The 98,139-nt window shown below is 41.7% G+C and carries 89 protein-coding genes, 1 tRNA gene and 1 pseudogene; 20 read left to right on the plus strand and 71 right to left on the minus strand.

The genetic code is table 11. From position 1 onward, the window contains the following. Nucleotides 1–211 precede the first annotated feature (211 nt). The 8 genes from G5B11_RS04940 to G5B11_RS04975 all read right to left on the minus strand — a co-directional run bounded on the left by G5B11_RS04940 (nucleotide 212) and on the right by G5B11_RS04975 (nucleotide 8,843). Nucleotides 212–628, minus strand: coding sequence for a hypothetical protein (locus G5B11_RS04940; RefSeq protein ID WP_226875175.1), 417 nt, complete (start codon nucleotides 626–628; stop codon nucleotides 212–214). Between the two features lie 62 nt (nucleotides 629–690). Further along, nucleotides 691–1,473 (minus strand): class B sortase, encoded by a 783-nt coding sequence (gene srtB, locus G5B11_RS04945; RefSeq protein ID WP_005333383.1) that lies wholly within the window; start codon nucleotides 1,471–1,473, stop codon nucleotides 691–693. Continuing rightward, complete coding sequence (locus G5B11_RS04950) at nucleotides 1,470–2,690, minus strand: CHC2 zinc finger domain-containing protein (protein ID WP_005333381.1); 1,221 nt, start codon at nucleotides 2,688–2,690, stop codon at nucleotides 1,470–1,472. Before G5B11_RS04950 ends, srtB begins: the two co-directional genes overlap by 4 nt. 54 nt (nucleotides 2,691–2,744) lie before the next feature. Beyond that, nucleotides 2,745–3,692 (minus strand): hypothetical protein, encoded by a 948-nt coding sequence (locus tag G5B11_RS04955; protein WP_173727082.1) that lies wholly within the window; start codon nucleotides 3,690–3,692, stop codon nucleotides 2,745–2,747. Between the two features lie 83 nt (nucleotides 3,693–3,775). After that, nucleotides 3,776–6,013: an SF1B family DNA helicase RecD2 gene (gene recD2, locus G5B11_RS04960; RefSeq protein ID WP_005333356.1), complete on the minus strand. Its 2,238-nt coding sequence runs from the start codon at nucleotides 6,011–6,013 to the stop codon at nucleotides 3,776–3,778. A 51-nt stretch (nucleotides 6,014–6,064) separates the two neighbouring features. Next, on the minus strand, nucleotides 6,065–7,123 hold the full coding sequence (locus G5B11_RS04965) for a YqaJ viral recombinase family nuclease (RefSeq protein WP_005333354.1): 1,059 nt from the start codon (nucleotides 7,121–7,123) through the stop codon (nucleotides 6,065–6,067). Beyond that, nucleotides 7,117–8,256: a hypothetical protein gene (locus tag G5B11_RS04970; protein ID WP_005333353.1), complete on the minus strand. Its 1,140-nt coding sequence runs from the start codon at nucleotides 8,254–8,256 to the stop codon at nucleotides 7,117–7,119. The genes G5B11_RS04965 and G5B11_RS04970 overlap by 7 nt, the downstream gene beginning before the upstream one ends. A gap of 398 nt (nucleotides 8,257–8,654) precedes the next feature. Then, entirely contained in the window at nucleotides 8,655–8,843 is a 189-nt protein-coding gene (locus tag G5B11_RS04975) for a 2-ketoisovalerate ferredoxin oxidoreductase (RefSeq protein WP_425458801.1), read from the minus strand. A gap of 192 nt (nucleotides 8,844–9,035) precedes the next feature. Here G5B11_RS04975 and G5B11_RS04980 point away from each other — a divergent pair, with 192 nt between their 5' ends. The 3 genes from G5B11_RS04980 (at nucleotide 9,036) to G5B11_RS04990 (ending at nucleotide 11,145) form a co-directional block, all read left to right on the plus strand. Further along, nucleotides 9,036–9,353 carry a helix-turn-helix domain-containing protein gene (locus G5B11_RS04980; RefSeq protein ID WP_005333350.1) on the plus strand — a complete coding sequence of 106 codons (318 nt, stop codon included), beginning with the start codon at nucleotides 9,036–9,038 and terminating at the stop codon, nucleotides 9,351–9,353. A gap of 381 nt (nucleotides 9,354–9,734) precedes the next feature. Beyond that, nucleotides 9,735–9,929, plus strand: a complete 195-nt coding sequence (locus G5B11_RS04985) for a DUF3173 domain-containing protein (protein WP_005333349.1) — start codon at nucleotides 9,735–9,737, stop codon at nucleotides 9,927–9,929. A gap of 34 nt (nucleotides 9,930–9,963) precedes the next feature. Further along, nucleotides 9,964–11,145, plus strand: coding sequence for a site-specific integrase (locus tag G5B11_RS04990; RefSeq protein ID WP_005333347.1), 1,182 nt, complete (start codon nucleotides 9,964–9,966; stop codon nucleotides 11,143–11,145). Between the two features lie 77 nt (nucleotides 11,146–11,222). Here the strand turns inward: G5B11_RS04990 and guaA are convergent, their stop codons facing one another. From guaA to trmB, 6 genes are all read right to left on the minus strand, one after another. After that, nucleotides 11,223–12,767, minus strand: coding sequence for a glutamine-hydrolyzing GMP synthase (gene guaA / locus G5B11_RS04995; RefSeq protein WP_173727083.1), 1,545 nt, complete (start codon nucleotides 12,765–12,767; stop codon nucleotides 11,223–11,225). Nucleotides 12,768–13,338: 571 nt separating this feature from the next. Continuing rightward, complete coding sequence (locus G5B11_RS05000) at nucleotides 13,339–14,073, minus strand: TraX family protein (RefSeq protein ID WP_173727084.1); 735 nt, start codon at nucleotides 14,071–14,073, stop codon at nucleotides 13,339–13,341. A 69-nt stretch (nucleotides 14,074–14,142) separates the two neighbouring features. Further along, complete coding sequence (locus tag G5B11_RS05005; RefSeq protein WP_173727085.1) at nucleotides 14,143–14,904, minus strand: hypothetical protein; 762 nt, start codon at nucleotides 14,902–14,904, stop codon at nucleotides 14,143–14,145. 221 nt (nucleotides 14,905–15,125) lie between these two features. Beyond that, nucleotides 15,126–15,198 (minus strand) — tRNA-Lys (locus G5B11_RS05010). A 115-nt stretch (nucleotides 15,199–15,313) separates the two neighbouring features. Further along, on the minus strand, nucleotides 15,314–15,472 hold the full coding sequence (locus G5B11_RS05015) for a hypothetical protein (protein ID WP_173727086.1): 159 nt from the start codon (nucleotides 15,470–15,472) through the stop codon (nucleotides 15,314–15,316). 68 nt (nucleotides 15,473–15,540) lie between these two features. Then, complete coding sequence (gene trmB, locus G5B11_RS05020; RefSeq protein ID WP_158422308.1) at nucleotides 15,541–16,194, minus strand: tRNA (guanosine(46)-N7)-methyltransferase TrmB; 654 nt, start codon at nucleotides 16,192–16,194, stop codon at nucleotides 15,541–15,543. Between the two features lie 377 nt (nucleotides 16,195–16,571). Here trmB and G5B11_RS05025 point away from each other — a divergent pair, with 377 nt between their 5' ends. The 11 genes from G5B11_RS05025 (at nucleotide 16,572) to G5B11_RS05075 (ending at nucleotide 28,920) form a co-directional block, all read left to right on the plus strand. Continuing rightward, the gene (locus tag G5B11_RS05025) at nucleotides 16,572–16,883 is read left to right on the plus strand and encodes a hypothetical protein (protein ID WP_173727087.1); all 312 of its coding nucleotides are present in this window, start codon (nucleotides 16,572–16,574) and stop codon (nucleotides 16,881–16,883) included. Nucleotides 16,884–16,925: 42 nt separating this feature from the next. Then, on the plus strand, nucleotides 16,926–17,969 hold the full coding sequence (locus G5B11_RS05030; RefSeq protein WP_158422285.1) for a V0D/AC39 family V-type ATPase subunit: 1,044 nt from the start codon (nucleotides 16,926–16,928) through the stop codon (nucleotides 17,967–17,969). Nucleotides 17,970–17,989: 20 nt separating this feature from the next. Then, nucleotides 17,990–19,951 carry a V-type ATP synthase subunit I gene (locus G5B11_RS05035; protein ID WP_173727088.1) on the plus strand — a complete coding sequence of 654 codons (1,962 nt, stop codon included), beginning with the start codon at nucleotides 17,990–17,992 and terminating at the stop codon, nucleotides 19,949–19,951. Nucleotides 19,952–20,040: 89 nt separating this feature from the next. After that, a complete protein-coding gene (locus tag G5B11_RS05040) occupies nucleotides 20,041–20,472 on the plus strand; it encodes an ATP synthase subunit C (protein WP_158422287.1) in 432 nt (143 codons plus the stop codon). Nucleotide 20,473: 1 nt separating this feature from the next. Beyond that, nucleotides 20,474–20,782, plus strand: a complete 309-nt coding sequence (locus G5B11_RS05045) for a V-type ATP synthase subunit F (protein WP_158422288.1) — start codon at nucleotides 20,474–20,476, stop codon at nucleotides 20,780–20,782. Nucleotides 20,783–20,796: 14 nt separating this feature from the next. After that, nucleotides 20,797–21,381, plus strand: a complete 585-nt coding sequence (locus tag G5B11_RS05050; RefSeq protein WP_173727089.1) for a V-type ATP synthase subunit E — start codon at nucleotides 20,797–20,799, stop codon at nucleotides 21,379–21,381. Beyond that, nucleotides 21,378–23,147, plus strand: a complete 1,770-nt coding sequence (locus G5B11_RS05055; RefSeq protein WP_158422290.1) for a V-type ATP synthase subunit A — start codon at nucleotides 21,378–21,380, stop codon at nucleotides 23,145–23,147. Before G5B11_RS05050 ends, G5B11_RS05055 begins: the two co-directional genes overlap by 4 nt. 29 nt (nucleotides 23,148–23,176) lie before the next feature. Further along, the gene (locus G5B11_RS05060) at nucleotides 23,177–24,559 is read left to right on the plus strand and encodes a V-type ATP synthase subunit B (RefSeq protein ID WP_158422291.1); all 1,383 of its coding nucleotides are present in this window, start codon (nucleotides 23,177–23,179) and stop codon (nucleotides 24,557–24,559) included. A 16-nt stretch (nucleotides 24,560–24,575) separates the two neighbouring features. Next, a complete protein-coding gene (locus G5B11_RS05065) occupies nucleotides 24,576–25,196 on the plus strand; it encodes a V-type ATP synthase subunit D (RefSeq protein WP_158422292.1) in 621 nt (206 codons plus the stop codon). A gap of 420 nt (nucleotides 25,197–25,616) precedes the next feature. Further along, nucleotides 25,617–27,386 (plus strand): DUF885 domain-containing protein, encoded by a 1,770-nt coding sequence (locus G5B11_RS05070; protein WP_173727090.1) that lies wholly within the window; start codon nucleotides 25,617–25,619, stop codon nucleotides 27,384–27,386. A 97-nt stretch (nucleotides 27,387–27,483) separates the two neighbouring features. Next, nucleotides 27,484–28,920, plus strand: coding sequence for a CapA family protein (locus G5B11_RS05075; RefSeq protein ID WP_173727091.1), 1,437 nt, complete (start codon nucleotides 27,484–27,486; stop codon nucleotides 28,918–28,920). Between the two features lie 101 nt (nucleotides 28,921–29,021). On the opposite strand, the gene G5B11_RS05080 is transcribed toward G5B11_RS05075, so the two are convergent. Genes G5B11_RS05080 through metG form a run of 5 tightly spaced genes read right to left on the minus strand, consistent with a single transcriptional unit; the run spans nucleotide 29,022 to nucleotide 33,220 of the window. Continuing rightward, entirely contained in the window at nucleotides 29,022–29,798 is a 777-nt protein-coding gene (locus G5B11_RS05080; RefSeq protein WP_173727092.1) for a TatD family hydrolase, read from the minus strand. After that, nucleotides 29,788–30,249 carry an MOSC domain-containing protein gene (locus tag G5B11_RS05085; protein WP_173727093.1) on the minus strand — a complete coding sequence of 154 codons (462 nt, stop codon included), beginning with the start codon at nucleotides 30,247–30,249 and terminating at the stop codon, nucleotides 29,788–29,790. The genes G5B11_RS05080 and G5B11_RS05085 overlap by 11 nt, the downstream gene beginning before the upstream one ends. Nucleotide 30,250: 1 nt before the next feature. Next, entirely contained in the window at nucleotides 30,251–30,739 is a 489-nt protein-coding gene (locus tag G5B11_RS05090) for a MogA/MoaB family molybdenum cofactor biosynthesis protein (RefSeq protein ID WP_173727094.1), read from the minus strand. Next, entirely contained in the window at nucleotides 30,708–31,211 is a 504-nt protein-coding gene (gene moaC / locus G5B11_RS05095) for a cyclic pyranopterin monophosphate synthase MoaC (protein WP_173727095.1), read from the minus strand. Before moaC ends, G5B11_RS05090 begins: the two co-directional genes overlap by 32 nt. A 2-nt stretch (nucleotides 31,212–31,213) precedes the next feature. Further along, nucleotides 31,214–33,220: a methionine--tRNA ligase gene (metG, locus tag G5B11_RS05100; RefSeq protein ID WP_158422299.1), complete on the minus strand. Its 2,007-nt coding sequence runs from the start codon at nucleotides 33,218–33,220 to the stop codon at nucleotides 31,214–31,216. Nucleotides 33,221–33,447: 227 nt separating this feature from the next. Between metG and G5B11_RS05105 the strand changes: the two genes are divergently transcribed. The 3 genes from G5B11_RS05105 to G5B11_RS05115 all read left to right on the plus strand — a co-directional run bounded on the left by G5B11_RS05105 (nucleotide 33,448) and on the right by G5B11_RS05115 (nucleotide 36,064). Then, a complete protein-coding gene (locus tag G5B11_RS05105; RefSeq protein ID WP_173727096.1) occupies nucleotides 33,448–34,812 on the plus strand; it encodes an NAD(P)/FAD-dependent oxidoreductase in 1,365 nt (454 codons plus the stop codon). A 163-nt stretch (nucleotides 34,813–34,975) separates the two neighbouring features. Then, on the plus strand, nucleotides 34,976–35,368 hold the full coding sequence (locus G5B11_RS05110) for a Fur family transcriptional regulator (protein ID WP_158422300.1): 393 nt from the start codon (nucleotides 34,976–34,978) through the stop codon (nucleotides 35,366–35,368). A 147-nt stretch (nucleotides 35,369–35,515) separates the two neighbouring features. Beyond that, entirely contained in the window at nucleotides 35,516–36,064 is a 549-nt protein-coding gene (locus G5B11_RS05115) for an NADH peroxidase (RefSeq protein WP_158422301.1), read from the plus strand. Between the two features lie 178 nt (nucleotides 36,065–36,242). Here G5B11_RS05115 and G5B11_RS05120 read toward each other — a convergent pair whose 3' ends face one another. From G5B11_RS05120 to G5B11_RS05140, 5 genes are all read right to left on the minus strand, one after another. Continuing rightward, on the minus strand, nucleotides 36,243–36,929 hold the full coding sequence (locus G5B11_RS05120; RefSeq protein ID WP_158422302.1) for a hypothetical protein: 687 nt from the start codon (nucleotides 36,927–36,929) through the stop codon (nucleotides 36,243–36,245). A 55-nt stretch (nucleotides 36,930–36,984) separates the two neighbouring features. Then, nucleotides 36,985–37,794, minus strand: a complete 810-nt coding sequence (locus tag G5B11_RS05125; RefSeq protein ID WP_158422303.1) for an Ig-like domain-containing protein — start codon at nucleotides 37,792–37,794, stop codon at nucleotides 36,985–36,987. 91 nt (nucleotides 37,795–37,885) lie between these two features. Continuing rightward, entirely contained in the window at nucleotides 37,886–38,725 is an 840-nt protein-coding gene (locus G5B11_RS05130) for an Ig-like domain-containing protein (protein ID WP_244092919.1), read from the minus strand. A gap of 198 nt (nucleotides 38,726–38,923) precedes the next feature. After that, complete coding sequence (locus G5B11_RS05135) at nucleotides 38,924–40,171, minus strand: zinc ribbon domain-containing protein (protein WP_158422305.1); 1,248 nt, start codon at nucleotides 40,169–40,171, stop codon at nucleotides 38,924–38,926. 19 nt (nucleotides 40,172–40,190) lie between these two features. Further along, nucleotides 40,191–40,895 carry a serine/threonine protein kinase gene (locus G5B11_RS05140; RefSeq protein ID WP_244092920.1) on the minus strand — a complete coding sequence of 235 codons (705 nt, stop codon included), beginning with the start codon at nucleotides 40,893–40,895 and terminating at the stop codon, nucleotides 40,191–40,193. Nucleotides 40,896–41,048: 153 nt separating this feature from the next. Between G5B11_RS05140 and G5B11_RS05145 the strand changes: the two genes are divergently transcribed. After that, complete coding sequence (locus tag G5B11_RS05145; RefSeq protein WP_158422889.1) at nucleotides 41,049–41,474, plus strand: helix-turn-helix domain-containing protein; 426 nt, start codon at nucleotides 41,049–41,051, stop codon at nucleotides 41,472–41,474. Between the two features lie 54 nt (nucleotides 41,475–41,528). Here the strand turns inward: G5B11_RS05145 and G5B11_RS19825 are convergent, their stop codons facing one another. From G5B11_RS19825 to G5B11_RS05370, 47 genes and pseudogenes are all read right to left on the minus strand, one after another. Then, the gene (locus tag G5B11_RS19825; protein WP_442859923.1) at nucleotides 41,529–42,098 is read right to left on the minus strand and encodes a hypothetical protein; all 570 of its coding nucleotides are present in this window, start codon (nucleotides 42,096–42,098) and stop codon (nucleotides 41,529–41,531) included. A gap of 126 nt (nucleotides 42,099–42,224) precedes the next feature. After that, nucleotides 42,225–42,623: pseudogene (locus G5B11_RS19830) on the minus strand (iron-containing alcohol dehydrogenase); the annotation flags it as partial. Beyond that, on the minus strand, nucleotides 42,562–42,690 hold the full coding sequence (locus G5B11_RS19300) for a hypothetical protein (RefSeq protein WP_262583389.1): 129 nt from the start codon (nucleotides 42,688–42,690) through the stop codon (nucleotides 42,562–42,564). The pseudogene G5B11_RS19830 and the gene G5B11_RS19300, both read right to left, overlap by 62 nt. A 50-nt stretch (nucleotides 42,691–42,740) precedes the next feature. Further along, nucleotides 42,741–43,175 (minus strand): NAD(P)/FAD-dependent oxidoreductase, encoded by a 435-nt coding sequence (locus G5B11_RS05155; RefSeq protein ID WP_330603077.1) that lies wholly within the window; start codon nucleotides 43,173–43,175, stop codon nucleotides 42,741–42,743. A 5-nt stretch (nucleotides 43,176–43,180) separates the two neighbouring features. Beyond that, nucleotides 43,181–44,197: an Rpn family recombination-promoting nuclease/putative transposase gene (locus G5B11_RS05160; protein ID WP_244092921.1), complete on the minus strand. Its 1,017-nt coding sequence runs from the start codon at nucleotides 44,195–44,197 to the stop codon at nucleotides 43,181–43,183. A gap of 205 nt (nucleotides 44,198–44,402) precedes the next feature. Beyond that, entirely contained in the window at nucleotides 44,403–45,221 is an 819-nt protein-coding gene (locus tag G5B11_RS05165; RefSeq protein WP_173727097.1) for a hypothetical protein, read from the minus strand. 51 nt (nucleotides 45,222–45,272) lie between these two features. Next, nucleotides 45,273–47,786 (minus strand): YfhO family protein, encoded by a 2,514-nt coding sequence (locus tag G5B11_RS05170; RefSeq protein ID WP_173727098.1) that lies wholly within the window; start codon nucleotides 47,784–47,786, stop codon nucleotides 45,273–45,275. A 36-nt stretch (nucleotides 47,787–47,822) separates the two neighbouring features. Further along, nucleotides 47,823–48,332, minus strand: a complete 510-nt coding sequence (locus G5B11_RS05175; RefSeq protein ID WP_158420783.1) for a GtrA family protein — start codon at nucleotides 48,330–48,332, stop codon at nucleotides 47,823–47,825. 63 nt (nucleotides 48,333–48,395) lie between these two features. Beyond that, nucleotides 48,396–48,950, minus strand: coding sequence for a GNAT family N-acetyltransferase (locus G5B11_RS05180; protein WP_158420784.1), 555 nt, complete (start codon nucleotides 48,948–48,950; stop codon nucleotides 48,396–48,398). Next, the gene (locus G5B11_RS05185; RefSeq protein ID WP_173727099.1) at nucleotides 48,947–50,056 is read right to left on the minus strand and encodes a DegT/DnrJ/EryC1/StrS family aminotransferase; all 1,110 of its coding nucleotides are present in this window, start codon (nucleotides 50,054–50,056) and stop codon (nucleotides 48,947–48,949) included. The genes G5B11_RS05180 and G5B11_RS05185 overlap by 4 nt, the downstream gene beginning before the upstream one ends. Then, nucleotides 50,056–51,006 (minus strand): glycosyltransferase family 2 protein, encoded by a 951-nt coding sequence (locus G5B11_RS05190; RefSeq protein WP_173727100.1) that lies wholly within the window; start codon nucleotides 51,004–51,006, stop codon nucleotides 50,056–50,058. Before G5B11_RS05190 ends, G5B11_RS05185 begins: the two co-directional genes overlap by 1 nt. Beyond that, nucleotides 51,003–51,440, minus strand: a complete 438-nt coding sequence (locus G5B11_RS05195) for a sugar 3,4-ketoisomerase (protein ID WP_158420787.1) — start codon at nucleotides 51,438–51,440, stop codon at nucleotides 51,003–51,005. Before G5B11_RS05195 ends, G5B11_RS05190 begins: the two co-directional genes overlap by 4 nt. A gap of 29 nt (nucleotides 51,441–51,469) precedes the next feature. After that, nucleotides 51,470–53,140 carry a hypothetical protein gene (locus G5B11_RS05200; RefSeq protein ID WP_158420788.1) on the minus strand — a complete coding sequence of 557 codons (1,671 nt, stop codon included), beginning with the start codon at nucleotides 53,138–53,140 and terminating at the stop codon, nucleotides 51,470–51,472. Nucleotides 53,141–53,485: 345 nt separating this feature from the next. Next, complete coding sequence (locus tag G5B11_RS05205) at nucleotides 53,486–55,105, minus strand: acyltransferase family protein (RefSeq protein WP_158420789.1); 1,620 nt, start codon at nucleotides 55,103–55,105, stop codon at nucleotides 53,486–53,488. 15 nt (nucleotides 55,106–55,120) lie between these two features. Next, on the minus strand, nucleotides 55,121–55,759 hold the full coding sequence (locus G5B11_RS05210; protein WP_158420790.1) for a D-sedoheptulose-7-phosphate isomerase: 639 nt from the start codon (nucleotides 55,757–55,759) through the stop codon (nucleotides 55,121–55,123). A gap of 2 nt (nucleotides 55,760–55,761) precedes the next feature. Continuing rightward, nucleotides 55,762–56,331: a D-glycero-beta-D-manno-heptose 1,7-bisphosphate 7-phosphatase gene (gene gmhB, locus G5B11_RS05215; RefSeq protein WP_158420791.1), complete on the minus strand. Its 570-nt coding sequence runs from the start codon at nucleotides 56,329–56,331 to the stop codon at nucleotides 55,762–55,764. Next, nucleotides 56,328–57,404, minus strand: a complete 1,077-nt coding sequence (locus G5B11_RS05220; RefSeq protein ID WP_158420792.1) for a GHMP family kinase ATP-binding protein — start codon at nucleotides 57,402–57,404, stop codon at nucleotides 56,328–56,330. Before G5B11_RS05220 ends, gmhB begins: the two co-directional genes overlap by 4 nt. 13 nt (nucleotides 57,405–57,417) lie before the next feature. Beyond that, complete coding sequence (locus G5B11_RS05225; RefSeq protein WP_158420793.1) at nucleotides 57,418–58,128, minus strand: nucleotidyltransferase family protein; 711 nt, start codon at nucleotides 58,126–58,128, stop codon at nucleotides 57,418–57,420. A gap of 12 nt (nucleotides 58,129–58,140) precedes the next feature. Beyond that, a complete protein-coding gene (locus G5B11_RS05230) occupies nucleotides 58,141–62,214 on the minus strand; it encodes a glycosyltransferase (protein WP_158420794.1) in 4,074 nt (1,357 codons plus the stop codon). Continuing rightward, nucleotides 62,211–63,629 (minus strand): ABC transporter ATP-binding protein, encoded by a 1,419-nt coding sequence (locus G5B11_RS05235; RefSeq protein WP_158420795.1) that lies wholly within the window; start codon nucleotides 63,627–63,629, stop codon nucleotides 62,211–62,213. Before G5B11_RS05235 ends, G5B11_RS05230 begins: the two co-directional genes overlap by 4 nt. Continuing rightward, a complete protein-coding gene (locus tag G5B11_RS05240; RefSeq protein ID WP_158420796.1) occupies nucleotides 63,629–64,405 on the minus strand; it encodes an ABC transporter permease in 777 nt (258 codons plus the stop codon). Before G5B11_RS05240 ends, G5B11_RS05235 begins: the two co-directional genes overlap by 1 nt. Then, nucleotides 64,402–65,640: a glycosyltransferase gene (locus tag G5B11_RS05245; protein WP_158420797.1), complete on the minus strand. Its 1,239-nt coding sequence runs from the start codon at nucleotides 65,638–65,640 to the stop codon at nucleotides 64,402–64,404. The genes G5B11_RS05240 and G5B11_RS05245 overlap by 4 nt, the downstream gene beginning before the upstream one ends. A 105-nt stretch (nucleotides 65,641–65,745) precedes the next feature. After that, on the minus strand, nucleotides 65,746–66,621 hold the full coding sequence (locus G5B11_RS05250) for a glycosyltransferase family 2 protein (RefSeq protein ID WP_173727101.1): 876 nt from the start codon (nucleotides 66,619–66,621) through the stop codon (nucleotides 65,746–65,748). A gap of 146 nt (nucleotides 66,622–66,767) precedes the next feature. Further along, nucleotides 66,768–67,760: a glycosyltransferase family 2 protein gene (locus G5B11_RS05255; RefSeq protein WP_158420799.1), complete on the minus strand. Its 993-nt coding sequence runs from the start codon at nucleotides 67,758–67,760 to the stop codon at nucleotides 66,768–66,770. 175 nt (nucleotides 67,761–67,935) lie between these two features. Next, on the minus strand, nucleotides 67,936–68,721 hold the full coding sequence (locus tag G5B11_RS05260; RefSeq protein WP_158420800.1) for a glycosyltransferase family 2 protein: 786 nt from the start codon (nucleotides 68,719–68,721) through the stop codon (nucleotides 67,936–67,938). 36 nt (nucleotides 68,722–68,757) lie between these two features. Further along, nucleotides 68,758–69,489, minus strand: a complete 732-nt coding sequence (locus G5B11_RS05265) for a type II toxin-antitoxin system PemK/MazF family toxin (protein WP_173727102.1) — start codon at nucleotides 69,487–69,489, stop codon at nucleotides 68,758–68,760. Beyond that, nucleotides 69,476–69,649, minus strand: a complete 174-nt coding sequence (locus G5B11_RS05270) for a hypothetical protein (protein ID WP_173727103.1) — start codon at nucleotides 69,647–69,649, stop codon at nucleotides 69,476–69,478. Before G5B11_RS05270 ends, G5B11_RS05265 begins: the two co-directional genes overlap by 14 nt. 132 nt (nucleotides 69,650–69,781) lie before the next feature. After that, nucleotides 69,782–70,201 (minus strand): DUF2304 domain-containing protein, encoded by a 420-nt coding sequence (locus tag G5B11_RS05275; RefSeq protein ID WP_158420802.1) that lies wholly within the window; start codon nucleotides 70,199–70,201, stop codon nucleotides 69,782–69,784. Nucleotides 70,202–70,215: 14 nt separating this feature from the next. Next, on the minus strand, nucleotides 70,216–70,908 hold the full coding sequence (locus G5B11_RS05280; RefSeq protein WP_288219173.1) for a glycosyltransferase family 2 protein: 693 nt from the start codon (nucleotides 70,906–70,908) through the stop codon (nucleotides 70,216–70,218). Continuing rightward, entirely contained in the window at nucleotides 70,902–72,116 is a 1,215-nt protein-coding gene (locus tag G5B11_RS05285) for a glycosyltransferase family protein (protein WP_158420804.1), read from the minus strand. The genes G5B11_RS05280 and G5B11_RS05285 overlap by 7 nt, the downstream gene beginning before the upstream one ends. Before the next feature lie 73 nt (nucleotides 72,117–72,189). Next, nucleotides 72,190–73,872: an acyl-CoA dehydratase activase gene (locus G5B11_RS05290; RefSeq protein WP_244092922.1), complete on the minus strand. Its 1,683-nt coding sequence runs from the start codon at nucleotides 73,870–73,872 to the stop codon at nucleotides 72,190–72,192. Nucleotides 73,873–73,883: 11 nt separating this feature from the next. Then, nucleotides 73,884–75,152 carry a 2-hydroxyacyl-CoA dehydratase subunit D gene (locus G5B11_RS05295; protein ID WP_173727104.1) on the minus strand — a complete coding sequence of 423 codons (1,269 nt, stop codon included), beginning with the start codon at nucleotides 75,150–75,152 and terminating at the stop codon, nucleotides 73,884–73,886. Nucleotides 75,153–75,226: 74 nt separating this feature from the next. Further along, nucleotides 75,227–77,179, minus strand: coding sequence for an amylo-alpha-1,6-glucosidase (locus G5B11_RS05300; RefSeq protein WP_173727105.1), 1,953 nt, complete (start codon nucleotides 77,177–77,179; stop codon nucleotides 75,227–75,229). 16 nt (nucleotides 77,180–77,195) lie between these two features. After that, the gene (locus G5B11_RS05305) at nucleotides 77,196–78,068 is read right to left on the minus strand and encodes a sugar ABC transporter permease (RefSeq protein WP_158420807.1); all 873 of its coding nucleotides are present in this window, start codon (nucleotides 78,066–78,068) and stop codon (nucleotides 77,196–77,198) included. Then, complete coding sequence (locus G5B11_RS05310; RefSeq protein WP_158420808.1) at nucleotides 78,068–79,441, minus strand: carbohydrate ABC transporter permease; 1,374 nt, start codon at nucleotides 79,439–79,441, stop codon at nucleotides 78,068–78,070. Before G5B11_RS05310 ends, G5B11_RS05305 begins: the two co-directional genes overlap by 1 nt. Before the next feature lie 89 nt (nucleotides 79,442–79,530). Next, complete coding sequence (locus G5B11_RS05315) at nucleotides 79,531–80,787, minus strand: extracellular solute-binding protein (RefSeq protein ID WP_173727106.1); 1,257 nt, start codon at nucleotides 80,785–80,787, stop codon at nucleotides 79,531–79,533. A 122-nt stretch (nucleotides 80,788–80,909) separates the two neighbouring features. Then, complete coding sequence (locus tag G5B11_RS05320) at nucleotides 80,910–81,794, minus strand: DMT family transporter (RefSeq protein ID WP_173727107.1); 885 nt, start codon at nucleotides 81,792–81,794, stop codon at nucleotides 80,910–80,912. A gap of 11 nt (nucleotides 81,795–81,805) precedes the next feature. Beyond that, nucleotides 81,806–82,639: a class II fructose-bisphosphate aldolase gene (locus G5B11_RS05325; RefSeq protein ID WP_173727108.1), complete on the minus strand. Its 834-nt coding sequence runs from the start codon at nucleotides 82,637–82,639 to the stop codon at nucleotides 81,806–81,808. Between the two features lie 73 nt (nucleotides 82,640–82,712). Then, a complete protein-coding gene (locus G5B11_RS05330) occupies nucleotides 82,713–83,552 on the minus strand; it encodes a class II fructose-bisphosphate aldolase (RefSeq protein WP_173727109.1) in 840 nt (279 codons plus the stop codon). A 34-nt stretch (nucleotides 83,553–83,586) separates the two neighbouring features. After that, nucleotides 83,587–84,576, minus strand: coding sequence for a carbohydrate kinase family protein (locus G5B11_RS05335; RefSeq protein WP_173727110.1), 990 nt, complete (start codon nucleotides 84,574–84,576; stop codon nucleotides 83,587–83,589). Beyond that, nucleotides 84,563–85,735, minus strand: a complete 1,173-nt coding sequence (locus G5B11_RS05340) for an iron-containing alcohol dehydrogenase (protein ID WP_173727111.1) — start codon at nucleotides 85,733–85,735, stop codon at nucleotides 84,563–84,565. Before G5B11_RS05340 ends, G5B11_RS05335 begins: the two co-directional genes overlap by 14 nt. Nucleotides 85,736–85,740: 5 nt before the next feature. Next, on the minus strand, nucleotides 85,741–86,577 hold the full coding sequence (locus G5B11_RS05345; RefSeq protein WP_202188982.1) for a carbohydrate ABC transporter permease: 837 nt from the start codon (nucleotides 86,575–86,577) through the stop codon (nucleotides 85,741–85,743). A gap of 3 nt (nucleotides 86,578–86,580) precedes the next feature. Then, nucleotides 86,581–87,372, minus strand: coding sequence for a carbohydrate ABC transporter permease (locus G5B11_RS05350; protein WP_173727112.1), 792 nt, complete (start codon nucleotides 87,370–87,372; stop codon nucleotides 86,581–86,583). Between the two features lie 226 nt (nucleotides 87,373–87,598). Continuing rightward, nucleotides 87,599–88,888, minus strand: a complete 1,290-nt coding sequence (locus G5B11_RS05355; protein ID WP_173727113.1) for an ABC transporter substrate-binding protein — start codon at nucleotides 88,886–88,888, stop codon at nucleotides 87,599–87,601. Nucleotides 88,889–88,890: 2 nt separating this feature from the next. Next, a complete protein-coding gene (locus G5B11_RS05360; RefSeq protein WP_173727114.1) occupies nucleotides 88,891–91,347 on the minus strand; it encodes a sugar-binding domain-containing protein in 2,457 nt (818 codons plus the stop codon). A 63-nt stretch (nucleotides 91,348–91,410) separates the two neighbouring features. Then, the gene (locus G5B11_RS05365) at nucleotides 91,411–92,799 is read right to left on the minus strand and encodes an L-fucose/L-arabinose isomerase family protein (RefSeq protein ID WP_173727115.1); all 1,389 of its coding nucleotides are present in this window, start codon (nucleotides 92,797–92,799) and stop codon (nucleotides 91,411–91,413) included. Between the two features lie 192 nt (nucleotides 92,800–92,991). Beyond that, complete coding sequence (locus G5B11_RS05370) at nucleotides 92,992–94,560, minus strand: PucR family transcriptional regulator (RefSeq protein ID WP_173727116.1); 1,569 nt, start codon at nucleotides 94,558–94,560, stop codon at nucleotides 92,992–92,994. A 240-nt stretch (nucleotides 94,561–94,800) separates the two neighbouring features. On the opposite strand from G5B11_RS05370, the gene G5B11_RS05375 reads away from it, so the two are divergent. Together G5B11_RS05375 and G5B11_RS05380 are read left to right on the plus strand one after the other, a co-directional pair. Then, nucleotides 94,801–95,574: a copper homeostasis protein CutC gene (locus G5B11_RS05375; RefSeq protein WP_330603076.1), complete on the plus strand. Its 774-nt coding sequence runs from the start codon at nucleotides 94,801–94,803 to the stop codon at nucleotides 95,572–95,574. Next, on the plus strand, nucleotides 95,564–98,005 hold the full coding sequence (locus G5B11_RS05380; protein WP_173727117.1) for a transglutaminase domain-containing protein: 2,442 nt from the start codon (nucleotides 95,564–95,566) through the stop codon (nucleotides 98,003–98,005). Before G5B11_RS05375 ends, G5B11_RS05380 begins: the two co-directional genes overlap by 11 nt. Nucleotides 98,006–98,139: the final 134 nt, after the last annotated feature.

Raw genomic sequence — 98,139 nt, forward strand, 5'->3', positions numbered from 1 at the left:
GCTTTTGACGTCTGCTCTTGACATGCCCGAAATCATGTCGTATATATATAGCAAGAGCTGGAAGCTCCAATTTAGCGCTTCCAGCTCAATCATTATCATAGAAGATTATTATTTACAGACTTTTCTTCATAGTCTCGTTTGTCTAAGAAAAAAAGATACCAACCATTCTTAAAAATGCTTAGTATCTTTTTTCTTTTGTTCTGTCATTGTCCTATGCTGAAAGCTTTTCCACCAATTCCGGCAGGCACTTCTCAAATAATTCCCGATATCTTCGATACCCTTCATCCCGGAGTGGACCTTGCAGTGATGTCAGAGACCAAAGGAGAAGCTCTTCCTCTTCCACAGCATACGGAGAGGTATAGACAAATTTTTTCCCGTCAAAATGCGGTTTTGATAACTTCAGTATTTCCGTAATCTCTCCTTTTGTTTCCGCCTGCATAATCATTTCCACTTTCTTCCGATGGAACTCGCAGACGATGCTCTCCAGAAATCCCTGCTTCAGATAAAATTCCGCCCTTCTATAAAGTTTTACAAGAGCCTCCACTCTTTCATCAAATAACTTGTCCTTTTCACTGACTATCATCTGTGCCAGTGCGTTTGCATGTTCCATAACCAATGCTGTTCCCATTACATTTCCTCCCATAATAAAAGCTGGCATAAGAAATTTCTTCTCACACCAGCACGATTCTTTTATTCCTCTGTGATGATCTCACTGCTTAATTTTCCATGTACCAGATAGCGATAATTCCGTCTGGAATTGACACAGGTAGACAGCGTAACTATCCGATCCGTTGCCGACAGCTCGGTGCCGGTATCATAATCCCTATAAGAAGACACCGTATCCAGAAACGTCTGAAAATCTTCCGCTTCCGGGAAATGATACCTATATCCCTCACTTCCGGTTCTTCCCGCATAGCAGGAAAAGATACGATACTTGAGGATCTTGTCCGGCAAATAGAGATAAAACTCCGGATGTTGTTCAAATAGCTCTTTGTCTTGGTACTTATCCAGAGTTCCGAACATGCTCCCGTTTTTCATATTATGCCCGTACACAATCGTATTCTGATCCGTAAAGTCCGGCTGATTATGGCAGTCCACAAAGATGCTCCCGTTGATATTGGATTCTCCCGAAAAAAGGTGATGAAGATAATATGCATTATCTTTCCCCTGTACCACCGGATAACTAATATCCAGTGCCGGAATCTGAATCCACGCTATGACATCCGGATTAACCGCTTTTAAACCTGCAAAATCAATTTCTAGATACCTATTCTTAGGTTCCTCCTTTTCTTTCTCAGACTCCGGTGATTCTTCTTCCTCTGGTTCCTGAACATATTCCTGCAGTTTCTCGTAACTTACGTCCCCTTTCTGATACTTCAGATAAGCACCAAAGAGTTTTCCTGCCGCTGCGAGAAAAACAAGCAACAGGCAGATAATGAGTCCTGCAAGAACCGTATTTCCTTTTTTTCTCATGATTGTTCTCCTTTCGGAAGAGCCGAAGTCTGTGCCCCGGTTCCTTCCTTCTGTTTGATGGCGGCTAAATAGTCATCAATCCCCTTGTGTTTCCCGTTCCACTCCCCGCTCTCGTCCATATCCCAGACCATCCGGTTCATCGGCAGGGAAAGCTCCCGGCAGATTTCATAGACCTTATTGCAGCCGTTCTGGATAATCCTCCGTTTCTCCGCCTTATGCTGGCAGATAACAGGGGAACGCTCAAAACAGACCGCACACTTACTGTCATGCTTATTGCAGGCTACTTTCATCTTCTTATCCATGTCATACGCCTCCAAAAGCTGTTTCATCCCATATCCTTTCATCCGCTCCAGCACCGGTTTCAGATTCCGGTACTGGTTCACTCCGGCAACGCACACAAAGGTAGCGCCGGACAGATAATGGGCTATGGTCCCTTTTAAGGCTCCTTCGGTCAGATAGACACGTTCTGCGGCAAGATCACCGATCACATGTACCGGACTTCCGGAGGAAACTCCCTGGTCATAATTGACACTGGACAGCCAGATATATTTTTTCGTGTCAGTCACATGATCTACCCGGATCTGAAAACCCTGGATGAACCCGTCCAAAGAAACTATGGGAATCAGGATTCCTGAGTTTTCTGCTTTGAAGTTAATCGTCCAGTTTCCGTCTGTATCCCGGTAGAATCCCGGCACGCCTTTCACCATATATCCTTCTTCTGCCAGCCTTTTGACCAGCTTCTTCATTCCAAACAGCGGGACACTCCGGTAACGCTGTGCTTCGATCTGTTCCGGTTTTAATCCTCGTCTTTGCAGATCCTCCTGATGCTTCCTGTTAAGCGTGAGCATGGACAGCATTCTCTGATACGTCCGGTGGATTTCCTCTATGGGTGCAAGCTCTGCCGTTGCCTTTTCTTCCTGTACCGGCGTTGCTTTGATATAATCCGTCCGGTATTCTCCTTTTCCTAATGCTTCCCGGATCTGCTGATTTGCTTCGGAGAGTGTAACATTGTGCAAATCCGCATAAAGCTTCAGCATCCCCCCGGACGCATCACAGCGGTTGCACCGGAATACATTCTTTTCCACATTGATATTCAGTTTTCCATGCGTCTCTCCACAAAACGGGCAGTCATAATAGTTTCCCCGCCGCTTTCTGAGATGCAGCACCTGCACCACATCCAGTATTCCATAATCAAACCCAGACATATCATAATACATCCCGGTCTCTTCCTCCTTTCCCCCGCAGAAAAAAGCTCTCTGCGGGGTTCTTCCTTAACCAGCCATCGGCATTGCTTTTTGTAAAATTACCTTTGCTGCCGCCGGAACCAGATTGTTCGGTCCGGAATATTGCTCGGCAAACCACTGGATCGTTGACGGGCTTTCAACTGCCACCTGTCCCATGGTCTTTCCGCCGTATTTTCCCTTTCCCGGAATCACAGTCCCGACTGCCATTTCATAGTTCATGTGTTTCATCAGTTCTTCTACCGGAAGGGACGTATCCAGATTCTGTAATGCTCCCTGCAGCATCTGTCCGGTCTTTGGCGGCGTAGAGGCAGCCGGAGCGGAACCGTAGCCAGGCATTTGTCCACTGCCATGGTAAATGGTGCTTCCCGCCGCCTGTGCCTGCTGATAGAACTGATTCATCATCTGCTGGTCTGCATATTCCGGCTGACCTGGCATCTCTCCATAAGTTGGCATAGGGGCATTTGGCATGACACCCGAATCCGGCATGGCTGCATTTTCCATGGCACCTGAATCCGGCATCTGTGGATTCTGATATGGAATTCCGGCATCTACCTGTGCAGGATCATTTTCCTCTCCCACATCCGCAAACTGCACACCATATCCGGCATCCGATAATGCCCTTCCTACGGCTGCTGTTTCTGCCATTTCCAGAAATTTGTCTCCAAACTTCGGGTCATCGCTCCGGAATTTCTGCGAAAAGGAATTGGCTACATAATTGTCTTCCTGATCACATTTATCCAGATAGATACGTGCTTCCACAACTGCCATGTTCTCTGTGAAAGTGATAATCCGGCTGATGATCTTTCCTGCCGGATTGACCAGACGAAACCATAGCTTCCGGTATTTCACATCCAGATAAAGCTGCTCCTCCTGCCCTTCTTCTCCAATCTTTCTTGCCAGTTCCATCGGATGGAAGCCATCCACACGGTTCAAAGCGGCAACTGCCTCTGATTTCTTATACAATAATTCTTTCATTCTCTGCTCCTTTCATTTAGAAAAGCAGACGTTCCCCTATATAAGAGTAATAGTCCGCTTATTTCAAAAATTGAAAAATATTTTTAAACAACAAGTTTTAACTGCTCCATTTCCGGTTTCTGTTCACTCTGATACTGATCGTAATACTGTACGATCCGCTCACTCAGAATGGTGTTCCTTGTCCCGCTGTCATCCGTATGGATTGCCTGACAGACTGCAGCCCATTCCCCTACCAGATAAACCTTGCTTTTCGCTCTGGTCACTCCGGTATAGAGAATATTGCGCTTCAGCATCATATAAAAGGCTTTTACCCAAGGGATGATGACAACCGGACATTCGGAACCCTGTGCCTTATGGATGGTTGTTGCGTTAGCATGTTCGATCATTTCCATCTGGTCAGCTTCATATTGCACCTGCCGCCCATCCGGGAATCCGATCACTGCCCTGGCATTTCCATCCTCATCCGTGATACAGTCCAGTATCCTGCCCAGATCGCCGTTACTCGCCATCTCGGTATTTTTATTCTGTAAAATCTTATCGCCAACCCGGAACACCTGACTGCCGATATGCAGTTCCTTCTTCCCTGCGATTGGCGGATTTACAAAATCCTCCAGAGATTTGTTCAATTCATCCACTCCGGCAGCACTGCGTTTCCGATACGGAGTCAGGATCTGTACCTGATCCATGCCGTTTTTTGCAATCTCGTCCAGATAAATCCTCCGGACAATCTCTGCCGCTTCATCTGCTCCTTTACAGGCAATGAACTGAAAATCCTCCCCAAAGCTCAGATTAGTCTTATTCTCCTGCATCAGTTTTGCATTATAAGGTATGCTGCTCAAAGCGCCCTGCCGGTAAACCAGATCCAGTACCGTGACCGGAATCAGCCCGCAGGCAATCAGTTGCCGGAACACATCCCCGGCTCCTACGGATGGAAGCTGGTTCTTATCCCCGACTAAAAGGACTCTGGCATGTCTGCTAACCCGCCGGAAAAATTCATAGGCAAGATGCATGTCCACCATGGACACCTCATCTACATTTAGAAATCCGGCAGACAGGTACTCAAAATCCGGTTCAAAATCCGTATCATCTCCCAAAAGCCCCAGGGCCAGATGCATCGTGGATGCATTTTCACAGCCGGTACTCTCCACCATACGTCTTGCCGCACGTCCGGTCGGAGCCATAAGCTGTACCTCTGACCTGCATAACGCCTGATGGATATAGAGAATCACCTTGAGAACCGTTGTCTTTCCGGTTCCGGGACCTCCGGTAATAATACTGATGGGATGTGCAAACACCATCCGCACTGCCTGTTTCTGTGTTTCTGACAGCGTGATCCCCAGTGTCTTCTGTGCCTTTTCCAGCTCCGGTTCAATGGACAGCAAAACCGGCTTCTCCAAAAGCCGTCTGGCTATCATGGAAGCGGTCTGTGTTTCTTCTTCATACTGCCGGATAGAATAGATCCGTTCTTCCTCCACAACAATGCTTTTTTGCAGCACCAGCCGGTAAAGCACCTGACTGACATCCTGCTCCGATACTGCCATGACCTGCAGATCCCGGTTCAGCATTTCCAGTGCTTCCCTGATAACCTCCTGACGCTGCTTAAACAGATGTCCTTCTTTCATTGCCTGATTCATGATATGTCCGATGCACCCGGATATCCGCATGGGATCATTGAGTGCACAGCAGCACTGTCTTCCGATCGCATCCACAGTCAGAAACCCGAAGCCTTTGACTGCACTCAGCATGTAAGGGCGGTGCCGGATAATATCCACCGATTCATTTCCGAATTTCTTCAGAATCATATTCACTTTTTTGGGTGTTACCTTAAAAGGCGCCAGAAACGTCATCAGTTCCCGGAACACCTGGTTTTTTCCATAGGACTCCACAATAGCAGCCAGCTTCTTCTCGGAAATTCCACGGATCTTCAAGAGTTCCTGCGGGTTGTTTTCCATGATTTCCAGTGTCTGAAGCCCAAACTTCCGGAAAATAGTATCTGCCATCTTGGGACCGATACCTTTGATTGCACCGGAAGAAAGGTATCCTAAGATACCCTCCTTTGTCCGTGGTACAACCTCCATGAAATTTTCCACCTGATACTGAGTTCCATGCTCTCCGCTCTCCCATCTGCCTTCCATCTCAAGCTCAATCTCGTCTGTAAGCGGAAGACCGAATCCAATCGCTGAGAAGCCGATGATATTCCGGGATGCCAGATATTTGTCTCTGGCTGACAGGGGGACAGACGTATCCTGTGTGGTGAATATGGCAATCGTATACCCATTCTCCTCATTCTGGAAAATCTTATGTTTAAATCTGCACCTCATTGTTTATATCCCTCCAGCTTTTTATCCGCATCCGTTCATTTGGTTTTCTCATTACGCCGCCTCCTTCTTAATTCGGAAAGTACGGCTCTCCGTTGTTTTTGTATATTCCTCATAGATATCCGGATGCTGGTTTTTCAGCTTCTCCATCTGGTCTTTCCCAACCGAAGTACGTCTGGTCGGATTATAGGTAATACGGTAACGGTTCGTACCGTCCTCCAGCACTGCCTTGCAGCCCTGCCCCAGCTGTTCCACAAAAGGAACACTGATTGCCCGCTGTTCTGCTTCGATTTCCTTTTTCCGTTTTTCCAACTGTGACTTTTCCTCCGAAAGGGTAAGATACTTCTCAAGATTTTTTGATTCCAGACCGGAAAGCACAATTTCCGGAATAGATTTGTCTGCAAAACCACCATAATTACGGATATTTGCCAGAACCAGATCGGAATTCCCGTTATGCGGCGGTACTACATTTTTCAATACATGTTCCTGCCAGAAATACGTTTCCTGATCAATGATGTCTTCTTCCTCAATCAGATCACGCTCAATGGTGCGATACACAAACTCATTCTCGTTATTTCCATACAGGCATGCGATAAAGGCTTTCTGCATATTCATCACAGACAGATAATGCCTTACCTGCAGCACATAATGAGCTGGAATACCCTCATCAGCCCACTTATCTTTCGCATTATAATTGCAGGTTTTACATTCCAGAATCGCAAATGTCCCATCCGGCATACGAACAAAAAAATCCACATCTGCAAGCATGAACGGATATAATGGATGCCGGAACATGACACGTACCGGAAATACTTCCAGTCCGGTCTTTTTGGAAAAGATTTCTGCCACCAGATCTTCCAGCCGGTGTCCGACTTCCTTGGCAACCCAGTTGCTTTCCTCTTCCTCCTGAATGACCGGCTGCACACCTGTTTTGTTGTAAAACAGATCCCGGATAGTGGCAAATGGAGAGATCCCCATGATTGCCGCTACATCACTGCCGCCGATTCCTTTTTTGCGGTATTCCAACCAGTCTTCTCTTGACAGGTTACTGATATCCACAACCTTTTCCGGTGTATACTCTGCTTTGTTATTCATTCCAATTCCTCCTAACATTTGACTGCTCCATAAACGTCATATTTTTTCCAGTCTTTTATAAGCGCCTTCGTAATATCCTCCTCCAGCTTCAGGATGCCCTGTCCGGACATTCCTTCACAGGCTGCAAAAAAGGAGGCTTCATTCATGGCATAATAAAGATCATGTGCCGTACAGGCACCTTCCCCGTTCTGGGATACAAATAGCTCCACCACCTCATTCCGGATCTTCTGTTTAATGCCAAGTTCCTTCATCAGCAGCTTCAGGCAGTTCACCGGATTACGGATCTCAATGTCCATAAGCTGAGTAAGATTCTTCATCGCATCCACATAGCGGGCGCATACCTGCTCCAGATTTTTCCGGAAGTCCAGAATCGTTGCCCCTTTATCGTGAGCCAGCTTGATTGGACTTCCCAGACTGATAACGCCGTTTGGTCCGTCTGTCAAAAGCATCGGATACAGATTTGCACCGCTCGCTGCCACGTCAGATGTGGTAAAACGAAGTGCCGGTGACAGGATCTTCTCATCCATTCCGTGTGCATCCAGTGCTTTTCGGTAAGTATCCAGAAGTTCCTGACTTCCTCCGAGCTTCCACATGGCAGATACAATGGAATGGTCATAGATACCAGAGCCCTCCATGTAAACACTGCCTTTGAAATTCAGATTCAGATATTCGCAGGTTGTCTCAAACATGGCTTTCATATCAAGGATGCAATAATCATGTTTATCCCCGCCATGTACTGCGGAAACCTTTCCGTCCGCAATCTTAATCAGGGCATCCCCTTTTGCAACCCGCAGGCAGTAATTGACTACCTTCGCATATGTTGCCTTATCCAGCTTGCGAAGCCCGTCTCCATTGACACCTGCGCGGCTTAAAATGGTGCGGATGGCACAGTCACGTACCGGATAGGATTCTCCTCTCATTTTCAGTACAAGCTGCGTATTCTTCTCTGTATCCTCCAAAATTTCTTCCATGGATGCATCTGCCGCATCCAGATTTTGAGCCTCCTTTTCCAGTGGTGCCAGCCGTAACGTATTCGTTGGCTTTCTGATCCATTTGGCATTTCTTCCTCTCTCTGCCAGAAACTCCAGCAGATCTTTTACTTCTGCAAAGGATCTCTCAAATCCATCTGCATACACTCTTGCTTCATTCATGTTCTTATTCCACCTTTCTTAAAATAATATTTATCCATCAACAGCCGAAGCTGGTTGTGGCATGCAACTATGCCGAAACCTAAATGTAAGCACAAAAAAAGAATGAAAAGAGAGTCTTTTCTCTGTTCATTCTTAAAAGTCTGGTTTCTTCCTGAAAAAACAAAAGTGCCACGCAGCCAAAAAAGGCATACCGTGACACTCACTACAAACATAAACTACTTATGCCAGGAATCAGCTCCTGCTGTTTCCTGTAAGTTTGGAGATTCTTATGAATCCCGAAACTCCCCAAAAAGGGTGTGCATAAAATAAACTATATCAGTATACTAGCACAAGATATTCCTCATGTCAATTCAGGCTTATACTATATATGGTGTTTATATTTGTTCAAAATACTACATCTATTTTTCTACTACGAATTCAATCTTCTCTTTCAGATACTCCCGGCAGCCAAACCGAACCGTTCCACACTGCTTTGACTCCTCTTTCGCCTTTTCATTACAGCAGTCCAAGTAGGGACAATCGTTACATTGATTCCGCAGTGCTTCCTTCGCCCATTCAATTTCCTGCTCATTTCCTATAATCCGCACAGACATCCACTTCCTTTGCTATCATCATACCCCAAAATCCATTTTCTATCATCCATAATTTCTTTTTTTGTATCATTTTAGTAAATTACGGTTATATTACGGAATAATCACTATATTTCAAATATATCTCTATTTTATTCCGTAATTTGCTGTAAGTAAATAGTTTAAAATGTGGAAGAGAGGTGTAAATGTATGGATAAAAACTTTATTGGAGAACGCATCAGCGAACTGCGTTTAAAGAAAAATGTATCTGAATATCAGATGAGTCTGGATCTTGGCAAAAATAAAAGCTACATCCAGTCCCTCACTTCCGGACGTTCTCTGCCTACCATGCAGAGCTTTCTGGATATCTGTGACTATCTGGAAGTCACTCCTCAACAGTTCTTCGATTCAGAGCTGCACAATCTTCCTCTGATTGACAAAGCAACTGATCTGATGAAACAACTCGATGACGAGGATATGCTTGCGCTCATTTCCATGCTGAATCGTCTGGCTCTAAAACGCAAATAGATTTCCGTAGCTGCCAAATCAAGGCAGCTTTTATTTTTATCATTTTTTCTCAAAATTTTTCAATCTTAAAGAAAAGTCCCCTATTCCTTAATTGAATGGGTAATATATCCATTCGCCGTACCTTGAAAACAAAAGAAATCTTTCGGGAGATTGATATAGGTGACTGCAGATAGTTTGCATCTTCGCACGCCTGCAGCTTAATAGTTACAAAGTAACACCGTTTTACGTGGCCGGAACGGGCATAGGAACTGGCTTCTGAAAGAATAACATAGACTTTTGGGATTTTAGCTTATAGCGCTTTTATTAGAGAACTTTTACTCAAAATTTGATATAATAATAGACAGGTATCAAGTTGATTCCCTGTCTGTGGAAAGGAGATTCATGATAACTGTAACAAAAAGGGATTTGATTGAATTAGGCTACGGTCCTTCCTTTGCTGCTGATATTATAAAAAAAGCAAAGGAACTTATGGTAGAAAAGGGGCATACCTATTATCAATCCAGAAAATTAGACAGGGTTCCAAAAGAAGCCGTTGAAGAATTATTAGGGATTACTTTGCCCGATAAGCAAGAATGATCGTGCTTTTTGCATTTTAGTAAGGAGTGAAATCATGGCAAAAGATCCAATTAAAAAAGCAGAAAACGGCACTTATTATTTTCGAGCCAATCTCGGATATCATCCTGTAACCGGAAAACAGATTCAAAAATACCGCAGCGGATTCTCAACAAAAAAAGAAGCCCGTGCCGAGTATTCCAAATTGATTCTTGCATCAACGGAAGAATTAGCTGATAAGAAGGAAGACATTACCTTCAAAAAGTTTATTGAAGAAATCTATCTTCCGTGGTACAAAACTCAGGTGAAAGAAAGTACCTACAAGAATCGTTACTCGACCATTCAAAAACACTTTGCCTATTTCTACAAGAAGAAAGTGTCCGAAATAGAAGCGATAAATGTACAGACCTGGCAGCTCAAGTTGGCAAAACAATTCAGTCCAAACTATGTACGCATTGTTCAGGGAATGTTATGTTTAGCTTTTGACCGGGCGATTATCCTCGGACTTGCAAAGAAGAATCCTGCCCGCATGATCGGCAATATCAAATCTAAAAAAGTAAAGATCGACTTCTGGACTTTGGAGGAGTTTCAGAAGGTAATATCCCTGCTGTACAAAGGTGACTACTACGAGCACTATCTCTTCATCTCGTTCTGGCTTTTATTTATGACTGGAATGCGTATTGGAGAGGCTGCCGCCTTACAGTGGGATGATATTGATTTTGAAACAGGTATGCTGATTATTAGTAAAACACTGTACTATAAAACAATGAATGACTACAAATTCGTTGAACCTAAGACGCAGGCAAGCAACCGTACCATTTATATTGATGCTGATACCATCAAGGAATTACAAGAATGGAAGGCGGTTCAGGCAAAGGTTTTACCAAATTGTGGATTCGTCCTGAGTTATAACAGTACACCCACCAGCAAAACAACACTTCCAAGAGCATTGGAGAAATTGGCAAATTTAGCTGGTGTTCACAGAATCAAAATTCATGCCCTGAGACATTCGCATGCTTCCCTGCTTATCAGCATGGGCGAAAATCCACTGCTGATTAAAGAGCGTCTTGGACATGAAAAAATACAGACGACACTAGGAACTTATGGTCATCTGTATCCAAACACCAATATTGAGATTGCAAAGAAGCTGACCGGGGTTCTCAGCTACCAGTCAGCTTCTCAAAGTATTGCTAATTATACCAGTAATCAGCATACTGCAATGTATCACAAAGAAATATAAAAATGCAATGATAATGCAATTTCAAACACCCAAAGCCGCAAAGCCCCGTGGTTACGGGCTTTGTAGCCCAGCGTCAACTATTCAAACTCAATCGTTGCAGGGGGTTTTCCGGTACAGTCGTACAATACGCGGTTTACATTTTTTACTTCATTCACAATACGGCTGGTGGTTTTTCCGATGATCTCCCAGGGAATTTCGGCAAATTCAGCGGTCATGAAATCGGTAGTAGTAACCGCACGCAGGGCAACTGCATAATCATAAGTACGTTCGTCCCCCATAACGCCTACAGAGCGCATATTTGTGAGGACTGCAAAGTACTGATTCACTTTTTTGTCCCAACCTGCATTGGCGATTTCCTCACGCCAGATCGCATCCGCATCCTGAACCATTTTAACTTTCTCAGGTGTAATATCACCAATGATACGGATGCCAAGTCCTGGTCCCGGGAATGGCTGACGATAAACCAAATAGTCCGGAATGCCAAGCTCAAGACCTGCCTTACGAACCTCATCTTTAAACAGGTTTCTTAACGGCTCGATAATTTCTTTAAAATCTACGCAGTCCGGAAGTCCGCCTACATTGTGATGGGATTTGATCACTGTGGATTCTCCTCCTACACCACTTTCCACAACGTCCGGATAAATCGTTCCCTGTACCAGGAAATCTACAGCACCGATCTTCTTTGCCTCTTCTTCAAAAACACGGATGAACTCCTCACCGATGATCTTTCTCTTTCTTTCCGGCTCTTCTACGCCTTTCAGCTTTTCGTAAAATCGTTCCTGTGCATTTACACGAATAAAATTCAGATTATATGGCCCTTCCGGTCCGAACACAGCTTCTACTTCATCGCCTTCATTTTTGCGGAGCAGACCGTGGTCTACAAAAACACAGGTAAGCTGATTGCCTACTGCTTTTGATAAAAGGACTGCTGCCACAGACGAATCCACACCACCTGACAAAGCACAGAGAACCTTGCCGTTTCCTACTTTTTCACGAATATTTTTAATGGATTCTTCTACAAAGGAATCAATTTTCCAGTCTCCGGAACAACCACAGATGTTGTATACAAAATTGGACAGCATCTTACGTCCTTCTTTTGTATGAAGCACTTCCGGGTGGAACTGTAATGCATACAGGCCTTTCTCCACATTCTGTACTGCTGCCACAGGACAGTCATTGGTCCATCCACAGATTTCAAAACCTGGTGCCTGTTTTGAAATGTAGTCATTATGGCTCATCCAACAGATGGTTTTGGGTGAAACATCTGTAAACAATCTGGAGGCCGTATCAACATTTACTTCAATTTTTCCGTATTCACGAACTGGTGCTTTTTCAACCTTGCCGCCTAACAGGTGCATCATAAGCTGTGCACCGTAACAGATTCCAAGAACCGGTACACCCAGTTCAAAGATTTCTTTTGTATAAGTAGGGGCATCCGCCGTATAGCAGCTGTTAGGACCGCCAGTAAAGATAATCCCCTTTGGCTGCATTGCTTTAATCTTCTCAATATCTGTCTTGTAAGAATAAATCTCACAGTATACGTTACATTCTCTGACACGACGTGCGATCAGCTGATTATACTGTCCACCGAAATCAAGTACAACGACTGTCTCTCTGTTCATTGGTTTCCTCCTATGGTCCATATTGGGGACTTATTGGCTTTTACCGAAACCTTTTCTGTCCTCGAAGCTTTATCCGTGTCATATTATAAAAGAGTATAGAGCGTTTTACAATATCTAAAATTCAATGAGAAGCCTAAAATTTATAAGTTTTTTAGAATTTTCTCATTGTTTTTTCAACGATTCCTCACAGTTCCATCACAATTTACAGGTATATTAATAAGCAAATAAAGCGAAAGCTTTTTCATCATATAGATAAACTTTTTCTTTTTCATACTCGCCGGGCCATGTGGTCCGGCCCTCCTTCTTTTATAGGAAAAATATCCTCAGCTTTTATATGCTTTTGTCTTTCTTCTTGCAAAGATCCGCAGGATCCCGGCCACAGCCCCAGTGAACAGAAAAGCCTGCAGCAAAGGCATGTAATTATAACTTTTTTACAGAGCTTATTATATCAAATCCATATGAAGATACTATATTTTTACTATATAAGTTCCAGATTACAAATACAGTTAACCATTGTGGATGTGTCACAGGCGCATAGCAGTTGGTTTTCATATATGTAACCGCTAAGATTTTAGACCAGCATGATCAGACGCATCACGCCAAGCAAAAGCAGATGGGCAGGATAAAAAATATAGAAAAACCACCTGGAAAATTCACTGCCGGAGGAACCCTTCTCTCCATTATAAAGATACACGATCACAATTCCTGCCAGCAGAACCGCACTGCACTCCCAAAAGGCATATAATATACGGATTCCCGCAGCCCCAGCTGCTTCCATATATCCTTCTTCAAACAGTACCAATGACGCAATGAAGAAATCTCTCATCCGTTTTTTCTGATTCATACGTGAGTTTCTGAAAAGGATCACCATAAGCGGCGCTGACATTCCCCAATCGCAAAAGGCAGTAAGGAAGATAAGAGCTGCAGCCGGAAGCACATGTCTTTCATCCAGACATACCAGTATGAGAAAACATATAAATAATGTAAGGATCATATTTCCCCGCACAAGTCTCCAGCTCTGCCCCTCTCCAAATGCGATCTGAAAAGGGCTCTGGGAGAGCAGTGCAAAAAGCAGCAGCCTTTGTCCATACTGTTTTCTGGAATGAGTGTAATAATAGCCTTCCACCAGAAAATAACACATTACAGGGGCTGTAAAGTATCCCAGGTTACGCAGCAAAAGGAAAGGTACTGTTCCTTCCTTTAAGAATATGTTGGCAATATGATTCAGCGCCATTAAAATCACTGCAATATATTTGATCTGATCCCGGTTCAGCACCTTTCCCTTTGTCCGCCTGATTTCTTCCATACGCTAAATCTAAACCCCTTTTACGATACAAGCCCCGAACTGCTGTGAGCCCACCATACACATTATTCCTTAATAAAAAGTAATATTCAGCTTTGAATACAATGGTGACGGCATATAATTTTTCAAATACAGATTCGTACTAACATACGTACTGTCCGGCCTCTTGTAATATCTTGGTCTGTTCTTTGTATGATAAACTACATCTAAACATACAATATTTTTCAGTGAAACATTGGATCCGTTTTTATATTTTTTTAACACATTTCTGCCATTCTTCGTATACCAGGCGATTATGCAATCCACTTTGTAACCTTTTGCAGGAGTAGCCTTAACCTTTATCTTTTGCGATTTGAAACGCAAAACAGAAACAGCTGAAAATCCTTTGAACGAAGAATCATACTCTCTGGATCCCATCTTAAAGGCTTTGAACTTTCTTTTCATATTCTTAAAGGTTACATCACAGTACAGCCTGTAGGATCGGCCGTTCTGATACACCATAAAGCTGATCCTTGTCCGTTCTCCGGCTTTCAGCACATGGGGTTTACTTTCCACATAAATCCCATTGATCCCCTTTTCTTTTCTGGCCTGAAAATTGCTGTTTGAAGATCTTACCTGATAGACTTCTGCATCCTTTGCCAGATTTCCAATGTAGATCCACCCTTCTGCACCTGTCATTCCCATACTTCTCAGGGGACGGCAGATATAGATCTCCATGGTCTGCCTTTTGGCGCACACTGGTGCTGCCCCGTCTGCCTTTGCTGTTACCGGAACCAGCATAAGCAATGCCAGCATCAGAACTATGCCGGCCAATCCTTTCTTCATTGCTTTCATAATCCTCTTCCTCCCTCGTTTTTATAACAAGAAAGAATCCTGCAAAGCAGGATTCTCCGACTGCGGCGGGTCGCCTTAAGCGACATCTACCCTTCCGCCGCAGTGCGATCCTGCCCGGTCAGGCTTTTTTATGTACTGGGAAATTCCAACGGAATTTCCCAGTACACAAAAAAACACCATCCCCGCGGCAATCACTTTGTCCGCAAAAACAGTGCTTTCAATGCGCCTTCAGGGGCTCGAACCCTGGACACCCTGATTAAGAGTCAGGTGCTCTACCAGCTGAGCTAAAAGCGCATAGCGTCTTGGGTGATTCTGTTTTCTCTCAGAACTCCATTTGTTCAACGCAAGGGATATTGTACATGAGCCGACAGAAAAAGTCAAGGGAATTTTTATATTTTTTTTATTTTTTTTAATTTTCCTTTTTTTCTGCTTTTTTCCCACCCATATGCTCCAGCATATTTGTTAATTCCTCTGTGGATCGCCTCATCTTATTCATGTGACTGTCCAGCTTCTTATGCTTGTAACTGAACTGACTAAGGGACTGTTTCAGACGATTTCTTGACTTCATATCTGCTCCTGGGCATTCTTTCTATATATAATATGCCCAGGAGCAAAATACGTTCTGTCCTTTGGGTCTTATCTGCTGATCACCATTTTGCAGATAGGATTACCTGCCTTGGAAAACTTCTCTTCATATTCTGTCATAACATTTCCCTTCACCATCTCTTCATCATGATGAAGATCAAAGGAGTGAGCCAAAAGCTTCCAGCCTGCTTCCTGTACTTCCTCCAGGGAAAAATCAAATAAAGGACGGTTATCTGTCTTAAATTCCAGGGTCCCGTCTTTTTTCAGGATCTGGTCATACCTGGCCAGAAACTCTCTGGATGTAAGACGGCGTTTCCCATGTCTTGCCTTTGGCCACGGATCTGAAAAATTCAGATAAATCCGTGAAACCTCCTCTTTTTCAAAAATATCCGGCAGATTACTGGCATCCACACACATAAACAAAAGATTTGATAGTGTCTCTCCATTATTCTCAAGTTCTTCTCGTTTTTGCAGAGCACGCAGCAGCACGCTGTCATACATCTCGATTCCTACATAATTAATCTCCGGATGAAGTCGTGCCATATCCATCAAAAAACGGCCTTTCCCCATCCCCACTTCTATATGAATCGGCTGATCTGACGCAAACGCCTGCTTCCACCGGCCTTTCTGCTGTTGGGGCTGATGCACCACATATTTGCTTTCCTGGATTGCTTCTTTTGCGCCAGGGATATTCCTCAGTCTCATACTTTCATTTTCCTCTTTCTCTTTATTTTTCTTATTTCTTTTACCATGTTTACTTTTCTTTTCCCGACCGCCTCTTCCCGGCAATCCGGATTCCTTCCATATCATACATGCTTTCCGACATTGCCGCAACTACATTGTTTCGCTGATACTATTTTTATATTACAGGCATATCAAATATACTTTTTACATTTTTGTAACTGCCAATTATACTGACCCTTGAAAAAATTTGGTCTTATGACTATACTGAAACTATCCATTCCATAGACAAAAATCACAAATTGAATTTCTGTTTTACAATCCATTTTGGCCATTTGTAAAATAGTTTTTCTCAGATTTTAGGTGTATGATATATGGAAATTTTATGGAGGAGGATGCCGATGGAACAAATTTTAAGAAAGCTGTCGGAAATCGAAACCACCGCAGATGAGATTCTGAAAGATGCGGAGAGGAAAAAGCGGGCACTTTCCGAAGAGACGGAGAGACAATGTAAAGAGTTTGATGCCGTCCTGGAAAAAGAAACCGACGCAAAAATCCGAGATATACGTAATGAACTGGAAAAAGAAAAGGATTCACGCCTGGCAGCATTAAAGGAAGACACAGAGCAGCATCTGGTGCATCTGGATTCTTTCTATAAAGAAAATCACCAGCGTATTTCCGAAGAACTTTTCAAAAAAATTATTACAGCTTAATTCAGATGAATGAAGATTTCAAAAGAAAGGAAGTGAATTGAATTGGGAAGTGTTTTTTCCTATAGCGGACTTTCTACCAAAATAAGGGCTCTGCAAAGCAAGCTTATGACCGAGGAAGAGCTTTCAGAAATCGTACAGCTTCCGAATGTACCTCAGATAGTGGCCTATTTAAAAAGAAAACCGGAATATTCCCGGGCATGGGCCAACCTTGATGAGAATGACCTGCACAGGGGCCAGATTGAAAAGCTTCTGAAGCAGTCGATCTTCCGAAATTTTTCCAAAATTTACCACTTTGCAAACAAGGAACAGAGACGTTTTCTGTCTTTATATTCAAAAAGATATGAGATCCTTGTTTTAAAGGCGATCATGGCCAATCTTTTTGACCACAGAAATACAGACCCTGTAGACCTTAGTCCTTACCGTGACTTTTTCCTTCATCATTCCAAATTAGATCTGGATCGTCTAGCCGCCACCACAAATATGGAAGAGTTTGTAAATGCCCTGAAGGGTAATGAATTTTACGGACCTCTTTCCAGGGTAATGGAACACGGCAACGGTCTTCTTTTTGATTATGGGATGGCACTGGATCTTTACTATTTCACCCAGATCTGGAACCTTCGGAAAAAGCTTTTCAAAGGGGATGACCTGGAAGAAATAACAAAAGCCTACGGTGAAAAATTTGATATGCTGAACCTGGAATTTATCCAGCGTTCCAAACGCTATTACCATATGGATCCTGCCGCTATATACAGCCTGCTGATCCCTATGAATTATAAATTAAAAAAAGAAGAGATTACCGCCCTTGTAGAGGCTTCCGGCCATGATGAGTTTGTGGCTGTTATGAACCGCACATATTACGGACGGAAATATCCTCAGATCACACCAGTCAACCTGGAGGAATTCTACAATTACATTCTCCGTACTGTTCTTGAAAAAGAATCACGGAAGGATCCTTATTCTGTAGCAGTGATCTATTCTTACTTATATCATAAAGAACACGAAGTAAACCGCCTGACCATTGCTCTTGAATGTGTACGTTACAAAGTAGGCCAGGAGGAAGCTATGCGTTATATTCGCAACAATTAAAGAACCCGGAGGACAACATAGTGATTGAAAAAATGAAATTTGTGAGTATCACCGGGCCAAAAGCGGATATTGACAGAGTGGTAAACCGGTATCTCAGTAAATATGAGATCCATCTGGAAAATGCTCTTTCTGAGCTGACCACTGTCCGTCACCTTACTCCGTTTCTGGAAATCAATCCTTATAAAGATATGCTGTCAACTATCAGCAGCTTTTATGAGGAACTGGATACTCCTGAACAGATCCCGGAAAAGGATCTGACCATTGAACAGGCTCTGGATATTGTTTCCGGCCTGAAAAGCGAATCTGACCGGATCGCAGACAGGAAATGCCAGCTGGAAGAACAGCGTACGTCCCTGACTGAATCCATGCGGATCATCGCTCCCTTCCGAAATGTGGAATTTGATGTTTCTTCTATCCTGAATTTCCGTCACATCCACTATCGTTTCGGACGTATTGAAAAAGAGTATTTTTACAAATTCAAAAAGTATATTTATGAAAATCTGGATACGATTTTTATCAAATGCAACGAAGACGACCAGTATTTCTGGGGCATCTACTTTGTTCCGGAATGCGAGGCTGCCAAGATCCATGCAGCTTATGCTGCCATGCATTTTGAAAAAGTCTTTATCCCGGATCAATATCAGGGTACAGCAAAAGAAGCTTACGCTGCCCTGGATAAAGCCATTCACAAAAATGAAGCTGACCTGGCTGATGCTAATGACCAGATGAAGAAGCTTTTAAAGGATAAGGCTTCTGATATTGTTTCTGCATATCAGACTCTTTCCCAGCTTTCCAGGAACTTTGATGTCCGCAAGCTGGCTGCCTGCCTGCCAAACGGAAGCAGCAAAGACCAGGCAAATGATTCAGAAAATGCCAATACCTTCTATATTTTATGTGGATGGATGACAGAAGCAAATACCAGAAAATTCCAAAATGACATTAAGAATGATTCTAATATCTTCTGTCTGGTAGACGATGATGAATTGAACATTAAGAAACAGCCGCCTACCAAATTAAAAAATCCAAAGCTTTTCAAGCCCTTTGAAATGTACATTAAGATGTATGGCCTTCCGGCCTATGGAGAAATGGATCCTACCTGGTTTGTGGCAATTACCTATTCCTTTATCTTTGGTGCTATGTTCGGAGATGTAGGACAGGGACTTCTGCTTCTTATCGGCGGACTGCTTCTCTACAAGATCAAGCATATTGACCTTGCAGGTATCATAAGCTGTGCAGGCGTCTTTTCTACCTTCTTCGGATTTATGTTCGGTAGCTTCTTTGGATTTGAGGATATCCTGAAGCCTATATGGCTGCGCCCAATGAATGCCATGATGAACGTACCGTTTATTGGAAAACTGAATACTGTATTTATTGTAGCCATCGGCTTTGGTATGGGACTGATCTTGTTATGTATGATCTTTAATATCATCAACTCTGTAAAGTCCCACGACATCGAAAAAACCTGGTTTGATACAAACTCTGTTGCAGGTCTTGTATTCTATGGTTCAGCAGTTCTTGTAATCGCACTGTTCGTATCCGGTAAAAGCCTTCCTGCCACAGTCCTTCTTCTGATCATGTTTGTACTGCCTCTTATTATCATGTTCCTGAAAGAGCCTCTTACAAACCTGGTCAACAAGAAACCACACCTGATTGAAGGCGGTGTGGGCATGTTTATCACACAGGGATTATTTGAAATGTTTGAAGTCCTTTTAAGTTACTTCTCCAATACACTTTCATTTGTGCGTATCGGAGCCTTCGCAGTAAGCCATGCAGCCATGATGGAGGTTGTATTGATGCTGGCAGGTGCAGAAAGCGGTTCCCCTAACTGGGTGGTGGTCGTTCTCGGAAACCTGTTTGTCTGCGGACTGGAAGGACTGATCGTTGGTATCCAGGTTCTTCGTCTGGAGTATTATGAGATTTTCAGCCGCTTCTATAAAGGTACCGGAAGGCAGTTTGTTCCTTTTGGTTCCAAGAAGCAGTGAAAATAATAAATTAAAATTATTTTAACGAAAGGCCCTGACTACATTTATAAAAACTTTCATTTCAGGGCAATTGAAAGGAGAACATTATTATGACAGCTATGACTCAGATCGTATTAGCAGCAGCACTTGTATTAAGTATCATTATTCCCTTTGGTTATTATCTTCTGGGCGAAAAAAGCCGCGGCCGTTACAAAACTGCTATCGGTGTAAATGCATTCTTCTTCTTTGGCACCATGCTGATCGCAGCAGCTGTTATGTTTGCAGGCAGTGCATCCGTACAGGCAGCTACCGGTTCTGACGCAGGTCTTGCAACCGGACTTGGATACATCGCAGCAGCACTTGTTACAGGTCTTTCCTGTATCGGTGGTGGTATTGCCGTAGCCAGTGCGGCAAGTGCAGCCCTTGGCGCTATCAGTGAAGACCAGAGCATTCTTGGTAAATCCCTGATCTTCGTAGGTCTTGCAGAAGGTGTTGCCCTTTATGGACTGATCATCTCCTTCATGATCATCGGTAAATTATAATATGAAAATATTCTTAATCAGCGACAATATTGACACCTATACAGGGATGAGACTGGCAGGTGTGGAGGGCGTCGTTGTCCATGAACGGGTTGAGCTGAAGGATGCGCTTGAGAAAGCCATTTCCAATAAAGAGATCGGGATCATCCTGCTGACTGAAAAGTTCGGCAGGGAATTTCCCGCCATCATTGATGATGTAAAGCTGAACCACAAAACGCCCCTTATCATCGAAATCCCTGACAGGCATGGTACTGGCCGCAAACCGGATTTCATTACCTCATATGTAAATGAGGCAATCGGACTGAAATTGTAACAAGGAGGCACCCAATGACAATCGAAGAAAAACTGCAGCATTTCTATGATGTTTCTGTAGAAGAAGCTTCCGGCTCTGCAAGCCAGGCCCTGGAAGAACACAAGAAGCATCTGGCGAAAATGTTTTCTGATCATAAACAAACCCGACAGCAGGATGCCCAGGCTCAGATCAAGGCTGAAACAGAAAATGCAAAACGGGAAGTAAACAAAGCGCTTTCCGCACAGCAGCTTACACTGAAACGGAATCTGACTGCCAGGGAAAATGAACTGAAGGACGAGCTTTTTGTAGAGGTTAAAGAACGTCTTACCCAGTTCATGTCCACCACTGAATACGAGGATTACCTTGTACGCAAGATCAAAGAAGCTATTGATTTTGCAAAAGATGATGAACTATTTATATTCCTTTCCCCTGAAGATGAAGGCCTGAAACACACCATGATGGCACGCACCGGATTCCCGGTACAGATCTCCAAAGAGCCTTTTATCGGTGGGATCCGTGCAACCATTCCAAGTAAGAATATCCTGATCGACAATTCTTTTATGGAATCATTGCATACACTGCGAAAAGAATTCAGTTTTGACGGAGGGCCGAAAGCATGAGCAGAACAGGCACGATTTATGGGATCAATGGCCCGGTCATTTACTTAAAAGGTGATCCAGGCTTTAAAATTTCCGAAATGGTCTATGTAGGACCTGAGCATCTGGTAGGTGAGGTCATTGGCCTGAAAAAAGGCATGACCACTGTACAGGTATTCGAGGAAACTACAGGACTTAAGCCAGGCGAAACTGTTACCGGTACAGGAGATGCGATCTCCGTGCTTCTGGGGCCTGGTATTATTCATAATATTTTTGACGGTATCCAGCGTCCGCTGGAAGAAATTGCAAAATCCTCCGGTAAATATATTTCCAGAGGTGTAAGTGTTGATTCTCTTGACACTAAGAAAAAATGGGATGTACACGTAACCGTAAAAGAGGGTGATGTGGTAACTCCTGGTACCATTATTGCACAAACCCAGGAAACCCCTTCTATCCTTCATAAATCCATGGTTCCGCCAGATATGGGAACTGCCACAGTTATCAAGACAGTACCTGACGGAGCTTACAATATCCTTGAACCCATCGTAACAGTCCGCCTTGCTGACGGAAGCGAAAAGGATATTGCCCTGGCACAGAAATGGCCTATTCGTATCCCAAGACCTACTTACAAGCGTTTTCCTGCAAGCGTTCCTCTTGTAACCGGACAGCGTATCCTGGATACTCTGTTCCCTATCGCAAAGGGCGGTACAGCTGCCATCCCAGGCGGTTTCGGTACAGGAAAAACCATGACACAGCACCAGATCGCCAAATGGTCTGATGCAGATATCATCATCTACATCGGCTGTGGTGAGCGTGGAAACGAGATGACCCAGGTTCTGGAGGATTTCTCCAAACTGGTTGACCCTAAGTCCGGCAACCTGATGCTGGATCGTACCACACTGATCGCCAATACTTCCAATATGCCTGTAGCAGCCCGTGAGGCATCTATCTATACAGGTGTTACCCTTGCGGAATATTACCGCGATATGGGCTATGACGTAGCTATTATGGCTGACTCCACTTCCCGTTGGGCTGAGGCACTTCGTGAGCTGTCCGGACGTCTGGAGGAAATGCCTGCCGAGGAAGGCTTCCCGGCTTACCTGGCTTCCAAGCTTTCCGCTTTTTATGAAAGAGCCGGCATGATGCAGAATCTGAACGGAACCGAAGGCTCTGTTTCCATTATCGGAGCCGTATCCCCACAGGGCGGTGACTTCTCAGAGCCTGTTACCCAGAATACCAAGCGTTTCGTCCGCTGCTTCTGGGGACTGGATAAATCCCTGGCCTATGCCCGCCATTTCCCGGCTATCCACTGGCTTACCAGCTACAGTGAATACCTGGAGGATCTGTCTCCCTGGTACAGAGAGCATGTTTCCCCAAAATTTGTATCTGACCGTAATCAGCTGATGGCGATCCTGAACCAGGAAAGCTCCCTGATGGAAATCGTAAAGCTGATCGGAAGTGATGTTCTGCCGGATGACCAGAAGCTTACCCTTGAAATCGCAAGGGTGATCCGTCTTGGATTCCTGCAGCAAAATGCATTCCATCAGGAAGATACATGTGTCCCAATGGAAAAGCAGTTCCTTATGATGGAAACCATCCTGTATCTCTATGAGAAATGCCGTTCTCTGGTAAACAAGGGCATGCCTGTTTCTGTCTTAAAAGAAGACAATATTTTTGAAAGAATCATATCTATCAAATATGATGTTCCTAATGACAAACCGGAAATGTTCCAGGATTATATGACAGACATCGACCGCTTCTACAATAATGTTCTGGAACGCAACGGCTGATAAACAGGACAATAAGGAGGAATGCTTTTATGGCAATAGAATATTTAGGCTTAAGCGAGATCAACGGCCCTCTTGTAGTCCTGGAGGGCGTTAAAAACGCTTCCTACGAGGAGATCGTCAAATTCCGTATGGATGACGGAAAAGAAAAGATTGGCCGTATTATTGAAATCTATGAAGACAAGGCTGTGATCCAGGTGTTTGAGGGCTCTGATGGAATGTCCCTCAGCAACACACATACCAGCCTTTCTGGACATCCTATGGAGATCGGGCTTTCCCCGGAGATCCTGGGACGTACCTTTAATGGTATCGGACAGCCCATTGACGGGCTGGGTGATATCACACCGGAAGTTAGCCTGAACATTAACGGACTTCCGCTAAACCCTGTAACAAGGGAATATCCACGAAATTATATCAACACCGGTATTTCTGCCATTGACGGACTTACCACACTGATCCGCGGCCAGAAGCTTCCCATCTTCTCAGGCAACGGACTTCCCCATGACAAGCTGGCAGCCCAGATCGTGCGTCAGGCTTCCCTTGGTGGTGACTCTGACGAGAACTTCGCCATTGTTTTTGCAGCCATGGGCGTTAAATACGATGTAGCTGAGTTCTTCCGCAGGACCTTTGAAGAAAGCGGTGCATCTGACCATGTAGTTATGTTTCTTAATCTTGCAAACGATCCTACAGTGGAACGTCTGCTTACCCCGAAGATCGCATTGACAGCAGCAGAATATCTTGCCTTTGAAAAAGGAATGCATATCCTTGTAATCCTTACAGATATCACTTCCTTCTGTGAGGCAATGCGTGAGGTTTCCTCCTCCAAAGGAGAAATCCCCTCCCGTAAAGGATATCCTGGATATCTGTACAGCGAGCTGGCTACTCTTTATGAGCGTGCCGGTATTGTCCGTGGCGGTACAGGCTCTGTTACACAGATCCCGATCCTGACCATGCCAAATGATGATATCACTCATCCCATCCCTGACCTGACCGGTTATATCACTGAAGGACAGATCGTTCTTGACCGTCAGCTTCACGGCCAGTCCGTATATCCGCCGATCAATGTACTGCCCTCTCTTTCCCGTCTGATGAAGGATGGTATTGGTGAAGGCTTTACAAGAGAAGACCATCAGGATGTGGCAAATCAGCTGTTTTCCTGCTACGCAAAGGTTGGAGATGCAAGAGCACTTGCTTCTGTTATCGGTGAAGATGAGCTTTCGCCAATCGATAAGAAGTATCTGGCATTCGGTAAAGCTTTTGAAAGTGAATTTGTAGGACAGACTGATACAGAAAACCGCTCCATCATCCAGACCCTGGATAAGGGCTGGGAGCTTCTTGGAATGCTGCCTAAGGAAGAACTGGACCGTGTAGATACCAAGATCCTGGATAAATATTATCACGAGACTGCAAAATAAAAAGTGAGGTGATTTCATGGATCCAAATACATTTCCCACCAAAGGAAATCTGATCCTTGCAAAGAATTCCCTTGCCCTCTCCCGTCAGGGCTATGAACTGATGGATAAAAAAAGAAATATCCTGATCCGTGAGATGATGAACCTGGTGGATCAGGCTAAGGACATTCAGACTCAGATCGATGAAACCTTCCGTGCCGCTTATGCAGCCCTGCAAATGGCAAACATGGAAATGGGTATCGCCTTTGTGGAACAGGTTTCCCACACTGTGCCCATTGAAAATTCCATCCGCATCAAAACACGAAGCGTTATGGGTACCGAGATCCCTCTGGTAGAATATGATAAAAACAAAAATACACCTACCTACGCTTACTACAGCACCCGAATGTCCCTGGATCAGGCCAAGGCAGCCTTTGAACGGGTAAAAGAGCTGTCCATACAGCTTTCCATGATCGAAAATTCTGCGATCCGCCTTGCCAATAACATCAAAAAGACCCAGAAGCGTGCCAATGCCCTGAAGAATATCACAATTCCAAAATTTGAAGCATTGACAAAGGATATTTCCAATGCACTGGAAGAAAAAGAGCGTGAGGAATTCACAAGACTGAAAGTTATCAAACGTATGAAGCAAAGCGCCTGATCTTAACAGGCGGATATATGAAAATGCAGAAGGAGACTGTCACAGCTGCCTGAAAATCACTTTTCTGGTACTGTGTCGGTCTCTTTTCTCTTGTCAATAGTTTTTCCCTTTTTTTTCGTATTTTTTACAATTTTATGATATATAACCAAAACATTTGTTTTTTCTTTTTTTATGTAAATCAAGTCATCCACATACTATCCATGTGGACAATGTGGATAATTTTGTGTATAACTTTATTTTTCAAGGTTTTTTACATGTTTAAAAAGTGGAAAACTTTTGCACCTATTTTCATACAATCCACATTTCTCGACAAACTTTGTGCAATGTGCCAAAAATATATTTTTTTCCGACAATTTATCCCCTGTCATAGAACCTTCCCTCTGCCAATAGGATAGTAAAAACAGTTTTGAAAGGCTATCTATGCGTTCCAGACTAACCCAATTATCCAAGCGACACAGATATACTCTCACGGCCCTGTTTCTTTCTCTTATCTTCCTCCTTGGCATGGGTATTGGCTGCCTGTCCGGCCACGGATTTTCAGAAAACAGTAAATTTCAGTCTTTTACAAAAGAACTGTTTAAAAAAGAAGTGTCCGGAAATACTCTTACCCTTCACTACACGCTGGCCGATCCGGAAACCTTTGGGATTTCCGGTCAAAAGGCTTCACTTGGAACAATGGATACAGATACAGACAGTACCCGCAAGCTTTGCAAGGATTATCTCCATAAGCTGAAAGCCTTTGACTCCCATCGTCTTTCAAGACAAAACAATATAACCCAGGATACCCTGCTGCTTTATTTCCATACGCAGCTGGAAGGCCTGAAAACCCCTTATTTAGATGAGCCTCTTGGCCCAAGCCTTGGCATACAAGCCCAGCTGCCTGTGCTGCTTGCTGAATATGCCTTTCATCAGGAGCAGGATATTACAGACTATCTGAATCTTCTTGCGGATATCCCCTCTTACTTTAACAGTATCCTGGAATATGAAAAACAAAAATCCCAAAAAGGTCTGTTTATGAGTGATGCCATGCTTGACCGGATCCAGGCACAGTGCCGCTCTTTTATCCAGGATCCGGATTCTAATTACATGCTGTCGATCTTTGCCCAGAAGCTGGATGCCCTTGAAGCGCTCTCAGATGCCGATAAAAGCCATTTAAATCAGGTGCATAGGCAAATCCTTATCCACAAGGTTATTCCGGCTTATCAGGCCCTTATAAACGATTTAGAGGCATTTCGCGGCACAGGCCGGGAAAGCTGCGGACTTTCCCATTATCCTGGAGGAACGGATTATTACTGTTATCTTCTGAAAAGCCAGACCGGGGTCTATGAACCGATCGCCCGGATCCGTAAACGGCTGCTTACCCAGCTTCAGAAGGATTCTGCTGAAGTTTCCGCTTTGGCAGCCATACATCCATCACTTCTTACCGACTATGCCAAAGGAACTGATCTCCCCTCTTTGGCACCCCAAAAGGCTCTACTTTTTCTTCAGGACTGTATGCAAAAGGATTTCCCCTCCCTGGGCCAAACATCCTATCAGATACGCTATGTACATAAATCCATGGAAAAATACTTAAGCCCGGCATTTTATCTTACTCCTCCCATTGACACCAAAGAGCCTAATGTGATCTATATCAATCAGGCCGCTTCCACCACACAGCTGGAGCTTTTTACCACGCTGGCACATGAAGGCTTTCCCGGGCACCTGTATCAGACACAGTTTTTTTCCCAGCTAGATCCGGATCCTGTGCGCTCCCTTTTTGATTCCGGCGGCTATGTGGAAGGCTGGGCCACTTATGTAGAATCCTATGCATACCAGTATGCAGCCACACTGATAAACCATGAGGATGCCGAAAGCCTGACCCGTCTGGCAGCTCTGAACCGCAGCATTAATCTATGCCTATATTCTCTGGTTGATATTGGAATCCACTATCAGGGCTGGTCTTCTGCGCAAACCGCTGATTTTTTAAAAAATTTCGGTATCCGAGACGCATCTGCTGTAAGCCAGATCTACCAATATATTACGGAAACTCCTGGAAATTACCTGAAATACTATGTTGGATACCTGAATTTTCTGGATCTGAAAGACGAAGCCCAAAAAGAGAATCCAGAAGCTTTTGATCTGAAACAGTTCCATTCCCAAGTTCTTCAGATCGGCCCGGTTCCGTTTCCTGTGCTGAAGAAATACCTGTAACAAAAATTTAAAAAAATTTTAAAATGACTTTCCATAGAAAAAAGAATTTGCTATAATTAAATTTAACATAAAATTATTGATAATAAAGGACAGTCCAATGAAAAAGAATGAAAATGTACCATTGAATTTCAGGGAAAAGAGCATTTCACGCATCAGTTTCTATGTATCCATCGGTGTGCTGGCTGTTTTATTTCTCATATTCAACCAGATAGACTACAATATGATCCGCAAGCCTGCACAGCAGGCCCAGAAAGAAGCCCAGGCTAAGAAAGAACAGGAACAAAAGGAAGCTGAGACAGCGCCTGAAGTGACTACAGCCTCCGTGATCGCAGTAGGTGATAACCTGGTGCAGCCCAGTCTTCTGAATTCCGGCAAATACGAAAGCGGAGCCTGGAACTACGATCATGTATATACCAATTTTACCACCATGCTCCAGAATGCAGATATTGCCATGGTCAATCAGGAGACCCCCTTTACAGACAGTCATGATTCTGTCAGCGGTACAGCACCTTACGCTACCCCTACAGAGATTGGAGATGCCCTTGTAAAGGCTGGCTTTAATGTGATCACCTCTGCCACACAGCTGATCGATGACAATGGTTCAACGATGCTTACGCAGACTTTGGATTACTGGAAGAACCAGCATCCGGACACAATGATTTCAGGCATACACGACACAACCGACAATGGGGGGGCCAATATTCTTGAGATCAATGGTATCAAGATCGCTTTTCTTGATTATACCTTCCCTTCATCTGCGGTTTCGGAAGAATCCGGGGACACAGGTATGGTGAATACCTTTGATTCACAGTCAGTAGCTGATGCCATTAAAACAGCGAAATCATCTGCAGATTGTGTGATCTTTTCTGCCAACTGGGGCAAAACAGAAGAGCCTATGCCTACCGAATACGAGAAGGAATGGGCCAATTTCCTGATGAAGCAGGGCGTGGATGTGGTGATCGGCACCCATCCCAATGTATTGCAGCCTTATGGTTACCTTACAGATGATGAAGGCCACAATATGCTGATCTATTATTCCCTTGGCAACTTTGTATCCGGTCAGGAGACCTTGAAACAGCTTCTGGGAGGCATGGCAGGCTTTACCATTGAGAAGACAGTTACCGGTGATCAGACTTCTGTTAAGATCCGCGACGGAGCACTTACCCCACTTGTCATGCATTACAGCTATGAGGATGGCGAATATCAGCCCTATCTTCTTTCTGATTATACTGACGAGCTTGCTTCCAGGCACAGTGTGCGGGACATTATCGGGGATGAATTTACCTTAGAAAATCTTCAGACAAAATACGATGAGATCATGTCCATGAACGTGACACCGTCCACCAAGACCACACTTTTGGATGTTACCTTTGATTCAGATGGCAATATGCTTGATGAGTCCGGCAATATGGTAACAGACACGGATTCTATCACTTCCAGCCAATATTACCAGAACCTTTCCTCAGCAGAAAATAATGATGGCAGCAACGACGGTGATTCAGACAGTGATAGCGGTGATTCAGAACAGCAATAACGGAAACATGTGTCGCTAGGCACACATAGCAAGAGCCATGTACCCCAGATCAAAGGGCACATGGCTCATTTTTATCTCAGTCGAGAAAACTCCCACCTCTTTCAAGTGGTGAGTAACAGCTTTTGGGCATTTGCTTCTGTAATAGTAATCACTTCTTCAGGAGTGGTGTCTTTCAGCTGTGCAACAGCAGCCGCCACATAAGACAGATTCAATGAAGAATTTCTTTTGCCACGATTTGGCTCCGGTGCCATATAGGGGCAGTCTGTTTCCAAAAGGATCTGTTCCAGCGGTGCCTGCCTTACCACTTCCTTCAGCTTTTTGGCATTTTTGAATGTAACAACACCACCGATTCCCAGATACAGCCCCATTTTCAAGTATTCTGCTGCAATCTCCGGACTGTAGGAAAAGCAGTGGATGATGCCGCCATACATGCCGCCTTTCATATACTCCTGGATGATCTCCAGTGTATCCTCTGCCGCATCCCGGCTATGGATCATAAACGGAAGCTTTTCCTGTCTGGCAATATCCAGCTGGGCACGAAACATTTCCTGCTGTTTCCTGTGTTCTTCCTTTTCCTTGTGCCAATAGTAATCCAGGCCGATTTCGCCAATGGCTACCATCTTGTCCATCCTGGAAATCCGGGCGATCTCATCCAATGTATCCTTGGTCATCTTGTCTGCATCATCCGGATGCACACCTACTGCTCCATATATGAACGGATATTTCTCTGTAAGCTCTACTGTACGGTGGAATTGTCCTATGGAAGCACATACATTCACAATATGCCCTACACCCTGCTTCTCCATCTGGCCTAGAAGGTCTTCCCGGTCAGAATCAAAAGCTTCATCGTCATAATGGGCATGTGTATCAAAGATCATCTGTACTGCCTCCTGCTTCTTCTGCCTGGATCCTCAGGTCATCTCCCACACGGATCGTTCCGCCTTTCAAAACACGGGTGAACACCCCTTCTCTTGGCATGATACAATCTCCCATTTTCTGGAAAATAATACATCCATGATGACACTCCTTCCCCACCTGAGTCAGCTCCAGCACCACATCTTTACAGCAAAATCTGGTGCCAACAGGAAGAGTAGCAAAATCAAACCCTTCCACTACCAGATTTTCTCCAAACGCACCATCTTCTACTTCTGCGCCTCTGGAACGAAATGTCTGAATCTTATCATAGGATAAAAGGCTTACCTGCCTGTGCCATTTCCCGGCATGGGCATCTCCTTTGATTCCCCAGTCCTCTATAAATTCAGCCTCAGGGATACTGCGTTTTTGTGTACCCCTTTTTTCACTGATACAGATTGCCCGTATTTTACCCATGTCAGCCTCCACAATTCCCAGTCTCTCCGGTAAGGATCTCAATCCCATGCCCAAGAGCGCTAATAATATATTCCAGACTTTCCCGTACAGCCTTAGGGCTGCCCGGCAGATTAATGATCAGTGTCTGCCTGCGTATCCCGGCTGTGGCCCGGCTGAGCATTGCCCTCTTGGTAATGGTCATGCTGTATGCACGAATCGCCTCAGGGATCCCCGGTACCCTGCGTTCTATCACATCTTCGGTAGCTTCCGGCATCACATCCCTTGCAGAAAATCCGGTGCCGCCTGTGGTAAGGATCAGCTCTGCCAGGTTTTCATCAGCAATCTGAGCCATACGTCTGGCCAGCATATCCCGGTCATCCGGAAGAATATCCATGGATACCACCTGATATCCTTCTTTTTCTGCAATTTCTTTTATTGCAGGACCACTTTTGTCTTCCCGCTCTCCTGCATAACCAGCATCACTGGACGTTATGATCGCTACTCTCTTCATAATAAAAATCCCCGCTTTTACCGCCTTTTTTCTCTACAAGATGAATGTCTGTCATCACCATATGCTTGTCAATGGCTTTACACATGTCATAGATGGTAAGAAGTGTTACCTGTACACCGGTAAGTGCTTCCATTTCCACACCTGTCCTGCCCTCTGTCTTTACTGTACAGAAAACCTGGATCCAGCTTCTCTCACCATCAATCTGATAATCAATGCTGCATTTCTGTATAGGAAGAGGATGACACATAGGCACCAGCTCTGACGTTCTTTTCACCGCCATGATCCCTGCCACCCGTGCCACGCCCAGAACATCTCCTTTTTTCACTGTACCAGCAGTAACCGCCTCCAGGATCTCCCTGCCAACCAAGATAGATCCTGTGGCTACTGCAGTGCGGCAAGTAATGGCCTTTCCGGACACATCCACCATGATCGCATTGCCTTTTTCATCAAAATGGCTTAATTTACCTTCCATGATCAGCAGATCTCAGCTCCTGCAGGCATTTCTCTTTCAGGAACCATAAGGGAAAGCTTGCCTTCCTCATCTTCAGCGCAAAGGATCATTCCCTCACTTAAGATACCTGCCAGCTTGGCCGGCTTCAGATTGGTAACAACCATAACCTTCTTCCCAACCATCTGCTCCGGTGTATAATGTGCCTTGATACCGGACACGATCTGGCGCACCTGGCTGCCGATCTTTACCTGAGAGCACAGAAGCTTTTTAGATTTCTTCACTGCTTCACAAGCAATGATCTCCCCTACCTGGAACTGAAGCTTGGAAAAATCATCAAAAGTGATCTCCGGCTTTGCTTCAAGATCAATGCCTTTCTCTTCTTCTTTTGCAGGCTCTTCCGGCTTGGACGGATGAAGCACTTCTACCTTTGCCATAACCTCTTTCAGGTCCAGACGTGCGAAAAGGATCTCCGGCTTTTCTGTTACTTTATTGCCTGAAGGATACAATCCAAAGGTCTTAAGATCTTCCAGTGTACGCTCTTTTGCATTTAACTGGGCAAGGATCCTTGCTGCAGTATCCGGCATAAAGGACTGAAGAAGTGTAGCACCCATGCAGATCCCTTCAACCAGATTGTAAAGGACTGTTGCCAGACGATCCTGCTTTGTCTCATCCTTTGCAAGTGCCCATGGCATTGTTTCATCAATATATTTGTTACATCTCTTGAACAGTGTAAACACCTCCGTAATAGCATCTGCTACACGAAGCTTCTCCATTTTGGCATCTACTTTTCCAGGTATGGACAGGATAAAAGATTTCAGATCCTCATCTACAGGCTCTGCAACTCCCTTATTCTCTACAACACCGCCAAAATACTTATTTGACATGGAAATAGTACGGTTGACCAGATTGCCCAGTGTATTAGCCAGTTCAGAATTAAGGCGCTCCACCATCAGTTCCCAGGTGATCACTCCATCATTGTCAAAAGGCATTTCGTGGAGTACGAAATAACGGACAGCATCCACGCCAAAGAAATCTACCAGCTCGTCTGCATAGATCACATTGCCTTTTGATTTACTCATTTTACCATTGCCCTGCAAAAGCCATGGATGTCCAAATACCTGCTTTGGAAGCGGCAGATCCAGAGACATCAGGAAGATCGGCCAATAAATAGTATGGAAACGGATAATATCCTTTCCGATCAGATGCAGATCTGCAGGCCACATTTTATTAAACTGCTCTGTACTGTTGCCGTCACAGTCATAGCCGATCCCGGTAATATAGTTTGTCAGTGCATCCAGCCATACATAAACAACATGTTTCGGATCAAAATCAACCGGAATTCCCCACTTAAAGGAAGTTCTGGAAACGCAAAGATCCTGAAGTCCAGGAAGCAGGAAGTTGTTCATCATCTCGTTCTTTCTGGATTCCGGCTGAATAAAATCCGGATGTGTATTAATGTAATCGATAAGCTTGTCTGCATATTTGCTCATTTTGAAGAAATATGCCTCTTCCTTTGCGGGAACGCAAGGCCTTCCACAATCCGGGCATTTACCGTCTACCAGCTGGGATTCTGTAAAGAATGACTCACATGGAGTACAGTACATTCCCTCATAATGTCCTTTGTAGATATCTCCCTTTGCATACATTTTCTTGAAAATCTTCTGTACCTGCTTCTCATGATCAGCATCTGTTGTACGGATGAATTTATCATAAGAGGTATTCATCAAATCCCAGATCTCTTTGATCTGACCGGAAACATTATCCACAAATTCCTTAGGTGTAACTCCTGCTTCAGCTGCTTTCAGCTCAATCTTCTGGCCATGCTCGTCAGTTCCGGTCTGGAAAAACACATCATACCCCTGCTGTCTTTTGTATCTGGCAATGGCATCTGCCAGAACAGCCTCGTAAGTATTGCCGATATGAGGTTTTCCGGATGTGTACGCAATGGCTGTTGTAATATAATACTTCTGTTTTTCCATTTCTTGATTCCTCCTCTTTCTACAACAAAAAACGCCTTCCCAACCTACCATTGAGAAGACGAGTCCTTGGGTTTTCTTCTTTATGAATGCATCGTAACACACTTTGCCGTTTTTGTAAACACAGTTTTGCCGTATTTTCTGCCTGTTGCTTGTTCCAATACCCAAATTATGATAGGATAAAATAAGGTTATAAAACCATGAAATGGTACCTGTCTTTTCTTGCAGGATACTATTGGTAAACAGTTGAAACTATTAAAAAAATAAGGAGTGTGAGCAAATTGAAATATGATGTGATTATTGTTGGTGCCGGTCCTGGCGGTATTTTTTCTGCCTATGAGCTGATCCACCGAAACCCTGATCTGAAAATCGCAGTTTTTGAAGAAGGCCATCCTCTTTCCCGACGTCACTGTCCCATTGACGGAGATAAGGTAAAAAGCTGTATCAAATGTAAAACCTGTGCCATTATGAGTGGTTTTGGCGGCGCAGGCGCTTTTTCCGATGGAAAATATAATATTACCAATGATTTTGGCGGCACTCTGTATGAACATATCGGCAAAAAGCAGGCCATTGACCTTATGGAATATGTAGATTCCATCAATGTTTCCCATGGGGGAGAAAAAACAAAAATGTATTCCACTGCGCAGACGAAATTCAAAAAGCTTTGCATCCAGAACAAGCTTCGTCTCCTGGACGCTTCTGTCCGCCATCTGGGTACAGATATCAACTATATTGTTCTTGAGAACCTGTTCAATGAGCTGAATAACAAAATGGATTTCTTTTTTGATACCTCAGTAGATCATATTGAAGTTCTGGATACAGGCTACCGCATCTATCATGGTGATTCCTATGACGACTGTGAGAAGTGTATCGTCTCAGTAGGACGAAGCGGCAGCAAATGGATGGAAAAAATATGTAAAGAACTGGATATCCCTACCAAATCCAACCGTGTGGATATCGGTGTGCGTGTAGAGATCCCTGCTGTGATCTTCTCCCACCTGACAGATGAACTGTACGAAAGCAAGATCGTATACCGCACAGAAAAATTTGAAGATAATGTACGTACCTTCTGCATGAATCCCTATGGGATCGTTGTAAATGAAAATACAAACGGAATTGTCACTGTAAACGGCCACAGCTACGAAGATCCTCAGAAACAAACAGAAAATACAAACTTTGCACTTCTTGTTGCCAAGCACTTTTCCCAACCCTTCAAGGATAGTAACGGCTATGGCGAAAGCATTGCCCGTCTCTCCAATATGCTGGGCGGTGGTGTGATCGTTCAGCGCTTTGGCGATCTTGTCCGAGGCCGCAGAAGTACTGTCAGCCGTATTGATGAGGGCATGGTTCGTCCAACCCTGGCTGCTACTCCCGGAGATCTGAGCCTTGTACTTCCCAAGCGAATCCTGGATGGAATCATTGAGATGATCTATGCCCTTGACAAAATCGCTCCAGGTACTGCCAATGATGATACCCTGCTTTATGGTGTGGAAGTTAAATTCTATAACATGGAAGTAGACATCAATGAAAATCTTGAAACCAAATATAAAGGATTGTATGTGATTGGTGACGGCAGCGGCGTTACACACTCTCTTTCCCATGCTTCTGCCAGCGGTGTATACGTGGCAAGACAGATCACACAGTAAAGATCGGATCAAACAAATCATACATTCAATAATAACTAAAACAGTACATGTCATCGACAACGAATAAATTCGTAAATTCTGTTAATTACTTATTGACATACAGAAGAAAATAGGTTATATTAATTTCAGTAACAGTTATCATTATCAGAAAGGAGCTAGTTTTATGGCAGCCATGAAATTCAGCCGCCAGCGAGAATCCATCAAAGAATTCCTGCGAGGACGTACAGATCATCCTACTGCTGACACTGTATATGAGAATGTAAAGCTTATATATCCAAAGATCAGCCTTGGAACTGTGTACCGCAATCTTTCTCTTCTTTCTGATATTGGAGAGATCCAGAAGCTTGCAAGCTTTGGCGGTTCAGACAGATTTGACGCCCGGATCGATCCCCACTGTCACTTTATGTGCACCAGATGCGGCAGAGTCCTTGATATGGATGAGGAGCATTTTGACAAGCTTATGGCAGAGGCGGCTATCCATTTTACAGGCGGTGAGATCACTCATTATAACGCCAGTTTTTACGGGATCTGCAAGGATTGTAAGGGAAAAGAGTAACTATTCCTTATTAAAAGCCAAAAATTTTACTTATTAAAAACCAAAAGTTTTACTTGACAATTCAGCAATTACATGTTACATTAAAACAGTAATAATTACTATTATTAAAAATTAAATAATTAAATTATAGAAAAGGAGATATGAATTATGGCAAAATGGGTATGTAGTGTATGCGGTTATGTTTATGAAGGCGAGAATCCACCAGAAGCCTGTCCACAGTGTAAAGCACCAGCATCTAAGTTCACTAAGCAGGATGAAGGAAACCTTACATGGGCAGCTGAACATGTTGTAGGTGTTGCTCAGGGCGTGAGCGAAGACATTCTTGCAGACTTAAGAGCAAACTTCCAGGGTGAGTGCTCTGAGGTTGGTATGTATCTTGCAATGGCAAGAGTAGCTCACAGAGAGGGATATCCGGAGATCGGCCTGTACTGGGAGAAAGCAGCTTATGAAGAAGCAGAGCATGCTGCTAAGTTTGCAGAGCTGTTAGGTGAAGTTGTTACAGACAGCACCAAGAAGAACCTTGAGATGCGTGTAGAAGCTGAGAACGGTGCTACAGCTGGTAAATTCGACCTTGCGAAACGTGCGAAAGCAGCTAATCTGGATGCTATTCATGATACTGTTCATGAAATGGCTAAGGATGAGGCAAGACATGGAAAAGCATTCGCTGGTCTTCTTAAGAGATACTTTGGAGAATAATTTCTTCCAGAAATTCGCATAGAATACAGATTATTACAAAGGGGTTGCCGCACTTGCGACAGCCCCTTGTTTATAGCGTTGAAAACACATTTACTAATTCACATACCTTCTTGTAACTCCATAAAAGGAATTCAATTGATTCCTACCAATCTTCATATACCCTTTCTTATTGTTATATCTAATAATATCTTCTGTTTCCGCCAAAGTGAATATCTAATTTGTATTCTACTCCTTTAGAATCCTTCACACGGATCTGAAGCCAGCTTCCTTTTTTCGTGTTGGGTACATATTTTCCATTTTTAAAAGACCGGGCTGAGTCATACCAGATCCAGTTCTCCTGATCACTGTATTTGGCAAATACCAGCTTCCAGCCCTTGGCTAATTTCCAGGAAACCTTATGTTTGCTTTTCTTATCTTTGACTGTGAAAAAGCCATGACGATCTGTATCAAAAATATTTTTTCCGTCAACCTTCAAATACTGAACAGGCTTTGCGTCTTTTACGATAAGGGTAGTTTTCAAAGTGTAAACTTTTTTATTCTTTTTTACCTTTATGGTTATATTGGATACTCCATTTTCATAAGGAATATACTCAAAATCATCCCGTCCTGAACTTTCAATCTCTACCACATCCGGGTTGGAAGACTTTACGGAAATGATCTTACCCTTTCCCACATTTTTAACTGTTACTTTTTTATCATCTGTCCAGGTAGACCTGTAATATACGATCTTTTTCGCTACTTTTGGTGCTGCACTTGTTGCTGCCTTAGCCTGTGCAGGTGCAAAACACAGCGATACCATAAAGCAGGCAATCCATAAAAACAGCCCCTTCTTTATAAATCCTTTTCTCATTATCTTTTCTTTCATTACTGGTCTCCTCTTGAGATTTCTATTTTTTCCTTCATCGTATGCATGTTATCCATTACTCAAACGGCAGCAATATGGAAAAGAAATCCATAAAATTAAGCCCTTTTTCGTAGTAATTTTTCATCATATAATTATCCAGTTCTTTTATTAACTTACAGTTAGAAACGCGTCTTCGTTTCAGGGTTTCATCATTACGATACTGGATTTTTGTTATTGCATCTTTCTTAATAAAAGTTAAGGTTCCTTTTGCACGGGTGGGGGTAATCACCACACTGCTAAGATCATACTCAAGATTTTCCAGAAAGTTACTCTCCGTGGTTATGTTCATCGTCCGTCTTCCGTCCTCGGTATCATAATCAATCTGTATATTGTACTCTACTGCAAAATTTTTTGTTGAAAACAGGTACCATCCATTCAGATCCTTTGCTCTCCAGAAAATTCTGTAACCATTGGGGTCTCCCCATGTACTATCATAAGACCTAACGATTTCAGGGGCAAAATACTGTGAAAAGTTAGACATATTCAAATCTGCTGTTTTAAAATATGATTTAACACCTTTCACCGGCTTTTTAACTGTTACTTTGCATGTAAGTTTTTTCTTTCCGTATTTGGCGGTGATAACAGCTGTTCCCTTCTTTCTCGCCTTTACAACTCCGGTCTTGGAAACCGTTGCCACACTCTTTTTACTGCTTGTCCAGGTGATTTTCCTTTTGATTCCCTTTGCCTTTAACTTATAACTTTTACCTACATTCAATGTAATGCTTTTCCTGTTCAGTGCTGCTGCCTTGGCTGAAACCGGCATGGCCAGCATGCTCACCAGCATGCAAAGAAACAGGATCCCTGACATTTTTTTGAATCTCTTCATTTCCTATCCCCTCTTGTTTTATAAAGTCTCTTTTGTTTTTATAAAATCTCTTTTATGGATTCTCTTTTGCTATGCCTTTTGTAAAAGGAGCTTACTTATGTGGCTCAAATGGCTGTAGGGTGTAAGACGGAATAGAAAAACTACTGTATTTCTTATGTACGTATTCCGCTACTTTATCATTGTATTCAAAATAAGTGAATTTTTTCATCTTCAGGTATGTGTCATATGGGCCATATTGGATACTCTTTACAGCTTTTTTATTCACAAACACAAGCGTTCCCTGTGCCCTGGAGCATACTTTATCTGTAATGCTTACATTCGTATGTTCTTTTGTCCAGTAAGCATCTGTGGCACTTCCGGCACCAGATATCTGAAGCTTTGCCTCCCTGGTCGCTCTGGTTCCGTCCTCATCATTGTAAACAATGTTAAAAACAAATTCCGCCGCATAGTTTTTTGCGGTAAGCAGATACCAGTTAGGATCCTTACACTTTAACATAATGTAGCATCCGTCTCTTTCTCCCCACATATCATATCTTGGAATAGTTACATAGGTGAAATACTGTGAAATATTAGACGCATTCACCTTGACAGTTTTAAAATATGATTGAGGGAATTTTGTATCTTTCACCGGCTTTTTAACTGTTACTTTGCATGTAAGTTTTTTCTTTCCGTATTTGGCCGTGATAACAGCTGTTCCCTTCTTTCTCGCCTTTACAACTCCGGTCTTAGAAACCGTTGCCACACTCTTTTTACTGCTTGTCCAGGTGATTCTTCCTTTGATTCCCTTTGCCTTTAACTTATAACTTTTACCTACATTCAAGGTAATGCTTTTTCTGTTCAGCGCTGCTGCCTTGGCTGAAACCGGCATGGCCAGCATGCTCACCAGCATGCAAAGAAACAGGATCACTGACATTTTTTTGAATCTCTTCATTTCTCTTCCCCCCATAATGATATACTATATTTTTTGCCTGAATCAGGCATTCATTTCTATTATAAATATTAGCATTTTCAAACACAATTACCCTGCTGCATAGTATCGTAATTCGTCTTGCAGGAGGTGCCTCATGAACCAGTGGCCTGATTTTGCTGCACATCTTTGCAATCCTGCCAGAAACTATTCATCTGCATATTATTGAAAAGCTGCCTTGGCTGTATCTACAGGATGCTCCGCTTTATTGTCAATGTCTGTATCATTTCCTGCGAATATGCTTCCTGCAAAATCAAGCACTTCTGTTCCCGGCAGATTGTTGATACAGACAGCCGTTCCGTTATCAGTAAACGTATTATTTAAATAGTTTGGCGCAGAGCCATAAGAAGTGCTGCTGTTAAATTTCAATGCCGTTATATTATTTGTAAAAGTACAATCCATTGCATTGACCCATGCCCCATTTTGTGCAAACGCTGCAGTATCCCATCCGTCAAAGCTGCACTGGGAAAGAAGTACCAGACAATACGCATTCAGACCGGTTCCTGAATTTCCAGCAAAATGTACGCCGGATATATCAGCATAATTTCCATTCATTCCTCTCATACTTACGGTTCCGGTAAAGGTAGTGGTGATGTCCTCTTCTGTGCTTCCATAAATCCCCCATACATGATCTCCGAAAACAATATCTCCATCATAGGTCACTGCCGGAAGATGAAGATATACTGTGGTATCTGATGGCACTTCTTCCTCAATGGAAGCCAACAGTGCCTTTAATTGATCGGTTGTTTCCATCGGAGTATCCTCGAAATAATAAGTAACTGCTTTCTGCTTTTCCAATGTAAGCTTTGTACGTAGGGAAATCGTATCTCCGTTTTCCATAGTCAGCATCCATTCAATGTCATTGGTGCCGCTGTCCGCATGAAAAAGGATATCCGATACATATGCTGCATCTGGAAAGCTTTCATTATGAGTTGGTTCCACAAACTCCATCTTCTGAGAATTTTCATAAGGCTTTGTATTTACCTGGCAGGACTTAACCTTTTCTGTAAATTCTTTCCATGCCAGCTTCCCGGTTTTCTGATCAAGAACATACAGCTGACAAGGCAGTGCACTGTCCATCCCCTCAGACAGTGTATCGGTACGCTCTCCCTGTGCATGTCCTGTCACACCATCTTCCTGGGAAAAAGTCAGCAGAACCTTATATGATTTATCTTTATCCTGATAAACGATCTGCGCGCCGCCTTCGTATTTTTGGGGCTTGTGATGCATAAAAAAAACAGTCCCCACAACTGCACTCAGGATCAGGATAGTCAGAATGATCAACGCTTTCTTCTTCCATCGTCTGGGTGGTTTTATCTCCTTTTTTTCTGTCTGAACTGCTGTACAATGCGGACAAAAGGATGCTTCATCCGGTATCAGCTGTCCGCATTTTATACACTTTTTGCTCATTGATTTTCCCTCTTGTTATTTATAAAATCTCCATCAGATGAAGAATATTTTTGTATCTTTTTTCCGGACTGACCATTGTACATCTTTGTACGATCCTTCCCATTCTGCCACCAGCAAGCTTTCGTGATGGATGCTCCCCGGTAAGCATAATATTAAGCAAAATGCCCAGCGCATAAATATCTGCACGCCCATCAGATTGTGACAGACCATACTGTTCAGGTGCTGCATATCCGGTAGTGCCAAGGATCTGTGTGTCTTCCCGGTTATTGTTTTTATAGATCCTGGAAGCATCAAAATCAATGAGAACTACTTCTTTTCCACGTATGATAATGTTCTCTGGTTTTACATCCCTATGTACTACCCCCATAGAATGGAGCACCCACAAAGCCGAACATAATTTCCTGGTGATCTGTCTTGCCTCTCTGCTTGTAAGAAGGCCTCCTTCCAGAAATTCCCCCAGATTATCTCCCTGTACATACTCCTCCAAAAGAGCTGTCCTGCCCTCCTTCTCACCAACTTCCATGATCTGCGGCAAATTGGGACAGTATATGGCAAGAAGCTTTCGATATACCTCACTATTTCCTGAAAAATGCTTAAAAACATACAGGGTGCCACTGCTTTTGTGACGCACAAGAGAAACTTCCCGTTGTTCACTTTTTTTAAAAAATCGGATAGTATCATATTCATAATGGACTGCTTCCAGAAGATTGTCATAAAGATTCATTGTTTCCATCCCTGTCACTATGCCATGTACATATATTTCTATTACTATTTCATGTGCATATTGTTTTTTTTATCAATTTATTGTACATTTAAAGTTATATGTATTGTTAAAAATATTGTAACTTATAATAAAATTATTGTAAAGGTATGGACAATGAAAAAAAGAACCACAGATCATTTGCAGCAAGAGCTTATGGATTCACCAGATCTGGCACGTTTTCTGACTAAGAATGAGAATTTATTTGTGAATAAAAGTATCGCTGAATTATTAAACCAGCTGTTTGAAAGGAAAAATATTTCAAAGGCTGCACTTGCCAAACAATCAGGAATGAGTGAGATTTATCTGCACCAGATTTTTGCAGGCCGCAGGAATCCCTCCAGGAACCGTCTTTTATGCCTGTGTTACGGTCTGGGTGCAAGCATAGAGGAAGCCCAGGAGCTATTGAAGCTGTGCGGCATGGCTCAGCTTTATCCAAAGCTGAAACGAGATGCTATCATTTATTATGGGCTGCAACATGGTCTTGGGCTTTTTGAGATCAATGATAAATTGTTTGATGAAAATGAAGAAACCTTGTTCTGATTTCATATCCTGAAATCACAGGGATACAGAAAAAAATGCAAAAGAGAGAATATCTTATTTGCAATTCATTAAGATATTTTTTACATCAGGCACCTGAAGCTTTACATAAGCTCTTGAGGCGATTCCGCTGGTTCTTACTGCTTCCGCTGCCATCTCATCAAATTTTTCTTCTAATACTCCTGCTTCTGAAAGAGTGGAAGGCATTGCAAGGGACCGATTGAACTGTCTGACCTTTTCAATCCCAAGCCTGGCTGCTTTTCTGTCATCAGCTTCCCCTACTCCGAATACTTCTCTTGCAAATCTTGCAAATCGAGGTGCTGTCTTATCAGACAAAACATATTCCATCCACGCAGGTGTCAGTATGGCAAGCCCGACTCCATGTGTGATGTCATAATAAGCACTAAGCACATGCTCAATGGGATGAACGCTCCAGGCTCCACCCTTTCCTACAGTAAGCAGATGATTTAACCCGATTGTTGATGCCCACATCAGATTAGATCTGGCCTCATAATTTTCCGGTTCATCCATTGCTTTGCGGGCATATTTCACCACGGTTTTCATTACCGCCTCGCTGAGCACATCTGTAATATAGGCCTCATCATTTGGCTGGAAATACTGCTCCATTACGTGGGAAAGAATATCAACCGCACCTGCTGCCGTCTGTTTGGAAGGCAATGTATACAGATATGTAGGATCACAGAAGGATAACCTGGGATACAACAGAGGATGGTTTATCTCCAGTTTCTCATGGGTCTTCTCATTGCTGATGACTGCTCCGGAATTCATTTCAGAACCGGTAGCACATATTGTAAGAACCACTGCAACAGGCAGCGCTCCTGCCACAAGACTTCTGTCCTTAACCAGATCCCAGGGCTGGCCATCATAACAGGCTGATGCTGCGATATGTTAAGATGCATCGATGGTACTTCCACCTCCCACAGCCAATATGACCTGTATCCCCTTTTCTTTGCAGATCGCAGTGCCCTTTTCCACAGAGGTAAGCTTTGGATTAGGTTCTATCCCAGGCAGTTCTGACACTTCAAAATCCTTAAAAAGCTCCCGAATCTTGTCATAAAGGCCACTCCTTTTAATGCTCCCGCCACCAATATACAAGCAAAACCTTCTTTCCGTATTTTGCCAGTTCTTCAAGCAGACACTGTATCTGATCCTTACCAACTCTGATATCTGTTGGGATATGAAATGTGAAATTATTCATTCTGATCTCCTTCTTTATCCTGCATCTATTTCTTCAAAATCACAAAACAGTTAAATCTTTGCCTTATACCGGTCATAATGTAAGGCCTGGATATCCACATCTGTTTTTCCTGTGACAATAAGCTTTGCAAGCTGCTCTCCCACTGCCGGCGCAATACCAAAACCATGACCGTTAAAAGCACAAGCCACGTACAATCCTGGGATTTCATCCACTGTTCCAAGGGATGGGACGCCATCTGAGGAAGCATCCATCCAGCCTGCCCAGGTCCTTACGATCTTGGCATTGGCAAGATCCGGAAAGTACTTCATGATTCCACGGCAGATACAAGGTGCTGTTTTGGATGAATTTACCGGTGTTCCGTTATCCTTATTATACCTCTCCAGGCGGAAGAACCGCCAAATACAAAGGAGCCATGCTTTGTCTGATGTCCATAAAAGTCTGCCTCTGCAGTACCCCCACAGCTTCTCTTGGGACCATTCATGGATGTGATTTAATCAATTCCGTACTCTTCACAAAGCTTTTGACGGAACGCAGGATCATCAAGTGCCCGTTTCAAATCATCAAGCCGATTATCTCCTAGCAGGGATCTTGTAAGCTTCTGCTCGCGCTGTATCCCGGCAGACACTCCCTCTGCTCTTCCTTCTGCTCTTCCTTCTTCTCTTCCTTCTTCTCTTCCAGCTGCTCTTCCCTTTTCCTCTATGCCAAGAATCCCTTTACAAACATTCACCTTTTCTCCCCTGGCTTCCTTTTCTATCTTCATTCCCGTCATCTCCTCCATCACTCGAACAGCTTTTCTGTCCACAGTTGCAAATGCGGCGTTCGCTTTTACAAGCCTTTCCAGTTTTTCTGCATCCTCAGAATACTTAATAAACTGCATCACTTCCCGAAAATTAGAGGTAAAGTGCTCCAGCTCCTCTTCGCTCATTTCCCCTGGTGCAATTAGATTGATCCGATAATCCGGAACCAATGACAAAATCTTTTCATCCTGCACTGCCAGCATCTCATGGAGAGACCTTGGTGCCTCCCAGTTGTCAGCCCCAAAATACACCACAACTGTTATGATTGGGAGCAATCTGTCTTCCTTGTAAAAGCCTGAAAGGAACTCTGCCGGATCCGGTTTCTTCTCCTTTGGATTCTTCTTCCGCAATGCCTCTCTGTGGGAAGACTCCGCTTTCTGTACCTGTGCCGCATATTCCAGAGAATCATAAACCATGTTTTTCACTGGCATTGCGTAATGGACATTTGACTGGTTTTCCACTCCCAGGAGCAGATACACCGCATTTTCATCCTTCATCGCACACAGAATCTTGAACACATCCCGGTATTTCTGATAAGGCACCTCCGCCCCGTCAGCTCCATAAGGGATCACCACACTGGCCGTATCCAGTTCCTTTAAATTCTTAGGGTCAATGACCTTTTCTCCTTGGTAGATCATATGGTTGAACACATCCGCAAAGACCTCTGTGTCTTCCATGTACTCTTTTGTGATGATATCCTTTCTTCCCATGGATTCACCACCTTCTATGATTTGTTTTTCAGAAGAGCTTATGTAAATCAAAATCTCCTATGATATATATAGGATAACATACTGTTTCCTATTCCGAAAGAAAAATATACGGAAAATGTATAAAATTCATTTCATAAGTTTTTAATCGTATTTTTAGGAAATCCCTCATTAACAGATCATAAATCCAGGAATGTGTACCTTTTATCTATTTCCATTTAATTGAATACATTCCCGAAACAGATGGTTTCTTCCTCACAACCTTCAGATAATAGGTTCCTGGCTCCAGGCTGTGCTCATATTTATCTCCCATCCAGTCCGTATATGTAGTATCATAGCTCCACATATAAGAATCTTTTGTACGAATTCCAGGTCCTATCAGATATATCCACATTGCTCCTGTACCATATGAAGTAAAACTCAGCTTGATCTTCTTTCTCTTTGTCAGCTTCAGCTTATACCAATGCGTTTTTTTCTCATTCTGATAGAAAAAGCCAGAAACGCTTTTCCTAGCTTTTACAGGCTTCGCTCTATTTTTTGAAGTTGCAGGCTTCCGGGAACAATATTTATAATCCAGATGAAGTTTGTATCCATCAAATCCAATATACCTGAGATAATAAGTTCCAGGCTTTACCAGAAAATAAGAATAATCCCAATAACCATGCTTATCCTCTTTTTCACTTTCACTGTAATCTTTAATATTCATGATTACTTTCTTGTCACTATTACAAAGTGCAAAGTCCCCATGCATTTTATCAGCCCAATATGATCCTGCGAAATAGTAGGAATCTCCATAAATTTCAATTAGTGCTGTTTTGGACACTGAAAATTTATGATATACCACATAATCCTCTATATCAGAATAATCAGCCATATCTTCCCCATTGAAGAAATACTTTCCTTCTGCAATTTTCTGCATATCAACAGTTTTGTTAAATGCATATGCATGGGCTGTAAATGGCATAAAAACAAGCATCGCAAACAGTACCAGCAATGAATATCCTATTTTTTTGAAATGTATTTTCATAACCTCTCACTCCATTCTGATTATATAAAGCGATATCATAAGCTCTTTTGTTTATTTACATTTTTTTCTGCCATACCTGATCAGCATTACAAATAATACAATCACATATAAAGCAGATATTGCTCCCCCGATAAACCATTCTTTCGGACGGAATTTCATGACGATCGTATGCGTTCCCTTTGATACATGAAGTCCCATAAAACAGTTATTAATTGTGGCAATTTCTGTTTTCTCGCCATCTACATAAGCTGTCCATCCTTTATGCTTCGCCTGAAGAACTGTAACATAACCTTCTGTTGGCGCATCAACCGTCATCTGGATACTGTTAAATCCAAACCAGGAAACATCCACAATATTATCTGTGGTCATTCTTTCTGTCTGAATCAATTCTGCATTAGCAGGAACCTGCCCATCCATAGTAACACTGGCCTGCTGATACACTTTATCCAAAGATGGGAAATAAATATCTGTATAGAAGCGGCCATCTTGTTCAGTCAATGTATAATCCCCGCTGACTGTCTGATGATTACCCTCACTGTCCATGAAATCAACAGCCATCGAAATGGTATCCGTTTCCTTTGTATCCCAATAAAGTCTGACTCTTCCTGTTTGATTCTCTCCAGCTTGCATGTTCCCATCTACTGCAAATCCATTGTCGGTCTGTGTCAGATTTAACGCATCCTGTGCTGTAATCTTAGGATTTAATGTCTGATATTCCCGAATTTGTTCCTCCAGCCCCTGATCCGTATATATCTGCTCCGATGTATTTCCACCTCTTGAAACCCATTCATCATAACTTATATTATCTGGCGTGATCACATGATTTGAGAAATATACTTCCGGGTTCTGCTCTATGATATTTCTGAAATATGTCTGTTTAAAATCATTTGTGGCTTTTAGAAGAAATGAACAGTATCCTTCCTCATCAAAGGTCTGGTTAAATACAACCTGCTGACTGTTCAATCCGCTGGTGCTTCTGGTATGCCCTGCAAAATTCACACCTCTCTTACGTTTTTCATACAAATTGAATTCACGATCAATATTCTTTTGCGTTGCCACATCCCAGCTATACTGCCCCTGTGGATATCTGGCGATCGTAATCGGCAATTCTCCAAGAAAACATGTAAAAACCTCTATCACTACAATGCCTGTAACCAGAATCTTTCTCCAGATCATAACAACCTGTCTGGTATATACCATATAAAATACACCCAGATATACAAGTAATATTACCCCAAGACGCATCATTGTTTCCGCAAAAGTCTTAATATTAGCCGCATCCTGCATCCCATCTACATTATGAAGATATTCTGTTACCGCAGCTGCACTTCCTACCCCAATGATTATGATCATCAGCCCAAAAGTAAATAGCAATACCTTTTTTGCAATTTTTCCTGTCTGAAGTATATCCTGTAATACAGGTGCAAGACAAAGCAAAACAAACATTGCAACAAAAATCCTGTTCAATGTTGGAAATCGAAAACTGGAATACATTGGAACAAATCGGTACAATAAAGCGTGCAAAAACGAATTTTCGCCAAAGCATAATAAAAAAGCAGCTACAGCCAAACTCAGATAAACTTTTTTATTCTTTTGCTTTCTGTCAAAAATCATTGGCATTAATAAAACCGTGATAATACCCATATAATAATTGGTCATGCTTGGCTCGCCAATATTAATGTAACTATAGGTCTTCGGTAAAATGAATGAGAGATAAGCCATGGAAGAAAAGCCGGAAGGTTGAACCCCTAACCCATTGCCTCTGGTAATTAACGACATATTGCTTAGAAATGGTAGCAGGATAACTGCTCCTGCCAAAACAGTAAATATACATACCAATATAAACTTTTTAAATGCTGTAAATAGGTTTTTAATTACTGTCTGATCTTTAGAATACGAAAAATACAATGTATAAGGAACCAGAAACAAAAACAGATCCATAAACATCTCCGGATATCCGCCCATAAGAAGTTGGGCAGCACAAAAACCAGCTGCCAGAGCAAATACGACCTGCTTTTTTTCAAGATAAGAACGTACAAACAGAAATACATATGGGATCCATGCAGCAGAAATAATAATCATAATATGCTGGGCATTTCCTATAAACACACCGCTGCAGCAATACAACAGCCCGACCAGGAATCCTGCCCACTGCTTTCCTGACGATTTCTGACCATTTTCACTTAATTCCTGCCCTGCAAGAAGAAACATTCCAAAACCGCCAATAGCGATATGGATTGCATATGAAAAAGCTACTGTTGTTGGCGTATAACCAAACCATGCCAAAATGAGGGTAATAAAATACCATACCGGTGTTCCCAATACAGCATAAGCCGGAGTCCCATAACGCATTAGGGGATTCCATAACGGCAACGTATGGTTAGCTATTGCCTCTGACATTAACACCTGAGAAGGATATTCTGCATCCCAAATATCATATTTCATCAGGTTTTCCCCTATCAGCAGAGACCAGTTCAGCAAAAAACTAACTGCCAGGAACAGTAAAAAGATTCCCGCATAGTTCCATGCCTTTCCTTTAAAAGCTATCCCCTTATTTTTTTCCATATCTCTTTTCCTCATTTCCCATTTATCCTACTATTCTTACTTTTTGAATGCCCAGAATTTATTCATAATAAAATTCAACGGTACACTGATCAGCAAATTGACGATTGGAGCGATCATCTTTGAAATTCCCAGGATCTGAACCCATAAAACAGACAAAACCGTATTCAGGAACAGTCCGGTAAATGCATATGAAATATATGTCTTTATCAGTGCCTTATACCAGGACACTGCCTCGCCATCCTCGCTGTTAAACACATATTTACGATTCCAGTAAAACGACCAAAGCACACTAAGCACAAATGCAATGACCTGTGCGATCAAATAGTCTGTCTTCACAAACCATCCGTTTTTTTGGAAAAGAAGCAGCGAAATCACATATATCACATAAGATACAAACGTATTGCTGAGTCCCACAATTCCAAATTTAATAAATTGCAGAAATCCCTGCCATTTTTCTTCACTTATATGAAGGTGGAGTATCTTAAACACAACAAACCCTGCTGCTTTCTCAATAAATTTCCATACACTGCCTGCGATTTTCTCCATAACCAAACTCTCTTTTTCCTTCACTCTCTTGTATCTAACTGAATGCTTCTACTGCACATTCCCTTACATCTTTATTTCTTCTGTATATCCATTAACCTCTGTCAGTCTTTTTTCATCGATCCAGATTTCATCTTCGATTCCACCTACCGATGCCGGGTGACTCCCACATACCTGGAAGCCAATCTTCAGATAGCTTTTATATGCAGCCTGATTCTCCTGATGAACAGATGCAATGATCTTCTTTAATCCCATTTTTCTAAATGCTACCATCATGGCCAATACAAAGCTTTTGCCACCGATGCCATGACCTCTGGCTTCCATATCTCCCACCTGTAGCCGTCCGATCTCAGCCTGTTCTTCCCGAAAATCATATAAAGACAGACTTCCCACCATACGGTGTAGATGTTCTGTCTCTTCAATAGCAAATGCAATGGTATCATTATCTTTTAAATAAGATTCATACCACTTTTCCTGCATTTCTGGCGTAATATGATCAATCTTTCTAAGGAAGCGGGTCTGTGTGGCGTCATTACGCCACACCCGCAGATTCTCGATATCTTTCCGCTCCAAAGGACGGAGCATAATATTTTCATAAGAAGCATGATACTGATGATTCACAGTCCTTCACCCTTTCCAAATTCATTCAAACATTTGATTACAAAATCCTGCTCTTCTTCTGTCATTCCATTATAAAGCGGAATAGACAGCACTTCTTTTGCATACTGTTCTGTAATGGGCAAAGACCCTTCTTTCATTCCCAGATACTGATACGCCTCTGATAAATGCGGAGGAATCGGATAGTGGATAATTGTCCCGATCTCTCTTTCATTCAGATATTGGATCAGTTCATCTCTTCTCTCACAATGAATCACAAACTGATGCCATACAGTAGTTGCACCTTCACGAATCTTGGGAAGATGGATCAGAGGATTCTTAATTTCTTTCAGATACCTTTCACAAAGGCTAGTCTTTTCTTTCGTCAATTCTTCCAGGTGGCCAAGTCTTACCCTGAGAAGTCCGGCCTGAAGCTCATCTAATCTGGAATTGGCACCTACCACCTTGTTATGGTAACGCTTTTCACTTCCATAATTACGGAAGATCCTTACATCCTGTGCAATCTTATCATCATTTGTTACAATGGCTCCTGCATCTCCAAATGCTCCTAGATTCTTGGACGGATAAAAAGAAAAACAACCAATATCCCCAAAGGTTCCTGTCATTTTCCCGTCAAAGCAGGCGCCATGAGACTGTGCACAGTCTTCTACCAGCCGCAGATCATACTTCTTTGCAAGCTCCACAACTGGTTTCATATTGGATGCCTGTCCGTATAAATGAACAACCAGAATGGCTTTTGTCCTATCTGTAATCTTCTCTTCTATTTTGGACGCATCAATATTGTTGTATTCATCCGGCTCAACAAATATGGGGGTTGCACCGTTAATGGTGATGCCCATAACACTGGCAATATAGGTATTCCCCTGCACGATCACTTCATCCCCTTTTCCTATTCCCAGAACACGGAATGCGATCCACAAAGCATCCAGTCCACTTGCCAGACCTACACAATGTTTTGCCCCTTCATATTGAGCAAATTCATTTTCAAAAGATTTCACTTCATTTCCAAGTACATACCAGCCGGATCTTAACACCTGTAGAGCTTTATCCTCAAATTCCTGCTGATACATTTCAAATCCACGATCCATTCTATTGGGCATGATCTTCATTATTGTTCATTCCTCCCATCTTTATCCACAACCTTATTTTCTTCTTCCACAATATAAGTGGGTCTGTTCCTGGAAGCATCAAAAGTCCTCCACAAATATCCACCCAGAATCCCCAATGTGACCATAATAATTCCAAAGCTGAGAAGATTAAAAATAAACAGTGTAGTCCAACCACTAACCTGTATCAATCCCATCAGCTTACAGATCAATACGAGAATCCCCCAGACCACAGCACCTATAAAAGATACCGTTCCAATACCTGTAACTAGCGTAATCGGCAGAGTGGAGAAGCTGAATAAGGTATCTGCCACCAGACGCACCTTTTTCTTAAATGTCCATTTGCTTGTTCCAATCTCTCTTTCCAGACGTACATACGGAATTTCTTCTGTTTTAAACCCACTCCACAGGATCTGCCCGGTAAGAGCGCTGTTTCTCTCATCCAGAGCCAGAAGCACCTGTATCACCTTCCGATCCAGCAGATACACATCAAAGCCGCCTTTTGGCATGTTGGACAGAGCTGCCTTTCGTACCATCCAATAATATGTATTGGCAAAAAGCTTAGTTCCAAAGCTTTCATTCCTGTCTTTTCGTACAGCCAGGACTACGTTATTGCCCTTCTTCCAGCTTTCCACCATTTTCAGGATCAGTTCTGTAGGCTCCTGAAGATCTGCTGCCTTTACAACTGCACAATCTCCGGTACTTTTCTCAAGCCCGCACAAAATCGCCGCATGAGAGCCGAAATTACGAGAAAGGCTTACAATCTTTATATTTGGGTCCTGATCAGCCAGCTTCTGCATCACTCCATAGCTATTGTCTTTGGAACCGTCATTCACCATAACGATCTCATATTCATAATCAATGGCATCAATAAACTTTTCTTTTATATCCTTATAAAGAGGTATCAGATTATCGTCATTATAATAAACCGGTATTACTATCGAAACCTTCATGCTTTTTCTCCACCATTACCTTCTGTACGTTTCACGATTTTGACAAACTCATCATAATCACGGATATATTCATCCGGATCGTAATGCTCACTTGCAAGTACCAGAAGAACAGAATCTTCTGAAAAATCATACATATCTTTCCATACCATCTGTGGAAGATAAATTCCTGTATGCGGGCGGTTCAAGCTGAAAACAGCTTCATTCCCAAGTCCGTCCTTAACCTTCACTTTACTTTTCCCTGCAACATTAATCAGTACAAATTGACTTTTTAAATTAGCATGCTGTCCTCTGACTACATCTGTATCTGAACCATAGATATAAAAAATACGTTTAATATCGAAAGGTATATCTTTATGCCCTTCAACAATTACAAGATGTCCCCTCTCGTCTCCTTTTTGCGGAAACTCCAGCATTTTAACACCATTTTCACTCATATTGGATCCTCCTTTGTTTCATTTATCCATTATACTTCACTTTTGTGTATATCTTTTTTATCGTATATGCCTCGATAAATGTAATAATCTCCATCCTTCTGTGGGCTCTCTACAGGATCTAAATAAATGTATTGCTTCCAGCCCACTTTCATTGCACATGTATCACTGATCTGTGTACGTGAAAATGCAACATAATTCCCATTTTCCTTGTCTACAACCGTAAATAGTTCAGCTGAAGTCGCATACAATTGAAGAGGACCGGCATGATCAGCCCGAAGCACTGAAATATTTTTCCCCTGCAGCTGTGCATAATCAGTCCAGTAAGAATCATGAACTGCAAGGGTATTATACGCCTGATATATTTCTTTTGAGCAAATCTCTTTTCCATTGTATTCATTTATCGTATCTGTTCTGAAAAGGGCTTCAATATTTTCAAGTCTGGTAAAATCATAATCCATTTCTCTTGAAAAAATATCATTTTCAAGCTGGATTGCGCAGCCAAGACTAAGAATGCCTACCAGCATCACAACACTAATCACCTTTTTGAAACGAATAAACCGTGTAAGTCCCCAAACAATATAAGAAAACGCCAAGGTCATAACAAAATAAGAGAAATAAGAAACCGGAAGTGAAATAAATCCCTGCTCCCCTACATTTCCCTGATACATCTTAGATACTGAAATAGGTAAAAAAGGCAAAACGGCACAACCGAGCAACATTACAAGAATCAGCAAGCTTTTCCCTAATTCCTTTTTCTCTTTTTCAACTTCTTTTCTGAAGATTTTCCATAATGCATATCCAGCAATCATCAAGATTGCAATCACTCTTATAACACCTTCTGTAGACAACCAGTGTTTATAATAGTTAAACAGATATAAATATTTATCTGAAAGGAACAACCCCCCTGGTACAGCGCTGCGCAGCAGATTCTTGATGATCACGAGAGAAGCCTTCAGATTAAATCCTATCTGTGTACCATCATATTGAGAAGGAAAGATCTTTCCGGTGACTACATAACATGCCAGAAAAACACATCCCACAATAATCGGCACCAGACACGGCTTTATATTCTCTTTTATTTTTTTCCAGCTGTACATATGCCTTTCGGTAATTCCCAAAAGAAGAAATACCGGTGTGTATGTAATAAAAGCCTCATAACTACAGCACACGATCCAAAACAGGATCATAGCTATAATCATATATTTTTTCTTTTCTGTACGGAGATAATAAATATAAAGTAATAAAGATACATATAATAATGTAAGCGGTATCCCATATAAAGTCACATAGGCATTCGGAAGTGTGGGTTCGAAAGAAAGTGGCATAAACAATGCCAGTAATACTGTCACTATACCTGTCAGAGTCTTTTTATGAAAAATCTCTTCTGTCAGTTTTGCAAATAATCCAATATTGGATATAACTGTAAGAACCTGCAAGATTCGAAAGCAATATCTTGATTTTCCGATATACCCCAGAATCTGTGTCACAGGCACTACCAGGCAAGACATAGCCCGTCCTTTTCCCTGAAGAAGTTCTGTATATGAATGAGTCAAAAATTCCTTTACCCCTCGCATACTCCAATATCTTGCAAGAAGCTCATCATTATGCATTATTCCTAATGTAAGCAATGGGAAAAAAAGTAAAACGGTACCAACTACCATCAAAAAAATGAAGCACTGATTTCTTTTCTTTTCTTCCATATTATTCTCCTTTCATACTATAATAATATCTATCGTAACGAACCTTATTTTACCCATTTAATTTAGCAGAATAACCTTAAATATTGTTAATACTATATAAAATCAGTCATACATCTTATACGCTTTCTTATAAAATACTATTATAATCTTAAAATTCACTTTGGGCAAAACTCGCAAAATATAAAAAAACATATTAAGTTAAACTTAATCCACGCCAAATCCATTAAGATTTTCTCAAAGTTCAATTCTACTAATCTGCAATTTATTTTAAATATAGACAAACCTACAAATGGTATTGTTCCAACAATTTGTTCAAATTATTTTTCAGCGTCATTGCAACTCCTGCTATTTAAATATAATTTCATTCACAAGACTACTTTTTTCTCTTTGATCCGCCTCATTTTCATCAGGCATGTAAATACCATTAAATACTATTTTTATATTAAGTATTTCTCCAACTCTGTATCCATGGGAAGATGATATGTTTCCTTCATACAACCAATTTCTATCATCTTTTAATTCTTTTTCAAACACTTCCTCATCATTTATTTCTATTTTAATATCAGTAACCATATCAAATTCTTTAGGAACATAACCGGACATGTATATCTGATTCCAATTACCTTTTTTTACTTCAATACTTCCCTCTTTTGCTATCCAGCGATAAGTTTCCTCTCCTTGTGGTAGCCATCCTTCATCAAAAATCACATTTTTATTACCTGCATATGGGAATGTTATCTCTAATGATTTCCAATAACCAATATATGAAATCGCTATATAGCTCCATATTCCACATAAAAAAAATATGCACATCATCTTGAAAGTATATTGTATTGTTTTGTTACTATTTTCTTCGATTTCTACAACAGATTTTTCTGCTCTCTTAAATACTCTATTCCATAGTTTTTCCCATCCATTTTTCTTTCCAAGCAAGAAAGAAAAAAAATTATTTTTATTTACTATTTTCCATAATTCCATACTAAAAGCCACAGAAAAAACAGTAATAAAAAGCCAATATTTTTTTATTGAATCGGCTGGAGTTGTCAACTGGACTTCTTGCATTGTAATTATTCCCAATTTAGCCAATATCAAGAATAATATTTTAAACGCCATAAAGTGAAATACTAAAATTCCGAATGTACTTTTTCCAATTTCGATCAACGGTTTTTTCATTCTGTCATTAAGAAGTTTAACCAAACAACACGAAATCACTATTAACAATAAACTTCCCAATACTCCTGAACAATAATTTAAAACAATATTCCCAAATTTTTTGCTCGGATAATCCACTGTTGCGTCAAAATATTTTTGTGCAAAATATAAATATCCGCAAACAGCCACTCCTATTCCCACCAATTTGCCAGTTGAAATATCATCAATTTTTTTCCCTGATCTCATAATCTGACCAGTAGCAAAAAAGCCTTGTCCTATGAATGCCAAATTAATAGCATTAAACAGACTATTTTCTACACAAAAATATCCAAACACAAATAAAGAAAGAGAAAATACAGCATATAAAATTCCGTTTTTATTACCACAAATCATGTAAATAATTCGTTGACATATTTCAACTTGCATCAGAACCACTATAAACCATGTAGCCCCAAGCCACCAAACATAGTTCGTTCCTTCACAAACAAAGTTTTTTATTGTATCTATAAAACCTATATATCCACCATCATAAAAAACACTATAAACAGACGTTGCATTAAGTATTGCCATCAAGGCAGCTCCCATTATAGTCAAAAATAAAAGCGGGATATACAACGAGTATATTTTTTTGTATACATAATGAACCGCACTGTCTCTGTCAAAATTGGTCGTATAGCCTGAAATGAAGAAAAAAGCGGCCATATGGAATTGGTAAATATAATTATTAAATGCACCTGTTGCATGACCTACAACAACTAATATGATTCCCAGTGCTTTATATATATCTACCCATTCAATTCGCTTTTTCTCCATCCTAAAACTCTCTCCTTAAAAAAATCTCTCTTCCAACATCAAACACAATGCATGATAAACCGGTAAATGAAGTTCCTGAATCTTAAATGTCTCCATTTCATTCACAACAATAGCAACATCCACTTTATCTTTCAGTTTTCCGCCGTCTTTGCCTGTCAGTGCAATAGTCTTCATCCCTTTTGCACGTGCAACAATAGCTGCATAATTTACGTTTACTGAATTTCCGGATGTGGAAATTCCAAGAAAAACATCTCCCGGGTTTCCGTATCCCTGTACCTCCTGTGCCAGAATCAAAAGACCATCTACATCATTAAGAAATGCAGTGTTCAAGCCAATATTCATATTCAAGGACAAAGCAGGTAAAGTACCTTCAAGCTTCTCGGCCAATACACTTCCCATTTCCGGATCCAGCTGGATCATCTTGTTTTTTAAATCTTCTTCCAACGGCCGTCTTTTAATAAAGCTTTTCATAAGCTCGCCAACAATATGCTCCGCATCTGCTGCGCTTCCACCGTTTCCAGCCACTAGCAGTTTGTTCCCATTTAGATAGCACTCTTCCAGCACTTTATAAGCCTGGTAAATATCGTCCTTACTGGATTCCAACACTGGATATCTTTCAATTAAATTGTTGAAAATTTCTTCAATTTTGCTCATAATTATCTCAGTCCTTTACATACAATATTATTTACTGCATCATATAGATCATCTGCTATATATTGAAACAAATGGAATCCTTCCTTTTCCAATTGGCTTCCATATCCAGTTCTTACCAAAATCGTTTTCAAATGGAAATTGTTCCCAGCCTTAATGTCTCCTATATTGTCACCAATCATCCATGAATCCTCGATATCAACATCAAAGTCCTCACAGGCTTTTTCAAACAGTCCTGTTTCCGGTTTTCGACAATGACATTTCATTTTATATTTTCCTATGCCTGCATCCGGATGATGTGGACAATAATAAAATCCGTCTATATGTGCTTTATATTTACTCAGTTGTTCATTAACATATTGATGCAATTTTATTACATCATCTTCTGAATAATAGCCTCTCGCAACACCAGCCTGATTGGACACCACGATTACCTGATATCCGGCATTATTCAATCTTGCAATAGCTTCCGGAACTTTTGGAATAAATTCAAATTCTTCTGGACGATATAAGTAATTCTTCTCTACATTAATAGTTCCGTCCCTGTCCAGAAACACAGTTTTTCTGCCACTCATAATTTGAAATCAAACCGTCCTTCCGGAATCTGAACTTTAATATCCTGGTAATCCCACCGATTACTATCCATCGTCCATGCCTGAGCTCCGCGAAGTTCAAAATTCCAGTCTGCCAACTGACCTCCTGCTTTTTCCATTCTTTCAGCAACTTTATGCTTTACATTATACGGGCAATACATTAAAAGATAACCGCCACCACCAGCACCAAGCAGCTTTCCTCCAAGTGCACCAGCTTTGACCGCTTCCTCGTATAATTCATCGATTTTGGGATTGGTAATCTTATTGCTCATACGTTTCTTGCTATTCCAGCCATAGTCCAGTAATTTTCCAAAACTGTTAAGGTTTCCTTTTAATAATTCATCTTTCATAGCATAAGCTAACGCCTTTACCTCTGTCATGGCAGCCACTGCATCTGTCTCTTTTTTCTTATAATTATTCACCTGATCTGAAATAATATTGGCAGATACATGAATGTTCCCAGTATAGCAAAGCAGCAGATTATATTGAAGTTCATGTATAATATCTTTTTTGATTCGAAGTGGATTTACTACCACATCATTTTTCCCATGAAATTCAATAAAATTAAAACCACCAAAGGTAGCAGCATATTGATCCTGATAACCGCCTGAAATCCCAAGTACTTCTCGTTCCACATGGTATGCCAGATCTGCCATTTCATAAGCATCCATTGTAACGCCTTTCCACTTTGCCATTGCCATCAGCAAAGAGACCATGACCGTAGAGGAAGTTCCAAGACCAGAGCCTGGAGGCGCATCACACTGCAAGTAAACCTCGCACCCCTGATTAATATCCAGTGCATTTAAAGCAGCTTTTACTAAATCAAGTTTACCATCATATACATAATTTTCTTTCGCATTGTATTTAACAGTCATATCAAAATCCAGGGAATGAACTGTGATCTGATCATTTTCTTTGGGCAAGATTGAACAATATGCATATTTGTTAATCGTACTGCCTATTATGGCTCCACCATGTTCCACACAATATGGTTCCACATCTGTACCGCCACCGCCAAAACTAACTCTGAGTGGTGCTCTTCCTCTTATAATCATTGTTTACTCTCCGTTAAAATTCTATGTTTTTTTGTTCTACATCTTTAATAAACTTAAAATAATCGTCCGGCACACCAATGTCAATAAAATATCCTTCATTTACAACTGCACCAAGTTTTTTCTTTTCAGCCAACATTTGAGGAATAATTTCATTCTCCAGCGAACATTTTTTTCCTTCAGGAATTAAATCCAACACAGTTTTCCGCATTAAATAAATTCCTCCATTTATAACCCCGGAAATATGATCACTGACCTTTTCATTAAAACCAATAATCATATGGTTATCCAGTTTTACACTGCCGTATCTGGATACATCCGGAACCTTTCTCAAAACCAGTGCCATGTCCATATTTTCACTTTTATACAGATCAATTGCGTCACTGTAAGCAGCCTGATAAAATGTATCTGCATTCAAAACAAAAAACTCTGATTCTTTAATATACTGACCAGCATTTTTTATTGCGCCCGCAGTCCCTAACTGCTCTTTTTCGTAGGAATATTCAATATGCACGTCCAATTGCTCGCCGTTTCCAAAATACTCCTCCACCATTTCACCTTTGTAGCCAACAGCCAGAACAATATCGGTTATTCCATGTTTCTTTAACTCCAAAATCAAATATTCCATGAAAGGTTTCCCACATACGTCTGCCATAGGCTTGGGTCTGTCATTAACCACACTTTTCAGTCTCGTTCCAAGACCTCCTGCAAGAAGTACTGCCTGCATTTTTATGCTCCTTTATTCAAAATCCTCTTTTACTATGTTCCAAACTGCTTCAAGACTAAAATTCTGCTTTACAAGCTTCTGGTAGTCCTTAACGGTCTGTGCAAGGACAGTCTCATCCTGATATAACCGGATAACTGCATTTGCAAAATCTTCCGCATCATCAGCCACCTTAACAACTCTTTCAGGATCTGGAATACCCTCAATACCAACAGAAGTAGTTACCATAGGAGTACCATAGTATAAAGCTTCTACAACTTTGCCCTTTACCCCTGCTCCATATCGAAGCGGAACAACTACCAACCGACATGTATCATACAATCTGGCCAGTTCTTCTTCAGATACAAACCCTTTTACAATTATGCCATTTCCCTCTAGTTTTTCAATCTCTGGTGTTACAGAGGAGCCTACAATGTAAAATGGCATCTGAATCTTCTGGCGAATAAGCGGATATATTTCTTTTGCAAACCAAAGTACAGCATCTGCATTTGGTGGATGTCCAAACCCGCCTACAAATACAATTCCCTCTCTTTTCGCAAAGTCCATTGGAATGTTATTTCTAAATTGCTCATATACATATGCTGTGATGGCTTTCACAGGAATGGTTGCATCAATTTTATGAATTGCTTCTTCCTCAACATAAGAAGGATAATAACTGATATCAGCTTTGCGCATAATATACAATTCCTTTTCCAGCCATTCATCAGATTCATTCTTTTTCTCAATGTCACCAGTCAGTTCATATTCCCGCTGAAGTCTTAAAAAATGCAGATCATGTCCATAGTATATACACTTAATATCCGTATTTTCTCTGATGAAATCAATATATTTGATTGTAATATGTGGTCTGTTTAAATAAGCAAAATCAATGCACTTCTTGTTCTCCAAAAGCCATTCCTGCCAATGTTGTGCATACCACGGACCATAAAGTACTTCGATTCCCATTTGCTGAAGAATAGTTGTATAAGGTTCTTGCTGGTAGAAGTTGTCACCAATAAATTTTACCATATATCCTTTTTCAACAAACATTCTTAAGTACTGGATAGTTGTTTTAGATCCGGCATCTTTGTCAAACTGTGGCACATAATGGTCAACCACCAGAATGGTCTTTTTATTTTGACTTCTTTCTCTGGCTTTAAATACAAATTGACCACATTCATATTGTTTGTCCAGTTCATCTTTCCAGCGCTTCTTCATTTTAATGCTGTTTTCCACCTGATATTGTTTAATCCCCGTATTCAAATCCGTTCCATTTGATTTCCCCTCAAAATGAACTACCACGGATAATGGCTGATATACTACCCGATATCCGGCTTTTCTGACTCTAAATGCAAGATCCGAATCCTCACAATACGCAGGTGCAAAATACTCATCAAAGCCCCCTAATTCTTCCCACAGACTTCTTCTTATCAGGATTGAAGCACCAGAAATGTAATCCACATCTCTGACATAGTTATATTCTGGTTTCGTGGCATCATCGTTTCTGCCGTAATTCCACCCACTTCCATCACGCCAGATAATCCCACCGGCTTCCTGGAGCGTTCCGTCAGCATATACAAGTTTGGAGCCTGCCATTCCGATCGTTTGATCTTTTTCGCAAAGATCAACAAGCGGCTTTAACCAATTATCCTGTACCTGGGTATCATTATTTAAGAATAAAACATATTTCCCCTTGGCTTTTTGGGCAGCATTATTGCAATTGCGAAGGAACAACATATTACTTGGAGTTCTGGCAATTATAAGATTCTCAACAACAGAAGCTATCTTTGTTGTCAAGTCATTCGAGCAATCGTCTGCTAAAATAACCTCATAAGATACGTTTTCACTGTTTTCTAAAATTGATTTTATACAATAATATGTATAAGTAAACTGGTTGTATGCTGGGATGACAATAGATACTGTTGGATGATCATACTGTGGAAGTTTCAATACTTCACATTCGTGAATATCTGTGATTTCATCATATATTTTTTCATCTACATCAACTTTTATCTGTTTCAGTTCTCCCTGGTGATAATCGCGCATTAAGTGTTCATAAGCGCCCTTAATCCCTTCATTCTTTACATAACCATACGCAATTTTTAATTCTTGCATATTCACATGTGTCATCATGCGACCAAAAGCATAAAGATTTCTTCCGATGAATCTTGGGAATATCATAATACAATCATAAGTATGGCAGATGAAGCGCATGATTTTGTACATCTTTGAATGTACGATTGCATCTCGTTCTCTTTCAGCTGGAAGGAGCATCTCAATGTGTCCTTTTTTATTAAGAATCTCCTGCCTAAGTTCAATCTCCATCTCTTTAAATTGATTTAACTCATGCTCGCTTTTATTCAGTTCATCTTGCAAATCAGTTATTTCACTTAAAAGTTTCTGATTTTCCATTTTTAATATATGCTCTGTTGTTTCAAGTTCACGTTCCGTTTTTTCTTTTGCACTCTGTAAACATGCTATTTTATTTTTAACTGTCCATTCATCATTAAAGCGATTGCAATATCCTCCATCCCCATAAAAATCAGTCTGTCTATACAGAACTTTAGACCATATATGGCTTTCAAGAGCATTAAAAACCGAAGTTTCTTTTCCAATATTCAAATAATTCCAAATTTCCTGTAAACTAATATCTGTTTTTTCCTGGAGACGTGAATATGCAGAATTCACAGCATAATACAAAATAAAATTAAGCGGAACATTGTCAAAACACCATTCTTGATCATAAAAAATAAACTTACCATTTTCATAAAAGCTATTATAAAATGTCAGATCAACAAAACCTTTTTCAAGTATTGGTCCCATTTGATATTCTGAAACATCGATGTTCAATTCATCTACAATACTTTTGTCAAAAACCATGTCACTTGACTTCACAAGCTCAGTTCTAAATTCTTCCAAGAAAGAGAATAATCCAGAACGATCATTATTTCTCAATAATTTTCCAAAATAATCTTGTGCACTCACGCCGTGATATGCATCACATTTTAAGGTGTTCCCTTCACGTACATACCCTAAAATATCAATGCCCCTTTGCTTTAAGAATTCTGTATTATAGTAAATATTATCAATATGTTGTACTGCTTGTTCATGCATTGGTATTTTATAAATAGATCCATCATTGTACAAAACAGTACTGACTCTATATATTTTTTTCACTTCTCCTTTACTAGAAACATAAATCACTTTTCTTTCCTTTTTTTGCTGTAAACTACACTCTACCAAATATGAATTAGCAAAAAAATCCAGCACATTATTTTCCAGAATATCTTTGTATAAATATTTTTCATTCATAGTTAGCAAACTATTTTTTGAATAAGTAAACGAGACTTTTTGCAAGTTAAGATAATCTGGTTTGTACTCATCTGTTGCGATAATTTCAGGAAATTTATAATCGGGCAGAACATAATAAAATCGCTTATTCTTAAAACCTACATTATTCAACAATTGTTCTAATTCACTCTTGGAAAAAGTCCTTGGAGTATGTTTCTGCTCATATCCTTCCAATCCCACATATGGTTCTTGTAAATGATCCTCAGAGCCACCCACCCAATATTTTAATCCAGTTTTATTCTCAATTGCAAACAATAGAACCCCATCAGGTTTCAAAAAGCTTTTTGCCTTCTCAATGAAATCATTATATGGATTTGATGATTCTAAAAACACATCTGCATATTCAAGCACACCAATAAATACAACATAATCAAATTTTTGAGGACTTTCCCATTTTAAAATATCCTCAGTAACAATCTTAAGATTCTTTCTCTCTGAATAACGTGCTTTAATAACAGAAGCACGTGCTTCACTCATTTCTACAGAAACAACACTCTTAGCTTTCTCACACAATAAACCAGTCAATGCCCCCATACCTGCTCCGACTTCCAGGACATCTGCATCTTTCTTAAAGGGATACCAGTTCAAAATGTTCCATCGAACTGAGGAAAACGTATTATTCACAGTATATTCACTACACTTTCCAATGTAATCCTGAACTGTATCTTCCGGATATCGTTGAGCGATATCCAACATTTTATTTTCTGTAGTTTCACCATCGGAATATACAATTTTATCATTCTGATTTTTTACAATCATACTTTTTCTCCATTTTTATTAATCCAAGAATGTTTCATCGTTACCAAGCCATATTCTCTTTGCTCTTCTTTATTCACTTTAAATTGTATTAAACTGTATATATTATCAAATACTTCATCAACTTCACTACGAATTCTTACATCCAGAAAATATATTCCACCAAGCAAATTCAAAGAATCAATAGTGAACTCTACATCTCCATTTTTCCCAGATAAATAGTAACTTCCTGTTGAATCTTTACTTGTTGCTCCATAGCAATATAGCCAATCATTTCTTGTTATTCCAATAATGAAATTAAGTTTAATTCCAATCTGTTCCGCACTATATTTCATTTTAATAACAATTTTCTCTCCCGGGTTAAATTCCAGGCGTTCATTTCCTTTTGCATCCAGTAGCTTAACCTCTGTGAACTTTACTTTCCAGTTTCCTTCTCTTCTAGCATCTGGTCCACACTGGGTTGCTATATCATGGCAACTGGCCTTTCTTTTTTTCTCTTCACGTTTCTTTTCTTCTAATAATTGTTTCTGTTTTTCTTCTTCCTTTTGTTTTCTTTCCTGTAATATCTTCTGTTCTTTTTGTTGCTGTTCCGTCTCTTTCTTACGCTTCTCTTCTTCTAACTCTCGTTTCTTCTGTTCCTCAAGCTCCATCCTATATTCAAGTTCTGCACGTTCCAACCTGGATTCTTCCATCTTTTCCAAATATTCCTTGCAAACTTTTCTGGCTGGTCCATCATCACGAATACGTCCCTCATCAATCCAGATAGCACGGTCACATAGTCTTTCCACCTGTCCTAAAGCATGAGACACAATAACGATTGTTGTTCCTTGATCCTTCAAACTTTTCAGTTTATTAAAGCATTTTGTCTGAAAAGCATTATCCCCAACAGCCAGGATCTCATCAATCAGCAAAATATCTGCATCTACATTAATGGCAACAGAAAAAGCCAGACGCATATACATACCGGATGAATAAGTTCTGACTGGATTATCAATAAATTCCTCTAACTCAGAGAAACGAATTATATCATTCAATCTTTGATCCACTTCTTTTGCTTTAATTCCAAAAATAGAAGCATTAATATAAATATTCTCTCTTCCACTCATGTCTGGGTGAAATCCAGCCCCCAATTCAATAAGGCTGCATACACGTCCCTGAATATCTATAGTTCCTCCATTAGGACGCAGAATCTTAGTGAGCAGCTTTAAGGTCGTGCTTTTTCCACAACCGTTTTTACCTATCAGTCCAACAGATTCGCCTTTCTTCACATCAAAGCTGATCCCCCTCAGGACCTCACGCATCTCATATTTATTTCTATTAAGGTGTATCAGCCTTTCACGAAGCATATGCCCTTTATCTTTATATACTTTAAAATGTTTTTGTACATTTCGTACTTCAATGGCATTGTCTGATTTCATTACAATTCCTCCGCAAAATTTCCTTCAAGGTGAGTAAAAACAACTTCACCAATCAGCAAAATTATAATTCCAAAAGTATACATTCCGATCCATGTTAAGGCAGTCGGAAGCTGATGATAATATAATAAATTGTGATAAGAAGTTATTACCAAAGTCATAGGATTTAACAGTAAAATGTGTCCTACAAATGCAGGAATTGCGTCAATTGCATACATGATCGGCGTTGCCCAAATCCAGGCTTGCAAAAGTACACCTACAATATATTCCATGTCTCTAAGGTAAACCGTTACAGCTGAAAAAAACAACGTCAGTCCCAGTGCAAGCAAATACTCTGCCAACATTACGGCTGGCACTAATAACAGGTGCCATGAAATCCCCACATGCGAGAATACTAAAAAGCCAAACACAACCACAGATGCTAATAGCATATTTACAAATTTAGCTGTGACAGAAGCAATTGTTAAAACTTCCCGTGGAAAATAGATTTTCTTTGTCATATCAGAATTGCAGACAATACAGCCCGCTCCCTGTCCCAATGCTTCTGTAAAGAAGTTCCAAGGGATAATACCTGTCATTAGATAAATATAATAATTTTCAATGTTACTTGGAAAAATCAAAGTAAACACAATTGTATAAATCACAATTTGGAAAAATGGATTTAAAAACGTCCACAACATACCCAATACAGATTTCTGATATCTCCCACGTAACTCCCTCCTAACAAGACTATATATCATATCACGATAATCATAGATCGTTCTTATTCTTTCTATCATCGACTGTAATTCTCCTTAACACACAAATCATTTTCTATTATATTAATCAAATCATCTAAGCGAGATGCCATATGATATTTTTTCTTTATAAATCTCTTGCTATTTAAAGATAGTTCTTCTCCCAAATGTCGGTCACTTAACAGCCTTCTTATACTATCAGCATACTCATCTGGACTGGAGCATAATATATACTCTTTTTCATTCACAGCCTCAATTCCTTCAATCCCAATTTCATTTGTCAGTACAGGAATTCCAGCTGACATAGCCTCAAGAATCTTTACTTTTATTCCTGCACCAAGCTTTAGCGGTGCTACCAGACAGATGCAGCTGCTAAAATATTTTGCCATATCGCTTGTATATCCAAGAATTTTAACAGCTTTTGATTCTTTTTTCTTTAAAATTTCCGGTGGATTGCTGCCGGCAATCAAAAATCTTACATTTAACTCCTGAAGCTTCGGCATAACATTGTCCACAAACCAAATAGCACTTAAGTAGTTCTCCTCTCGGCTCATGGCACCAAAGAAAAGAATATCTCGCCCTTCAATCTTTCTTTGCACTTCGCTATAATCGTCAAAGTAAGGCATTGATGTAAATATTTGCTTCTCAGGCAAACCATTCTGAACTAGCAATGCTGTATCTTTCGGATTGTTTGTAACAATCAAATCTACCTGTTTTAACCAGTTTGTTTCCAGATTCCTAATTCTCTCATACCTGGTTTTCCAGAAAAACTTCTGGTATGGTGATTCTGCTTTTCTCCATTTTCTCATATATCCCAAAAAAGTAACATCTTCTTCAATTGATATACTTTTACAATCAGGAAATTGTTTTCGCAGCATTGTAAGAAAAGCCAGGGAAAAAGTCCATTGCAGGATAACAATATCTGGCTTCTCTCCACTTTTAATATACTCCATAACCATTTTTTCGATATGGCTTCTTTCATAATCCAGGCATATACCAGCATATTTATCAAATGGATTCACGTAAGACCATGCACTTCTTGCTCTTCTTTCAAACTGTTTTCCTTTTGATTTGTCCATCACAAAAACATGATTCTTTATTCCATACTGTTCTAAATCTAATAATCTTTCTTCTTTTTTTAAACACAATGAAAGTAGTGTAATATCAAATTTCCCGCTTTGATGAAAATATTTAACATAAAAATTATGAACCTTCCCACCCGCATGATCAGCTTTATCATATGGAGCATACGGCGATATCCATAATATTTTTTTCATTTTATCACCTGTTTCATGTTTTAAAAATACACACAATCTATTTTATTTTAACATGTCCACTATCAAAAAGCAATAAAAGCGCTAGTATTTACTCATCCTTACACATCATTTCTCCAACATGCCCAAATAAACCTCACAGGCGGCGGCAGTTTTCTCCAACATAAAACGGATTCTCTTCTTCTGTTTGTGATAGCTTTTTTTCGTTGCAGCACCACTTTCATGTTTTACTGTCATAGCTGGATCATATACGATTTTATAGGCTTTTCGCTTGCAGCGCAGTGCCAGTATATATTCCTCGTAAAAAAACTGGGTTTCCGGGTCAAAAGCCTTATCTTCCTTTTCCACAAATAAAGGAGTAAAAATCAAACAGGCGCCAAATGGAATAATGTCTGTCTGGATCTGACGACTGAGAGTGGTCTGTTTTTCTCTATTGGCTATTTTTGATTTTTCTGCTTTTTTAAGCATGTGGTGAACAACTGGATACAGGACTGGGTAAAATCGAAGTGCCAACTGATTCATCTTTACAGTATAAGCAGCCTCTTTTTTTGTGCGGAGCCTGGTATCCATAGGGTTCTGATGCTCACCAGTTCCCTGATGGATCACATCAGGTCCAAGAACATGGCATGGACGATTACTATAACTGCTTTCCAGTATGCTGATAAAATTCTTTTGTGTAAACTCAATATCATTATTTAGCACAATGATATAGCCTGGGCCGAATTGTTCTTTTGCATACTGATAGCCCCGGTTATTGGCATATGAAAATCCTCCATTTTCCTTTATCTGTAAAACTTTAATCCGAGGATTTTCCTTATATTTCAGTAAAAGTTCATTTCTTTCTGCTTCTGAATCATGAATATCATTATCCACGATCACAATTCTTATCCGTTCCTGCTGTTCCATTGCCAGAATCGATTGTACACAGATATCTGTCACCCTTGAATCCTTATAATGTAAAATTACAAAACTTACAAAATCCATTTACGTCCCCTGTCTCATGCAAAAATGCTTTCTCATTTCCTGAAAAATCCGTTTTTAAAGCATATTGATTATAGCCTATCTGCAAATAAAATCAATGTGACTGTTCCATATAAATACCCTTATCACTACAAATCAACTTCCATTATCTATCTCTTATTGCTTATCAGCCATCCAAATAGCGGAAGAAGCCTGGTTTTTATCAAGATCATCAGTGCCTTTACTGCAGCTTTCTGGGTAAATGGGATATCCACTTCAGCGGTCAGTCTGGCTTTACTGTTCTTCCAATAATGTGGAAAATACGACTCCACTGTGGTATTTATATAATCACATAACTCTCTTGTTTTTTCTTTGCTTGCTCCCAGTGCCAGCTGGAATAAGCAGGTAGCAAGTATTCTCAATACAAATAATTCAAAAAATTCCGGACTGTTCGCCATTCCCACTTCCCACACCTTGGTAAGCGTAGCATCCAACCCCTTATAGGGTAAAGAATACTTTTCCAGACCTTTGAAATTATGTCTTGCAGAAGATTCATGCTGTACGTAGTAATACCCGCATTCCGGTATCGTATTAATTCTCGGACATACTGCACTGAAAAACAGAGAAATCGGCATATCCTCACCACGTTCCCCACTTTGGAAATGGACATCATATTTTTTCCACAATTCTCTCCGGTACAGATGAGAACATACAGCTGAAATTCTGAAAGTCCATTCTTCATTCTCCATGCGTTTATACACACCTGGAACGATCCTTTCCAATTCTTTTCCACCTTCGTCCACATAAGTCAGTCCACAGATTACCATGTCCAGCTTTTCTTTTTCTGCAAGATTATATATTTTTTCAATATAGTTGTTTTTCAGATAATCATCCCCGTCAACAAATGTAATGTATTTTCCTGTTGCTTTGTTCATTCCCCGGTTTCTTGCAACAGCAACTCCCTGGTTTTTCTGTTCTATTAAAAAAATCCGTGAGTCTTCTCTATTCAGCTTTTCCAGGATTTCTCCACTTTTGTCTGTACTGCCATCATTAATCACAATGACTTCAAAATTTTCAAAAGTTTGATTCAAGACGGATTGAATACATTTTTCTATGTATTGTTCATTGTTATAAACAGGAATGATAATGGACACTTCAGGCATGATTTTCTCCTTATATATGGCTGTGCTGCATATTTCCTTGCAAAATCAAATATGTAGGTGAATGCATTACGTATTTATATCATAGCATTTGTTATAATACTTGTGAATCTCAAATATGACCATTCTAACATAGAAAAAGAGTCTTGCAAAGAACCAAGACTCCATACATTATTCGTTACTTTTCATAACTCTTATATCCGATCTTATAGAACCGCATCAGAAGCTTCACCACCGATGCCGGCCAGAACTTCCCGAACATCTCCAGTTCTTCCCTGGTCTTCTCCTGATTCTTCAGACAAGCCTTTGTAGTGGCGCCATCGTGTATCCTGTAGTAGAACAATTCTTTAGGAATATAGGTAAATCTTCCCTTTTTCCTGGCAATCTGGACAAACACATCCCAGTCCAGTGCGTAATGATAGCCAGACTGGAAAATGCTTTTCCCAAGTATAGCCTTATGATAGCACACAGACGGACAGCAGATCCCGTTTCCCAGTGACTGCACTCCCAGCTTGACCCAGCGCTTGTCTGCCAGAAAGGGAAGCCTGAGCGGCAGCTTCATGATCTGCTTGATCAAAAGACTTACATCCCACCGAACCTGCTGGTGTTGGTTGATGATGCGGTAATCCGTCATGGCGATCAGTGTATCCGGATGCTTTCCCAGATACTGATCCATATATTTCAGATAATCCCGATGATAAATATCATCCTGATGGGTAATCGTCACGTATTCTGTCTCAGCCTGGTCATAGGCATAATTCCAGTCATCCTGCAGGCTGCTGGTGCCTTCTCTCACGTAATATGGCAGGTGATATTTCTCTGCCAGATCACGGATGTAGTCGCTGGGTGTGGATGTGCATACGATCACCCTGGACTTTGCCGACTGCTGTACTACAGACCGGATGCTTTTCTCAAGATATGGGGATTCCCCATATGCACATACTGCAAATGTATGACTGATCATAAGCCTCTAACCTGCCTTTTGTCTTGATTTCTCCACCTATTTGCATTTTGTCTTCACAAAAGCAACAATGTCATCATTTTTATCCATCACATTACTATCTGCTTCTAATTCTTCAATAGATTTCCAAGCATATTTCTTACCGTCCAGTTCAAAAATATCGCCTTTCATGCATTCTGGTACATCATTCAATGCAAGACTGTACAGTATATGTTTATATTGCTTATACACTTGATCACTTTCAGAATATTTACAATGGGGAGCACTGGTAATGTATGATGTTGTAACTTGCATTTTAACCAAATCACTTGCATGCTTATCTATATTTTCCTTGTTTGGATCTTCTGTTCGGTAATATGGAAATAACCAACATTTCCATCTCTCATCATAAACCTGCAAATACTTACCCGTCGGATTTGTAATAGCCAATAGAGAAAATTCATGATATTTTTCTGACAAATGTTCTGTAACCAACTGCGTTATTTTCAATAGGTCACTTTCAGACAAATCACCGATTTTCTTTTCCATTCGCCATTCATCCATTTGAATGATCCTGTCAATTCTTGCCCATGATTCTCTTGTCAATCCAGCTTCTTGCCAATCATCAATTCTAATACTGTACGGATTTTTCTTAGCTTTACTCGTAACCATCATGGCAAGAACAGCAATGGTATTTTTATCAATGACAATCGCTGGCCTGCGCTTTGATACTTTTATCTCCTGAAATGGGAACTGAGTCCACCATACTTCACCTAAATTATATTTTCCCATCTTTTTTCTCTCCTTGTTTATAAATCTCATCCCACTGATCTTCTTGCATCCACTCATCATCTAACGCTATATCATCTGCCTTCTCAGCACTTGCATATAATCTGTCTCTATTTAATTCAATAAAACGCTTGAAATCATTTATCTCTTTTACCATTTTCATGAATGCTCCTTTCCTATCAATGTGACAATTGATAAATTTCCATTTCCTTATCAAAACAAGGCATATAAAATAGTTCTTGGCAGGCCATCTCACAGCGATTCGATTCCATATAATTATTTCTGCTTTTCTTTCTCAGGATTGCTTTCCTGATTCTCCCTCTATCTCTCCCTCACGTTCTTCCAGCTCACGGGTGATCTCCTCATCGTCATTCAGGCGGCGGTTGGCTGCCTTGGAGCGAAGCGCCACTTCGGCGGACAGGATAGAAATCTTCTCCTCCAGCTGGGACACGATAAGTGATAAAGTAAAGATCTTTTCTACCAGAAGGAAGATGATGATCACAAATACCAGGTTGGAGGGTGACATAAAGCCAAGATGCTTGCTCAATTCAAAGCAGATTTCCGGAAAAATGGCAAGGATAAGCAATACCGCTGCAAAAAAGATCCAGAAAATGGCATCTTCCATTTTGACCTTAAACTTCCGGATCTGCCGCAGGATCCAGATCACTGTAATCAATGCTGCTACTACCAGCAGCGCCCTTAATGTAATGGTCATGGTCTACTCTCCTTTCACCTTTTCCGTACCCACTGGAACAGCAGGATAGAGAAAAGCATTTTCATCATATACCACACGGAATTTTTGAAATTCAGGTAGCTGACTCCTGCAATACGTTCAGACATGTGTACCTGCACCTCACGGATATCAACTCCACAGTTCAACAGGTATGCCAGGGTATCCGGCTCCGGGCTGTAATGCATGTTATAACCGAAATGCTTGATCATCTTCTTGTTGAACAGGCGCATGCCGGAGGTCACATCCCCGATATACTTGCCGCCTGTTGTCAGCCAGATGGCTGTTGTAATGATCTGGCTGCCGATCATACGTGAGTTGATGGGCTTACGCTCTGTCTTGAATCTGGAGCCGATCACGATATCACAGCCGGTCTGCTCCATCTCATCGATCATATCTGCAATATATGCGGGATCATGCTGTCCGTCTCCGTCCAGCTGTAGTACATAATCATAGCCGTAATAATTGGCATAGCGCATGCCGCTTTTCACAGCTCCGGAAAGCCCGGTATTAACCGGAAGATCCATGAAATTATAGCCTCTTCGGGCACAGATCTTACGTGTATCGTCGGTGGAGCCGTCATTGATCACCACATAATCATACTGGGGATAATTCCGGATCAGATTGTCCACCACTGTTTCTATACATCCTGCCTCATTGTAGGCAGGAATGATAATGAGTATTTTCATAATTCTCCTTGCTGCTTAGCCGTCTTCGTATGTCTGTATTTTTCTTCGATCTTAAGAAGCTCCCTGGCTCTCGCCTCAAAGGAATACTGCTCCCGGATCAGCGGCCACTGCTTTGCCACCTTCTCTTTGATCTCATCATAATGTGTCTCCAGCTGCATGATGCAATCATCAAACTCTTCTTTATTATTATAGTAAAGAACTGCGTCTGGAAAGATCTCCTTCAGTTCTTCACAATAATCTGAGATCACAGGCAGTCCGCAGGCCAGCGCATCAAAAATACGGTTATTTACAAACTGGTAATCCAGCATATCCTTCCAATGGTCATTCAAGGTAGCCTTTGCACTGCGGTACAGATCCGGGATCTGACTGTTCTCAATGGATGTATCCTGAACCATGCCCTTATTCTGTCCCAGCATAGCCTTCCAGCCGCTGCCCCAGATCTTAAGAGGAAGCTGATTCTGGGCAGACCAGATCACGCATCGTCTGGCAACGCCTCTGGAATTGCCTATAAAAATATAGTCTCCCTTAGCCTGTACTGCGCTCTGGTCATCTCCGGACTCCTCCGCCGGATAAAACAGCTCTGTATCTGTACACTGAAGAAGCGGCAGTACCGGCACTTTTACCTTTTCCTGCAAACATTTGGCATAGTAATTAGAGCTTACACATACTACGTCATATAATTCATATTCCTCCGGAGTGATCATCTCCGGATGGCTGATATTCCACATAATGTACAAACATCTGGCATTCCGCCTGTCAGGTCTGTAGAAATGACAGCCTCGAAGCACCAGTACCACATCTGCGTCTTCCTCGCAGCCCCAGTCCTCCCTGGTGTCTACCACTGTATACACGCCAAGTCTGTCCAGATAACGCTTCAGAGTCACTGCATATGCGTAATCTCCCCAGCGTACCTTTACCGGTCCTTCCGGCGCCGGGCACTTGATCACCCACAACGGCCTGCCTGCAGCTTCTGTGTGAAGCTGGGCATTACGCACCGGCCAGTCATCCCTGCGTCTGAACTCTTGCTCAATAAAAGCCTTCAGCTCTTCGATCGCTTTTGTCTGGGCAAGAGATGCTTTCTGAAGATCTCCGATCACCTTGCTCTGACGTTTATTTTCTTTTTCCATATCGCCAAGCTTCTTATCCAGGTAAGTCCTCGGCACCGGAACGATCCTTCTCAGCTTGTTCTTAATGGAAGCCCAAATCCCCATAATGTTACTCCTTTAACACTTTATAGGTCACATTATACCCAATCCGGCTCTTTAGTGCAATGCTTTTCACCTTTCAGGCCTGTGTCACCATATCCGCAGCAAAAAGTGCGGCTCCAAGTGCACCGCAAAGCTGTGCCTGTTCGCTGATCACAAGCTTTGTGCCCAGCCGTTCTTCCAGGGTTTTTACAAGGCCCTGATTTCTGGAAACACCGCCAGTCATCATATACTTTTCTTCTCCGCCTACCCGCTTTACAAGGGCTGCTGTCTTGGCAGCCACTGCCTTATTAAGACCATGGACTATATCATCTGTTTCTTTATTCTGGGCGATCAGGGAAACCACCTCTGATTCGGCAAAAACCGTACACATACTGGAAATAGTAATGTCTTCTTTATATTGGATGCCGCAATTTCCAAGCTGATCCAGGCTCATCTCCATAGTTCTGGCCATCATCTCAAGAAAACGGCCGGTTCCGGCAGCGCATTTATCATTCATAACAAAATTCACTACATTCCCCTGCTCATCCAGTCGGATCACCTTGCTGTCCTGTCCTCCGATATCCACCACAGTACGCACAGAAGGATCCAGGTAATGGGCTCCTCTTGCATGGCAGGTGATCTCTGTAATACTTTTATCTCCATCCTGGATGGCTGTCCGACCATATCCGGTAGTAACCAGGGCATCAATATCTTCTCTTGTAAGCCCAGCATCCTTCAGGGCCTCCTCCAGAGCACGTTCTGCACCAATGGCAGCCCCTGCGCCGGTAGGCAGGATAATCCCGGCTACGATTTGTCTGTTTTTATCCAGGATCACCACATCTGTACTGGTGGATCCGCTGTCAATGCCTGCAAAATAACCTTTTCCCATTTTCCGTTCCTGTCCTTTCCGTTCATCCTGCACCAGGCTTTCTGCAAATGCCTCCAGTCTGGTAAGAAGCTGTCCGCTGCTCTGTATAGTATAATCCGACTCGATCTTCAACAAAGGCACTGCTGCATGCTGCTTTAGTTCTGCATATTCAAAGCTGTAAAAATCACAGAATTTAACTGTATGGTATATGATTCCTTTCAGACCCGGATCCTGGTACAGCTGTTTCCGGCCTGTATGATCCATCATACGCATACATGGCATCTGACCCAGAAGTTCTCCTGCATACCAGTCCATCAGCTTATCAAAATCCTTCTCTTTGGGAGGCTTTGCCTCTCCTACAGAACGATTATTTACACAGGAATCGTTCTCTACCGGATATGGCATGGATTTCTGTACCATTTCATATAGTTCCTTGCCCATTCTGGCACCCATAACGCTTAAATGGGCTCCTTTTTCTTTCACCGGCGGTACAAATGCCTTTGCAAATGCTTCCCTGTGAAACATCTGCAGATAATCCTGTCCTTTATAGTCTGCATATGCCTTTGCCAGGCCTTTCAGCTGAAGGGCAGTCCTCTCCCGGCTGCAGCAGCCTTCCCCATGCAGCATGTCTACCATATAAAGGAAATCCAGCTTTCCCATGTCTTCCAGCACATCATAAACACTGCGGATGGTATCGCAGCAGTTCACAAGAACCAGCTCCTTCACCTGTCCTTCCATAACAGCTTCCAGCACAGCTTTCCCAAAGCCGCAGATATTAGGATGGACCATCTGCTCTGCAAGTTCAAAATTCCCCGGCATTCCATTCAGATTTTCGCAGCTGGCTCCCATTGCAGCCAGCAGTTCTATTGGTGTATATTTACACACATAATATATTTTGTTATTATTCATCATGTCCTCACCTATTATGCCTGAAGCATTTCCAGAAAAGCACCAAGTCTGGTTGCTGTCTGGCCTTCCCCTCCATGGCTTCTGTCACAACCGTCACCATCCAGGATCAATAACGGGATTCCCTGCTCCTCAAAATTCTTTTTTGCGATCCTGGACGCGCCCAGCGTGTGCTTGCATCCCCAGTGTCCAAACCATACAGCGCCATCTGCTCCCGCTTTTTTCGCATTTTTGATCCCATTTTCGATCCTGCGGGAAGCACTTCCGTTCAGTGCATGGTAAACCATCCTTGCAGCCATTGCTTCATAAGGCTTCCTGGGATCAAAATCGTATTCATCAAGATCAAAGGTATGTGCCAGCTCGCAGCCTACGATCTGGGCTTTTTCCTGAAACATCAATTCTTTTTTTACTGCATCAGACCAGAAAGGAATGGTATGCATCCAGTAGATCTTCTTTCCTTTTGCAGGGCTTGCCTGTGAAACATCCTTTAACAGCCGGGCGGTATATCCCTCTTCCTCTTTTGTCCCAAGAAGAATGTTGTTGGTCATGCCTTCATACAGGGGAGTCACCAGATCCGTAGGAATACACCTGTCTTTTCTAAGAGCCTGAAATCTGGATATGTTTTCCAGAGTGCGCCTGCTGATACAAAGCCGCTCCTTCAGGCTGTCTTCATCAATGGGATGGCCTGTACACTTTTCCAGGAAAACAGCCAGCTCCTCCAATTGTTCTGCCACATACTTTACATTGTCATGACTCTGCCCAAAGGGCACATCAATGGCAAAGACCGGAACCTGATACATATCTGCCAGATAACGGAAGGTAAGAAGGTTTGCATCACATACCAGATTGGTATAAACGATACACTTCGGCCTGGGAAGGATCCCCCGGTCTGCTGCCCCGATAAAGGTTTTATGGTAGCTGCAAAGGGTCTCGGAAATCCCCTGATCCTCTGCCTGCTGAAGGCAGGCACGCTCTGCTGCAGAGGCTGTAAGGTAGCAGGAAAAAGCTTCCACATTGTATGGGCTAAGTCCCACCTCATGAAGCAGCTCACAGGGTGTGAAAATGCTGACCACAGAACATTTTTCCGGTCTTTTTAAGGGTGCCAGCATGGTGTTCATCATCAGGTGTGCCAGATATCTGTGCGCAGGGATCAGCCTTTTATCCGGTGCAAAACGAAATTTCAGATTCTGGGCAGACCAGCCGGTTTTCAAAAGCCATCTGGCCTTTGCAGGATCCTCATTTCCAAATTTCTCTATATATTTTCCGTATGTCTCAATAATCTGCATCTTAATCTAGTCTCCAATAATCAATCTTGTCGCCAAAAAGAGGACTATTTTGGCAAATAGTCCTCCTTCGGCATTTATTCTTCTATCAATTTATAAACTCTCACAATCTCGCCAACGCTCCAGGCCTGTGCGTAACAGCCTCTGGATGCCACCGGCTTATCCCCGTCATAAATCTCTGCCAGATGAAACAGGCAGCCTTCTGTAAGCCATCCTTCCAAAAGAGTCAGATCCTGCCGGATCTCTTCTTTTGCCGTCTCCTGGTCTTCTGCACAGGCAAGCACAGCCCTGTAATACGCTCCTAATGGGAAGGTCCACACCGTTCCCTGATGGTAGGCTCTGTCCCGCTCCGGCTGACTGCCGCCATATACCGGATGAAATGCTGGATCTGCCGGATCCAGGGTACGAAGACCAACCGGCGTATACAGTCTTTCCCGTACAGCCGCAAGCAGTCGTCTGCCTTGCTCTTTGGAAAGCATAGTATAATGCATGGATAAGGCAAATACCTGATTGCAGCGGAACTGTTCTTCCTCTGCTGTGCCATTTACCACATCCTTCAGCCAGCCCTTGTCTTCCATCCAGAAGTTCTCCAGAAAGCTTTTCTTTACTGTGCTGGCCAGCTTCTGATAATCCCTGGCCTCCTGCCCTACAAGCGGTGACAACTCCTCCAGGATCTTCAGTGCATTATACCAGTATGCATTGATCTCCACCGCCTTACCGTGGCGCGGCGTAGGAAGCTCATCATTAATCCGTACATCCATCCAGGTCAGCTGCTCTTTGCCCGCACCGGCCATAACTAGGCAGTCCCAGTCCATATGGATATGATAATCTGTGCCTCTGCAATACCAGTATACGATATCTGCCATCACAGGATAGGCTTCTTTAAGAAATTCCTCATCATTGGTGGCTTTATAATATTCATACACACCATTGATAAATAAAAGCGGTGCATCTACCGTATTATAAAAGGGATCTTTATCGCCTTCAGGAAACAGGTTGGGCATCAGCCCCTTCCTGCAATACATCATAAAGGTTTTCAGGATGCTTTTGCACTCCTCATACAGTCCAAGTGCCAGTGTGCACCCTGGCAGTGCGATCATGGTATCTCTTCCCCAGTCCTCAAAATATGGGAAACCTGCCAGGATCGTCTTGCCGTCTGTGGACTCTCTGTGTGCCAGGTACTGAAAAGCACTTGCTGCAAGCGCCTGACCTGCAGTGCTTTTCAGGCCACTGTGCCGAATCAGTGCCTGTCTGTCCTCCTTAGCGTGCCGGATCCATCCGGAAATAGTATTTGCGTCGCATTCATCCACTCTCCGGTCCAGACTGTAGATCAGATAAAACTCCCTGGAATAATCGTCCATCTTAAAACAGATCTCATGATTCTGCAGGGCTGTCCCTACCGAATCACGACCATCTCTGGCATCCTGATCATAGTACAGATCCTGAGAAAATGCAATTTCTTTTTTTACAAGGGTACCATTATGCTTCTGATGAAGCACCAGGCCATTCCCTGCAATATAATTCTCTTCTACTGTAAATACCTGGTCTTTTGCAGGATTTTTACCTTTTGAAACAAAGGCCAGAAGCGGAGACACATGAAGAATCACTTCTTTTGCTATTTTCTGGGAAAGCTGATACCTGAGGGCAATGGTATTCTCCCCCTGAAGCATAAACAGCTCCTTTTTTACAGATACGTCTCCCACCTGATAATGCCAGGTAGGAAGCATCTCCATCTCAAAGGCTTCCAGATAACGAAAGCCCTCCTGATTCTTTGTCCGGTTTACATATTCCTGGGAGAAAAGCCCGGTATTTTTCCCCTGGATCTCCAGATATTCCTCTACATTGGAGATCAGACGTGCCCGCTTATTAGGCGCCTTCTCTGCTGCCATAAACAGTGCATGGTCATTCCTTGCTGTATCTCCGATCACAGTCAGGGAAGAATAACCACCCAGTCCATTAGTCAAAAGAAAACATCGTTCCTGGCCTCTTCTGAAATCCTGCCAGTGAAACCTGCACAGACTTACTTTCATAGCTTACCTCATCAGATCAGCCTTTAACAGCTCCTGAAAGTCCATCCGAATAATACCTTTGCATGAATACAAACAGGATCGCGATCGGAATGGAGATGCATACTGCACCTGCTGCAAAGCTAGTGTACCATTTATCAATATACTCTTTCTCAAGCATCTTCCACAAACCAACGGATACTGTGTAGTATTTGGCATTTGCACGGCAGATTACCTTTGCAAAGATGAAATCCAGCCATGGATTCAGGAAAGAAGTAAGAACCGTATATACAATAATCGGTTTACTTAATGGTATGGTTACTTTTGTAAATACCTGGAATCTGGTAGCGCCATCAAGGTATGCCGCCTCATCCAGTGCCTTGGGAATGGTATCAAAGAATCCCTTGGCGATCAGAAATTCTATACCTGCGCCACCACTGTATACCAGGATCAGTGCCACACGGATCATGGCGCCGTCTGTCAGGTTCAGAACTTTCAGAATATAATATACGGCAACCATGGACATGAATGCAGGGAACAATTTCAGGATCATTGCCACATTCATATATGGTTTACGCATTTTGAAACGAAGTCTTGAAGTACAGTATGCCATGGAAAGTACAAAGAAAGTGGAAATCAGGCATACGAAGCAGGCAATAATAAATGTGTTTTTAAACATCTGTGGGAAATCAAGGTTCTGTGTATCCGTAAACAGCCTCGCATAGTTGTGAAGGGTATATCCTTTCGGGAAAAATGTGGTAACATAGGATCCCTTCTGAGAGCTGAAGCTAAGCAGTACGATCCACAGGATCGGGATAACCCAGATCACCGCCAGGACAGCCAGCAATACATGTACGATCGTATCGGAAATAGTCCCTTTTCTCCGCATAGATCCTGTCTTTTTTTCGTTCATTATTGGAATCCCTCCTCATTCTTGTAAGAACCGCTGTTTCTGTATGTAACAAGTGATACGATAACCAGAATCACGAATGTAAGGATACCTACAACTGCGCCTACATTGAAATACTGCTGATCAACGGTCAACTTGTACAGCCATGTTACCAGAAGATCGGTCTTACCTGCTGTATAGCCTACCGGAACCGGTTCGCCCTTGGTCAGAAGGAAGATCACGTTAAAGTTGTTGATGTTTCCGGTAAAGGTTGTAATAAGGTATGGGGTTGTAACAAACAGCATGTATGGAAGGGTGATCTTAAAGAAGATGGTAACGGAATTGGCTCCATCCACTTTTGCAGCCTCATACAGGTCATTTGGAATATTCTGAAGGATACCAGTTACCTGCATCATGGTAAATGGAATACCGATCCACAGGTTGACAATAATAACCGTCACTCTTGCCCATGTAGGATCAGACAGAAACGGCAGTGGGCTGTTGATGATCCCTGCATTCTGCAGCATAACATTGATCAGGCCACTCTCTCTTAACATACTTCTCATAAGAAGTAAGGATACGAACTGGGGAACTGCTGCGGAAAGCATGAAGCAGAATCTCCAGAAGCCTTTGATCCTTGTAGTTCTTCTGTTGATAATGATTGCCAGCAGCATTCCAAGGATATAGTTCAAGAATGTTGCGAACACTGCCCATACCAGAGTCCATCCAAGCACTGACCAGAAGGTCTTGCCAATGGTGTTCCCCATGCCAAGCACGGTAGCAAAATTCTTCAGCCCTACCCAGTTAAACAGGGTCAGATGGTCTCCTACCTTACTGTAGCTGGTAAAAGCCATACAAATCATAAATACAAGAGGCAGGATAGTAAATACAAGAATGCCGGTAATCGGCGGTGTAAGAAGTGTCCAGTGCAGCTTCTGATCAAACAGTTTTTTGAAATCCTCACGGAAGCTGTTCACATGTTTGCCTTCTTTTGTGCGGCACTCTGCCTCATAGGCGCTCTTCATATTTGCCCGCCAGGTCACGATGAACAGACCGGTCAAAAACACGGTAGCAACGCCATAAAGGAGAAACAGGAGCGTCATGTCTCCTGCTGTGTATTCGTAGATACCTTTTGCTTCATTCCACACCTCTTCCTGTGCATTTCCGCCCAGTGTAATGAAGTGTTCCAGATTTGTGATACCGCTTGTCACCATGAACCAGATATATGCTGCTTCCATGGCAAGGAACAGCAGTCCCTTAATCACCTGTTTATGAGCAATGTTCCCGAATCCCATAATGATCATGGAAAGCTTTGTGGCTGCATTTCCTTTGGTAATGGCCTTACTCACCTTGTAAGGTTCATCAAATTGTTTTGCTTTCTTTTTCCAGATTGCCATACTTTTCCCTCTTCTTTTTTCATCACTAAGGGCATTGCCTCAATATCTATGTGGCAATGCCCTCAGGTCATTTCAGTTTAAAAGTTTAATTATTCAACTGCGGAGGAGTTCATGCTTGTGTTGAAATTCTCTGTCATTTCAGCAGCATTGTCATGAGTAACTTCTCCGTTTACAAGGGATTTACCAAAGTTCTCTGCCGGTGTCCAGTAGTTATTCATAGCTGTTACGAATGGCTGAATAATAGATGTTGTATTGAATGTATCATTCTGTGCTGTTACAAGAGCGTCGCTGCTGATTGCTTCGTCTGCAAGGAGCTCTGTGTTGCAAGGAATCACACTTCTCATCTCATAGTGAGCTTTCTGTGCATCTGCGCTTCCAAGGTAGCTTGCAAGAGCTACAGCAACCTGTGGGTATTCGCAGTTCGGGTTTACACCGATTGCTTTGGATCCTGCAAAGGATTTCAGCTGTTTCTCTTCTCCGTTGATAGTAACGGTTGGAAGAGCTGCTACGCCAAAGTTGTCGCCAAGTGCTTCTTTTACTGCTGCTGCATCCCAGGATCCTGAGAAAACTGCATTGATAGAACCATCACGAAGACCGGAAAGGCCAGATCCATCAGCATCGTTTGTGAAATTTGGATTAGCAACAAGGTCTACCAGATAATCTGTAACCTGTGTTCCTTTATCGCCGGAGAAGTCAACACCAGCTGCTTCATCTGTTCCGTCCTCACCAAACAGTGTACATCCGTTTGCTACATAGAAGGAAGCAATGTACCAGGAATCTGTAAGTTTGAAGGAAACCTTTCCTTTTTCAAGCATTGTATCAAGGCTCTTCACATCATCATCGCTGAATACGGATTTGTCATAGTACATAAACCATGTATTTGTTGTGAAAGGAACACCATATACTGCACCGTCAATGGATACAGAATCAACGATCTCCTGTGAGTTTGTCTCTTTAATAGCTGCCTCTGTGTCACCACCAAGTCTGGAAATTGCGTTAGAAGAAACCAGATCCGGCAGATTGTCATTTGCAAACATATAAACATCTGCAGCGCCTTCAACGTCCTGTGTTACGGTGGCTTTTGCTTCGCCTTCCGGGCAAACGCCATACTCAAAGGTCAGATCCCAGTTCGGATGAGCTTCGTTGAACTGATCGCACATTGTCTGAAGCCACTGTCCGTTCTCCTCTGCCTGATCCTCTGAAGGTCCCCATACAGTAAGGGTGGCTGTGATCGCTTCCTCATCGGAATTTGCCTCTTCTGCAACTACCATATTCAGGCTTCCTGTTGTCATCATTCCTACTGTCATAGCAGCAGTCAGCATAACTGATACAACTTTTTTCTTCATACTTAAATATCCTCCTTATTATCTTACATATCCATGTCTGGATTGCTTCCTTTGATGGTGTTATTATAACAAGAAGAAACTTTGTGTGAATATATGAAAAATCCAAGAATCATATAAATATTTTAGGTTTCTAAATCGCCAGAGTGATTCCAGTCACTAAAAATTATCAGTAAAATCGCCATTAGAATCAATGCAATGCCCAATCCCTGAATCTTACTTACAGTCTCGCCCAATACCAGCCAACCTGTCAGCAATGCGATTACCGGTTCTGTTGTCGAAAGAACGGATGGAAGAAAAGCTCCTAAACCACGGATTCCGATCAGTACCAAAGTACCACTAACCACTCTGCAAAGAATGGTACAGATTAAAATTGAGTTCCAACCCTCCCAGCCTGTGATTACCATTGGCACCTTCATTAAAATTCCTGCGCTTCCAGTAAATACTGCAACAACGATAGTTTTATATAATCCTACAGTATATACATTTTCCTCTGACAATCCGGTTTTATCCAGATAAACCGCATGGACAGTATAACTAAGTCCTGAAAGAACCGCTAACACAAAGCCTTGCCAACCGCCAGAAAGATCCCCGCCATAAAGAAGCGCCAGACCGATCAGATATACAGCCAATGCCCATACCTTCATTTTTCCGAACCGATCGCCAAACAGGAAATGCATAGCCAATGCCACTGTTACTGGATAAATAAAGTTCAACATTGTTGCTACTCCAACTGGAATGTAGGCATAAGAAAGATACAGAAGCAGAAATGTTCCCATATCTGCAAGTCCTGCTATCGCACACTGGCCAATCTTTTTTTTAGGAAATATCAGCGGGTATTTACATACTAAAATAATAATCAGATATACCGGTACTGACAGAGCTGCCATATAAAATGTAACATTAAATCCATTTGCCCCGTAATAATACGCATTCTTGATAAGTGCCGGCATGATCCCATATAAAGCAGCTGCAATCAGTACAAAACAGCATTCTCTGATTTTCTTCATATTAGAATTGATCAGTCATCCCAGACCATATGCATCAGGCCTTCAAGATAATCTGTAACTTTTTCATAATACAGTGGGGCAAGCTCATATGTGAATTTATTCTGATCTCGGGTTTTCAGTGTTTCAAGCATTGCTTCCGCAAAGCGTCCATCATACTCTGTACCAAAATTTGTTTTATTGATACCAAGCTTAATAGCCTGACGCACCTGTTCCCGGGGAATTCCAGAGCCTCCATGAAGCACTAACGGTACATCTGTTACACGATTGATCTCTTTCAAAAGCTCCAGATCCAATGATGGTTCAGATTTATAAATTCCATGAGCACTTCCGATATGTACTGCAAGACTGTCTACACCTGTTTGTTTTATAAACTCTACAACCTCATCCGGTTTTGCAAACAGAGAAGAGTCCTTATAATCAGCTTCATTGCACGCCTCTCCTACGTGTCCTAGTTCTGCTTCTACATCTACCCCAAACAAATGAGCTGTACGCACTACTTCTTTTGTTAATCTTACATTTTCTTCAAACGGTAGATCTGAATGATCAATCATAATAGACGGAAATCCAGCCTTAATACAATCCATCGCCACCTCATAGCTTGGACCATGATCCAAAATGTAACTGATATCTGTGGTTGCACGATTAGCAAGATCTGTGGCAATCGCACTGAATGCTGTTGCAGACATTCCACCAGGATAATACATCAGAATTGCTGGACAACCTACTTTTTCAGCTGCTCTTACTACACATTCCATTTCCTCAAACATACCGCAATCTAAAGCAACAACTGCTTTCTTTTTCTCATCAGCCATTCTAAGAAGCTGATTTACACTCTTTAATCCCATTTTGTTCACCAAATTCCTTTCTTTTTTTGTTATTGTATTTTTGTTATTGTATTTTTTGTTATTGTATTTTTTATTATTCTCCTGCTACATTACTTATACACATTTTCAGGTAAGCTTTTACCTGCTCTTTCATATTCATGAGTAAAGCAAAATAGCTTTCGCCACAATCTGTCATTTTAATAGCCAACTCTGCTGCTCGATAAAACTGCGTATCAAACGGACAGCCATTATCTATTTTTGCGACTCCATAACTCAGTGATTTTTGCAACTGTTCCACAGACAGATTATAAGAACGATGAATTACAAGTGGCATTTTCAGCTTATCATTAATCTCACCAAGCATCTCAAAATCAATATAATCAATATTTGTTTCATACCAGTGACGTATTTCAGTAAAATGCAGATTATTGCCCTTATTGCCATATACTACCGGCGCAATCATCCCATCAATTCCTGTTTCTTCACCAAACAGAATCGCTTCCTCTACCGTAATTTCTCCATATTCTCCCGGGTTGGCCACTACATCCACACCCTTTGCATGCGCTAGCTCCACAATCTGTTTCGTTTCACAGATTCTCTCTTTCAAATCCTCCTTTCCAGAGTTAAAGCATATGGATGGAAAGCCTACATCCATTGCTTCTTTTACCAGTTCTGCCGTATCAGGATATACATATGTAAGTCCTACGGGTACAGATGCTTTTTTTGCCAACGGTTTTGCCATTTGCATAAATTCCCTTGCTTCTGTATAAAAAGTCATATCATAATACAGCATCAGGATCACTGGTCTTTTTTCTTCTTCTGCCGTCTCAATACTCCATGCAATCTGTTCGTAGTTCACACATTCAAAACACATGACCGCTTTATGTTCGCTATACGCTTCCTGCATGATTTCACTGACTTTGCTCAGCGCCATACTCCATTCTCCCTTCTTTTCTTATTGAGTGATACTAATTTTTGTTCATCAGTATAGCTAATCCCTGCTGGTATCGCTTTTCTCTCATATTAAAATCACTTTCTCTCACCTGTCCAGTTTTCAAAAAATGCAATGTTGTTTCCAAATCCGGGATTCCAGCTCTACCTCCCAGCCTCATGCACTTAATGGCGGAAACTGCACTTGCAAAGCGCGCACATTCCTCAGGTGTTTTCCCATCCAGCAGTGCCTTAATGAATGCCCCATGGAATACATCCCCAGCTCCCGTGGTATCAACCACTTTTCCGAGATGGAATGCCTCCAGCTTAAAGAAACCATCCTTACTAATACCGATACATCCTTTTTCTCCAAGTGTAAAGACTACTATCTCTGGTCCCCGTGCCATTACTTTTTTCAAATTTTCCTCAGGCTTCCCCTCAGGAAATTTTTTACAGTAATATTTCTCACTGGCAATAAACACATCAATCAATGACAGATTTTCTTCTGTTTTTTCGCTATAATGATCCGCATCAATTACAACCTTTACACCATAATCTCTGGCAATTTTTGCAGCCTTAACATTGATTTCGTTCATTTCCATGCAGAGATGTAAATAATCTGCCTGTCCAATATATTCCGGGTCCAAATCCTGAGCTGTCATTCTCCGACAATTTCCCCATCTGGTAATAAAACTTCTTCCCTGGGTACTTTTTTCTGCTACACTAATACAGAAATCTGTTCTTGTTCCCGGATCCATGATAATATGGCTGATATCAACTCCATGTTTTTCAAGATCAGCTTTACAAAATTCTCCATAAACATCATCTCCCGAAATGCCAATCAGGCCTCCGGATGCCCCAAGTCGACCCAAAGCTGCCAGCGCCGTAGGAACCATTCCTCCACCTTGCCAGCTTTCGTTATAAATATCCGCTTCTCCATTAGTTTCCGGGATATGATCAACCTCAATCACATAATCCAAGCAAGGATAATCAATACCTACCACCTGGACTTTTTTATTCTGCTGCAAGCTCATAAATTTTCTGTCTGTCCTCCTGGTTCATTTCAAAGAAAAATCCTGGTATCTGCGTCCATCCATCAAAATCTCCATCTGCCAGCATTGCTGGAGCTGTCTTTGGATCAAATCCAAGCTCTTTTAAACGTACAGGAGCACCAAGCTTCTTAAAAAATTCTTCCGTTGCCTGTATTCCAGCAAATGCCGCCTCATCTTCTGATAAATTATCCGTATTAATTCCCCATACATTTTTTGCATAACGCACATAGCGATCCATCTTGGATTTATATGTATATTTCATCCACGCCGGAATCACTACAGACAGCGTTGCACCATGGGTATAATCTGCCCCCATTCTTTCTCCCAATGCATGAGGGGTAGTATCTGCCATACGACCGACATGGAAAAACCCACTATTTGCAAGAGTTCCACACCACATAAGCTGCGCTCGGGCATTGTAGTCATCTGGATGTTCTATTGCAACAGGTGCAAATTTAACAACTGTGCGGATCAATCCTTCAATAAATTCATCTGTAAGGTCCACGTCTGCTGTATTCGTAAAATATGGCTCCATAATATGTGCCAGAATATCGCTGGATCCGCAAGCTGTATGCCATTTTGGCACGCTGCATGTAAGGGCAGGATCCATAATCGCAAATTTAGGTCGAATCAGCTCGTTGCAAATACCAGCCTTCTCGCCATTTTCAATCGTAATAACCGCACAATTACTTCCCTCGCTACCGGTAGCAGCCAATGTAAGTACAGCTCCCACCGAAAGACTTTTTTCAGGTTCTGCTACACCTGTCAGGAAATCCTCAACGTCGCCATCATATAATGCACCACACGCAATTGCTTTTCCAGTATCCAATACACTGCCTCCACCAACTGCCAGGACAAAATCAATTCCTTCTTCTCTGACGATTCTGCATCCCGCCTTTACCAATGATACTGCCGGGTTAGGCTGCACTCCAGACAACCGCACCGTCTGGATCCCTTCTTTTTTCAGCGAATCCTCAATAATTTTAAGAAGACCATTTTTTTCAATTCTGGTCGACCCATACACAAGAAGAACTTTTTTAGCCTTCGTATAAGCTGCAGTCAATTCTCCTACCTGCACTTCTGTATTTTTCCCAAATACGAAATTTGTAGGTGAACAATATTCAAAATTCAACATATTCATCATCCTTTCACTGACGAGGATGTAAGTCCCTCAATCATATTTTTGTTAAATGCAATAAATAACAACAAAATCGGTAGTGTACTAAGGCTTAGGCCTAAAATCTGCGCTGCTGTATCATTGGAATATGCACCTGACATCTGTCGGATTCCAAGTGGAATTGTATAAAGCTCGTTTTTATTTATTAGTACCAAAGGATACAAAAAATCATTCCATGACCACAGGAAAGCCAAGAGAAGCAAGGTGATACATGCAGGCCTGATAAAAGGCATCACAATTTTCCAAAATATTTCAAACTCCCCGGCACCATCAATCCTGGCACTTTCAATTACCTCATATGGAACAGCTCCGTCTGTAAACGAACGAATCCAGAAAACACCAAAAGCACTAGCTGCAAATGGCAGGATTAAAGGAAGCAGTGTATCTGTCATACCCATTTTTCTCATCTGAAGCACATATGCTACAATTCCCAGCTGAGAGGGCACCATCATTGTGATCAATATAAAATTTGATACAAGATTTCTTCCCTTGAATCTAAACTTAGATAATGCATATCCGGCAAGAGAGCTTACCAGCACACAAGCCAGTGATGAGCAGATCGCAACTACAAGGGAGTTTCGGTAAAATGTAAATATTGGTGTAGCAAGCACACGCTTTAGATTTTCCATCAGATAATTTCCCGGTAAAAGTTTTACAGAGCTGTATAGATCTGATGTTTTATAAGTTCCCATCATCAACATAGAATAAAAAGGGAACAGCGCAACCGCTGAAATCAGCAGCATAACGATCAGCATTGGTACTCTGCCCTTATGGATGCTTCCTGTTTTCTTTTTTTCCATTTCCTACTCCTCCTTTCCCGTAATTTTTCCTACAACAAAAGATACAAGTGAAATAACAATAAATGTTGCTACCGCAATGGCTGCTGCGTATCCGTACCTTGGAACATTACTAAACGCAGTGTCATACATTAGCCATATTGGTGTCAGTACAGAATTCTGTGGTCCTCCTACCTTTACGCCACCATTTGTAGTAGAAAACAGCATTACCAGCTCATCAAATAACTGGAAGGTATTGATTGTTGTAGTCAACCCAACAAATTTCATAACTGGTTTCAACAACGGAAGTGTGATCTTGAACATTTTCTGCACAGGAGTAATCCCGTCTAAATCTGCCGCTTCATAAATTGATGTATCAATATTTGTGATTCCAGCTATAAAGAACAAGCTGGTATATCCACAATATTTCCATAAAACGATCAGAATCGTCATGATTCTGGCCGGGACACCTTGTCCAGTCCAAAAGATCGGCTTTTTAAGCATCCCCAGAGACATCAAAACTCTATTAATAATTCCTGTTTGTCTCCCAAAAAACTGTCCAAAAATAACGCCTGCAGCAGCCGGGATCAGTAAATAGGGCAGAAAATTAATCACTCGAAATACATTTTTCCCCACCATCTTTTTATTTGTAAGCATGCTTGCGATTATCAATCCAAGCAATATTTCCACTGGCACAATTACAATCACAAACAAAAAAATGTTGGTAAGAGATGTTAGAAATCTTTTGTCTGTGAAAAGTGTTAGAAAATTTTTTAAACCCACAAAATTTATATCCGCCCCAATGGTCCAGTCTGTCATGCTGATTCCTACGGTAGCGATCAGGGGAAATGCCGAAAATGTAAGATAAATAATAAAATATGGTAATAATGCTATATATGGGAACTGCCTGGCACCAATCCGTCTTTTTTTGTTTCTTTCTATTTCTCCTACTTTACCCATTAATCTCTTCCTTTTTTTCAGCATTTGGGTGGCAGCATATAATTCCACTGCCGCCCTTGCCTTTGTATTTTTACGGATTCCTTTGTCAGTCAATCTCCAGTTCCGGATACTTTCCGGCAATATCATCCTTTACCGTCTGTAGGGCATCCTCAGCCGACATTCCCTGTGCTAAATCTGTGAGCACAGATGTACCGGAAGCAAAAATACCACTGTCATATTTAGTAAGGGGTCTTGTTCTTGTACTATCCATCTGGGCTACATCCAAAAATACACCGAGTACATCCTGACCTGCATAGGCTTCGTCTTCAATATTGTAGAATTCTCCATCCTTATCCAGGTTTCCGGCAAATCCTGTCACCATACCACCACCATCATAAAGGGCTTTTGCTCCTTCTTCAGATGCGCACAGCCATGAAAGGAATGTGAATGCAGCCTGTTTCTTATCTTCATCTGAAGATTTTGAAATCAGGTAGTTTTCCCCACCTGAAGTAGCACCGCTGGATGGTTTCAAAACACCCCATCTTCCACCGCCTACTGAATCGTTGGATGCAAGTCCCCAGTGAACAAACCATAATGGACAACTGTAGAACATTGTCTCAGACTGAGAAATATTGTTGACCCACTCAGCACTCCACTGATCGTAAAGATCTAAGGAACCATTCTGTACAAGAGTCTCAATAAAGGAATAAATTTCTCCAATAGAATCATCAATATCCAGCTTGCCCTCTGATACGAAAGGCTTATCTACCATCTCTGCATATAGCATGCCCCATGCATCCTGCGCACTTGCAAAGGTATACACAGTACCATCACTTTTTTCAGTAATCTCTTTTCCTATATCAATATAGTCCTGTGTAGATTTAAGCATTTCTGATAATTCATCCGGATCATCTGTTCCCAGATATTCCTTTGCAAGATTTCTATCATATGCCACAGCACATGTAGTTAAATCACCCTGAAGAGCCACCAGCTTACCCTCTGCATTGTGTAAAGCTTCTGTCATATACGGCATAAGAAGGCTTTCATCAAAATTATATGGATCTGAAGAAAGATCCTCCCATAAATCCAGATCTAACACCTGCCCCAGATTGTCCAGGTTCACATCTACAATGTCCGGCAGTTCACCGCCAGTAGAAATTGTTGTCATGATCTTTTGGAAACTCTCCTCCTGTGGCACCAGAAGAAGATCCAGTTCAATTTCAGGATGCGCTTTTTCAAATGCATCCTTTACAACAGGTACATATGCATCCTCACCGCCATTAACCCAAACGGTGACAACTGTTTTCTCTTCCGCACTTGCGCAAACAGATGTTAATCCTGCTGTTAACATTGCTGTACAGACAACTGTTGCTGTTAATAATCTGAATTTTTTCATGCTTATCTCCCTTCTACTGCAGTGACACGGATCATCTGCTCACTGAAATCTGTTTTTGCTGTAATGTGTATCTGACCCGTTTCTCCATTCGAGCGCACTACACCACAAAGCATCCCATTAAAAGCTTCCTTATTGTCTCTTCTATATCCTTCTCCGACAAATGGACTTCCATTGTCCACACCCAAAAGTTCTCCAGCGCCTTCTACCTTAAGCCAAACCCTGTCTGCTGCATGCGGAACCATATTTCCATCTTTATCTGCAATTTTTATTCCTATCTTGCAGGCATCCTGACCATCTGCACAAATAGTATTTGAAGTAGCGGTTAAAATGAGCTTTTCTGCTTTACCCGCTGTTTTTACCACTTTCTCTGTGACTACTTTTCCATCCTTGTAACCTACAGCTTTCATTTCGCCTGGCTGATAAGGAACCATCCAAAGTAAATGCAGATCTGAGGTTGTGATTTCGAGAACCGGCTCATCAAAATGGAAGAAGCTTCCATGCATTCCCGGACGAGGGAACTGCCAGCTCTGTTTACCATATGACTTTCCATTTACAAACAGTTCTACATAATCACAATTGGTATAACAAACCACAGGAATTGCTTCATTTTCATGACCTTCATAATTCCAATGAGGAACCAGTTCAAGTATTGGCCGTTTTTTCTGCCAAATACTCTGCAACATATAGTACCCATCTTTTTCAAATCCACAGGTATCCAACATTCCTGTACATGGTGTAATCGATGGCCAGGGAGCTTCACCCAGATAATCAATTCCCGTCCACATATAGTCTCCCAGTACATATGGATGCATGGATAAGAATTTATGTCTTTGTTCTACATCGATCATCTTATTGTAGTAGGTTGTATACCAGCAGTTTTCATGCTCATATAAATCAAATTTTCCACGAATGCCTCCTGGTGAAACATGTTCGTTTCCAAGAATTACTTTATCAGGAAATTTTTCATGTAACTGGAAATAATAGGTTTCTTTGTTATCCCCCCATTGATCCACATAATTTACACCTATAATATCCAGTGCATCCATATAAGCATCCGTGGTGGTTAATTTATCCATTCCACTGGTATTACAGCACGCTGCTGTTACTGGTCTAGTTGGATCCAGTCTGTGCACCTGTGCTACAATTTGCCTTGCCATCGGGCCACCTTCTGGATAATTCTGTTCAAAGATTTCATTTCCAATACTCCAGAATGCCACGCAAGGATGATTCCGATCACGGCGGAGGAAATCCTCCAGATCCCTTTCATGCCATTCTCTGAAATATTCAGAATATCCATAGGTAGACTCACCTTCCAGACCATCCGTTCCTACTTCTGCAGTTTTAGGTCTGCAGATTTCCCATTCATCAAAAGCTTCACCAATAGTGATAAAACCAATTGTATCAAGCAATTCCAGCATTTCCACCGGATGAGGATAGTGACTTAATCGAATTCCATTACACCCTGCATCCTTTAATTTTAATAGTGTTTCCTCCAGAAGCCTTTCTGGAACGGCAATACCTGTACAGCCCATATTCTGGTGCATGCAAAGCCCTTTAATAAAGGTCTTTTCACCATTGACAGTGAATCCTTCTTTCATATCGTAGCCAAATTTCCTAATACCAATGCATACGCCGCTGTCATCAATCTCTTCTCCATCAGCACTTACAATGCAATGTACCCTGTAAACAACAGGTGTATCCGGACTCCACAACACAGGATCTGTTACCTGTATTTTCATATGAAATTCAGTAAGTTCTCCTGCTGTTACATTGTGGATTTCCTCTTCAGATGCAACAACCATTCCCTGCTGATCCATAATTTGTGATTTTAATACCAGTTCTCGTTCTTCCCCGAAATTATTTTTGACCTCACAACGGACATCTACTATGGCATTATCTTTATGAACCTCTGGTGTGGTAACGTATATACCACTAAATGGAATATAGGCCTGAGCTGTTTTGATCAAATAAACGTGTCGGTAAATTCCTGCACCAGCATACCACCTGGAGCTGGGCTGTTCATGATTATCGACTTTTACAGCAACTACGTTTTTTCCAGCCTTTACATAATCTGTCAGATCATAACAAAAACTTGCATATCCATATGGCCTATTTCCAACACAGTTTCCATTTACATAAACTGTGCTGTTACTCATAATTCCACCAAATTCAATAAATACTCGTTTTTCTAATTCTGATTTATCCAGTTCAAAGGATTTTCTATACCATCCAATCCCAGCAGGAAGATAAGCTCCTGCCCCTCCGGTATCCGCATGTTCATCAAAATTTCCTTCTATGCTCCAGTCATGCGGAACATTTAATTTCCTCCAGGCACTGTCATCAAAATCCTCGCGGAACGCCTGTGTTTCATTTCCCAGGTAAAAGTTCCAATCCTTGTCAAAAGATATTCTGCTTCTGAAAGAAAGTGGAACTCTGGTCCGTTTGATTCTTTCCAGCATAAATTTGTTCCTCCAATTATCTCTGTATTTCTATTTCACCTGTTCTTTCTTTATCTTACTTTGTCATTCATCCATTTCGATTCCATCAATATACCTTAGGGCTTCTCTAAGCACATTTTTCCATTTTCCATGGATCCCGGCTACATGATGTATATATGGGCCATACATAAACTTTCTTTCCAGCTGTGGCCAATCCTCTGTTTCTACCCAAATATAGTTTCCATTAGTGATTGGACCATCACAGCCTTTTACTTCTTCTGCAAGCAGTGTATATTTTCCATCTCCTGCGCCAAGGCGAACCATAGTCAAATCTCCACCCTTGATTTCATACTGCCCTACACATTTACCCACCATGCATGGTTTGATACCTTCTTTTGCCAAAGTTCTCGGGAATGGTCCACAATGCCATAACAGCTCAGAATTATCATTATACGGATTGCGAATGGTAAGATCTGACGTAAATACCTCTGTTTCCCATCTAGCTGCAGCCACTGCCATCACAGAACTGATTGCATTGTGAATATCAGTTTCACAGCCTACCGGAATTCCCAGTTCGGACAAACGTCCAAATGCATAACATGGCCAAATATCAAAATTCTGTGGGATAACTTCCCAGCATTCGCTTGCAAATGCAGTACATCCATATCTTTCTGCAAGATACTGGAATGTAAGTACTAATGCTGCTGTATTTTTTACGTAAGTCTCACTGACAGCCGTACAATCTACTTCACTGTAAATAATTTCCATTTCCTTCTGAATCTCTTCAGGATGATTTTCAAGAAAATCATTAATGGTGTTTGTAATCTCCGTTCCATTGATCGGCACAAGCTCAATACCAAATTTTTCAAGAAGCTCACCCTCGTTTACCTTTACAGAAAGGAATGGACGTGGGCGAGTAGAAATCTGACCTATACGAAGATTTCGGAAAGCCTTTACAACAGATGCTGCTCTGACAAAATCCTCAATTCCCTGTTTTAATACAGGACTGTCCAGCCAACAATTTTCAATATAAGTAAATGGCACCTGATATCTTCTCAGTACCATACTGGTTGCGAACAGACCACACTGTACATCCAATGGCCGATCTATTGTCAGATCTTCCGGTGGCACTTCATCTCTTGGACCCCAAAGAAGGAATGGTACATTCAGCTTTCTTCCCAACATTCCGCAGACTTCTTCACATCCAAAATTGGTATGTGGCATAAACAAACAATCAACTTTTTTCTGTTTCATATAGTCTGCAACTTTCTCCACATCCCTCGGATCCCACAGAATTCCTTCATCATTCAGCCATTCAATACCCACAATCTCAAGATCATGTATTCCATCCAGAATTGGCTTCATAACCGCCCATATTTTGTCCCTACTCTCATATGCAGGTTCTGGCGGCGGATAAACATCCGTCTCCCTCCTCGTAGGAACATATGCCATAATAATCTTACTTTTCTCCATTTTATCTTGCCCTCCAATAATTTGTATCAGCAATTGCCGTATCTATTTTCTAATGCAAGAATATTCTAGCATACTGTTTATTATTGAATAACGTAACACACAAACAAAAAAATATTGATATTTGTGCGCCGTGCACAAAAAAATGCCAGAAAGGTATTTCCTTCCGGCATTTTTCATAAATCGTTTTTTATATCATTCAATAATATGCTCACGCATCACTTTCTCTTTTTTTACGTTCTTTATATAATCTACAATTTCCAGAGAATACATAATCTGCAACCGTTCAGCCTGCTCAGAAAAATCATAACCTAGCTTATCTATCAAACCCTCAATTCGATAAAGCATAGTATTTCTGTGTACATGCAAAAGCTTGGCTGCTGCCGAAATATGTCTCTCACACTTCAACCACATGGTTACCGTCTTAATCATATAATGATCTTCACCATATAATTCCAGAATCCTTAAAACAACAGGATGCAGTTTCTGCTGCAAAACGCCCTTTTGTCCGTACTGCTCCAATCCATGCTGCACGATGTAATCTTTATAGTCATACATTTTTTTATTCGGATCTATCTCCCTGCCAAGACGAATAGCCGTTTTTGCCTGCTCATAGTAATCAGCTGCTTCAAACAATGAAAAAAACTGGATACTAATACCACTAAGTAATTTTTCTTTTTTTAGCCAATTCTGAAATACCATATCTTCCTCATCTTCATACATATCCGTATATTCTTCAAAAAACACAGCATTTCCCTCATGGAAACATCCTATACATTTTGGAAACCGCCGCTTTGTAGCCTCCATGATCTCTCTTCTTTTAATACCTGCCATTTCCGCATTTTCATAGCAAATGCAAAATATTCGCCACTTTTTATATATATCCAGATTCAAAAAATTAGCTCTGTCCAGAATTGTATCTATCTCCATTTTCTTTTTCCCGATCAGATCAGCCAGAAAAAATTCTACCGCCTCCCCCATTGCAAGTCCATAAAATTCATCTGCTTCCAGACGACTAGTAATTTCTCGGGTAAGTACCATCAAAAGCTGCTCTGTTCCTCTAGTAAACACTTTGGTGCCCGCCTCGATCATCATAAGCGACACAAATGCCACTGTATGTCTTTGTACAATCACTGGTTGCAACATAACATACCTGTTGGATGCGGTAGTATATAACTGCTTCGGTGCCCGTTGATGAAGGATATCCTTACTATGGATATTATCTCTAAGCAAATATTCAGTCCTAATATATCCTTCTTTTATATACTGCCATACAGCATCATCACATTCCTTATCTCTGGAATATGCAATAGTACGTTCTGCTCCATCTACCAAAGAAATCGGATACGGAAAAATCTCATCACTAACGTCTAGCATCTGCTGCAGGCTCCCCATAGTGCTGCACAGATTTTTCAGTTTCAATTCCCAACGATTATAATAAGAAAACACGTCCTCTACATCATTATAGAACATACCGAAATCTGCATTTCTGTCTACATAATAAAAATTACATCCCTCACCAATAGTATCAAATGTATCCGGTACACCACAGCAGATCACAGTCACATATTTCATGTTAAACTCACGATTTAATCGTTCAATATCCTCTGCAATACCGATATATAAATATTGGGGTTCAAACTTATCCATATATCTGTGGAGCAGTCGCGCACTTTCTAATATAGGTTCTGAGCTTTTACCACAATATTGTACAAAATGATATTTTTTCAGCCGTTCAGCCAATATGTCAATGCTTATATTCATTACATTCCTCCTAATCATCCTATATCGGGCATAAATAGCAAACACCCCAATACTTAAATAGCTATCTACATGGTTCACTCACCGTCTATTCTAATATACACTACATATTCATTATAATAGCAGATACACTGTCCTTCAACACAGAATTTTTATGCAATTATCCCTGTTTACACCAGTTATCTCCAATGTTAAAATACAAAATAGCTATTTATTGAATGGATTATCGAGGGGATTTTTCTTATGGAAATGGAAAACGATATACTTGAAGTATGTGTGGATTCCACAGAATCTGCCCTGGCAGCCCAGGAGGGTGGTGCATCCAGGCTGGAGCTTTGTGGTAATCTTGTGATTGGCGGAACCTCACCCAGTCCCTGTCTTTTTCAGGAAGTACAGGCGGCTGTGGAGCTTCCTGTCCACATACTGATCCGTCCCAGATATGGGGACTTCTGTTATACAGAGCATGAATTTCATATCATGCTAAAGGAAATCGAAATGTTTCACAGGCTTGGTGCCCAGGGGGTTGTGATCGGTGTGCTGTGTCCGGACGGTACTCTGGATCTGACACGTATGAAGCAGCTGATCCAGACCGCCGGAGATATGTGTGTTACCCTGCACCGGGCCTTTGATCTTTGTGCAGATCCTTTTGCTGCTATGGAACAGGCAAAAGAGCTTGGCATACATACTATCCTGACCTCTGGCCAACAGAATAACTGCTGCCAGGGCAAAGAACTGCTTCGCCAGCTGGTGAGCCATGAAGAGGGCCGTATCAGCATCATGGCAGGCGGCGGGATCAATCCTCAGACTTTAAAAGAGCTTTTACCTTACACCGGTGCCCATGCCTGGCATATGTCCGGCAAGGCCCTTTTTCAAAGTCCTATGACTTACCGTAAAAAAGAGATTTCCATGGGTGCCGCATCCCTGGATGAATTTCAGATCCTGCGTACCAGTGCATCTCAGATTCGTCAGGCCAAAGAAATCCTGACTCATCATAAGGAGGCTTATCATGTTTCTTGAAAACAACCGTTCCAGAATCGAAAAACAATTTGAAACTTTTTGCCAGAAGCTGCCTGGCATTGCAGCTCACATAAGCAAAAGAATGGATGCACTGAATCCGGATGTGATTCTTGCGCTGAAATACCTTTATGTATGTATGCCCTATAGCGATGCAGGCAATTATTCTTTTGATACCTTTCTGGATTTTGCCTGGCAGGGGATTTATCTTTGGAAAAACTCTCCATATAGATCCCAGCTTTCCGAAGAGCTGTATCTGAATTATGTTCTTTTTCACAGGGTCAACGAGGAAGAGATCAAGCCTTGCCGTACCCTTTTCTGGGAAAAGATCAAAAAACGGATCCAGGGTCTTTCCATGAAAGAGGCTATCCTTGAGATCAACCATTGGTGCTGTCAGGAAGCCATGTACCAGTCCACTGACTGCCGCACCAGCTCTGCACTGGATGTTTACCGTCATGGTTTTGGCAGATGTGGGGAAGAGTCTGTATTTGCAGTAAATGTACTGCGAAGTGCAGGGATTCCTGCCAGACAGGTGTATGTGCCCAGATGGTCCCACTGCGATGACAACCACGCCTGGGTGGAGGTATGGTGTGACGGTGACTGGCATTATCTTGGTGCCTGTGAACCGGAGGCAGACCTGGATCGGGGCTGGTTTACCAATGCAGCTTCAAGAGCCATGATGATCCGTTCCCGCTGGTTTGACAAGATTCCGCCAGAGAATGAGGATGTGATCGGTATGGATGATGTGAATCTGATGCTGAACCAGCTTCCCAGATATGCCCACACCAAACGGATCACCATCCATATAACAGATCTGGACGGATGTTCTGTCCCAGATGCGGATGTCCGTGCTGAGATCCTTAATTATTCCCAGTTTACCCCTGTTGCCAGGCTTCGTACAGATGCCAATGGCTGTGTTTCTTTTGTTACAGGCTTTGGCAGTCTGCATATCTGTGCCGTTTATGGAGAGACCTATGGTGAATGCCTGATCAACACCAGAGAGGACGACCATTTTGAGTGCATGCTGGGAGAGGGCTTTCTTGAAGACGAATGGGAAGACTTTAATATGACCGCCCCGGATGACACGGTAGGAAACCTGGAACCATTTCCCGCAGATCTGGAAAAAGCAAATAATGACCGGGTTGCTGCCGAATCTGCCAAATGCAGACATAAAGCAGCCAAGTTCCAGCCTTTATGGCGCAACTGTCTTTTTGGCCACGAGCTGAAGGTAATGGAAGAACTGATGTCTGTCCTTTCCGAAAAAGACCAGAAGGATGTTTATCCTGAGATTCTGGACGAGCACTACCGAGAGGCCTCTGTATACGGCGAAATGTTCCCCAGAGATTTCTTTCTTCATTATATATGGAATCCCAGGATTGATGATGAGATCCTGACCAAATGGCGTAGAAGCATTTTGGGCTATTTTTCACAGGAGCAACAGGATCAGTTCCGCAGCAAACCTTTCCTGATCTGGCAGTGGATTGAAGAAAACATTCAGGAAAATGACCAGCAGGAAAGAAGAACTGTTTATACAACCCCGGCTGCTGCCCTGCGCCTGAAAATTGCAGGAAGCCGATCCCGTGCCATTCTTTTTGTAGCAATTGCCCGTACTCTTGGAATTCCTGCAAGACTGAATCCTGAGGACGGAGCCATGGAATACTGGGAAAACAAAGGTTTTGCACAGATCCATGAAAGCCGCAGGAAGGATGCCCGTCTTGTTATTACCGGTGAAGAGCAGTATGACTGGACCTATTCCAGGAACTGGGCCCTTGCAAAGGCTGACAAAAACGGCTATCTTTTTTTCCAGCTGGAGGATATTCCCTGGCAGAAGACAGGTATCACACTGGATGTGGAACCTGGCTATTATCGGGTGATCACTTCCAACCGGCTGCCTTCCGGTACTATTTTCGCCAGCCGCTATGATTTTCATGTAGCGAAAGGTGAAACTCACAGGATTAGCCTTCGTCACAGAAATATCCATCCGGACCAGATGATGAACCCTCATCCGATTCCAGATTTTAATTTAAGGGATCAGGCTGGCAATACGGATACCATTTCCCGGATCACCGATGGTACGCGAAGGATCCTGCTCTGGTTAGATCCTGGCAAAGAGCCAACCCAGCATATTTTAAATGAACTTATGGAAATGGAAGATGATTTTTCAGCTATCCAGAACCAGCTGATATTTATTCTTGAGAATGAAGAAGCTGCCAGAGAATCTGTATTTCGTCAATGTTTGCAGGTCTTCCCTAAGGCTGGTGTTTATTTTGCTTCTTTCGGAAAAGAAAAGGAAATGACTGCCAGAAAGATGTATACAGATTCTGACAAACTGCCTCTGATGGTGATCACAGACGGGGCACTCACCGGATGTTTTGCATCCGCAGGATATGCTGTAGGCATGGCAGATATGTTGTTGAAGATTTTCAGGTTGTAGTTTAAACAAACAAGCAGACCGCCCCATTCACTATTATCAGCGTAATAATTTGTACAATTTTAACATATTTACATATTCATTTAACATAATATATAGCAAGAATTCTCCTTCCTCTACAGGTGGGAGATGAATTG

The organism is Blautia glucerasea (assembly GCF_013304385.1).
Classification (GTDB): Bacteria; Bacillota; Clostridia; order Lachnospirales; family Lachnospiraceae; genus Blautia_A; species Blautia_A ammoniilytica.

Bases quoted from the DNA above. Each gene is read 5' to 3' on its own strand.
- G5B11_RS05200 (WP_158420788.1), bottom strand. From the start codon at position 53,140: ATGGAAGAAAAGAAAAGAAATCAGTGCTTCATTTTTTTGATGGTAGTT.
- G5B11_RS05270 (WP_173727103.1), bottom strand. From the start codon at position 69,649: ATGAAAATGGTAAAAGAGATAAATGATTTCAAGCGTTTTATTGAATTA.
- recD2 (WP_005333356.1), bottom strand. From the start codon at position 6,013: ATGAGGTGCAGATTTAAACATAAGATTTTCCAGAATGAGGAGAATGGG.
- G5B11_RS05295 (WP_173727104.1), bottom strand. From the start codon at position 75,152: ATGCAGATTATTGAGACATACGGAAAATATATAGAGAAATTTGGAAAT.
- G5B11_RS05275 (WP_158420802.1), bottom strand. From the start codon at position 70,201: ATGACCATTACATTAAGGGCGCTGCTGGTAGTAGCAGCATTGATTACA.
- G5B11_RS19825 (WP_442859923.1), bottom strand. From the start codon at position 42,098: ATGGAGCAGTATTTCCAGCCAAATGATGAGGCCTATATTACAGATGTG.
- G5B11_RS05300 (WP_173727105.1), bottom strand. From the start codon at position 77,179: ATGAAAGTAAGTCTGTGCAGGTTTCACTGGCAGGATTTCAGAAGAGGC.
- G5B11_RS05015 (WP_173727086.1), bottom strand. From the start codon at position 15,472: ATGAAGTCAAGAAATCGTCTGAAACAGTCCCTTAGTCAGTTCAGTTAC.
- guaA (WP_173727083.1), bottom strand. From the start codon at position 12,767: ATGAACAGAGAGACAGTCGTTGTACTTGATTTCGGTGGACAGTATAAT.
- G5B11_RS05365 (WP_173727115.1), bottom strand. From the start codon at position 92,799: ATGGAGAAAAGTAAGATTATTATGGCATATGTTCCTACGAGGAGGGAG.
- G5B11_RS05220 (WP_158420792.1), bottom strand. From the start codon at position 57,404: ATGATTATAAGAGGAAGAGCACCACTCAGAGTTAGTTTTGGCGGTGGC.
- G5B11_RS19300 (WP_262583389.1), bottom strand. From the start codon at position 42,690: ATGAATAATTTCACATTTCATATCCCAACAGATATCAGAGTTGGTAAG.
- G5B11_RS05090 (WP_173727094.1), bottom strand. From the start codon at position 30,739: ATGAAGAGAGTAGCGATCATAACGTCCAGTGATGCTGGTTATGCAGGA.
- srtB (WP_005333383.1), bottom strand. From the start codon at position 1,473: ATGAGAAAAAAAGGAAATACGGTTCTTGCAGGACTCATTATCTGCCTG.
- G5B11_RS05170 (WP_173727098.1), bottom strand. From the start codon at position 47,786: ATGGAAAAAAATAAGGGGATAGCTTTTAAAGGAAAGGCATGGAACTAT.
- G5B11_RS04955 (WP_173727082.1), bottom strand. From the start codon at position 3,692: ATGAAAGAATTATTGTATAAGAAATCAGAGGCAGTTGCCGCTTTGAAC.
- G5B11_RS05145 (WP_158422889.1), top strand. From the start codon at position 41,049: ATGAAAAAAAGAACCACAGATCATTTGCAGCAAGAGCTTATGGATTCA.
- G5B11_RS05160 (WP_244092921.1), bottom strand. From the start codon at position 44,197: ATGGGAAGAAAGGATATCATCACAAAAGAGTACATGGAAGACACAGAG.
- G5B11_RS04950 (WP_005333381.1), bottom strand. From the start codon at position 2,690: ATGTATTATGATATGTCTGGGTTTGATTATGGAATACTGGATGTGGTG.
- G5B11_RS05080 (WP_173727092.1), bottom strand. From the start codon at position 29,798: ATGATCTTTGATACACATGCCCATTATGACGATGAAGCTTTTGATTCT.
- G5B11_RS05315 (WP_173727106.1), bottom strand. From the start codon at position 80,787: ATGAAGAAAAAAGTTGTATCAGTTATGCTGACTGCTGCTATGACAGTA.
- G5B11_RS05040 (WP_158422287.1), top strand. From the start codon at position 20,041: ATGACAGCTATGACTCAGATCGTATTAGCAGCAGCACTTGTATTAAGT.
- G5B11_RS05325 (WP_173727108.1), bottom strand. From the start codon at position 82,639: ATGGGATTAAAGAGTGTAAATCAGCTTCTTAGAATGGCTGATGAGAAA.
- G5B11_RS05340 (WP_173727111.1), bottom strand. From the start codon at position 85,735: ATGTTGAATTTTGAATATTGTTCACCTACAAATTTCGTATTTGGGAAA.
- G5B11_RS05120 (WP_158422302.1), bottom strand. From the start codon at position 36,929: ATGAAAGAAAAGATAATGAGAAAAGGATTTATAAAGAAGGGGCTGTTT.
- G5B11_RS05065 (WP_158422292.1), top strand. From the start codon at position 24,576: ATGGATCCAAATACATTTCCCACCAAAGGAAATCTGATCCTTGCAAAG.
- G5B11_RS05165 (WP_173727097.1), bottom strand. From the start codon at position 45,221: ATGAAAATACATTTCAAAAAAATAGGATATTCATTGCTGGTACTGTTT.
- G5B11_RS04940 (WP_226875175.1), bottom strand. From the start codon at position 628: ATGGGAACAGCATTGGTTATGGAACATGCAAACGCACTGGCACAGATG.
- G5B11_RS05055 (WP_158422290.1), top strand. From the start codon at position 21,378: ATGAGCAGAACAGGCACGATTTATGGGATCAATGGCCCGGTCATTTAC.
- G5B11_RS05310 (WP_158420808.1), bottom strand. From the start codon at position 79,441: ATGGCAATCTGGAAAAAGAAAGCAAAACAATTTGATGAACCTTACAAG.
- G5B11_RS05190 (WP_173727100.1), bottom strand. From the start codon at position 51,006: ATGAAGGTTTCGATAGTAATACCGGTTTATTATAATGACGATAATCTG.
- G5B11_RS05060 (WP_158422291.1), top strand. From the start codon at position 23,177: ATGGCAATAGAATATTTAGGCTTAAGCGAGATCAACGGCCCTCTTGTA.
- G5B11_RS05070 (WP_173727090.1), top strand. From the start codon at position 25,617: ATGCGTTCCAGACTAACCCAATTATCCAAGCGACACAGATATACTCTC.
- G5B11_RS05265 (WP_173727102.1), bottom strand. From the start codon at position 69,489: ATGGGAAAATATAATTTAGGTGAAGTATGGTGGACTCAGTTCCCATTT.
- G5B11_RS05305 (WP_158420807.1), bottom strand. From the start codon at position 78,068: ATGAACGAAAAAAAGACAGGATCTATGCGGAGAAAAGGGACTATTTCC.
- G5B11_RS05140 (WP_244092920.1), bottom strand. From the start codon at position 40,895: ATGAATCTTTATGACAATCTTCTGGAAGCAGTCCATTATGAATATGAT.
- G5B11_RS05175 (WP_158420783.1), bottom strand. From the start codon at position 48,332: ATGGAGAAAATCGCAGGCAGTGTATGGAAATTTATTGAGAAAGCAGCA.
- G5B11_RS04970 (WP_005333353.1), bottom strand. From the start codon at position 8,256: ATGAATGAAGCAAGAGTGTATGCAGATGGATTTGAGAGATCCTTTGCA.
- G5B11_RS04965 (WP_005333354.1), bottom strand. From the start codon at position 7,123: ATGTTAGGAGGAATTGGAATGAATAACAAAGCAGAGTATACACCGGAA.
- G5B11_RS05320 (WP_173727107.1), bottom strand. From the start codon at position 81,794: ATGAAGAAAATCAGAGAATGCTGTTTTGTACTGATTGCAGCTGCTTTA.
- G5B11_RS05130 (WP_244092919.1), bottom strand. From the start codon at position 38,725: ATGAAGAGATTCAAAAAAATGTCAGTGATCCTGTTTCTTTGCATGCTG.
- G5B11_RS04990 (WP_005333347.1), top strand. From the start codon at position 9,964: ATGGCAAAAGATCCAATTAAAAAAGCAGAAAACGGCACTTATTATTTT.
- G5B11_RS05330 (WP_173727109.1), bottom strand. From the start codon at position 83,552: ATGGCGCTGAGCAAAGTCAGTGAAATCATGCAGGAAGCGTATAGCGAA.
- G5B11_RS05255 (WP_158420799.1), bottom strand. From the start codon at position 67,760: ATGCCTGAAGTGTCCATTATCATTCCTGTTTATAACAATGAACAATAC.
- G5B11_RS05345 (WP_202188982.1), bottom strand. From the start codon at position 86,577: ATGGAAAAAAAGAAAACAGGAAGCATCCATAAGGGCAGAGTACCAATG.
- G5B11_RS05000 (WP_173727084.1), bottom strand. From the start codon at position 14,073: ATGGAAGAAATCAGGCGGACAAAGGGAAAGGTGCTGAACCGGGATCAG.
- G5B11_RS05260 (WP_158420800.1), bottom strand. From the start codon at position 68,721: ATGATCAGTCATACATTTGCAGTATGTGCATATGGGGAATCCCCATAT.
- G5B11_RS05185 (WP_173727099.1), bottom strand. From the start codon at position 50,056: ATGAAGATCATGCCCAATAGAATGGATCGTGGATTTGAAATGTATCAG.
- G5B11_RS05360 (WP_173727114.1), bottom strand. From the start codon at position 91,347: ATGCTGGAAAGAATCAAACGGACCAGAGTTCCACTTTCTTTCAGAAGC.
- G5B11_RS05085 (WP_173727093.1), bottom strand. From the start codon at position 30,249: ATGGGTAAAATACGGGCAATCTGTATCAGTGAAAAAAGGGGTACACAA.
- G5B11_RS04985 (WP_005333349.1), top strand. From the start codon at position 9,735: ATGATAACTGTAACAAAAAGGGATTTGATTGAATTAGGCTACGGTCCT.
- G5B11_RS05125 (WP_158422303.1), bottom strand. From the start codon at position 37,794: ATGAAGAGATTCAAAAAAATGTCAGGGATCCTGTTTCTTTGCATGCTG.
- G5B11_RS05075 (WP_173727091.1), top strand. From the start codon at position 27,484: ATGAAAAAGAATGAAAATGTACCATTGAATTTCAGGGAAAAGAGCATT.
- G5B11_RS05050 (WP_173727089.1), top strand. From the start codon at position 20,797: ATGACAATCGAAGAAAAACTGCAGCATTTCTATGATGTTTCTGTAGAA.
- G5B11_RS05135 (WP_158422305.1), bottom strand. From the start codon at position 40,171: ATGAGCAAAAAGTGTATAAAATGCGGACAGCTGATACCGGATGAAGCA.
- G5B11_RS05115 (WP_158422301.1), top strand. From the start codon at position 35,516: ATGGCAAAATGGGTATGTAGTGTATGCGGTTATGTTTATGAAGGCGAG.
- G5B11_RS05380 (WP_173727117.1), top strand. From the start codon at position 95,564: ATGTTTCTTGAAAACAACCGTTCCAGAATCGAAAAACAATTTGAAACT.
- G5B11_RS05285 (WP_158420804.1), bottom strand. From the start codon at position 72,116: ATGGGGATTTGGGCTTCCATTAAGAACAAGCTGAGAAGGATCGTTCCG.
- G5B11_RS04980 (WP_005333350.1), top strand. From the start codon at position 9,036: ATGGATAAAAACTTTATTGGAGAACGCATCAGCGAACTGCGTTTAAAG.
- G5B11_RS05110 (WP_158422300.1), top strand. From the start codon at position 34,976: ATGGCAGCCATGAAATTCAGCCGCCAGCGAGAATCCATCAAAGAATTC.
- G5B11_RS05240 (WP_158420796.1), bottom strand. From the start codon at position 64,405: ATGATAGAAAGAATAAGAACGATCTATGATTATCGTGATATGATATAT.
- G5B11_RS05195 (WP_158420787.1), bottom strand. From the start codon at position 51,440: ATGAGTGAAAATGGTGTTAAAATGCTGGAGTTTCCGCAAAAAGGAGAC.
- G5B11_RS05225 (WP_158420793.1), bottom strand. From the start codon at position 58,128: ATGCAGGCAGTACTTCTTGCAGGAGGTCTTGGAACGAGACTGAAAAGT.
- G5B11_RS05005 (WP_173727085.1), bottom strand. From the start codon at position 14,904: ATGAAAGCAATGAAGAAAGGATTGGCCGGCATAGTTCTGATGCTGGCA.
- G5B11_RS05355 (WP_173727113.1), bottom strand. From the start codon at position 88,888: ATGAAAAAATTCAGATTATTAACAGCAACAGTTGTCTGTACAGCAATG.
- moaC (WP_173727095.1), bottom strand. From the start codon at position 31,211: ATGGAAGGTAAATTAAGCCATTTTGATGAAAAAGGCAATGCGATCATG.
- G5B11_RS05245 (WP_158420797.1), bottom strand. From the start codon at position 65,640: ATGAAAAAAATATTATGGATATCGCCGTATGCTCCATATGATAAAGCT.
- G5B11_RS05290 (WP_244092922.1), bottom strand. From the start codon at position 73,872: ATGATGAATAATAACAAAATATATTATGTGTGTAAATATACACCAATA.
- metG (WP_158422299.1), bottom strand. From the start codon at position 33,220: ATGGTAGGTTGGGAAGGCGTTTTTTGTTGTAGAAAGAGGAGGAATCAA.
- gmhB (WP_158420791.1), bottom strand. From the start codon at position 56,331: ATGAGTGGCAGAAAAACTGTGTTTCTGGACAGGGACGGAACTATTAAT.
- G5B11_RS05045 (WP_158422288.1), top strand. From the start codon at position 20,474: ATGAAAATATTCTTAATCAGCGACAATATTGACACCTATACAGGGATG.
- G5B11_RS05230 (WP_158420794.1), bottom strand. From the start codon at position 62,214: ATGATTGTAAAAAATCAGAATGATAAAATTGTATATTCCGATGGTGAA.
- trmB (WP_158422308.1), bottom strand. From the start codon at position 16,194: ATGAGACTGAGGAATATCCCTGGCGCAAAAGAAGCAATCCAGGAAAGC.
- G5B11_RS05210 (WP_158420790.1), bottom strand. From the start codon at position 55,759: ATGAGCAAAATTGAAGAAATTTTCAACAATTTAATTGAAAGATATCCA.
- G5B11_RS05250 (WP_173727101.1), bottom strand. From the start codon at position 66,621: ATGGATTTTGTAAGTTTTGTAATTTTACATTATAAGGATTCAAGGGTG.
- G5B11_RS05025 (WP_173727087.1), top strand. From the start codon at position 16,572: ATGGAACAAATTTTAAGAAAGCTGTCGGAAATCGAAACCACCGCAGAT.
- G5B11_RS05350 (WP_173727112.1), bottom strand. From the start codon at position 87,372: ATGACAGACTGGACCATTGGGGCGGATATAAATTTTGTGGGTTTAAAA.
- G5B11_RS05205 (WP_158420789.1), bottom strand. From the start codon at position 55,105: ATGGAGAAAAAGCGAATTGAATGGGTAGATATATATAAAGCACTGGGA.
- G5B11_RS05370 (WP_173727116.1), bottom strand. From the start codon at position 94,560: ATGAATATAAGCATTGACATATTGGCTGAACGGCTGAAAAAATATCAT.
- G5B11_RS05235 (WP_158420795.1), bottom strand. From the start codon at position 63,629: ATGAAATCAGACAATGCCATTGAAGTACGAAATGTACAAAAACATTTT.
- G5B11_RS05375 (WP_330603076.1), top strand. From the start codon at position 94,801: ATGGAAATGGAAAACGATATACTTGAAGTATGTGTGGATTCCACAGAA.